The sequence below is a fragment of the Nocardia sp. bgisy118 genome (assembly GCF_057708605.1).
In genome coordinates, this window is the sequence record NZ_JBYISM010000002.1 from 280073 (window position 1) to 395415 (window position 115343).

Sequence of the window (115343 nt, forward strand, 5' to 3'; positions counted from 1 at the left end):
GCGGGCGCTGGTCGAGTGCGTCATGAGACCAGCGTCCGGCACGAAGTGGCATTCTGAAATAGCCAATTCATTCCGATTCTCGCAGTCCAATCCGAGGTGCCCGGTGCTCGACGACCTACCTCTCGCGCTCGATCGAGGCGCGCCCGAACCGCTGTCGGTGCAGGTGGCCGACGGCCTGCGCGCCGCGGCCACCTCGGGCCTGCTGCGCACCGCGGACCGGCTGCCGTCCTCGCGGGCGCTGGCGCGGCGACTCGGCGTCAGCCGGACCGTGATCGCCGCGGCCTACGACCAGCTGCACGCCGAAGGCTGGCTCGAGGGCAAACGGGGATCGGGCACCTACCTCACCACCGCGCCCGCCGCCGCCCCCGTGCTACACCACGTCGCCGTCGACCCGGATCTCGCAGGCCTCGGCTACGACCTCGTCCCCGGCGCGCCCTGCATCGAGGCCATGGACCGACCGGCGTGGCGTCGCGCCTGGCGGGCCGCCTCCGACCAACCACCGGTCATCCGCAAGGACCGCGCGGGCGAACCGGAATATCGCGTGGCCGTCGCCGAACACCTGCTACGCCACCGGGGTCTGAGCGCGGGCAGCGACACCGTCGTGCTCGTCACGGCCGGAACCAGTTCCGCGGTGGGCGAACTCGCCGCCGCCCTGCTGCGGCCCGGCGATACCGTCGCCATAGAGGATCCCGGCTACCAGAGGGCGGCGGGAGCCTTTCTGGCTGCGGGCATCCGAGTACTTCCGGTGCCCGTCGATGCCGAGGGGCTGCGCGTCGACGACCTGCCTCCAGACGTCGAGGCGGTGTATTGCACACCGGCGCATCAGTTTCCGCTCGGCGCGCGAATGCCCGCAGCTCGTCGCGTGCAGCTCGTCGAATTCGCCCGGCGCAGAGGCATATTCGTGATCGAAGACGACTACGACGGCGAATTGCGCTACGACACCGCCCCGCTGCCGCTGCTCGCCGCGATGGCGCCCGATGTGATCGTGCACCTCGGCACGACAAGCAAGATCCTCTCGCCGGTGCTCGGCGTCGGGTGGCTGGTCGCGGCGCCGTGGATCGCCGCGGCGGTGCTCGCGCATCGCGATCGCACCGGCACCTCGCCGAGCCCGGCGGGCCAGCGCGTCCTCGCCGAACTCGCCGCGCACGGCGACCTGGCCAGGCACCTGCGCAGGCTGCGGCGCGCGCTCCCGCCCCGCCGGGAACTGGTCGTCACGGAGTTGCGCCGCCGCGGGTTGACTGTGGTCGGCGACGACGCGGGCTCGCACGTCGTGGTGCCGCTGCCGACGGCGGAGGCCGAACAGCGCGCGGTCGACGCGGCCGCCGCGCGCGGCGTCGTCCTGGACGGGCTGGCCCGGCATCACCTCTTCTCCCAGCACGACACGGGATCGCCGCCGCCGAGCAGCTTCGGCATCGCGCTCGGTTACGCGGCACCGAGCTCGCGCGACCTGCACGCGGCCGTCCCGATCGCCGCCGAGTGCCTCGCGGAAGTGGCCGCCGGGCAACCGTCACGACCCTCGACTTCGCCGACCCGGTCGTAGCATGGTCGGTGACCGCACCCGGTCGCTGCACGCCCTGCCGTATACCTCCGAGTATCGAAGTGGTGACTCATGACCGAACAGGACATCCTGGAACGCATCAAGCAACTGGTCGACGACGAGCACAGGCTGCGCTCGAAGGCGACCTCCGGCGAGGTGGACCCGGTGACCGAACGGCAGCGGCTGGCCGAGCTGGAAGTGATGCTCGACCAGTGCTGGGATCTGCTTCGGCAGCGCAGGGCCAGGATCTACGCGGGCGCCTCCCCCGACGACGCGCAGGTCAGCCCGCCGCGCCAGGTCGAGGGCTACCTGCAGTGAGCTCCGATCCGGCCGCCGAGTACGACGTCATCGTGATCGGCGGCGGACCCGCAGGGGAGAACGCCGCCGCCTACGCCATCGCGGGCAGCGACCGCACCGCCGCGATCATCGAGCGCGAATTGCTCGGCGGCGAATGCTCGTACTGGGCCTGTATGCCGAGCAAAGCGCTGCTGCGCCCCGGACATCTGCTCGCCGCCGCCCGCGCCCTCCCCGGCATCGACGCGAAGGGCTTGGACGTCGAGGCCGTGCTGGCCCGCCGCGACCGGATCGTGCACGACCACGACGACAGCGGCCAGGCCGAGTGGGCCGAGCAGAGCGGCATCGAAGTGATCCGCGGTTCAGGGCGACTCGCCGGAGAACGTCTGGTCGAGGTCGACGGCCGTACGCTGCGGGCCAGGCACGCGGTGGTGCTCGCGACCGGAACTCGGGCTCGTGTCCCCGACGTACCCGGCCTGCGCGACGCTCTCCCGTGGACCTCCCGCGACGCGACCAACCTGCACGAGGTCCCGCAGCGCGCGGTCGTCGTCGGCGGCGGCGTGGTGGCCTGCGAATCGGCGACCTGGCTCGCCACGCTCGGCGCCGAGGTGACCATGCTGGTGCGCGGCAAGGCGCTGCTCGGCAACGCCGAGCCGTTCGCGCGAGAGCGGGTCGCGAGGGCGCTCGCCGATTCGGGCGTGCGGGTGCTGTTCGAGACCGAACCGGAGAGCGTCACGCGCGCGGAGCCGAAGGACACCGGCGAGGGCCGGATCCACGGCGGCGCCGTCACCGTGCGAACGCGCGGCGGGCACACCGAATCGATCGAGGCCGACGAGATCGTCGTCGCGGCCGGGCGCGGACCCGCGACCGCCGAACTCGGGCTCGCCGCCGTCGGATTGGCGGACGACTACGTGGAGGTCGACGATCACCTGTCCGCGCGCGAAGTCCCCGGCGACTGGCTGTACGCGGTGGGCGACGTGAATCACGGTCCCGCACTGACGCATATGGGCAAATACCAGGCCAGGATCTGCGGCGACGTGATCGCCGCGCGCGCCGAGGGCCGCCCGCTCACCGGAGCGCGCTATGCCGCGACCGCCGACCACGAGCAGGTCCCGCAGGTGGTCTTCACCAGCCCCGAGGTGGCCTCGGTCGGCCTCACCGAGGCGGCGGCCCGCCGCGCGGGCTACGACGTCGACACCGTGGAGATCGATATCGCGGTCGCCGGTTCGTCGCTCGCCCGCGAGAACTATTCCGGCCGAGCCAAGATCGTCATCGACACCGCCGCCGACACCTTGCTCGGCGCGACCTTCGTTGCACCGGAGATCGGCGAGCTGCTGCACGCCGCCACCATCGCGGTGGTCGGAAAGGTCCCGCTCGACACCCTGTGGCACGCCGTGCCCGCCTATCCGACGGTCAGCGAGATCTGGTTACGCCTGTTGGAGGCCCGCCGCGCATAGCTACCATCGATCAATGGTGGCAACGATCGACATCGAGACCGCGGACGGCGTTGTCCGCGGTCACCGCGGTCGCCGTGTTGTGCGCTGGCGCTCACTGCCGTACGCCGCGCCGCCGGTGGGAGACCTGCGATTTCGCGCTCCACAGCCGGTGCGGCCGTGGACCGGGGTGCGCACCGCCACCGAGTTCGGCTTCGCGTCCATGCAACACAGGGCGGGCGCCCGCATCGGCCCGAGGGCCTATCAGCCGACCAGCGAAGACTCGCTGACACTGAATGTCACCGCGCCCGCCACGCCGTCCGCCGGCCCGCGACCGGTGCTGGTGTTCATCCACGGCGGCGGCTACCTGATCGGCACCTCGGCGCTGGCGCTGTATTCGGGTGCGCGGCTCGCGCTGCGCGGCGACGCGATGGTGGTGTCGCTGAACTATCGGCTCGGCGCCTTCGGTTACGTCGACTTCAGCGCCTTCGGCACGCCGCAGCGACCCTTCGACGCCAACCTCGGCCTGCGCGATCAGGTCGCCGCGCTGGAATGGGTGCGGCGCAATATCGCCGAGTTCGGCGGTGACCCGGACAACGTCACGATCTTCGGCGAATCCGCGGGCGCACACGCCGTGCTCGCCCTGCTCGCCACCCCCGCCGCCAGCGGACTGTTCCACCGCGGCATCGCTCAGAGTCCGCCCGCCGATTGGGCATTGAGCGCCGAGGACGCCGCGGCCTTCGCCCGACGCTGCCTCGATACCCTCGGCGCCGATCCCGCCGACGCGGCCCGCGCGCTGATCGAGGCGCCCGCCAACGACATTCGCCGGGCCGTCGACCGCACGAGCAACGTGGTGCTGAGCGAGCGTCCTGGCCTGTTCCCCATCTGCCCGGTGGTGGACGGCGACTACCTGCCGCGATCCCCGGTCGACGCGATCTCCGCGGGCGCGGCGCACCGAGTGCCGCTCGTCATCGGCACCAATCGCGACGAGGGCGCGCTGTTCGCGCGGTTCGCCGACAAACTGCCCACCAATCCGAGGCGCTTGCACGCCATGTTCGCCCGCGCCGGTGGGGAGTTCGAGGCCAGGGTCACGGCGGCCTATCCGGGTTACCCGCAGCCTCGGGCCGCGGTGCGCATGGGGGGTGACTACGTCTTCTGGCGTCCGTCCGTCACGGTGATGGAAGGGCACAGCCGTCACGCGCCGACCTATGCCTACCGCTACGACTTCGCCCCGCGCGCATTGCGACTCGCTGGTGTCGGCGCGACCCACGCCAGCGAGCTGATCCCGGTCTTCGGCGCCGCCGACAGCCCGATCGGGCGTGCCTTCACCGCGGCGGGCGGCCGCCGCGGCCTGCTCGCGGTGACCGAGCAGTTCCAGGACAACTGGCTGTCCTTCGCCCGCACCGGCGCGCCGCTGCCGTCCTGGCCCGCCTACACCGAGGACGCCAGAACCACGCTCGTCATCGACGACCCGACCCGGCTCGAGCACGACCCGGACCGCGCGAAACGACTGGCCTGGCACGGTATTCGCGTGCCGACCCTGACCTGACGGCCGGGCTCACTTCAACAGTCGCGACATCCGGCGGTCGGCGAGCACCTTGCCGCCGGTCTGGCAGGTCGGGCAGTACTGGAAGGACCGTTCGGCGTAGGAGACCTCGCGGACGGTGTCGCCGCAGACCGGGCAGGGCAGCCCGGTGCGCGCGTGAACACGCATGCCCGAACGCTTCTCGCCCTTGAGCCGCGCCGCGTCCTGGCCGACCGAGCGCTGGACCGCGTCGGTGAGCACGGTGCGCATCGCCTCGTACAGCTGCGCGATCTTCTCCGCGGGGAGCGTCTTCGTGTTCGCGAACGGCGAGACCTTGGCCGTGTGCAGGATCTCGTCGGAGTAGGCGTTGCCGACGCCCGCCAGCAGCGACTGGTCGACGATCGCCGTCTTGATCCGCTGCGAGGCGCCGTGCAGGATCTCGGCGAACTGCGGCTCGGTGACGTCGAGCGCGTCCGGTCCGAGCCGTGCGATGCCGGGCACCATCTTCGGGTCCTCGACGATGTACACCGCGAGCCGCTTCTTGGTGCCCGCCTCGGTCAAGTCGAACGCGGGTGTGGCGCCCTCGGGCGTGAAGAAATGCACCCGCAGCGCGAGCGGGCTCTTGCCGCCCGGTTTCGGCGGTGTGGGGCTCGGCTCGTCGATCCAGCGCAGCCAGCCGCCGCGGGACAGATGGGTGATCAGCCAGAGTCCCGAGCAGTCCATGCCGAGGAACTTGCCCCAGCGGTCGGCGCCGGTGACGTCCCGCCCGGACAGCGCCGTCACCGGCGGATCGAACGTCTTGACCGCGCTGAGCGCGGCGACGTCGACACGCCCCACCACCGCGCCGACCGCGTGTTCCCGGAGGAACTGCGCCAACGCCTCCACTTCCGGTAGCTCGGGCACGCGTCCCAGGCTACCCGGGGCCACCGACAGTCGCGGCGGACGAAAAGATCAGTCGCGGCGCAACAGATAGATGTCCATGATCCAGCCCTTCGCGGCCCGCAGTTGGTCCCGCCGCCGCAGGATCTCGTCCTGCACCTCGCGCAGCGGACCCTCGACGAGCGTCTCGTCGGGCATGCCGAGATAGGCGCCCCACCAGATGTGCACGTCGTCACCCGGCACCTCGGTGAAGGAGCACTCGCCGTCCAGCATGACCAGCGTCGAGCCGGGGCCGAGCCCGTCCTCGCGCAGCCGCCGGCCGGTGGTGACGTGCACCGGCTCGCCGATCCGGTGCAGCACCACGCGATGCCGCGCGGCCAGCGCCTGCGCGCTGGTCACCCCGGGGATCACCTCGTAATCGAAGGTGGTCCGCCCGCTGTCGAGCACCAGCTCCACCATGCGCAGGGTGCTGTCGTAGAGCGAAGGATCGCCCCACACCAGGATCCCGCCGACGCCTTCCTCGGCCGCGAAAGCCTCCGCGAGCAGCGTGGCCCTGCGCTCGTGCCAGTCCGCGACGACACCGCGATAGTCGGCGGGATCGCGGTCGCGCGGCGGGTCGGCGATCTCGACGACCCGGTAGGGCCGCTCGACGTGCTCCGCCAGGATCGTGGTCCGCACGTCGAACAGCTCCTGCTTCTCGACGCCTTTGGCGATCACGAAGAATGTGTCGACCTGCCGCATGGCTTTGATCGCCTGCACCGTCACCTGGTCGGGGTCGCCCGCACCGATGCCGATCACGAAGAGCTTGCGCATGTGCCTGAGCTTGCCAGCATCCCGCCGCCGCGCGGCAATCACACCGCCCGCGCGCCGGCAATCCGGGCGCAGGTCCGCGCACGCACGGACAGTAAGCTTGCGACTCGTGGCGACGGATACGCAGTACGAGGATTTGCTCCGGCTGGTGCTCGAGGCCGGGACGGCGAAGGCGGATCGCACCGGCACGGGTACCCGCAGCGTGTTCGGCCACCAGCTGCGCTACGACCTCGCGGCGGGCTTCCCGCTGATCACCACCAAGAAGGTGCACCTCAAGTCGATCGTGTACGAACTGCTGTGGTTCCTGCGCGGCGAGTCCAACGTCGGCTGGCTGCGCGAGCACGGCGTCACGATCTGGGACGAGTGGGCGGACCAGCAGGGCGAACTAGGCCCCGTCTACGGCGTGCAGTGGCGTTCCTGGCCGACCCCCGACGGCGCGCACATCGACCAGATCACCCAGGTGCTCGACACCTTGCGCACCGATCCCGATTCGCGGCGCATCATCGTCTCCGCGTGGAACGTCGCCGAGCTGAACAAGATGGCGCTGGCCCCGTGCCACGCGTTCTTCCAGTTCTACGTGGCCGACGGCAAACTGTCCTGCCAGCTGTACCAGCGCAGCGCGGACCTGTTCCTCGGCGTGCCGTTCAACATCGCCAGCTACGCGCTGCTCACCCACATGGTGGCGCAGCAGGCCGGGCTGGGGCTCGGCGACTTCATCTGGACCGGCGGCGACTGCCACATCTACGACAACCACGTCGAGCAGGTCACCGAGCAACTCGGCCGCGCGCCCTACCCGTTCCCCGAGCTGCGCCTTCGCCGGGCGCCGAGCCTGTTCGACTACACCTACGAGGACGTTGAAGTGGTTGGCTACCAGCACCATCCGGCGATCAAGGCGCCGGTGGCGGTATGATCGCGGCCGTGCGCACTCGCACCATCGGCCTGATCTGGGCCCAGACCCCCGACGGCGTGATCGGCTTCGAGAACACCATCCCCTGGCGCGTTCCCGAGGACATGGCCAACTTCCGCACCGTGACCTGGGGCCATCCGGTGATCATGGGCAGGCGCACCTGGGATTCGCTGCCGCCCAAGTTCCGCCCGCTGGCCGGGCGCCGCAACATCGTGGTCACCAGGCAGGCGAACTGGTCGGCGGCGGGCGCCGAACGCGCCGGTTCGCTGTCCGAGGCGCTGCAACTGAGCGCACCGGATCCGGTGTGGATCGCGGGCGGCGGCGAAATCTACCGCGCCGCCATGGATTTCGCGACCGAGCTGGTGGTGACCGAGGTGGAGATCAGCGTCCAGGGCGACGCGCACGCCCCCACCATCGGTCCGGAGTGGCACGCCGACGAACCCGAGGAATGGCGCACGTCCGCCACCGGGCTGCGCTTCCGCATCCGCCGGTATCTGCGCCGCGCCGACGTCTGAGGGCGCTCGCGGGCAACACGCCGCTGACGGGGCAGGCCCGGCAAACCCGGCACGCGGGCGGCCCCGTTCGGGCATACTCCTGGATATGCGGCGGTGCGGACCATCGTCCGTCCGAGCGCACCGAGCCGGTGACACCAGCCCTGCACCGGCGGATGTGACGCGAAAGGCAGTCCATGGACAAGAAATCCCTGACCGCGGTCGCTCGCCAGCAATTGAAATTGGCCGCAACTGCCACCAGCGGGCGAAGCTCACAGACCATCTACGGCGGCCACGCCCACACGCTGCGCCAGACCGTCGTCGGCCTCACGGCGGGCCAGAGCCTGGCCGAACACGACAACACGGGCGATGCCACCCTGCTGGTGCTCACCGGCACCCTGACCTTGATCAGCGGCGCGAACGAATGGAAGGGCTCGGCGGGTGACCTGCTCGTCATCCCCAAGGCGCGGCACAGCGTGAAAGCGGTCGACGACGTGGCGTTTCTGCTGACCGTCGCGAAGTAGACCGGAGCCGTTCAGCCCGGGTTTCGCCGGGCGTGGCCGGGTGCGCCGACCGACCGGCTGTGGCCGCACCATTACTCTGTTGATCATGGGTGAGCCGCAGCCGATCCTCGAACCGCTCACACCGGCCGCGATCTTCCTCGTCGCCACCATCGACGAGGGCGGAGAAGCGGCGGTGCGCGATCTGCTCGCCGACCTGCCCGGTTTGCGCCGTTCGGTCGGCTTCCGCCTGCCGGGGGCCGGGTTGAGCTGTGTCGCGTCGATCGGCTCGGACGCGTGGGACCGCTTGTTCGCGGGGCCGCGGCCCGCCGAGCTGCATCCGCTGCGCGAGTTCGTCGGCGCGCACCATCGGGCGCCGTCCACGCCGGGCGATCTGCTGTTCCACATCAGGTCCGAGGTGCACGACGCCTGTTTCGAGCTGGCGATGGTGATCGGCGACCGGCTCGCGGGCGCCGCGACCATCGTCGACGAGACCGTCGGCTTCCGTTATTTCGAGCAGCGCGACCTGCTCGGTTTCGTGGACGGCACCGAGAATCCCGAGGGCTCGTCCGCGGTGAGCGCCGCCCTGATCGGCGACGAGGACCCCGAATTCGCCGGTGGCAGTTACGTCATCGTGCAGAAGTACCTGCATCCGCTCGACGAGTGGCGCGCGCTCACGGTCGAGGAGCAGGAGAAGATCATCGGCCGCACCAAGCTGGACGATTTCGAGCTCTCCGACGAGGACAAGCCCGCCGATTCGCACGTCGCGGTGAACACCCTGGTCGACGCGGACGGCAACGAACGCCAGATCGTGCGCGCCAACATGCCGTTCGGCAGCGTGCGCGAGGGCCAGTTCGGCACCTACTACATCGCTTACGCGGCCACCCCGAGCGTCACCGAGACCATGCTCTCGCGGATGTTCGAGGGCACCGAAGAGGCTGCCTACGACCGCATCCTGGACTTCTCGGTCGCGGTCACCGGCACGCTGTTCTGCACGCCGCCACTGGATTTCTTCGACGACCTGCCGCCCGCGCCGGACGCGGCGGCCGCCGAAGAGACGGGCGGGGAATCTCTGCCGCGCAATGACGTTGATATGCCCGACGTCGATATGTCCGCCGTGGCGGGCGACGGCTCACTCGGTATCGGCACGTTGAAAAGGAGCACGCTGTGAACAACCTCCATCGCGAACTCGCGCCGATCACCTCCGAGGCATGGACGGCGATCGAAGAAGAAGCCACCCGCACCTTCAAGCGGCACATCGCGGGCCGCAGGGTGGTCGACGTGTCCGGCCCGCACGGCGCCTCCTACTCCGCCGTCGGGCTCGGCCGCACCACCCCGATCGACGCGCCGGACGAGGGCGTGCAGGCGCGCCAGCGCGTGGTCGCGCCGCTGGTCGAGTTGCGCGTGCCGTTCACGCTCTCGCGCGAAGAACTCGACAACGTCGAGCGCGGCGCCAAGGACACCGATCTGGATCCGGTGAAGGAGGCCGCGCGGCGCATCGCGTTCGCCGAGGACCGCGCCATCTTCGAGGGCTATCGGGGCGCGAACATCACCGGTATCCGGGCGAGCTCGTCGAACGAGCCGATCCAGGTGCCCACCGATCCGCGCCTGGTCCCGGAGGCCGTCGCGCAATCGCTGAGCGCGCTGCGCCTGGCCGGCGTCGACGGACCGTACTCGGTGCTGCTCAGCGCCGACCTCTACACCGCGGTGAGCGAGACCTCCGACCACGGTCATCCGATCCGCACCCACATCGAGCGCCTCATCCCGGAGGGCGAGATCATCTGGGCGCCCGCCATCGACGGCGCGTTCGTGCTGACCACCCGCGGCGGCGATTTCGATCTGAGCCTCGGCCAGGACCTCTCGATCGGTTACCTCTCGCACGACGCCGACTCGGTGCGGCTCTACTTCCAGCAGAGCTTGCAGTTCCTGGTCTACACCGCGGAGGCGGCGGTCGCACTACACGCCTGATGGCTGCGCGCCTCCCGCTCCGGCCGCCGAACGAGCAGGTACGGTGAGCCCGTAAGTCCCCGGGAGGCGAGACAGAATGACGATGGTGCGCGCGGGCGTGGTCCCGACTCGACGAGCCATGCTGTACGGCGTGCTCGGCATCGCGGTGACCGTTCTGGTGTGCGCCGCGATCGTCACCGGTTTCGGGCTGAATCGGGTGTTCACCGGCCTGCTCGCGGGCGGCGTCGGCGGCATCGCGTTGCTGGTGGCGCTCTTCGGGCGGGACGCGATCGTGCTCACCGAGGGCGCCATCTATCGCCGCACGCCGTGGGCGGAGTCCAGCATCGCATGGGACAGGGTGATCGCGGGCCGATTCGCGCTCGACGACCGGGCGCGCTGGTCGCTGGCGCTCGATCTGGCGGGCGGCGACGAGCAGCACGGCGAACTGGTGCTGCTGTCCATCCCGCCGGTGATCCGTCCCGTGTCGGGCGCGTACGACCTGCGCAAACGCGATCAGGTGAATCAGATACGGGAGATGCTGCGCCACAAGCAGGTTCCGGTGACGGTCTTGCCGGAGATCGCCGGTGCGCTGAGTACGCACTGGAACGTCGCACCGCCGACGCGCTGAACCCACCGGCGAACGAACCGGTCGCGCCGTTCTTCCGCCATGGCGGCGAACACGGATGACGAGCACCACCCGCGTCGTATACGTTGACTGCTGTGTCGATGATGAAGGGCGCCAACGTTGCGGTGCCGATGTCCGCGGTCCGCATCGAGCTGGGGTGGCAATCGGGCCCGGGAATTCCGGACGCGGACGCTTCGGCTTTGCTGCTGGTCGGCGGAAAGGTCCGCTCCGACAACGACTTCGTTTTCTACAACCAGCCGCAGCACCCGTCGGGCGCCGTCCGGTACGAGGGTAAGCAGCAGGGGCCGACGGTGCTCGACGTGCTGTCGGTGCAGCTGGCGCAGGTCGAACCGCAGATCGACACCATCGTCGTCGCGGCCTCCGCCGACGGTGGCACCTTCGGCCAGTTCCGCGGCCTGTACGTGCGGGTGCTCGACGCCACGAACGGCGCCGAGGTGGCCCGCTTCGACAGCACCGACGCCACCACCGAGACCGCGTTCGTGCTCGGCGAGCTGTACCGCCGCCAAGGCGCGTGGAAGTTCCGCGCGGTCGGCCAGGGTTACGCCTCCGGATTGGCCGGGCTGGCGACCGATTTCGGCATCAGCGTCGATGACGCTCCGGCGCCCGCGGCGCAGCAGCCGACGCCGCCGCCCGCGCCGACCCAGCAGTTCACGCCGCCGCCGACCCAGCAGTACGCGCCGCCTCCCCCGCCGCAGCAGCAGCCGTACGCGCCGCCTCAACAGCAATACGCACCGCCGCCTCAGCAGCAGCAATACGCACCGCCGCCATCGCAATTCGCACAGCAGCAGTACGCTCCCCCGCCTCCGCAGCAGCAGTACGCGCCGACCCCTCCGCAGCAGCAGCAATACGCTCCTCCGCCGCCTCCGCAAGGCGGCGGCGCGCCGGTGAACATGAGCAAGATCTCGCTCACCAAGGAAGCACCCTCGGTCTCGCTCACCAAGCAGGGCGCCACTCGCGGCACCATGCGGATCAACCTGAACTGGACCAGCCAATCCCACCGCGGCGGCGGCCTCTTCGGCAGGCGTCGCGGCGGAGGCGGCTTGGATCTGGATCTCAGCTGCTTCTTCGAGCTGGCCGACGGCCGGATCGGTTCGGTGCGCGCGCTGGACCGCTCGTTCGGCGCCCTCGATCGCCCGCCGTTCATTCAGCTGGACCAGGACGACCGCACCGGCAGCAGCGCCACCGGTGAGAACTTGGACATCAACCTGGATTTCACCGCCCAGTTCCGCCGCATCCTGGTCTTCACCTCGATCTACGAGGGCGCCAACGATTTCCGCGGCGTCCACGCCACCGCGACGCTCTACCCGCTGAACTGCCCGCCGATCGAGATGATGCTCGACGGCTGCGCGGACGACTCGCGCGACGCGGTGCTCGCGCACATCGAGAACATCAACGGCGAGCTGGTCGTCCGCCGCGAGGGCACCTTCGTCCGCCCGCCCGCGGGCAGGCCCGGCGCGGGCGTCATGGAGATCGCGCGGATGTACAACTGGGACTTCGGTTTCAAGGCCGGTCGCGGCAAGGGCTGACCCGCCGCGGCCTCAGTCCGCGGCGAGCCGCTCCAGCAGCAGAGCCGCGTCGGAGCGCGCCTCCTCCAGATCACCGGCCCAGCCGAGCATGCGCAGCGCGGCGTCGGGGATGGTCTGTTCGGCGTAGGCGGGCGCGCGGCCCTCGTCGGACCGGATGCTGATCACCGTCTCGACGAGCCGGAACGGCAGCACCTCCGCGCCGGGAATCCCCGCCGCGCCCGCGCCTTCGATGACGGCTTCGGCCAATGTCTCGTAGTGCCCGCGCAATTCGTCGCGGCGCAGGCGGAACGCCGCGAAGCGCTCGGTGCGCAGCTCGGGAAGCAGGTACAACGCACCGAGATTCCAGCGCGCCGTGCAGAGCTGCCGCACGTCGAACCAGGCCAGCGCGTACAGGCGGGTGGGCGCGGGGTCCGCGTCGGCGCGCAGGCGTTCGGCGAGTTCGAGTGGGGCGGCGATGGTTTCGGTGAGCAGCGCGTCGAGGATGTCGTCCTTGGCGGCGAAATGGTGGTACAGGGAGGCCTGGCGGATGCCGACGGCGTCGGCCACCGCCCTGGTCGAGGTGTTGGCGTAGCCGTTGGTGGTGAACAGTTCGCCCGCCGCGTCCAGGATTTCCGCGCGCGGCGTGTGACCGCGGCGAGGTCGCTGTTCCACACGGGGACGGCCGGGACCGAGGTTTGCCACCTGCCCATTCTGGCACCGCGACCGACGGCGACGGTCGGCGCCATCGGCAGCCGTCATCCGACGGAGAGGTTTCTGTCACTTGATAGAAACTCAGGCAACGCAGAAGTTACCGGCGTTGCCGCAAGCGATACACGGCGGACACCGAAACCGCGATCGCGAGCGCAAAACTGTCATGCGATAGGTATTGGCCGCACGCCGAAGGACACCGCCCATGGCCACAACAGTCGCTCCGACTCCGCCCTCCGACGCCAACGTCGACAGCGCCGACCTCGCCAGTTTCGGCTATCGGCCCGTTCTCCACCGCAAGCTGGGCCGCTACGCCTCGTTCGCGGCAGGCTTCTCGTTCGTCTCGATCCTCACCACGATCTTCCAGTTCTTCGGCTTCGGCTACTCGTTCGGCGGCGCCGCCTTCTTCTGGACCTGGCCGATCGTCTTCGCCGGGCAGTTCCTCGTCGCGCTGAATTTCGCCGAACTGGCCGCCCGCTACCCGCTTTCCGGCTGTATCTACCAGTGGTCTCGGCGGCTCGGCGGCGAGCTCGTGGGCTGGTTCGCCGGCTGGATGATGGTCGTCGCGCAGATCGTCACCGCGGCCGCGGCCGCCATCGCGCTCCAGGTGGTGCTGCCGACGATCTGGAGCGGATTCCAGATCGTCGGCGACGACACCGCGCTCACCTCCGCATCCGGCGCGACCAACGCGGTGCTGCTCGGCAGCATCCTGCTCGTCGTCACCACCACGATCAACGTCATCGGCATCGACCTGATGGCGAAGATCAACTCCATCGGCGTCACCATCGAGATCGTCGGCGTCGCGGCGATCATCGGCCTGTTCTTCGTGAACAGCGAACGCGGCCCGGGCGTCGTGCTGCACACCGACCAGGCCGCGCCAGGACCGTACTGGGCCGCGTTCCTCGTCTCCGGGCTGATGGCCGCCTACGTGATGGTCGGATTCGATTCCGCCGGTGAGCTTTCCGAGGAGACCAAGAACCCGCGCCGGGTCGCGCCGCGCACCATTCTCACCGCGCTGTCGGTCTCCGCGCTGGGCGGCGGGCTCCTGCTGCTCGGCGCGCTGATGGCGGCGCCGAGCCTGGACGACGGCGCGCTGGCCACCGAGGGCCTCGCCTACGTCCTGACCTCGAAGCTGGACAGCCCGGCGGGCAAGGTGCTGCTCGGCTGTGTCGCCGTCGCGATCATGGTGTGCACACTGGCGATTCAGACCGCGGGCTCACGGCTCATGTTCTCGATGGCCCGCGACGGCAAGCTGCCCTTCGCCAGGCAGCTCGCCGCGGTGCACCCCCGCTACGGCACACCGGTGCTGCCCGCGGTGGTGATAGGCATGCTCGGAATCATGCTGCTGGTGGTCAATCTCGGCAACGCCGCGATCTTCGCCACCCTCGCCAGCGTCTGCATCGTCTCGCTGTACCTGGCCTACTTGCTGGTCACCGTGCCGCTGCTGATCCGGCGGCTGCGGGGCTGGGGTCACACGGACGAGGTCGCCGACGAATCGCTGTTCACGCTGGGCCGCTTCGGGATTCCGGTCAACGCGCTGGCGGTCGTGTGGGGCGTCGTCATGGTGATCAACCTGGCCTGGCCGCGCGCCGAGGTGTACACGCCCAACGGCGGCGGCTGGTGGATGCTTTGGGCCGCACCGCTTTTCGTGCTCGCCGTGGCCACCGTCGGCGCGATCGTGCACCGGGTCGTCGTCGCCGCACCGCGCACCGCGTCGACCGGAGAGCCCGCCGGGCAACCGGCCTGACCACGTTCGTTCCGTGCGCGGCGGTCCGGCGACCGACCGCCGCGCACGGGTTCCCTTCGAAAGGACTCCGATGACCGAGCCGAGCAACCCCGAGCACGCGGGCACCGCCTCCACCGGGGGCGCCCGCTCACACGCTCGCGCCCAGGCCGCGGCCGCGACCCTCGCCCGGCCTGACCTGCCCTCCGAGGTGCCTGCCGGGAAGATCACCTGGTCGCAGCGCATTCCGGCGGGCGGCTACGCCAATGTCGTCCTCGGCCGCGGCACCCGCGTCCGGCTGACCGACCCCGCCGGGTCCGCGTGCGCCCACGTGCTGCTGCTGCGCGCCGACGCACCGTGGGAGCGGCTGAACGTCGCCGACACCGTGAAAGTGCCTTGGCAGGCGTACCTTTCGACAGGTCATCCGCTTCTCACCGATCAGGGCCGGGTGCTGGGCACCGTGCTGGCCGACGGCTCGGGTCACCACGACACCCTGTGCGGGCCCACGCCCGAGGCCCGCGACCTGCTGCGCCTCGCGGGCGCCAAACAGGGTCTCGCGCCGCGCGATATCGCCCCGAGCGTCTCGTTCTTCCGCGGCGTGCGTGTAGCGCCCGACGGCGCGCTGAGCGCGACGGGCAGCGCGCCCGCGGGCTCCTCGGTGGACCTGCTCGTCCACCTCCCCGCGGTGCTGCTGGTTGCCAACGCGGCGCACCCGCTCGACGAGCGCGCGACCACCGACCTCGACATCGTCGCCTGGTCCGCACCCAAAGACCTGACCGCGAACCACAACGGCGACCCGGAATACCTACGGGCCGTGCAGAACACCGAAGCGGCCTGGACGGCCATGACCCTGGAGATGACGGCATGACCCCGACCCTGTCCCGGACCGTCGTGCTCGACGAGACCGTGCGCGCCCGCGCGCCGTGGTCGGCGATCGTCCGCGCGGGCGAGCGACTGGAGATCATCGACCTGCACGGCAACCAGGCGGTGGACTGCCTGCTCTACTCCGCCGCCGACACCGCCGACCGCTACAGCGCCCAGGCCACCGTCGCCGCCCAGCGCAACATCTTCCTGACCACGGGCAGTGTGCTGCTGACCGAGGCGGGCACCGCGCTGATGACGGTGGTCGCCGACGAGGTGGGCAACCACGACACCATCGCGGGCGCCTGCTCGCAGGAGTCCAACACCCTTCGCTACGGACACCACACCCGTCACCAGCACGCCTGCGTGGAGAACTTCCTCGTCGAGGCGATGAAATGGGGCCTCGGCAAACGGGATCTGGTGTCGAACATCAACTGGTTCATGAACGTCCCGGTGGAACCCGACGGCACCCTCGGCATCGTGGACGGGTTGTCCGCGCCGGGCAAGAAGGTCACGCTGCGCGCCGAGATCGACACCTTGGTGCTGGTGTCCAACTGCCCGCAGATCAACAACCCGTGCAACGGTTTCGACCCCACGCCCGTGCGCATGGTGATCACGCGATGACGGTCGTCGAGATTCCCGCCCCCGCGCCGGAACCCGAGATCGCCGAGGCGCCGGCCGCGTCCGTCGAAGTGGTGCGGCCCGGAATGCTCGTCACCGTGCAGGATTGGCCGGGCCGCGTCGGCTACTGGCACGTCGGTGTTCCGCCGTCCGGACCGATGGACGACCTGTCCTTCCGGCTCGGCAACCGGGTGCTCGGCAACGCCGAGGGCGCGGCGGGACTGGAATGCACGCTCGGCGGGCCCGCGCTCCGGTTCGCCACCGCGACATGGGTGTGCGTGACCGGCGCACCGGCGGATGTGACAGTGGACGGCGTGCCCGTCGAGCAGTGGCGGACGGTCCTGGTGCCCGCGGGCGCCGTACTGGAGATCGGCGCGATTCGCGGACCTGGCATGCGCACCTACGTGCTGTTGGCCGGCGGTATCGAGCTACCCGAATATCTCGGCAGCACCGCCACTTTCACTCTCGGCCGGTTCGGCGGCAGCGCGGGCGGGGCGCTGCGCGCCGGGGAGATCCTGCCGTTGGGCGCACCGCGCGCACCACTCGCGACCGCCGTGCCCGCCGACGACCGCCCGGTGCTGTCGCAGCGCTGGGAACTGGCCGTCACCGAGGGACCGCACGGCGCACCGGAGTTCTTCACCCGCGCCGACTTCGACACCGTCATCGGCACCGGTTACGAGGTGCATTTCAACTCCGACCGCACCGGTGTGCGGTTGATCGGTCCCAAGCCGGAGTGGGCGCGCACCGACGGCGGGGAAGCGGGCCTGCACCCGTCCAACATCCACGACACTCCGTATTCCGTTGGTGCGCTGGACTTCACCGGCGACACCCCGATCCTGCTCGGTCCCGACGGTCCGAGCCTCGGCGGCTTCGTCTGCCCGGTCACGGTGGTCGCGGCCGAGCGGTGGAAGCTGGGCCAGCTCAGCCCCGGCGACAAGGTGCGCTTCGTGCCGGTGCGCCGTGAGCACGCCGCCTCGCTGCGCGATCTCGGTCCTGGCCGTCGCGCCTCGTGGCCTTCGGTGCTTTCGCCGGGCGGCGACGGCGACGACGGTGTGCTGCGCCGCGCCGAGGTGGACGCGGAGACCGCGGTGACGTATCGCCGGGCCGGTGACGACGGCGTGCTCGTCGAATACGGTGCGATGACCTTGGATCTCGGCTTGCGTGCCCGCGTGCACGCGTTGCACCAGCACCTGCTGGCGGCGAACCCGCGCGGAGTGCTGGAGCTGACGCCGGGTGTGCGGTCCCTGCAGATCCGCGTCGATCCGCACGTCCTGTCCGTGCCCACGCTGCTGGGGCTGCTCGCCGAGGCCGAGCGGGAGCTGCCCGCGGGCACTGATCTCGTGGTGCCGAGCCGCACCGTGCACCTGCCGCTCTCCTGGGACGACCCCGCCACCAGGGAGGCGATCACCCGCTACATGCACGGCGTGCGCGCCGACGCGCCCTGGTGCCCGTGGAACATCGAGTTCATCCGCCGCATGAACGGTCTTGCCACGGTGCAGGACGTCTACGACACCGTCTTCGATGCGCAGTACCTGGTGCTCGGACTCGGCGACGTCTATCTCGGCGCCCCGGTGGCCACCCCGATCGATCCGCGCCACCGCCTGGTGACCACCAAATACAACCCCGCCCGCACCTGGACGCCGGAGAACGCGGTCGGCATCGGCGGCGCGTATCTGTGCATCTACGGCATGGAAGGGCCGGGCGGTTACCAGTTCGTCGGACGCACCACCCAGGTGTGGAACCACGCCGCCACCGAAATGCCTTGGCTGCTGCGCTATTTCGACCGCATCAGCTGGTATCCAGTGAGCGCGGAGGAATTGCTCGACATGCGAGCCGATTTCGCCGCGGGCAAGGTGGAGGTGCGCGCCGAGGAGGGCGAGTTCCGGCTCGCCGACTACCGTGCGTTCCTCGCCGACAATGCCGCCGACATCGACCGCTTCCGCGCGACGCAGGCGAAAGCCTTTGCCGCCGAGCGTGACTCGTGGCGGCGTGCGGGCGAGCTCGGCGTGGACTGAGCGGCGCGCCTCACCAGCCGAGCAGTTCGGCCAGGTCGATCCACTCGTCGCCCCAGCACTGTTCGATCGCGCGGCGCTGCGATTCGGGCTGCTCGGGTGACCAGCCGCAGCGCCGCCAGAAGGCCTCTCGATGTTCCTGCGTCATCCGCAACGGCTCAGTCATGGCGATCGCTCCTGCTCACCGCGGTCCTGCCCATCGATTGTGCGCCACAGTGGACACCGCCGGACGCGGTTCGCCGATAGCCGCGCACGGCCGCGGTGAAGGCGGGTATACGCCTGTTCCGGCGGCGACATGCCGGAACCGGGGTAGCGGAAACATTTTTCGGCGAGTTCAGCGCAGGTCGCGGAAGAACGCCCGCACGTCGTCGGTGAGCAGCTCCGGCTCCTCCAGCGCGGCGAAATGTCCACCGCGATCCACGTCGGTCCAGCGGGTGATGGTGTTCTCCCGCTCGTCGTAGCGATGGATGGCGACGTCGTGGGCGAACACCAGAACACCCGTCGGCACACCGGAGTTCACCTTGGTCGCGCCCCACGGCGCGTCCTGCGCGTAACCGACGTAGGCCGCGGAGCCCGCCGTTCCGGTGAGCCAGTACAGCATCGCGTTGGTCAGCAGGCGGTCCCGGTCGATGATCTTGTCCGGTTCCACCGCGCGCGGATGCGTCCACTCGCGGAATTTGTCCATGATCCAAGCCAATTGGCCGACCGGCGAATCCGTGAGCCCGTACGCGAGGGTCTGGGGGCGGGTGGACTGGATCGCGATGTAGCCGAACTCCTCGTTCATGAACGCCTCGATCCGGCGGATACGGTCCCGCTCCACGTCGGAAAGCTCGGCGAGCTCCTGCTCCGAGAGCGGGAGCGCGGGGAACGCGCCCGTGCCGCCGTTGGTGTGCACGCCGACCACCCGGTCCGGCGCCACCCGCGCGACCTCGGGACTGACCGCCGCGCCGATATCGCCGCCCTGCACGCCGTAGCGGTCGTAGCCGAGCCTGCGCATCAACTCCGCCCAAGCCCGCCCGACGCGCTCGACGGTCCAGCCGGATTCGCGCACCGGGCCGGAGAATCCGAACCCGGGCAGCGCGGGGATGACCACGTGGAACGCGTCGGCGGGATCGCCGCCGTACGCCTTCGGATCGGTCAACGGGCCGATCAGATCGAGGAATTCGACCACCGATCCGGGCCAGCCGTGCGTGAGCAGCAGCGGGAGCGCGTCCTGCTCGGGCGAGCGGACGTGCAGGAAGTGGATCGTCTGTCCGTCGATCTCGGTGCGGAATTGCGGATGCGCGTTGAGTTCGCGCTCGGCGGCGCGCCAGTCGTAGCCGGTGCGCCAGTGCTCGACCAGCGAGCGCAGCCACGCGGTGGGCACGCCGGTGTCCCAGTCGTCGCCCGGCAGCGGCTCGGGCCAGCGCACCGCGTCGAGCCGTCGGTGCAGGTCGTCGAGCTGCTGCTGCGGGATGTCGATGCGGAATTCGGTGATCTCGAAGGTCATGAGAACGACGATAGGAGCCACCTAGGACAGCTTCGGCCCTAGGTTTCGGGCAGACTTGCTCGCATGTTGGAAACCTCCGCCCGGCTGCTGCGCCTGCTGTCGCTGCTGCAAACCCCGCGCGACTGGACCGGGGCAGACCTGGCCGCCCGCCTCGAGGTCGACGTGCGCACCGTCCGCCGCGACATCGACAAGCTGCGGGCTCTCGGCTATCCGGTGCAGGCGACCGCGGGCGTGGCGGGATACCGGCTCGGCGCGGGCGCGAAGCTGCCGCCACTGCTGCTCGACGACGACGAGGCGGTGGCCGTCGCGGTCGGCCTGCGCACCGCCGCGGGCGGCACCATCGCCGGTATCGAGGACAGTTCGCTGCGCGCGCTCACCAAGCTCGAGCAGGTGCTCCCCTCCCGGTTGCGACATCGCGTGCAGCTACTGCACTCGGTGACGGTCACCGTCCCCGCCGCGGGCGCGACGGTCGATCCCGACGTGCTCACCGCCGTCGCCGCCGCCATCCGCGACCAGCACCGGCTGCGCTTCGACTACCGAAACCATGAGGGCGCGAGCTCTTTACGCACCGCCGAACCGCACCGGCTGGCGCACACCGGCCGCCGCTGGTACCTCATCGGCTGGGACGTCGATCGCGACGACTGGCGCACCTACCGGGTCGACCGGATGCACCCGCGCATCCCCACCGGGCCGCGGTTCACGCCGCGCGAGGCGCCCGAAATCGATCTGTCGGGCTACATCTCGCGAGGCGTGACGACCGCGCCCTACCGCTACGCCGCCCGCATCACCCTGGGCGTGCCTGCGGCGGTGGCTGCGGACCGCATCGCGCCGACGGTCGGCGTCATCGAGCCGATCGATGCCGAAAGCTGCCTGCTGCGAACGGGTTCCAACTCGCTCGATGAACTCGCCGTGTACGTGGCGCTGTTCGACTTCCCCTTTCGGGTGCACGAGCCGCCCGAGCTCGTCGAGCGCGTCCGCACGCTGGCCGAGCGCTTCGCGGACGCGGTCTCCTGATCCGCCGCACCGGGTTCAGGGGTGAACCGGGACGCCGACCTGCGCCGCGCCTACCGCACGCGCGACGCTGTCGATGCTCGCGCGCGACGTCATCGAGCTGTTCAACGGGCCGCTCGCATCCGAGCGTGCACGGCCGACGATTGCGGCCTGCTCTTCATCGACACCTCCCGCCCCGGCCACCGCCGCTGGTACTCGATGGAGCGCTGCGAACCTCACGAAGCTTCGCCGGCACCGGGCCTGCTGACGACGAGCACCGTCTTGCCCTGAGCATGCCCCTCGGCGACATGGGAGATCGCGGCCACGGCGTCGCGCAACGGATATTCGCGCTCGATCACCGGGCGTAGCTTGCCGCTCTCGACGAGTTCGGTGAGGAATTCCAGATCGGCTCGCCGCGGCTTCATCAGCAGCGGGCGCATGGTCTGCCGGATGAAAAGGTCGGCTACGACCACCCGGCCGATCCAGAGCACCGGACCGATCCAGTCGCCGCCCGGCGAGCCCGCCGAGGACACGAAGACGCCTTCGGGCGCGAGCACCTTGCGGCAGTCGGCGAGGCCGCGGTTGCCGACCAGGTCGAGCAGCACGTCGTAGCGTTCGCCCGACTGCACGAAATCCGTAGTCGTGTAGTCGATCACACGATCAGCGCCGAGGCCGCGCACGAACTCGACGTGACGCGTGCTGCACACCGCTGTCACCCGCGCGCCGAGCGCCTTGGCGATTTGCACGGCGAAGCCACCGACCCCGCCGGAGGCGCCGTTGATCAACACCGACTGTCCGGCGCGCACACCGCCGACATCGCGCAGACCCTGGAGCGCTGTCATGCCCGAATCCGGCACGGCGGCAGCCTGTTCGAAGGAGAGACCGGCGGGTATCGGCGCGAGGGTGGCGGCGTCGACACAAACGTATTCGGCGAACGCTCCGAAATCCGTTGCACCGTATACCCGATCCCCGATCCGGAACGAGGTGACCGCCGATCCGACGGTCACCACCTCACCCGCGAGATCGTGGCCGATCACCGGATGCTTGGGCTTGCGCACCCCGAAGCCCATCAGCCGGATGAGATACGGCTTGCCGGTGAGCAGGTGCACGTCGCCCGAGGCTACGGCGGCCGCCCTGACCCGGACCGAAACCTCGTGCGGGGCGGGCTCCGGGCGCGGTACCTCCTCGACGCGCAAGACGTCACTCGACCCGTAGCGCGGCGCGACAATCGCGGTCATCACGTCCCGACCGGTCACTGTGCGCGGGCTCGACGATTCCGACATGGCGGTTACCACCTCTACTTACACCGTAAGTGCTACAGCTCGAACGCTACGCTTACGGTGTAAGTCCGTCAAGGGAGAGCGATCGATGACCAAGCCCGCCGAGCGCGCCCGGCTCACCCGCGAGCGTGTCCTGCGCGCCGCCGTCCGCCTCGCCGACGAGCAGGGACTCCACGCGCTGTCCATGCGCAAGCTGGCCCAGACCCTCGGCGTGGAGGCGATGTCGCTGTACAACCACGTCGCGAACAAGGACGACCTGCTCGACGGGATCGCGGATCTGGTGGTCGCCGAGATGGCGGCGCCCGAGATCGGCGGGGACTGGAAGGCGGCGCTGCGCACCCGCGCCGTGTCCGCGCACGAGGCGCTGCGCCGCCACCCCTGGGCGACCGGACTGATCGGCTCGCGGGTGAACGTCGGCCCGGCGATGCTGCGCTACATCGACGCCACGCTCGGCTGCCTGCGCGCCGCCGGTTTCACCTACCAACAGGCGGACCGGGCCTGGAACGCGATGGACGCGCACATCTACGGGTTCACCCTGCGGGAGTCGACCTTTCCGCTGGAGCCTTCCGAATACGTCGCGGCGGCAACCTATTTCCTGCCGCGCATTCCGGAATCGACGCACCCGCACATGAACGCGCTCACCAGGCTGGTCATCGACGGCGTGCACGACGGCATCGCGGAGTTCGAATTCGGCCTCGAGCTCGTCCTCGACGGACTCGAGCGGCTGCTCGAGGCGAGCGAGTAACCCGTCAGTCGGTGCGCGCGGTGGCGTCCGGGTTCGTGGCATCGCGGACGATCCGCAGCGCGGCGGTCAGCGCTTCGAGTTGTTCCGGCGCGAGCAGACCGGTGAACCAGCGCTGAATCGCGTCGAGATAGTCCGGCAGCACCTGTTCGAGGCGGCGCACACCGGCGTCGGTCAGCACCGCGCGAGCGCTGCGACGGTCGGCCGGGTCCAGCACGCGCTCGACCAGTCCCGCCGCGGACAGCCGGTCGACCAGCCGGGTGACGCCGCTGGTCGACAGCGAGGTCTGCGTCGCGAGGTCGGTCATGCGTAGTCGCCGTTCGGGGGAACGGCTCAGGCGAAGCAAAGCGTTGAGGTCCAAGCCGGAGAGGCCACTCGACTTCCAGGTCGGCTCCAGCTTGGCGAGCAGGCCGTCGTGCGCCTCGTAGAGCAGGCCCATCGCGGTCAGGCGCGGATCGTCGAAGAGGTCGGGCTCGTCCATGACCCGGACTCTACCGGATGTATTTGACGCGCGGATAGTTGACGGGAGGAATACATTGGAGTAGATATATGACAACGCAATATTCCTCGCGTCAACAACTTGGGAGTTCTCATGTCATCGCAAGCCACCGGATGGGTCGCAGGCTTCCGCTCGGCCGTGATCAGCCCGTACGAGCGGATCAAGCTCACCGATTCGCACGAATTCACCGATCAGACCCTGCGCCAGGTGCTACGCATGGCTGGCGGCGGCGAACAGATCCGCATTCGCCTGACCAACCGCTACGGACGGACCCCGCTCGTCATCGGGGCCGCCCGGATCGCGCTGCGCAAGACCGCCGACGAGATCGTCCAAGAGACCGACCGCGAAGTGCGGTTCGCCGGAGCGGCGCGGGTGACCGTGCCCGCGGGCGGCGAAGTGCTCAGCGATCCGATCGACCTCGCGGTGGACGCGGGCGACGATCTGCTGTTCAGCCTCTACCTGCCGGAGCCGACCGGGCCCGCGACGTTCTCGCACATGCCCACCGAAATCGCCTACGCCGCGAGTGGCGATCACACCGGCGCGACCGGCATGCCCGACGCGCAAGAGATTCCCTGCCGCTTCTTCGTGAGCGGCGTCGACGTCCTCGCGCCCGCCGGGACCGACATCGCGGTCGCCTTCGGGGATTCTTGGTTCGAGGGCGTCGGCAGCACGCTCGGCGCCAACCGCCGCTCGGTCGACGTGCTCAACGAGCGCACGCGACGCGGCTGGGTGGTGAACCAGGGCATCGGCGGAAACCGGCTGCTCACCGAGGAGATCGGCGAACGCGGCCTGGACCGGTTCACCCGCGACGCCCGCGACGTCCCCGGCGTGCGCCACGTGCTGATCCATTTCGGCATCAACGACCTGATCCTCGGCGGCATGGGCGGCCAAGCGCCCGCCACCGCAACGGAACTCATCGAGGGATTCACCGAACTGGCTCGCCGCGCGCACGCCGCCGGGCTGACCATCCACGCAGCCACCATTGGTCCTTACGCGGGCTGCATCTTCCCTGGCCTCCCTGTCGCCGAGACCCTGGCCACTCGGCACGCCGTGAACGAATGGATCCGGGGCACGGACGTTTTCGACTCGGTCTTCGACGTGGACCGCGCCGTCGCCGATCCGCAGCGGCCGGACTACATCCGGCCCGAGTTCGACAGCGGTGACGGCATGCACCTCAACGACGCGGGCGCGCGAGCGATGGGCGAGTCCGTCGACCTGGCGAAGATCTTCGGGTAGCCGGATCGCGCACGGCCGCAGCCGGTTTCAGCTCGGCGATAGTCCGCGTAGCACGATCTCGACGCCGCCGCGGAATTCGTCGTCGACCGACATCGTCCGCGCCCGGCTCGCCGTCTGCACCAGCAGCGGGAAGTCGTCGGTGGCCAGCGCCGCGATGGTCGCGGTGCCCGGCCCCGCGATCGAGGCGTAGTGCTCGTTCTGCAGGAAGCCGAGCAGGAAGCCGACCACCGTGCGCTGCGCGATCACCCGCTCCCGGCCTGCGAAGCCCGCGTCGGTGAGCACGGTCAGCATGGCCTCCATCCAGTGCAGCGACGCGGCGGAGGACTGGCGGTGCCGCAAGATCAGCGGCACCACGGCGGGATGGGCCGCGACGGCGGCCCGCATCCGCGTCAGCAGGACCACGGCCCTGGCTCGCCAGTCCTCCCCCTCCGGGGGCACGGTCTCCATGGCTCCGAGCACCCGATCGACCACCAGCACCTCGAGCTGATCCCGGTCTGCGACATAGCGATACAGGCCCATGGTGGCGACGCGCAGTTCCTTCGCGACGGCCCGCATGGTCAGTCCTTCGAGCCCGTCGCGGTCGATGACGGCGAGGGCGGCGTTCCCGAGATCGTCGGTGGTCAGCGAACGAGGACGTGGCATGGGTTGACAGCGTACAAGGTACGCGCATACTGGTCGTAGGCGTACGTCGTACACTTACGAAGGAGAGACCATGTCACTGCCGACTTCCGTCGCCGCGCGCACCTTGCGGACCATCACCGGCGTCGAGGTACCGATCCCGGACCCCGATTGCCTCGTTCACCTGCAATTCCGTCGTTTCGCGGGCTGCCCGGTGTGCAACCTGCACCTGCGTTCGATCGTCACTCGCCGCGCCGAGATCGCCGCGGCGAACATCCGCGAGGTGATCGTCTTCCACTCGCACGCGGAGGAACTGCGCAAGTACACCGACGATCTGCCGCTCGACGTCATCGCCGACCCGGACCGCATCCTCTACCGCGAGTTCGGCGTCGAGACCTCACCGCGCGCCCTGCTCGACCCGCGCGGCTGGCCCGCCATCGCCCGCGCTGTCGCGCACGACCTGCGCGCCATGCTGCGCCGCGACCGTCCCGCTCCCCCGAGCCGGCCCGACGGCGGCCCGCTCGGCCTGCCCGCGGATTTCCTCATCGCCCCCGACGGCCGAGTGCTGGCCGCCAAGCACGGGACGCACGTCTACGACCAGTGGTCGGTCGACGAACTGCTGGCGCTCGTGCCCGCCGAGCAGCTCCGGTGACGGCGATCGCCGAGCCGCAGGCTGCCTCGCGCACGGCCGGAGCCGCGCAGCCACGTGTCGTCAGGGCGGGCGCGCTGCTGAGCGCCGGACGGCTCGCAAGCGCGTTCGGTTACGGCGCCATCGACTACGCATTCGAGAAGGGGACACACTCGTGATGACCATCGAGCTGTTCGTGACCGTGGGCGTCCTCGACGCCGAGCGCAAACACGCACTCGCCGAACGCATCCTGTACGCACTGACCACCGAGGACGACGCGCCGGACACGGTGCTCGACAAGGCGCGCGAACTGACCCACGTGCTCGTCCGGGAGCCGGACGTGTGGGCGACGGGCGGACCCGCCGCACCGCGCTACCTCGTACGTCTCACCGTCCCCGGTTCGTGGAGCAACAACCCGCGATTCGCCGACCACGTCGTGCCGATGATCACCGAGGCGATCGCGGCGACCGAGCCCGATCCGGAACGCCTCACCCGCGAACCGCACTGCGTGATCCAGATCGTCGGCCTCCGCGAACGCGGTCTCGCCGCTCTCGGCCGCCCCCTCACCGGCACCGAGATCACCGAGCTGATGACCGAGGACTACCGCAACTCCGGCGAAACCCGGGAAGCCCCCGAGGGTTTCGCCATCGACCCGATCTGCGGCATGACCGTCGAATTGGCCACCGCGGAGCTGACTCTCACCCACAACGGCACCTACTACGCCTTCTGCGCCCCCACCTGCCGCAAACTCTTCACGGAGGAACACGCGATCCCCGCCTGACCAGCCCGGTGGCCCCGAAATTCTTTGGCGCGCGCCACTTTTCGTAACGCCGGAGCTAGTCCGACCGATTGGTCAAATATGGATGACGGCGAGCCGTCATCCATAACCATAGAATTGGACAAAGGATTCATCATGTCGTTCACCAAGCTGCTCGGCGCAGGCGTCGCGGCACTGGCCTTCGGAGCAGTCCTCACAGCGGGTCCTGCTGCGGCCGAACCGATTACCGCCACACCGGTGATCGCGCCCGGCGAGCCCGCACCGTCGTCGGGTAGTGCACTGATCAGCGGCTTCGATGGGCTGCTTCGCCTCCTGCGGTGCGGCTCCGCCTACAGCTGCAACTAGGAGTCCTGTCGACGGCACGGGCGGGGTTGGCTTCCGCCCGTGCCACGGGGAACTCATAACTCGGCGCCCCAGCCGGTCCCGCTCGATCCAGGAGGTGCGCTGAGCGCACCAGCCCATCCCTGCTGCCCCCAACACCCCGAAAAGGCCGCCGCCGATCCACGGCAGCGGCCTTCGTGAGGTGTCAAGGCAGTAACGAGACCGGATCGAGGGTGAACTCGAAAGGAGCTCGCAAAGTAACCTTCTCCCCGGCTGCGACCCGATACGTCGGCTCGTAACTGCGGTCGCCGCCGAGGGAATGGACGAACGCCACCGGCAACGACTCGCCCGGCAGCTGTCCCTTGAAGGCATTGAGCTCGAAGCGCCAGTAGTTCGGAATCCCCGCCTCGGCGTAGAGAACCGGCTTCACCATGCGGTCCTGCAATGTGGTCGAGTTGGAGACCACTTCGACGGCAAGCTGAACCTGCTCGACAGGAATCCCGCGACCGTCCCAGTCGATCGGGCCGGTGACCACGATCAGATCTGGAATGGGCTCGTCGTCTCCGGTCAGGACACCGACGCCCCGCATCACCTCGTACTCATGGGGCCGGACGGCCTCCAGCGCGCTCTCCAGCCGCTCGAGCACCCGCTGATGCCGCGGTGTCGGAACGGCGTTCACGACGAGCTGACCGTTGAGCACCTCGTAGCGCAATCCGTCATCGGGCATGCGATCGAGGTCGGCAGCCGTCCAATGGTCCGAGCTGGGAACCGGCATCGTCATCGAATCGCCTCCAACCCCACCGGCATTCGCCAACCGCGCCGGTTGGACTCAGCACGAGCGTAGCTCAGTCGGCACGGTCGACCTGGGGTCTTCCGTGCCGACTGAGCGAGCACATCACTCCGCGACGATGATTCGGATCTCTTCGTCGGCGGCGTCGGTCGGTTCGCCGGGGGCGACGAACCAGTGGGTGACTTCGCCGTCGGCCAGGTCGTCGGCGATGTCGTCGGCCGCGGGGAGCACGGAGAGTGCGCCCGCGGTGGACGTCGCCACGAACTCCCAGAGGGCGGCGCGGCCCGCGGCGGCGGTGGTGAACGTGGTCGACTCGTAGTCGATCGCATTCTCGTCGCGGATCCGCTCGGCCAGATCGAGCGCCTCGGTCTGGTTCAGCGCGACCGGCGCGCCGTCGACCAGCTCCACGAAGGCCGGGTGCTCTTCGCCGAGCGAGCGCACCCGGTCCGCGTAGGACACCGGGTGTCCGGCGGCGGCGGCCAGTTCGGTCTGCACCTGCGGATCGCTCGGCACCAGCCAGCGCACCGCGCCCTCCGCCGCAGGCTCCGCGCCGATCCCGAAACCCGCTCCGGCCGCGGCGATCTCGTCCGCGCTCAGGCCCGAGGCGAACAAGCAGGCGGCGCCCGCCTTCTGCACGGCCCAGGCCGCGACCACGGCGTCGACACCGCGCGGCAGCGCCATCGCGACGACGTCGCCGGGACCGGCGCCCCGCGCGATCAGCACCCGAGCCAGCTGCGAGGAACGCCGATCCATCACGTGGTAGGCGATCTCGTCGCCGTCCACGAGCAGTGCGGGCGCCTGCGGATCCGCCTCGACCACATCGGCGAGCACGGTGGCCACGGTCCGCATGCCGACCCGGTTCGCCGACTCCGGCACCGCGGCCGCCGTCGCCACACCGGATTCGGCGAGCAGCTGGGCGCGTTCGGCGCTGTCCAGGATGTCGATGTCGCCGACGAGCCCGGACGGGTCGCCGAGCAGCGAGTCGAGCACCCGCACCAACCGGGTGGACAGCGTCTGCACCTCCTCGGCCGTGAACCGGCTGAGCAGGTACTCGAGGCTGATCTCCAGGATCGACTCGGCCGCCACCTTCAGCGTCAGCGGGTAGTGCGTCGTGTTGCTGACGTCCACCCCGGTCACCGACATGCCGTCGATCGAGCTCGCCGCCTCGATCGCCTCGCGATCGATCGGGTAGGACTCGAACACGAACAGCGTGTCGAACTGCGACCCGGCCCCTGCGGCCCGCTGGATGTCGGCCAGGCCGACGTAGTGGTGATCCAGCAGATCGGCCTGCTCGCGCTGCAACTGCCGCAGCTGATCCTCGATGGTGGCGCGATCATCGATGCGCACCCGGACGGGCAGCGTATTGATGAACAGGCCGACCATCGATTCGACGCCGGGCAGCTCAGCGGGCCTGCCCGACACCGTCGCGCCGAAGGATACGTCCGAGCGTCCGGTGAGCCTGCCGAGCAGGATGCCCCAGGCGGCCGACACCAGGGTGTTCACCGTGATGCCGAGTTCCGCGCAGTGCTTGGTGAGCCTGCGGGTGTGGTCGGCGTCGAGGTGGGTGACCAGCTTGCCGGTCTGGTACTCCTCGGCCGAACGCGGTTGCGGGGCAAGCTCGGTCGGCTCGTCGAGTCCCTCGAACGCGCCGGCCCAGGTGCGCAGCGAGGCGTTCAGGTCGCGGCCCGCGAGCCACTCCAGGAACGTCCGGTAGGACGCGACCTCCGGCAGCGCGGAGGCGTCGCCGCGCACCGCGTAGAGCACCAGCAGGTCCTGCATCAGCAGCGGCATCGACCAGCCGTCCAGCAGCACGTGGTGGGTGCTGATGACCAGGTGCCAGTGGTCGGCGGCGGTGCGGTACAGGCCGTAGCGCACCAGCGGCGGCACGGCCATGTCGAACCGCTGCGCCAGATCCTCGGCCAGCCGCCTGCGCAGCTCGGCCTCCCGCTCGGCCTCGGGCAGATCGGTGAGATCCACCTCGCGCCACGGCACCTCGACCCCGTCCATCGCGATCTGCACGGACTGCCCCTGGGCGTCGGTGACGAACGCGGTGCGCAGGTTCGGGTAACGATCGAGCAGCGCCTGCGCCGAGGCGTGCAGCCGCTCGGCGTCCACCTCGCCGGTCAGCTCCACCACGGCCTGCATGTTGTAGACGTCCACGGTGGCCGTGGTCATCAGCGCGTGGAAGAGCAGACCGGACTGCAGCGGCGTGAGCGGCCAGACCTCGGTGAGGCCCGGGTAGGTCCGCTCCCACAGCTCGATGTCGGTCTGGCCGACTCGTACCAGCGGCATATCGGACGGCGTGTGGCCGCCCGCCTCGGGCCTGCGGACGCGGGTGGCCAGCGCGGTCAGCGCGGACACCCAGATCTCGGCCAGTTCGCCGACGCGCTCGGCCGTGAGCAGGCCGCTCGGGAAGGCGAACGACGCCACCAGCTCCGGTCCGCTCGCACCGTCGAGCACCACCGCGTCGATGTCGAGCGCCGCGGCCGCGGGCCGGGCGGGATCGGCGACGGTGACGATCTCGGCGGGCAACGCGCCCAGGTAGCGGAAGCCGACCTGCGCGGTGTCGGCGAGCCCGAGCAGACCGTGACCACGCCCGTGGTCGGGCACGGCGAGCAGCTGCTCCTTGACCGTCTTCACGATGCGGTCCACCGCGACTCCGCCCGCGAAGGCGTCGCCGAGGTCGGCGCCGTCCAGGTCGATCCGCACTGGGTGGGTGAGGTCGAACCAGCCGAGCGTGCGGTCCAGGTGCGCGGTGCCCGCGGCGTACGCGGCGCGCCCGTCACCCGCGAGACGGACCAGCGCGGCGGTGCCTTGCTGATCGCCACGCCAGCGCACCAGCGCCATGGCCAATGCCGCGAGCAGGCCGTCGGCGGCCGCGCCGTGGAAGCGGGCGGGCGCGGTATTCAGCACCGCGTCGGTCACCTCGGCGGGCACGGCGATCCGCACCCGGTCCACGGTGGCCGCGGTGTCGATGGCGGGATCGAACGCCCGCGCGCCGAGCAGCGGCTCGTCCGTCGCCGAGATCTCCTGCCAGAACGGCAGTTCCGCCTCGTGCGCGGCGGCCTCGCCTGCGGCCATGCTGTGCGCCCAGCGCCGCAGGGTGGTGCCGGTGGCGGGCAGCTCGAGCGGCGCGTCGACGCCGAGCTGCTCGGCCGCCGTGATCAGCTCCGTGAGGAGGACCCGCCAGGACGGCGCGTCCACCGCGAAACGGTGTGTCACGACCAGCAATTCGTCGGGACGGTTGTCCGCGAAGGTGAACAGCACGAATTGCGCCATCACGCCTTCGGCGGGGTCGAGCCGGTCGACCGCCGCGGCACGCTCGGCCGCGAGCAGATCGGCGAACTCGGCACTCTTCTCGACCCGTACCTCGCTCAGCAGCGGCTCCACCTCGACCCGCTGCACGGCCTCGAACACCCAGCCTTCGCCCTCCGCGCGCAGTGTCGTGCGCAGCGCGTCGTGCCGGTCGAACAGGGCCTCGAGCGCGTCGATCAGTGTGTACCAGTCGAGCGCGGAGGGCAGCGGAAGCAGCGCGGACTGCGCGAACCGCCGGAACGGCGCACCGCCTGCGAGGGCGGCGGCCACCGCGGGCGGCAGCGGCATCTCGCCGACACCGCCGCCGGGCAGTTCGGCGGGCTGTTCCCGCTCGGCCTGCGTGGCGGTCGCGATGGCCGCCAGCGCGGCCACGCTGCGCTGGTCGAACACGTCGCGGACGCTGAACTCGACGCCGAGCGCCTTGGCACGCGACACCAGCTGGATCGACAGGATGCTGTTGCCGCCGAGCGCGAAGAAGTCGTCGTCGGCGCCGATGTGCTCGACGTCGAGGACGTCGCTGAACACGCCCGCCACGAGCTGCTCGGCCGGGGTCACCGGCGCGCGGAACGCCGCCTTCTCGAACGTCGGCTGCGGCAGCGCGTTGCGGTCCAGCTTGCCGTTCGCGTTGAGCGGCAAGGCTTCCAGCGCCATGAAGGCGCTGGGCACCATGTAGGACGGCAGCTCCGCGGCCAGCGCGGATTGCAGCTTGCGCTTGTCCAGTTCGCCGGTCTCGGGGTCGATTCCGGCCGCCGACGGCACGACGTAGGCGACGAGCCGATCGCCGAGGCCGGGATCGTTGTGCGCGAGCACCGCCGCCGCCGCGATCGCGTCCTGCCGCAGGAGTGCGGCCTCGATCTCGCCGAGCTCGATGCGGAAGCCGCGGATCTTCACCTGGAAGTCGGTGCGGCCCCGGTACTCGAGCTCACCGCCCGCGCGCCCACCCGTCGCCCGGCCACCGCCCCCCATCGAATCGCTTCGCGATGCAGGAGCCCATGCGACCAGGTCACCGGTGCGGTACATCCGCGCGCCGTGCTCGCCGAAGGGGTTGGCGACGAACCGTTCCGCGGACAGGTCGGGGCGGGCGAAGTAGCCGCGCGCCAACTGCGCACCGGCCAGGTACAACTCGCCGGAGACACCGACCGGCACCGGGCGCAGGCGCGAATCCAGCACGTAGACCTGGCTGTTCCACTCCGGCGCGCCGATCGAGACCGAGAACTCGTCGGCCGCGGTGACGGCGTGGTTGGTGATCGACACCGCCGCCTCGGTCGGGCCGTACAGGTTGAACAGACCGGCCGCGTTGGCGCGCCGGAACTTCTGCGCGGTCGCCGCGGGCAGCGCCTCGCCGATGGCGAGGATGCGTCGCAGCGAATTCGGCATGCGCCCTTCGGATTCGGTGAGCAGCGCGTCCAGCATCGACGGAACCACGTGCAACGTCGTCACACCCGTCGAACGCATGAGCTCGTTCAGGTACGCCGGATCGCGGTGCCCGTCGGCGGTGGCGATCACCAGGCGACCGCCACTGACCGCGGCCGACCAGAACTCCCACACCGACAGGTCGAACGTCGCCGCCGTCTTCAACAGCACCACGTTCTCACTGTCGAGACCGAACTCGTCCGACTTCCACAACAACTGGTTCACGATCGCACCGTGCGGCACCGCCACACCCTTGGGCTGACCCGTCGAACCCGACGTGAAGATCACATACGCCGTATTCGCCGCAGCCAGCACACCATTGCGCTCGTCGTCCGCGACGGGGGCATCCGAGTGAGCGGACAGATCCAGCTCGTCGATCGCGACAGTTTCCGCCGCGGCGGTCTCGAACGCGTCCCTGGCCGTGGTCAGCACGCACACCGGCGCGGCCGTGCCGAGGATGTAGTCGACGCGATCCACCGGCTGATCCGGATCGATCGGCACGTACGCCGCACCGGCCTTGGCCACCGCGTACATCGCGATCACCAGATCCGCCGAACGACGAATCGCCAACGCCACCCGATCCTCCGGACGCACACCGCGACCGATCAGATACCGCGCCAACCGGTTCACCCGAGCATCCAGCTCGGCGTAGGTCAGCTGCGTCCGCTCGCCGGAAGCCGCGTCGGCGACCAGCGCGACGGTGCCGGGCGCGGCCTCGGCCACGGCGGCGTCGAGCAGCGACACCAGCGTGGCGTCGGTGTCCACCGCGTGCGCGGTGTCGTTCCAGGTGCGGAGGATCCGTTCGCTCTCCGCGTCGGCCAGCAGGTCGATCTCGCCCACCGGCACCGTCACGTCGGCGATCACCGCGTCCAGCACCCGTACGAACCGGTCCGCGAAGCCCTGCACCGTGGCCTCGTCGAACAGGTCGGTGGCGTAACCGAATTCGGTGATGATCTCGGCCGGGGTGCCGTCGTCGGCGTACCGGTCGTAGAGCGTCACGTGCAGGTCGGTCTTGGCCAGCTGCGAGTTGAAGTTGACCGCGCTCACCTGGAGCCCGGGCAGCGTCAACGTGGTCTCGGCCAGGTTCTGGAAGGACAGGCCGATCTGGAACAGCGGGTTGCGCGCGGTGGAGCGCTCCGGGTTGAGCACCTCGACGAGGCGCTCGAACGGAACGTCCGCGTTGGCGAACGCCTCCAGGTCGCGTTCGCGCACGTCGGCGAGCAGGTCGGCGAAACGGTCGCCCGGCTGCACCGTGGTACGGAACACCAGCGTGTTGACGAACATGCCGATCAGATCGTCGAGTTCGCGCTCACCGCGACCCGCGATCGGCGTGCCGACCGCGATGTCGTCGGTGCCGGACAGCCGCGCGAGCAGCACCGCGAGCGCCGCGTGCACGACCATGAACAGCGAGGCGTTGTTGGCGCGCGCCAGCTCCGCCAGCTCGGTGTGCCGCTGCGGCGAGAGCTCGAAGCGCAGCGCCTTGCCGTGGAACGACTGCGCGGGCGGGCGCGGCCGGTCCGCGGGCAGCTCCAGCTGATCGGGCAGCCCGGCGAGCGCGGACTTCCAGTAGGCGACCTGGCGTGCGGCCACCGACTCCGGATCGTCCTCGGAGCCGAGCACCGCGCGCTGCCACAGCGCGTAGTCGGCGTACTGCACCGGCAGCGGCGTCCACTGCGGTGCGTCGCCGCCGACCCTGGCCACGTAGGCGGCCATCAGGTCGCGGGCCAGCGGACCCATCGACGCGCCGTCCGCCGACACGTGGTGCACGACGAACGCGATCACGTGCTCCTGCTCGGAGATGCGGAACAGCGCGACGGCCAGCGGCACCTCGGTGGTGACGTCGAAGGTGGTCATGGCGAACGCGATGACCCGCTCGATCAGCTCCGACTCGTCGATCTGGACCGGATCCAGCTGCGGCAGGTTCACCGGCAGGATCACCTGGTGCGGACCGTCCGCCGAGCTCGGGTAGACGGTGCGCAGCACCTCGTGGCGGGCGAACACGTCGCCGATCGCCTGTTCCAGCGTGCGCACGTCGAGCGCGCCGGAGAGCCGGACGGCCAGCGGGATGTTGTCCACCGCAGAGGTGGCCGTGTCGAACTGGTTGAGGAACCAGTACCGCGCCTGCGCGGGCGAGAGCGGAATACGCTCCGGCCGCTCCGCCGCGGTGAGTTCCGGACGCGACCGGCCGGACCCGGCGATGCGCTCGACCCTGGCCGCCAGCGCGGCCACGGTGGACGCCTCGAACAGGTCACGCACCGTGAGCTGGGTGTCCAGCGCCGCGCCGAGGCGCGCGGTCACCTGGGTGGCGACCAGCGAGTTGCCGCCCAGCTCGAAGAAGTCGTCGTCCAGGCCGACCCGGGCCACGCCGAGCACGTCGCCGAAGGTGCCCGCCACGATCTCCTCGATCGGCGTCGAGGGCGCGCGGAACGCCTTGACCTCGAACACCGGCGCGGGCAGCGCCTTGCGATCCAGCTTGCCGGAGGCGTTGAGCGGGAACTCGTCGAGCAGCACGAATGCCGAGGGCACCATGTACCCGGGCAGCTCGCCGCCCAGTTCGGTCCGCACGGACTCGACGTCGATGACCTGACCGGCGGTCGCGATCACGTAGCCGACCAGCTGGTCGCCGAGGCGCTCGTCCGAGCGCACGACGACGACGGCCTGGGCGATCGAATCCAGCGCGGTGAGCGCGGCCTCGATCTCGCCGAGCTCGATGCGCAGACCGCGCAGCTTCACCTGGAAGTCGGTGCGGCCCAGGTACTCCAGCTCGCCCTTCTTGGTCCAGGTGACCAGGTCGCCGGTGCGGTACATGCGCTCGCCCGCGGCGAACGGGTTGGCCACGAACCGATCCGAGGTCAGATCCGGCCGAGCGACGTAGCCGCGCGCCAGCTGGATACCCGCCAGATACAGCTCACCCGCGACGCCGACCGGCACCGGGTGCAGGCGCGAATCCAGCACGTACACGCGGGTGTTGAACACCGGGGCGCCGATCGGCACCGACACCGTGTCGTCCTCGGTGACCTCGTGATAGGTCACGTCGACCGCGGCCTCGGTCGGGCCGTACAGGTTGTGCAGACGGGCGCCGGTCAGCTCCTGCAAGCGCTGGGCCGTCACCGCGGGCAGTGCCTCACCGGAGGCGAAGACGTTGCGCAGGCTGGTGCATTCGTCCGCGCGTTCCTCGGCGACGAACACCGACATCATCGACGGCACGAAGTGCGCCGTGGTGACCCACTCGCGCTTGATCACCTCGACCAGGTAGCCGGGGTCGCGGTGGCCGTCCGGCTTGGCGACCACCAGGCGCGCGCCGATCTGCAAGGGCCAGAAGAACTCCCACACCGACACGTCGAACGTCGCCGGGGTCTTCTGCAACACCACGTCGGTGCCGTCCAACCGGTACTCGGACTGCATCCACACCAGGCGGTTGACGATCGCCTCGTGCGAGACCGCCACACCCTTCGGGCGACCGGTCGAACCCGACGTGAAGATCACGTACGCGGTGTTCGACGGACGCAGCGGGGCACTACGCTCCGCATCCGACACGGGGGCGTCGTCATAGGCCGACAGGTCGAGCGTGTCGATCTCGAGCGCGGTGACCGCGCCCGCGTCGAAGCCGTCCCGCGAGGTGGTGAGCACGCACACCGGGTCGGCAAGGTCCAGCACGTAGCGGGTGCGGTCGGCCGGGTGATCCGGATCCAGCGGCACATACGCGCCGCCCGCGATGCTCACCGCGTACATGCCGATCACCAGCTCCAGCGAGCGGCGCATGCCGAGCGCGACGAGCGAGTCGGGCCCGACGCCCGAGGCGATCAGGAGCCGCGCCAAACGGTGTGCGCGCGAGGCGAACTCGGCGTAGGACAGACTCGTCCCCTCGAAGGTCAGCGCCGTCGCGTCCGGCGTCAGCGCCGCCTGCGCCTCGAACATCGACACCAGGGTCGCGTTCAGGTCGACCCGGCGCGCCGTGGCGTTCCAGGTCTGCACCACGGTGGTGCGCTCGCCCGCGTCGAGCAGGTCGACGTCGCCGATCTGCACCGCGGGATCGGTGACCACCGCGTCCAGCATGCGGACCAGGCGCTGGGCGAAGGAGGCCACGGTGGCGCCGTCGAACATGTCGGTGGCGTAAGCGATCTCGGCCTTCATGCCCTCGGCGGCGGTGCCGGTGAAGTTCAGGTGCAGATCGAACTTCGCAGTCACCACGTCCAGCGGCACGCCGGAGACCTCGAGGCCGGGCAGCTCGAAGGTGGTCTCGCCGGTGTTCTGGAACGAGAGCATCACCTGGAACAGCGGGTGCCGCGCCTGCGAACGCGCCGGGTTCAGCAGCTCGACGAGCCGCTCGAAGGGCAGGTCGGCGTGCCCGAACGCGGCGAGGTCGGCTTCCCTCGTCCTGGTGAGCAGTTCGGCGAACGGCTGGGCCGGGTCGACGGCGCTGCGCAGCACCAGGGTGTTGACGAACATGCCGATGGCGTCGTCCAGCACGGCCTCACCGCGGCCTGCGACCACGGTGCCGATGGCGATGTCGTCGCTGCCGGACAGGCGCGAGAGCAGCGCGGCGAACGCCGCGTGCACGACCATGAACAGGCTCGCGCCGTGTTCGCGCGCCAGTGCCTCGCCCGCCTGCGCGAGCTCGGCAGAGATCTCGAACTCGTAGACCCCGCCGTGGTTCGACGCGACGGCGGGACGCTTGCGATCCGACGGCAGGTCGAGCTGGTCGGGCAGGCCCGCGAGGTTCTGCGACCAGTACGCGACCTGCGCCGCGATCAGCGAGTCCGCGTCGTCCTCGGAGCCGAGCGTCTCGCGCTGCCACAGCGCGTAGTCGGCGTACTGCACCGGCAGCGGCGCCCAGCCTGGCGCCTCGCCGCGCGAGCGCGCCGCGTAGGCGATCATCACGTCCCGGGCCAGCGGGCCGATCGACCAGCCGTCACCGGAGACGTGGTGCACCACGAACACCAGCACGTGGGCGTCCGGCTGGGAGCCGTCCATCGAACCGGCGATGCGGAACAGCGCGGCGCGCACCGGCACCGCGGCGGTGACGTCGAATGCGGTGAGCGCCAGCTCGCCGATGCGCTCCTGAATCTCGGTCTCCGACACCACGATCGGGGTCAGGTCCAGGTTCTCCTGGCCCGCGGGCAGCACGACCTGCACGCCCTGGCCGTCGGCGGTCTCCGGGTACACGGTGCGCAGCACCTCGTGCCGGTCGACCACGTCGGCGACTGCCCTGCGCAGCGCGTCGGTGTCGAGCGCGCCGGTGAGCCGTACCGCGAGCGGGATGTTGTTGACCGCGGTCTGGTTGTCGAAGCGGTTGAGGAACCACATCCGCTGCTGCGCCAGCGACAGCGGAATCCGTTCCGGCCGCGGCCCGGCGACCAGTTCGCGGCGCCGTCCGCTGCCCGCCTTGGCCGCGGTGCGCGCGGCGAGCGCGGCCACCGTCGGCGCCTCGAACAGCTCGCGCACCGCGAGGTCGGCGTCGACCGCCTCGTTGATGCGCGCGACCACCCGGGTAGCCAGCAGCGAGTTGCCGCCGAGCGCGAAGAAGTCGTCGTCGAGACCGACCTCGTCGACGCCGAGCAGATCGGCGAAGACCGTGGCGACGGCCTGCTCGATCGGGGTGCTCGGCGCGCGGAAGGCCGCGGTGCTGACGAACTCCGGCTCCGGCAGCGCGCGCCGGTCCAGCTTGCCGTTCGGGGTGAGCGGCAGCGTGTCCAGCACCACGAGGGCGTCCGGAACCATGTACGCGGTCAGGAATTCGGCGACCGCGTCGCGCAGCACGGCCGGATCGATCGCGACGCCGGTCTCCGGCACCACGTAGCCGACCAGGCGATCGCCCGCGTGCCCGTCGGCGCGGACCAGCACCACGGCCTGGCGCACGCCGTCGCAGCGCACCAGCGCCGACTCGATCTCGCCGAGCTCGATGCGGAAGCCGCGCAGCTGCACCTGCTGGTCGCTGCGGCCCGCGTACTCCAGGTTGGCCGCGTCGCCGTCGCCGAACCAGCGGCCGACATCGCCGGAGCGGTACATCCGGGAACCGGGCTCCCCGAAGGGGTTCGCGACGAAGCGGCTCGCGGCGAGGCCTGGCCTGCCGAGGTAGCCGCGCGCCAGCTGCGCACCGGTCACGTAGATCTCGCCCGCGACGCCGACCGGCGCGGGCGCCAGCCGGTTGTCGAGCACGAAGGCGCTCAGCCCCGGCAACGCGCGGCCGATGACGCTGGCCGGGTTGTCGATGTCCTGCGCGTCCAGGGCCAGGAACGACACGTGCACCGTGGTCTCGGTGATGCCGTACATGTTGACCAGGCGCGGCGCGTCCGCGGGATGGCGCTCGTACCAGCGGCGCAGCTGGCGCAGATCGAGCGCTTCACCGCCGAAGATCACGTGGCGCAGCGCGAATTCGCCGTCGTCGTCGGCGGCGCTCGCCGCCCGATCGGCCTCCACCAGCTGGTAGAACGCCGACGGCGTCTGGTTCAGCACGGTGACCCTGTCGCGAACGAGCAACTCGCGGAACAGTTCCGGCGAACGCGAGGTGAGGTAGTCGACCACGACCACCGAACCGCCGTAGGCCAGCGCGCACCACAGTTCCCAGACCGAGAAGTCGAAGGCGAACGAGTGGAACAGCGTCCACACGTCGGACTCGTCGAAGCCGAACAGCGGCTGGGTGTTCGCGAACAGCTCCACCGCGTTGCGGTGCGAGACGCCGACGCCCTTGGGCACACCGGTGGAACCGGAGGTGTAGATGACGTAGGCGAGGTTGTCCTGGCGCAGCGGCCGGACGCGGTCGGCATCGGTCACCGGCGCGTCGGACTGCTCCGCGGTCTGCTCCAGCAGCAGCAGCGGAATCTCGCCCGCCGGAACGGCGTCCGCGTCCGCCGCGGTGGTCAGCACGCACACCGGAGCGGCGTCGGCGAGGGTGAACTCGAGCCGCTGGACCGGATAGGTGGTGTCGATCGGCACGTAGGCCGCGCCGGTCAGCAGCACCGCGTACAGCGCGATCGGCAGTTCCTCGGTACGCGAAACCGCGACCGCCACCTTCGATTCCGCTCCGACGCCGAGCTCGATGAGCGCACGCGCGATCCGGTTGGCCGCGCGCTGGAACTCGCCGAAGGAGACCGTGGTCTCACCGAAACGCACCGCGGGGGCGTCCGGTCGACGCTGCGCCTGCGCGCCGATGAGGTCGACCAGCGTGACCGCGGGCGCGTCGACGCCCTCGGTGTTCCATTCGCGCAGTACCAGTTCGCGCTCGCCGGGGGCGAGCAGGTCGATGTCGCCGACCACCACGCTCGCGTCGGCCGAGACCGCGCCGAGGACGCGCAGCAGGCGATCCGCGAACGCGCGCACCGTGCCTGCCTCGAAAAGGTCCGTGGCGAAGCTGAATTCGGCGGACATGCCCTGCGGGCCGCTGTCCGCGCCGAGCTTCTCCTCCAGCGTCAGCTGCAGGTCGAACTTGGCCAGCGGCACCGTCATGTCCACGCCGGACACCGTCAGACCGGGCAGCTCCAGCACGGTCGGCGCGGTGTTCTGGAAGGTCAGGCCGACCTGGAACAGCGGGTGCCTGCCCGGCGAACGCACCGGGTCGAGCACCTCCACGAGGCGCTCGAACGGCACGTCGGCGTGGCCGAAGGCGTCTACGTCCACCCGCCGCACGGTGCGCAGCAGTTCCTCGAACGCGACACCGGGCTCGATCTCGGTGCGCAGCACGAGCGTGTTGACGAACATGCCGATCAGGTCATCGAGCGCGCGCTCGCCACGGCCCGCGATCGGCGTGCCGATGGCGATGTCCGAGGTGCCGGACAGGCGCGAGAGCAGCACCGCGAGCGCGGCGTGCACGACCATGAACAGCGTCGAATTGTGCTGCTGCGCCAGCGCGCGCAGCGCCGCGTGCACCTCGGGGTCCACGGTGAAGGCCACCGTGTCGCCGCGGTTGGACGCGGTCGCGGGCCGCGGGCGATCGGCGGGCAGGTCCAGTTGCTCGACCAGCCCGGCCAATTCGTTCTGCCAGAACTCGACCTGACCGGCGACCAGCGAGTCCGGATCGTCCTCGGCGCCGAGCACCGCGCGCTGCCACAGCGCGTAGTCGGCGTACTGCACCTCGAGCGGACGCCACGCGGGCTCCTCGCCGTCCACGCGGGCGCTGTAGGCGATCATCACGTCCCTGGTCAGCGGCCCCATGGAGAAGCCGTCGGCCGAGATGTGGTGCACCACCAGCGCGAGCACGTGCTCGGTGGGGCTGATCTCGAACAGGCTCGCCCGGAACGGCACCTCGGCGGTGACGTCGAACGCCGTCAGCACGACCTCGGAAAGCCGCTGCGGCAGTTCGTCTTCGGTGATATCGATGGGCGAGAGATCCGGGATCACCTGCCCGGTCGGGACGATCTGCTGGTAGCCGACGCCGCCGATCTCCGGGTAGTAGGTGCGCAGCGACTCGTGCCGTGCCAGCACGTCGGCCACCGCGACCTGCAGCGCCTGCCGGTCGAGCAGACCCGAGAGCCGCACCGCGGCCGGGATGTTGTCGGCCGCGGCCGCCGCGCTGTGCTCGGCCGCGTTGCCGCCCATGTTGAAGCGGTTGAGGAACCACATGCGCTGCTGCGCCAGCGAGAGCGGCACCCGCTCGGGCCGCCGCTGCGGGACAAGCGCCGACCTGGCGCCCGCGCCCGCCTTCGACTCGGTGCGCGCCGCGAGGGCCGCCACGGTGGAGGCCTCGAACAGCTCGCGGACGCCGAGATCGGTCTCCAGCGCCGCGGACAGCCGCGCCGCCACCTGGGTGGCGGTGAGCGAGTTGCCGCCGAGCGCGAAGAAGTCGTCGTCCAGGCCGACCCGGTCCAGGCCGAGCACGTCGGCGAAGGTACGGGCGACGATCTCCTCGACCGGCGTGGTGGGCGCGCGGAACACCGCGGCCTCGAACACCGGCGCGGGCAGCGCCTTGCGATCCAGCTTGCCGGAGGCGTTGAGCGGGAACTCGTCGAGCACCACGACCAGCGCGGGCACCATGTAGGCGGGCAGCTGCCTGCCGAGGTCCTCGCGCACCACGTCGCCGTCGACGCGCGCGTTCGGCGCGGCGACGACGTAGGCCACCAGCTGATCACCGGTGCGCTGATCGCCGCGCACCACGACCACCGACTGCGCGATCTCGTCCAGCGCGGTGAGCGCCGACTCGATCTCGCCCAGTTCGATGCGCAGGCCGCGCAGCTTCACCTGGAAGTCGGTGCGGCCCAGGTACTCCAGCTCGCCGTCGGCGGTCCACGCCACCAAGTCGCCGGTGCGGTACATGCGCTGTCCATCGGCGAACGGGTTGGCCACGAAGCGATCGGCGGTCAGATCCGGCCGCGCCACGTAGCCGCGCGCCAGCTGAGTGCCCGCCAGGTACAGCTCACCCGCGACGCCCACCGGAGCGGGCCGCAGCCGCGAATCGAGCACGTACACCTGGGTGTTGAACACCGGGGCGCCGATCGGCACGGTGTCGGTGTCGGCCTCGGTCACCCGGTGATAGGTGACGTCGACCGCGGCCTCGGTCGGGCCGTACAGGTTGTGCAGTTCCGCGCCGGTCAGCTCGCGCAGGCGGTGCGCGGGCTTGGGCGGCAGCGCCTCACCGGAGGCGAACACCATGCGCAGCGCGTCGCAGCGGGCCGCGGCCGCGTCGGCCGCGGCGGGAGCGACGGGCCCGGAGGAGGCAGCCTGCGTAACCACGGAGGGACCCGCGTACGACGCCATCGAACTCACGAACACCGCGAGCATGGACGGCACGAAGTGGGTGACCGTGATCCGTTCGGTCGCGATGACCTCGGCCAGGTACGCGGGATCGCGGTGGCCGTCCGGCTTGGCGACGACCAGACGCGCGCCGATCTGCAAGGGCCAGAAGAACTCCCACACCGACACGTCGAACGTGGCGGGCGTCTTCTGCAACACCGCGTCGGACTCGGTGAGGCCGTACTCGGACTGCATCCACACCAGGCGGTTCACGATCGCCGCGTGCGAGACCGCCACGCCCTTCGGGCGACCGGTCGAACCCGACGTGAAGATCACGTACGCGGTGTTCGACGGACGCAGCGGGGCGCGCCGCTCGGCGTCGGTCACCGGCGCCTCGGACACACCGGACAGGTCGAGCAGATCGATGCGCACCTGCGCGGTGTCGATCTCCAGGTCGCTGCCCGAGGTCAGCACACACACCGGATCGGCCGTGGCGAGAATGTATTCCGTGCGCTCGGCCGGGTGATCCGGATCCAGCGGCACGTACGCACCGCCCGCGACGGTGACGGCGTACATGCCGACCACCAGGTCGATCGAGCGCCGCATGCCGAGGGCCACCGAGGACTCCGGGCCGACGCCGCGTTCGATGAGCCAGCGCGCCAGGCGATACACCCGTCCCGCGAACTCGTCGTAGGACAGAGTTGTCCCCTCGAAGGTCAGCGCGGTCGCCGCGGGCGTCTTCGCCAGCTGCGCCTCGAACTTCGACACCAGCGTCGCCGCCGCGTCGACCTCGTGCGCGGTCTCGTTCCAGCCGGACACCACGAGCTCACGCTCCGCGGTGTCGAGCAGCTCGATGTCGCCCACGGCCACACCGGGATCGGCGGTGACGGCGGCGAGCACCCGGACCAGGCGGTGGGCGATGCGGCGCACGGTCGGCTCGTCGAACAGGTCGCGTAGGTAGCCGGCGCGGATGCGCAGACGCGAATCCAGCTGGGCGATCAGCGTCAGCGGGTAGTGCGTGGCGTCGGCGGCCTCCAGGTCGGCCACCGCCATGCCGTCGATGTCGGCGGCCTGGGCACGGATGCCCTCGGCGTCCACCGGGTACGACTCGAACACCACGAGGGTGTCGAACAGCGCGCCGACGCCCGCGGCGGACTGGATGTCGGCCAGCCCGATGTAGTGGTGGTCGAGCAGGTCGGCCTGCTCGCCCTGGGTGCGGACCAGCAGGTCGCGAGCGGACTCCGCGGGATCGAAGCGCACCCGCACCGGCACGGTGTTGATGAACAGACCCACCATGGATTCCACGCCGGACAGCTGCGCCGGACGGCCGGAGACGGTGGTGCCGAACAGCACGTCCTCGGCGCCGGTCACGCGGCCGACCAGGATGCCCCAGGCCACCTGGAGCACCGTGTTCGGGGTGACGCCGAGCGAGCTCGCCAGCGCGGTGAGCCGCGCGGTCGCCGCCTCGTCGAGGTCGAACAGGTACTCGCCGGAGAGCGCGGTGATCTCGCGACCCGCGTCGGGGCGCGCGAGCAGCGTCGGCTCGCTCACCCCGCGCAGCGCCGTCGACCACGCGGCCAGCGAGGCCGAATGATCCTGGCGCGCGGTCCAATCCAGGAAGTGGCGGTAGGAGCGCACGGCAGGCAGCGCGGTGGTGTCGGCGTGCACCGCGTAGAGCACGATCAGGTCGCGCATGAGCAGCGGCATCGACCAGCCGTCGAGCAGGATGTGGTGGTTGGACACCACGAACTGCCAGCGGTGGTCCTCCACCTGGATCAGCGTGAAGCGGATCAGCGGCGGCGCGTCCAGGTCGAACCGGCGCATGCGGTCGGCCTCGATCAGGTCGGCGGCCGAACCGGTCGCCGTCCGATCGTGCTCGGCCCACGCGACCCGCACGCTGTCGAGCACCACCTGGACGGGGTTGCCGTCGTTGTCGCTGACGAACGCGGTGCGCAGGTTCTCGTAGCGGTCCACCAGCGCCTGCGCGGCGGCCCGCAGCCGGGCCGCGTCGACCCGGCCGGTGAGGGTGAGCACCGCCTGCGCGGTGTAGACGTCCACCGAGCTCGCGGCGAGGCGAGCGTGGAAGAGCAGACCCGCCTGCAGCGCGGACAGCGGCCACACGTCGGCCAGCGCGGGGAAGCGCCGCTCCCAGACCTCGATGTCGCGCTGGCTCGCGCGCACCAGGGCGAAGTCGGACGGCGTGTGCCCGCCCGCTCCGGTCGAATTCGCGTGCCTGGCGACCGCTTCCAGCGCGGAGGTCCACAGCTCGGCGAACTCGCGCACCTCGGCGGCGGCGAGCAGGGTGGCGGGGAAGCCGATGTTCGCGGTCAGCTTGTCGCCCACCACGATCGCGTTGACGTCGAGCGGGGCCATGGCCGGCATGTCGGCGTCATAGGCGCCGCCGAGCGCGCCGAGTTCCGGCGCCGGGGTCCAGCCGAAGCCGCGCAGCGCCTCGGGCACATCGGTGTCGGAGACGCGGCCCAGGTAGTTGAAGCTCACCTGGCCCGGCAGCTGCGCGGGCAGCTCGGCGGCGGTGCGCGGGTTGAGGTAGCGCAGCAGGCCGTAGCCGATGCCCTTGTCCGGCACCGCGAGCAGCTGCTCCTTGACCGCCTTCACGGCCTTGGACAGCTCGGGGCCGCCTGCGAGGGCGCCGTCCACGTCTACGCCGGTGAGGTCGAGCCGCACCGGGAAGATGGCGGTGAACCAGCCGATCGTCCGGGAGAGATCGGCGCCGGGGACGACGTCTTCCTCGCGGCCGTGGCCTTCCAGGCGGATCAGCAGCGCGTCGTCGGTGCGCGCGCCTGCCCGGATCGACCGCCACTTCGCGGTCGCCAGCGCGAGCGCGGTGAGCAGGCCGTCGTTCACGCCGCCGTGGAACAGCGCGGGCACCGTGGTGAGCAGCGCCCTGGTGACCTCGGCGGAGATTTCGACCTGAACCTTCTCGATCGCGCCGGAGACGTCCACCGCGGGGTCCATCGGACGCTCGGTCAGCAGCGGATCGGGCGTGTCGGTCACCGCGCGCCAGTAGTCGAGTTCGGCCACCCGGGCCGGGCTCTCGGCCTCGCGCTCCAGCGCGTTCGCCCAGGCCCGCATCGAGGTCGCCGGAGCCACCAGCGCGGGCTGCTGCCCGGCGGTCAGCTGGCCCCATGCCGCGACGAAGTCGGGCACCAGGATGCGCCAGGAGACGCCGTCCACCACCAAGTGGTGGGCGACCACGATCAGACGGCCCATCCGGCCGCCGCCGGCGGGGTCCAGCCACACGAACCGCACCACCACACCGGCCGCGGGGTCAAGCCGGTCCAGCGCGGAATCCAGTGCGGCGGAGGCGATGTCGAGCAGCTCGTCGTCGGTGGCCGCAGCCGGGAACTCGACCCGCTCGATCAACGCGTCCACATCGACGGCGCCGGGCTCGGCGGTACGCACCACCCAGTCGTCGCCGTCGCGGTAGAGCCGCGAACGCAACATGTCGTGCCGGTCGATCACCGCGCCGACGGTCGTCGCGATGCCGGCGCGGTCGATGCCGAGCGGCAGCTCCAGCGCCAGGGTCTGGTTGAACCGGCCGAAGGAGCCGTCACGCTCGGCCATGAATCGCACCACCGGGGTGAGCGGCATGGAACCGACACCGCCGCCGGGCAATTCGGCCAGCGCGGCGACGGCGGGGGCCGCCGCGTCGGCGGTCTCGGCCACCGCGGCCAGGCCCGCGACGGTCTTCTGCTCGAACACGTGCCGCGGCGTGAACACCACGCCGCGCGCCCTGGCGCGCGAGACGAGCTGAATCGAGACGATGCTGTCGCCGCCGAGCGCGAAGAAGGAGTCGTCGACGCCGATCCGCTGCACGCCGAGCACCTCGGCGAACACCTCGGCGATGATCTGCTCGACCGGCGTGCGGGCGGCGCGGAACACGACCTCGGTCGCGAACACCGGCTCCGGCAGCGCCTTACGGTCCAGCTTGCCGTTCGGGTTGAGCGGCATGGCGTCGAGCTCCACGATGGCCGACGGCACCATGTACGACGGAAGGTGCGCGGCCAAACGGGTGCGCAGATCGCCGAGATCGACGGCGGTGCCGTTGGCGGGCACCACATAGCCGACGAGCTGATCGCCGGTGCGCGCGTCCGAGCGGACCAGCACGACCGCCTGGAAAACCGAATCGAATGCGGTCAGGGCGGTTTCGATCTCACCGAGCTCGATACGCAGGCCGCGCAACTTCACCTGGAAGTCGGTGCGGCCGATGTAGACGATCGCACCATCGGCATCCCGGGCCACCAGGTCACCCGTGCGGTACATGCGCTCCCCTGTACCGAATGGGTTGGCCACAAAGCGGTCCGCGGTCAAATCCGTACGACCGAAGTAACCACGCGCCAGCTGAGCGCCCGCAAGATAGAGCTCACCCGCAACACCCGGTGCGACCGGATGCAGGCGCGAATCAAGTACGTACGCCTGGGCATTCCACACCGGCAGACCGATCGGCACCGCGCCCACGACCGCGGACGCGACCGGGCCGTGGGTGGCGTGCACAGTGAATTCAGTGGGGCCGTACAGGTTATACAGCTCCGCCTCGGACACCTTGCGGATCGCTCGAACCGCATCCGAGGTGAACGCCTCACCGGCGATGAACAGCAGGCGCAACGAACCCAGTTCGGCGCTGAGACCCGCGGTATCGACGTAACCCGCGAACACGGTCAGCATGGACGGCACGAACGAGGTCATGGTGACCCGCTCCGCCGCGATCACATCCGCCAGATACTGCGGATCACGATGGCCATCCGGGCTGGCGACCACCATGCGGCCACCGGTGGACAGCGGACCGAACAACTCCCACACCGACACATCGAATGTCGCGGGGGTCTTGAACAGCACCACATCTTCGGCATCGATGCCATATTCACCGGTGATCCAGCGAATCTGATTCACCACCGCCGAATGCGGCACCGCCACCCCCTTAGGGCGACCGGTGGAACCAGAGGTGAAGATGACATACGCCGGGTTCGACGGACGCAACGGCGCGATCCGCTCAGCAGCCGAGACCGGCTCGGCGGAGTAGCCGGACAAATCCAGCTCGTCGATCGACAGCGTTGGCAGCTCCACACCATCGAAGCCATCGCGCGCGGTCGTCAGCACACAGACCGGTGCCGCCGACTCGAGGACATAGTTTACCCGCTCGGCAGGCTGATCCAGATCCAGCGGCACATAACCACCACCGGCCTCATGCACCGCGTACGCGGCGATAACGAAGTCGACCGAACGCCGCAAACCAAGCGCGACAAGGCTTTCTGGACCGACACCGGCCTCGATCAGCCTGCGCGCCAACCGATGCACGCGAGCACCGAACTCCGCATAGGTCAGCGAACTACCGTCGGCCGAATCGACAATCGCCACCGAATCAGGCGTAGCCTGCGATTGCGCCGCGAACAGCTCGACCAGCGTTGCCGCCGAACCGATCCCCCGCGCGGTGTCATTCCAGCCGCGCAGTGCCCGCTCGACCTCGACCTCGTCCAGCAGCGCGATATCACCGACAGCGCGATCGGGCGTCGCGACAACGGCCGCGAGCAGCCGCTCGAAACGCTGCGCGAGCAGCGCCACCGACTCGGCGTCGAACAACTCGGTGGCGTAGGTGAGCGCCAGCGTCATGCCGGTGGAACCGGTTTCCGACAGCGTGAACTGCAGGTCGAAACGAGCGACGTTCTCCTCGAGGTCCAGTGCGGACACCGAGAGGCCCGGCAGTTCCAGCGCAGTGCGATCCAGGTTCTGGAATGCGAGCATCACCTGGAACAGCGGGTTGCGCGCCTGCGACCGCTCCGGCGCGAGCAGTTCCACCAGGCGCTCGAACGGCACATCGGCATTGCCGAAGGCGTCCAGATCGGTCGCCCGCACCCGGTCCAGCAGGTCGGTGAAGGACTCGCCGTTGTCGATGCCGGTGCGCAGCACCAGGGTGTTGACGAACATGCCGACTAGGTCGTCGAGCGCCTGCTCGCCACGGCCAGCTATCGGCGTGCCGACCGCGATGTCGTCGCCGCCGGACAGTCGCGCCAGCAGCACGGCCAGCGCGCTGTGCATGACCATGAACAGCGAAGCGCCGCTGCCGCGGGCGATCTCGTCGAGCGCGGCGATCAGCTCGCCGGGCAGCTGGTGGTGCAGCGTCGCGCCGCGGTGCGAGGCGATCGCGGGGCGCGGGTGGTCGGTCGGCAGCGCCAGTTCGTCCGGCACGCCGTCCAGTGCGCGCCGCCAGTAGGCCACCTGACGCGCGAGCAGCGAGTCGGCGTCGTCTTCGGCACCGAGGACCTCGCGCTGCCAGACCGCGAAGTCGGCGTACTGCACCGCGAGCGGCGACCAGCCGGGCGCGCTGTCCTGGGTGCGCGCCGTGTAGGCCAGCATGACGTCGCGGGTCAGCGGACCCATGGAGAAGCCGTCGGCGGCGATGTGGTGCACGACCACGACGAGCACGTGCTCGTCCGGTCCCGCGGCGTACAGCCTGGTGCGCAGCGGAACCTGTTCGGCCACATCGAATCCCGCGGTGACGAACTCGGTCACCGCGGCGATCAGCTCGGCGGGCGGCACCGCGACCGGATGCAGATCGAGCGCGATCTCCTCGGCGGGAACGATGACCTGCACCGGCGTGCCGCCGTGCTCGGGGTAGCGGGTGCGCAGCGATTCGTGCCTGCGCACCACGTCGGCCACCGCGAGCCGCAGCGCCTCGATGTCGAGCGCGCCGGACATCCGGATCGCGATCGGCAGGTTGTAGGCGGCCGAGGAGGTGTCGTACTTGTTCAGGAACCACATGCGCTGCTGCGCGTAGGACAGCGGCACCAGTTCGCTCGCGGCACGCTTGCGCGCCACCAGCGGGGAGCGGCCGTCGCCGCCGGTGTGCGATTCCACCCGCGCGGCAAGGGCTTCCACGGTGGACGCCTCGAACAGCGTGCGCACCGGCACCGAGGTACCGAGCGCCGCGCCGATCCTGGACACCACCCTGGTGGCGATCAGCGAGTTTCCGCCGAGGTCGAAGAAGTCGTCGTCGACGCCGACGCGGGGCAGGTCGAGCACCTCGGCGAACACCGCGGCCACCGTCTCCTGCACCGGCGTCACCGGGGCGCGGAACGCCCTGGCCTGGGCGGCAGGCGCGGGCAGCGCGCGACGGTCCAGCTTGCCGTTGACGGTCAGCGGGATCCATTCCAGGCGCACCAACGCCGAGGGCACCATGTAGGAGGGCAGCCGCTCGGCCGCACCGGAACGCACCACGTCCAGGTCGGGAACCACCTCGGGTTCGGCGACGACGTAGGCCACGATCCGCTGATCGCCCGGCTGGTCCTCGCGCACGATGACCGCGGCCTGGGCGATGCCCGGCTGAGCGAGCACCGCGGCTTCGATCTCGCCGAGCTCGATACGGAAACCACGCACCTTGACCTGATCGTCGGCGCGGCCCAGGTACTCCAGCTCACCGAAGCGGTTCCAGCGCGCCAGGTCGCCGGAGCGGTACAGGCGCGAGCCCGAACCATCCGGGGTCGCCAGCGGGTTGGCCACGAAACGCGCGGCCGTCAGGTCGGGACGGCCGAGGTAGCCACGCGCCAACTGCGGTCCCGCGACATACATTTCGCCCGCGACACCGACCGGCACGGGGCGCAGCCGGTTGTCGAGCACGTATACGTTCAGGCCCGCGATCGCGCGACCCACGATGCTGCCGGAGGCCGCCTCGATCGTCGCCGCGTCCAGGGCACGGAAGGACACGTGCACCGTGGTCTCGGTGATGCCGTACATGTTCACCAGCACCGGAGCGCCAGCCGCGGAGCTTGCGGAGCGGCCATCCAACGGAGCGCCGTGGCGGGCAACCCAATCCGAGAGGCGACGCAGCTCGAGTGCCTCACCACCGAATACGACGTACCGCAGCGACAGCGGCGCGGCGTCCGCGGCAGCATTGCGGTCGGCTTCGGCCAGTTGGTAGAACGCCGACGGGGTCTGGTTCAGCACCGTCACGCGCTCGTCGCGCAGCAGTTCCAGGAACTGCTCCGGGGAACGCGAGGTGAAGTAGTCCACCACCACGACCGTCCCGCCGAACAGCAGCGGACCCCACAACTCCCACACCGAGAAGTCGAACGCATACGAGTGGAACAACGTCCACACATCATCGGGACCGAAACCGAAATCACGATCGGTATTCGCGAACAACCGCACCACATTCCGATGCGCGACCGCCACACCCTTCGGACGACCCGTCGAACCCGACGTGTAGATCACGTAGGCGACATGGTCCGGGGTCAGCGCGGCGCGGCGATCGGCGTCGGTGATGGGCGCGTCGTCGGCGTCGACCACATTGCCGGTCTCCACCGCGAACCCGTCGAGCACCACCGAGGGCAGGCCCGCCGGGATCTCGACCTCGACCGTGGAGTCCAGGACCACGCTGGTCGGACGCGAATCCGACAGCACATACGCGATCCGGTCCGCCGGATAGGTCGGATCCACCGGCACATAACCCGCGCCGGTCTTCACCACCGCCAGCAGCGCCACCACCAGATCCAACGAGCGTGGCAGGATCACCGCGACCAGCGACTCCGGCCCAGCGCCATCGGCGATCAACCTGCGCGCCAGCACATTCGCGCGCCGATCCAGCTCCGCGTAACTCAGCGAGTCCGCACCGAAACGCGCCGCGATCCGATGCGGATGCGCGGTGACCATCTCATCGAACAGCTCGACCAGCGTCACCCCGACCTCGGCGAACCGGCCCACACCGGCGTCCGCGCCCGCCGACACCCAGCGCTGCGAGACATCCAGCCGCTCGGCCTCACCCAGCAGATCGATATCGCCGACGACCGCCGCCGGATCCTCGGCCACCGCGCGCAGAATCCGCACCAACCGATCGGCGAACGAGGACACCGTCTCCGGGTCGAACAGCTCGCTCGCGTAGTTCCACGACAACGCAAGCCCACCGTCACGGGCCTCGCCCACGGTCAGCTGCACATCGAACTTCGACGTCCCCGCGTCGAACTCGACGACATCCAGATCCAACCCGGGCAACGCGACAGTGCCCATGTCGGCGGCCGAGGCCGCCTCGAAGGTCAATCCCACCTGGAACAGCGGATGATGCGCCTGCGAACGCGCCGGACTCAGTACATCCACCAAACGCTCGAACGGCACATCCGCGTTCGCGAACGCCGCCAGGTCCGTGCGCCGGACCTGCTCGAGCAGATCGCTGAACTTACCGCCCAGATCGACCTCGTTGCGCAACACCAGCGTGTTGACGAACATGCCCACCAGATCGTCGAGCGCACGCTCGCCACGACCCGCGATCGGCGTGCCGATCGCGATATCGGTGCTGTTGGACAACCGCGCCGCCCACGTCGCCAACGCCGCGTGCACGACCATGAACACCGTCACGCCGTGCGCGCGCGCCACCTCCTCGAGCGCGCGATGCAGCTGCGAGTCCACCGAGAACGCGTGCAGCCCACCAACGTTCGACGCGACCTCCGGACGCGGCCGATCCGCGGGCAACTCGATCTGATCCGGCAGATCCCGCAACTGCTCGGACCAGTAGCCGATCTGCTTGGCCGCCACCGACTCCGCATCGTCCTCGGAGCCGAGCACCGCACGCTGCCACAGCGCGTAGTCGGCGTACTGCACGTCGAGCGGCGCCCAGCCGGGGGCTTCCCCGCCGGCGCGCTCGGTGTAGGCCACCACCACGTCGCGCAGCAGCGGACGCAGCGAGAAGCCGTCGGCACTGATGTGGTGCATGACGAGCACCACGACGTGACTGCGTTCGTCGACCGTCAGCAGGTCGGCCCGGAACGGGATCTCGCTGGTCACGTCGAAGTGCACGCTCGCCAGTTCGACGATGCGCGAAGGCAGTTCGGTGCTCGGCACCCACTCCGTCGTCAGATCGAAGCGCACCTCGTCGGCGGACAGGACGCGCTGGTAGCCCTCGCCCTCCACCTCCGGGTAGACGGTGCGCAGCGCCTCGTGGCGCGCGATCACGTCGCGGATCGCGGCCTGCAACGCGACCGCGTCGAGCGTGCCGGTCAACCGGATGGCGACCGGGATGTTGTTCACCGCGGTGCGGTTGTCGAAGCGGTTGAGGAACCACATCCGCTGCTGCGCAAGCGAGAGCGGCACCAGCTCGGGTCGCGGCTGCGCGACCAGCGGCGCCTTGCCGCCCGAGCCCGTGGCCGACTCCACCTTGGCGGCCAGCGCGGCGACCGTGGAGGCCTCGAACAGGGTGCGCAGCGGGATCTGGGTGTCCAGCGCCTCGCCGAGCCTGGCCGCCACCTGGGTGGCGACCAGCGAGTTGCCGCCGAGAGCGAAGAAGTCGTCGTCCAGGCCGACCCGCTCGATGCCGAGCACGTCGGCGAACGCGCTGGCCACGATCTGCTGCACCGGGGTGACCGGCGCCTGGAAGACCTTCGCCTCGAACGTCGGCTCCGGCAGCGCCTTGCGGTCCAGCTTGCCCGAGGTGTTCAGCGGGAACGCGTCGAGCACCACGAAGGCCGCGGGCACCATGTAGGCGGGCAGCTGCGTGGCGAGCGCGGACTTGACCCGCTCGATATCGATGGCCGTGCCCGGCCGCGCGATGAGGTAGGCCACCAGCTGATCGCCGGTGCGCTCGTCGGTGCGCACCACGACCACCGACTGCGAGACCTCGTCCAGCCCGGTCAGCGCACCCTCGATCTCGCCGAGCTCGATGCGCAGACCACGCAGCTTCACCTGGAAGTCGGTGCGGCCCAGGTACTCCAGCTCACCGGCGGGCGTCCAGGCCACCAGGTCGCCGGTGCGGTACATGCGCACGCCGTGGCCGAACGGGTCGGCGATGAAGCGTTCGGTGGTCAGATCCGGACGGGTGACGTAGCCGTAGGCCAGCTGCGCGCCCGCCAGGTACAACTCGCCCGGAACGCCGACGGGCACCGGCCGCAGACGCGAATCCAGCACGTACACCTGGGTGTTGAACACCGGCGCGCCGATCGGCACGGTGACAGTGTCGGCGTCGGTGACCTCGTGGAAGGTCACCTCGACGCCCGCTTCGGTGGGGCCGTACAGGTTGTGCAGGCGCGCGCCGGTCAGCTCGCGCAGGCGCTGCGCGGTGACCGCGGGCAGGCCTTCACCGGAGGCGAAAACGTTGCGCAGGCCGGTGCATTCGGCCGCGCGCGGCTCCACGACGAACAGCGACATCATCGACGGCACGAAGTGCGCCGTGGTGATCTGCTCGTCGATGATGAGCTGAGCCAGGTAGGCCGGGTCGCGGTGGCCGTCCGGCTTGGCGATCACCAGGCGGGCGCCGACCTGCAAGGGCCAGAAGAACTCCCACACCGACACGTCGAACGTCGCGGGGGTCTTCTGCAAGACCACGTCGTCGGCGGCGAGGCCGTACTGCGCGTGGCCCCACACCAGGCGGTTGATGATCGCGGCGTGCGAGACCGCCACGCCCTTCGGGCGGCCGGTGGAACCCGACGTGAAGATCACGTACGCGGTGTTACCGGTGCGCAGCGGCCGGTGCCGGTCCGCGTCGGTGAGCGGCTCGTCGGAGTACCCGGACAGGTCGAGCTCGTCGATGCGCACCTGGCGTGCCAGCGCTACGTCGAGATCCGCGCCGGAGGTCAGCACGCAGACTGGGCCCGCGGTGTCGAGGATGTGCTCGATGCGTTCGGCCGGGTTGTCCGGGTCGAGCGGCACGTACGCGCCACCAGCGGCGGAGACCGCGTACATGCCGACCAGCAGGTCCAGCGAGCGGCGCATGCCGAGGGCCACATACGATTCCGGGCCGACGCCGTTCTGCTTGAGCCAGCGCGCCAGGCGGTGCACCCGGCTCGCGAACTCGGCGTAGGACAGACTCGTCCCCTCGAAGGTGAGCGCGATCGCGTCCGGGGTGCGCGCGACCTGCGCCTCGAACAGCGCGACCAGCGTCGCGGCGTCGTCGTCGCCGACGGGCGAGGCGAGGGCCGCGTCCACCGCGAATTCGGTGTCGTTCCACTGCTTCAGCACCAGCGCGCGCTCGGCGGCGTCGAGCAGCTCGATGTCACCGATCACGGTCGACGGCGCCGCGGCGATCCCGCGCAGCACGCGCAGGAACCTGGCGCCGAAAGCGCCCGCGAAGGCGGCGTCGAAAAGGTCGGTGGCGTAGACGAGTTCGGCGTCCATCTCGGACGCGCCGTCCGGCACCTCGCTCAGCGTGAGCTGCATGTCGAACTTGGCCGTCGGCTGATCGATGCCGAGTTCGGACACCGTCAGACCGGGCAGCTCCAGCGACGTGCGGCCCATGTTCTGGAACGAGAGCATCACCTGGAACAGCGGGTGCCGCGCCTGCGAGCGGGCCGGGTTGAGCACCTCGACCAGCCGCTCGAACGGCACGTCCGCGTGCGCGAAGGCTTGCAGGTCGCGTTCCCGGACCTGGGCGAGCAGATCGGTGAACGACGCGGCGGTGTCGATCTGGGTGCGCAGCACCAGGGTGTTGACGAACATGCCGACGAGGTCGTCGAGCGCCTGCTCGCCACGGCCCGCCACCGGGATGCCGATGGCGATGTCGTCGGCGCCGGACAGGCGCGACAGCAGCGTCGCGAAGGCGCTGTGCACCACCATGAACAGCGTGGTGCCGTTCGCGTGCGCGACGCGGTTCAGCTCGTCGATCAGCTCGCCCGGCACCCGGAAGCGGTGTGTGCCCGCCTGGTAGGAGGCCACGGTCGGGCGCGGCTTGCCGGGCAGGCGCAGCTCGTCGGGCAGATCGGCCAGCGCCTCGCGCCAGTAGTCGAGCTGCTCGGAGATGAGCGAGGTGGGATCGTCCTCGTCGCCGAGGGTTTCGCGCTGCCAGAGCGCGAAATCGATGTACTGGACGGCCAGCGGCGGCCAGCCGGGCTCGGAGTTCGAAGTACGCGCCACGTAGGCGGTCATCAGGTCGCGCACCAGCGGCCGCATGGAGAAGCCGTCGGCGGCGATGTGGTGCACCACCACCGCGAGCACGTAGTCGCGCTCGCCCACTTCGTAGATGCGCAGTCGCACCGGCGGTTCGGCGGTGACATCGAAGCCGCGGTTCACGAATTCGTAGAGCGCGCCGTACGTTTCGGTCTCGTCGACCTCGACGACGTCCAGTTCCGGAATGGCGTGAATGGACGGCAGCACCCGCTGGTACGGGACGCCTTCCTGCGACGGGTACACGGTGCGCAGCGACTCGTGCCGCGCGATCACGTCGCTGAGCGCACCGCGCAGCGCGCTCAGATCCAGCAGACCCCGCAGCCGGACGGCGGCCGGGATGTTGTAGGTGCCCGCCGCCGCGCCCGGCTCGGTGCCGAGGTCGAAGCGGTTGAGGAACCACATGCGCTGCTGAGCGAGCGACAGCGGCGGATACTCCGGCCGGGTGCGGGCGCTCAGCGCCTGGCGCACACCGGTACCCGCGTGCGATTCGACGCGGGCGGCCAGCGCGCCGACGGTGGGCGCCTCGAAGAGCGTGCGCACGCCGACCTCGGCGTCCAGCGCCTTGCTCAGCCGCGCCGCGACCTGAGTGGCGACCAGCGAGTTGCCGCCGAGCTCGAAGAAGTCGTCGTCGACGCCGACACGGGTGACGCCGAGCAGATCGGCGAAGATGTCCGCGACGATCTCCTCGATCGGCGTGGACGGCGCGCGGAAGCTCTTGGCCTCGAAGACCGGCGAGGGCAGCGCCTTGCGGTCCAGCTTGCCGGAGGCGTTGACCGGGAAGGCGTCCAGCACGACCAGCGCCGCGGGCACCATGTACCCGGGCAGGGACGCGGCGAGGCCCGCCTTCACCATCGTCGGATCGACTAGGGAATCCGCTTCGGCGACAACGTAACCCACCAGCTGATCGCCCGCGTGCGCGTCCGAGCGCACCACGACCACCGACTGTGCGACACCGGGCTGCGCGAGCAGCGCCGCCTCGATCTCGCCCAGCTCGATGCGCAGACCACGCAACTTCACCTGGAAGTCGGTGCGGCCCAAGTACTCCAGCTCACCGTGCTTGGTCCAGGTGACCAAGTCACCGGTCCGGTACATCCGCGAACCGGCCACACCGTAGGGGTTGGCGACGAAACGATCCGAGGTCAGATCGCTGCGACCCAGGTAGCCCAGCGCCAGCTGATCGCCCGCCAGGTACAGCTCGCCCGCGACACCCGGCGCGACCGGGTGCAGGCGCGCGTCCAGCACGAACACCCTGGTGTTCCACACCGGACGGCCGATCGGCACCGATACCTCGTCGGTGTCGACGACCTCGTGGTAGGTGACGTCGACCGCGGCCTCGGTCGGGCCGTAGAGGTTGTGCAGACGCGCACCGGTCAGCTCACGCAACCGCTGCGCGGTCGGCGCGGGCAATGCCTCGCCCGAGGCGAACACCTGGCGCAGGCGCGAGTCGGGCAGGGCGGCGGTGTCGCCGTTCTCCTCGCCCGGTGTCGCGTTGCCCAGCGTCGAGACGAACACCGACAGCATCGACGGCACGAAATGCGCCGTGGTGATGCCTTGTTCGGCGATGATCTGCGCGAGGTACACCGGATCGCGGTGGCCGTCCGGCTTCGCGACGACCAGCCGGGCGCCGGTCTGCAAGGGCCAGAAGAACTCCCACACCGACACGTCGAACGTGGCGGGCGTCTTCTGCAACACGGCGTCGTCGGCGCCGATCGGGTACTCGTGCTGCATCCACAGCAGGCGGTTCACGATCGCGGCATGGCTGACCGCCACACCCTTCGGCCGACCGGTCGAACCGGAGGTGAAGATGACGTAGGCGGTGTTCCCCGGCCGCAGCGGGCGCGACCGTTCGGCGTCGGCGATCGGCGCGCCGCTGGTCTGCGCGGAGCTCGGCAGGTCCTCGACGTACAGCGCGGTGACCGCGTCGTCGGTGACGAACCCGTCGCGGCGGGTGGTCAGCAGCAGACTGGGCCGCGCGGTGTCGAGGATGTGGCCGATGCGGTCGGCGGGCTGATCGGGATCGAGCGGCACGTAGGCGGCGCCCGTCTGGAGCACCGCATACATCGCGACGACCAGCTCCGTCGAACGCCGCATGGCAAGCGCCACCAGCGATTCCGGGCCGACGCCGGAGGCGATCAGCTCCCTGGCGATGCGGTTGGCGCGCTCGTGGAGCTCGCGGTAGGTGAGCTGTTCGTCCTCGTAGGCCAGCGCCATGGCGTCCGGGCTCGCCGCCGCCTGCGTGTCGAACAGCGAGATCAGCGTCTCCGCGGGCACCGCGTGGGCGGTGTCGTTCCAGTCGACCAGGACCTGCGCGTGCTCTTCGGGCGCGAGCAGATCGATGTCGCCGATCGGCACGTTCGGATCGGCGATGACGGCCGCGAGGACGCGATCGAGGCGGCGCGCGAAACCGGCCACCGTCGACTCGTCGAAAAGGTCGAGAGCATAGGAGAACTCGGCCGCCATGCCCGCGGCCTCGCCCTGCTCGTCCTGGGTCTCCTGGAGGGTCAGCTGCAGGTCGAACTTGGCCAGGCGGGCGTCGTAATCCACGCCGTGCACCGAAAGGCCGGGCAGCTGCAGGGTAGCCTGCTTGGTGTTCTGGAAGGCAAGCATCACCTGGAACAGCGGGTGGCGCGCCTGCGAGCGGGCCGGGTTGAGCACCTCGACGAGCCGCTCGAACGGCACGTCGGAGTGGGCGAACGCCTGCAGGTCGGTGTCCCTGGCGTGGTCGAGCAGCTCGGCGAAGGTGCCCGCGCCGTCCACCTCGGTGCGCAGCACCAGGGTGTTGACGAACATGCCGATCAGGTCGTCCAGCGCGGCCTCACCGCGGCCTGCGACCGGCGTGCCGATGGCGATGTCGGAGGTGCCGCTGGCCCGCGCCAGCAGCACGGCGAGGGCGCTGTGCATGACCATGAACAGCGAGGCGTTGTAGCGGCGGCCCAATTCGACCAGGGCGCGCTGGGTTTCGCCGGAGATCACGAACGCGTAGGTGCCGCCCTGGTAGGAGGCGACCGCGGGACGCGGGTAATCGGACGGCAGCACCAGCTCGTCGGGCAGGTCGGCGAGCTCGCGAGTCCAGTAGCTGATCTGGCTGGAGATCAGCGAGCGCGGGTCGTCCTCCGAGCCGAGGATCTCACGCTGCCAGAGCGCGTAATCGGCGTACTGGACCGGCAATTCGGCCCAGGTCGGCGCCTCCCAGGTGGTGCGCGCCGCGTACGCGACGATGACGTCGCGCGAGAGCGGACCCATCGACCAGCCGTCGGCGGAGATGTGGTGCACCACCATGCCGAGTACGTACTCGGTCTCGCTGATCTCGAAAAGCCGTGCGTGCAGCGGCACTTCGTTGGTCACGTCGAAGGCCATGGTGGCCAGATCGATGAGGTGGTCGAGCAGGGTCTCCTCGGTCACCCGGTACGGCGTGAGGTCGGGCACGATCTGGGCCGCGTCGAGAACCACCTGCACCGGGCCGCCGTCGGTCTCCGGGAAGACGGTGCGCAGCGACTCGTGCCTGTCGATGACGTCGATGACCGCGACCTGGAGGGCGGCGACGTCGAGTTCGCCGGAGAGCCGGATCGCGACCGGGATGTTGTTGACCGCCGAGGAGGTGTCGAAGCGGTTGAGGAACCACATGCGCTGCTGCGCCAGCGACAGCGGCACCTCGTCGGGGCGCTCGCGCGCGACCAGCGCCTTGCGCGCGCCGTCACCCGCCTGCGATTCCACGCGGGCGGCGAGCGCGGCGACGGTCGGCGCCTCGAAGAGCATGCGCACCGGAACGCGGGTGTCGAGCGCGATGCCGACGCGCGAGGCGACCTGGGTGGCGATGAGGGAGTTGCCCCCGAGGTCGAAGAAGTCGTCGTCGACGCCGACCCTGGGCAGGTCGAGCACGTCGGCGAAGACCTGGGCGACGATCTCCTCGATCGGGGTGGTCGGAGCGCGGAATTCGCGCACCTCGAAGACCGGTGCGGGCAGGGCGCGGCGGTCCAGCTTGCCGTTGACGGTCAGCGGGATCGCGTCCAGCGCCATGAAAGCCGAGGGCACCATGTAGGCGGGGAGCCGGTCGGAGGCGGCGTGGCGGACCTCGTCGAGGTCGAGCTCGGCGCCGGGTTCGGCGACGACGTAGGCGACGATCCGCTGGCCGCCCGGCTGGTCCTCGCGCACGATGACCGCGGCCTGGGCGATGCCGGGCTGTTCGAGGACGGCGGCTTCGATCTCGCCGAGCTCGATGCGGAAACCGCGCACCTTGACCTGATCGTCGGCGCGGCCGAGATATTCGAGTTCGCCGAAGCGGTTCCAGCGCGCGAGGTCGCCGGAGCGGTACAGGCGCGAGCCCGCGGTGGCGGCGTCGGCGAGCGGGTTGGCCACGAAGCGGGTCGTGGTGAGGTCGGGGCGGCCGAGGTAGCCGCGCGCCAACTGCGGTCCGGCGACGTACATTTCGCCGACGACGCCGACCGGGACCGGCTGGAGCCGGTTGTCCAGGACGTAGACGCCGAGCCCGGAGATGGCGCGACCGACAATGCTGCCGGAGGCCGCCTCGATGGTTTCCGCGTCCAGCGCACGGAAGGACACGTGCACCGTGGTCTCGGTGATGCCGTACATGTTCACCAGCACCGGCGAAGAATCACCGTGGCGGGCAACCCAATCCGAGAGGCGACGCAGCTCGAGCGCCTCACCACCGAACACCACGTACCGCAGCGACAGCGGCGGGCCGACCGGTCCCGCGGCGCGGTCGGCCTCGGCGAGCTGATAGAACGCCGACGGAGTCTGGTTGAGGACGGTCACCCGCTCCTCGCGCAGCAGCTCGAGGAACTGCTCGGGCGAGCGGGAAGTGAAGTAGTCGACGACCACCACGGTCCCGCCGAACAGCAGCGGACCCCACAACTCCCACACCGAGAAGTCGAACGCATACGAGTGGAACAACGTCCACACATCATCGGGACCGAAACCGAAATCACGATCGGTATTCGCGAACAACCGCACCACATTCCGATGCGCGACCGCCACACCCTTCGGACGACCCGTCGAACCCGACGTGTAGATCACGTAGGCGACGTTGCCCGGGTTCAGCGGCGCGGAGCGGTCCGCGTCGGTGATCGGGGTGTCCGCGAAATCGGTGACGCCGGAGGCGAATTCGTCCAGCACCACGGTGGGCAATTCGTCCGGAACGGCCACGTCGACGGAGGAATCGATGACGACGCTGGTCGGACGCGAATCCGACAGCACGTACGCGATCCGGTCCGCCGGGTAGGTCGGGTCCACCGGCACGTAGCCCGCGCCGGTCTTCACCACCGCGAGCAGCGCGACGACCAGCTCGATCGAGCGCGGCAGGATCACCGCGACCAGCGACTCGGGCCCAGCGCCATCGGCGATCAGCCTGCGCGCCAGCACATTCGCGCGCCGATCGAGCTCGGCGTAGGTCAGCGACTCCGCGCCGAAGCGCGCGGCGACGTGATCCGGGTAGGCGGCGACAGCCTGATCGAACAGCGCGACCAGGGTGACGTCGGGATCGGCGAAGCGGCCCGTGCCGCCGTCGGCGCCGGAGAACACCCAGTCGCGCGAGACGGCGAGCCGCTCGTCCTCGGCGAGCACGTCGATCTCGCCGACCACGACCGCGGGATCGTCGACCACGCTGCGCAGGATGCGCACGAAGCGTTCGGCGAACGAGGTCACCGTCTCGGCGTCGAACATGTCGGTGGCGAACTGCACCGCCGCGGTCATGCCGCCGGGCTCGCCGTTGCCGCCGCGTTCCTCGGTGATGGTCCACTGCAGGTCGAACTTGGCGATGTCGACTTCGAGCTCGGTGGCGGTCACCGACAGACCGGGTAGCTCGAGCGCGCCGTGCGCCATCTCCTGGAAGGAGAGCATCACCTGGAACAGCGGGTGCCTGGCCTGCGAACGGGTCGGGTTGAGCACCTCGACGAGTCGCTCGAAAGGCACGTCGGCGTAGGCGAACGCCGCGAGGTCGGTTTCCCTTGTGCGCGTGAGGAAGTCGGTGAACTGGCTGCCGCTGTCCACGTCGGAGCGCAGCACAAGGGTGTTGACGAACATGCCGATCAGGTCGTCGAGCGCCTGCTCGCCACGGCCCGCGATCGGGGTGCCGATCGCGATGTCGCTGGTACCCGACAGGCGACCGAGCAGCACCGCGAGCGAGGCGTGCACGACCATGAAGAGGCTGACGCCCTGCGCGCGGGCCAAACTCGTGAGGGCGGTGTGCAATTCGGCGTCGATGTCGAAACGCACCGTGCTGCCGCGGAAGCTCTGCACCGGCGGACGCGGCCGATCGGTGGGCAGGTCCAGCTGGTCGGGCAGCCCGCCGAGCTGGCGTCGCCAGTAGGCGATCTGGCGGGCGGCCATCGAGCCGGGATCGGACTCGGAGCCGAGCAGTTCGCGCTGCCAGATGCTGTAGTCCTGGTACTGCACCGGCAGTGGCGCCCACGCGGGGGCCTCGCCGGCGGCACGCGCCAGATACGCGCTGGCCACATCGCGCGAGAGCGGACCGAAGGAGAAACCGTCGGCCGCGATGTGATGGACCACGAACGCGACAGCGTGATCGGGCGTTCCGTTGGTCGACCCGCCGGTCACCTGATAAATCCGCACCCGGATCGGCAACTCACGCGCCACATCGAAGCCCAGGCTGGCGAACTCGGTGAGCACACGCGCCAACTCGGACTCGTCGATCGCCTGCACCGAGATCGCCAAATTGATCTCGTCGTCCGGAACGACCTGCTGGTACCCGCCGTCACCGGATTCCGGGAACACCGTGCGCAGCGACTCCTGGCGCGCCATCACATCGTTGAGCGCGGCCTTCAGCGCCGACACGTCGACATGCCCACGCAACCGCACCACGAACGGCAGGTTGTAGGTCGGCGCGGCAGGATCGAACTGGTTGATGAACCACATCCGCTGCTGCGCCAACGACAACGGCACCCGCGCGGGCAGCTGCTGAGCCACCAACGGCGGACGCGAAACCTCACCCGGACCCGCGGCCTCCGCGCGCGCGGCGATACCCGCCACCGTCGGAGTCTCGAACAGCGCCCGCACACCGATCTGCGTACCGAACGCCGCACCGATCCGCGACACCACCTGCGTCGCGACCAGCGAGTTACCGCCCAGATCGAAGAAGTTGTCGTCGATACCGATCTGCTGCCTGCTCAGCACATCGGCGAAGATCCCCGCCACGATCTGCTCGGCCTGCGTCCGCGGCGCCCGATACCCGGCATCCGCGGCGAACACCGGCTCAGGCAACGCCTTACGATCCAACTTGCCGGAAGTGTTGAGCGGGAACGCGTCCAACACCATCACCGACGCGGGCACCATGTAGCTCGGCAGCTGCTCGGCCGCGAAACGCGTCAACTCCACCGGATCGATCGATAGACCCGGCCCCGGCACCACATACGCCACCAACTGCTGACCGGTCGCGGTGTCGACCACCAACACCGCCGACTGACTCACCGCCGGATGAGCCAGCGTCACCGTCTCGATCTCACCCAGCTCGATCCGCTGACCACGGAACTTCACCTGGAAGTCGGTACGACCGATGTACTCCAACGTCCCCGCGGGACTCCACCGCACCAGGTCACCGGTGCGGTACATGCGCTCACCGTTCGTGCCGAACGGGTTGGCGACGAACCGATCCGAGGTCAGGTCGGCGCGGCCGCGGTAACCGCGGGCCAGCTGGCGTCCGCCCAGGTACAGCTCGCCTGGCGCGCCGATCGCGGCCGGACGCAGCCGCGAATCCAGCACGTAGACCTCGACGTTCCACTCCGGGATGCCGATCGGCACCGTCACCGTGTCGGCGGCGGTGGCCTCCCAGTAGGTCACCGAGACCGCGGCCTCGGTGGGGCCGTACAGGTTGTGCAGACCGGCGGAGGTGATCGCGCGGAAGCCCGCGGCCGTCTCCGGCGGCAGCGCCTCACCGATCACGAACACCGCGCGCAGCGTCGCGCACTGCTCCGCGGTGGCGTGCGCGACGAACACCGTCAGCATCGAGGGCACGAAGTCGGTGACCGTCACGCCGTGCCGCTCGATCATCTGCGCCACGTACAGCGGATCGCGATGCCCGTCGGGCGCGGCGACGACCAGCTTCGCGCCGACCATCAACGGCAGGAAGTAACCCCACAGCGACACGTCGAACGTGGTCGCGGTCTTCTGCAGATACACGTCGTCCGCGGTCAGCCGGTACTCGTCGAGCATCCACAGCTGCTGGTTGACGATCGCGTGATGGGTGACCGCCACACCCTTGGGCCGACCCGTCGAACCCGAGGTGTAGATGACGTAAGCGGTGTTGGCCGGACGCAGCGGCGCCAGCCGATCCACATCGGTCACCGGCGCGTCGGAGAACTCCGACACATCGAGGGTGTCGATCTCCACCCGCCGCACCGACTCCGGCAACTCCAGCTCGTCGTGCGACACCGTCAGAATGCACACCGGATCGGCCGACTCCAGAATGTAGGCCGTGCGATCGGCCGGATGATCCGGATCGATCGGCACATACGCGCCACCGGCCTTGAGCACCGCATGCATGCCGACGACCAGCTCCAGCGAACGCCGCATACCCAGCGCCACCAGCGACTCCGGGCCGACACCGTCGGCGATCAGGAACCGCGCCAAACGGTTCACCCGCGCACCGAACTCGGCGTAGGTCAGCGTCTGGCCCTCGAAATCGAGGGCGACGGCGTCCGGCGTCAGCGGAATCTGCGCATCCAGCAACGCCGCCAACGTCGTGTCGGGAACGTCCTGCTCGGCGTCGTTCCACTCCACCAGCGTGGTCTCGCGCTCCGCGGCGGTGGTCACCGGCAGATCCCAGACCCGCGTCTCGGCGCCTGCGGCCAGGAACCGATCGAAGAACTCCAGGAACCGGCCGTGATGGGCGCGCGCCTCGTCGGCGGTGTAGAGGTTCGGGTTGGTCTCGAAGTCGATGTGCGACCGGGTGCCCGCGGCGAACTGGTAGAAGTTGACGCCCAGGTCCTCGATGCTGCCGGTGGACAGCACGTTCAGCTGGCCCGCCATCGGGCCGAGGTTCATCTCGCTGGCGAACAGCATGATGTTCACCCACGGGCCGAAGAACTCCGTGGTCACCATGCCGTCGCCCGCCGCGTCGCGGCGGATGTCCTCGTGCCGGTAGCGCTGGTGGCGCAGCGCGCCGGACACCTCGACCTGCACCGACTTCAGCAGCTCGGTGACGGTCGTGTCGTGCCCGACCCGCAACCGCAACGGCACGATGTTGGAGACCACGCCACCGGAGCGGCGCATGGTCGCGGTGGTGCGCGCGGTCACCGGGAGGCTGAGGATCACGTCCTCGGTGCCGGTGAGCTGCGCGAGGTAGGTCGCGAAACCGGCGATGAGCAGGCCGGCGGGCGAGTTGTCGTGCCGGGCGACGGCCTCGGCGAGCAGCGCGTCCTGCTCGGCCGACAGCGCGGCGCTGGAGATCCCGTTGACCGGGGCGGGCGGCGCGGAGCGACCGGCCAGGCTGGAGCCTTCCTCCAGACCCGCGACCCGCTCGGCCCAGTGCTCCTTGTCCGACTGGAAGCGGGCGCTGTCGCGGTAGGCGAACTCCGACTCGAGCAGCGACTTCAGATCGGCGGCCTTCGCCGGGCCCGGCTCGACGCCGTTCACCGCGGCCGTGTAGCGCTCCGCGATCCTGGTGAGGAAGGTCATCGCGCCGAAGCCGTCCAGCGCGATGTGGTGCGCCCGCGAGTACCAGAACCAGCGGGAATCCTCGAGCCGCAGGGCCGCGGCACGGATCAGGCGATCACCGACGATGTTCAGCGGACGGCTGTACTCGGCGCGCATCCACTCGACGGCGGCGGCCTCCGGGTCCACGGCGTCGCGCAGGTCGATGTACTCCAGGGTGGAGTCCTGCGCGGAGTCGACGGTCTGGAACGGCTGACCATCGCGCTCGACGATCTTCAGGAAGCCCGAGCCGAGCTCCAGCGCGGCCTCGCGGCTGGCACGTTCCAGCGCGGCGACGTCGAGGTCACCGCGCAGGTCGACGTACTGCGCGATATTGATCGGCACCTGCGGATCGACGTGCTGGGCATACCAGATGCCCAGCTGAGCGGGCGACAGCGGGAAGAATTCGCCACCAGCTTCGCCGTTCCCGCCGAAATCCAGCCGGTCCAACCGTAACCTCGCTTCCGGAACACCACGCAAGCGCTCCCCGACGACACCCGGACAGGACGCTCACCTTTTACAGCGTGGCGCCTGCGTTCCCGGGTTCAGTTCTCATATCAATCAGGCAAAAATGTTCACTGGCACTATCTGTCCAGATGGCCGATCTTGTTACATGGGCCCGACCGCGCCCACTACCCACCGACCGGCAGAGCCGGGATGTTTCTCGCTGATCACCGGAACAATCTACCCGCGCCTACCCCGAGCGACCAACCAAGATCCATAGCACCGGAACATCACCCCTGGCAGGGCCTTCGGGCCGGGTTTGCTGGATCCGCTGTAGCGGTTCTCACAGCGACGCTGCTCACGGTGCGAACCTCGGACGGATTCGTCCAGGGCCCTTCCCAGCACGAGACCCGATCGGCGGGAGGCTCGTTCCGCGCCGCGGCCTGGACACGCCGTGGCGCACAGTCCGCTTCGCCTTCTCTACCAGCATCGTCGAGGCCCGCGCCGGGTTTTCGCCATTTCAGAGGGAACCGTTGACGATCGGGGAGCGTCTGGTGGGTTGTCGGTATGTTCTTGGGCCAAGACGGTTCGGGTGGAGTAGCGGAGGGGTCGATCGTGGGTATCGAGATTCCGGAGCCGTTGCAGTGGGCTGCGAAATATTTTGTGGGGGCTGGGGATTGGCCTGAGGGTAATGAGACGGCGATGCGTCGGGTGGAGGCGGCGTGGACGGGTTCGGCAGAGACGTTGCGCGGGTTGGACTCCGAGGCGACGTATGTGGTAAAGGCCGCGATCTCGGCGTTGGATGGTGAGACGGGCAGGCGTTGACCCAGCATTGGGAGAAGCTGGGTGGGGGTGCGGGGGCTTTCGATGGGCTGGTCAAGCATGGGGAGACGTTGGCTGATCAGATCGGGGATGGTGCGGCTGATATCGAGCACACCAAGTTGGTGATCATCGCGTCGTTGGTGATCTTCGCGGTGGAGATGGCGGCGGCGTTGGCGTCGATGGCGACGGGGGTGGGTGCGCCTGCGGGGGCGGCGACGCGGGCGGCGACGCAGGTGGCGATCAGAATCAGCGGAACCAGGATCAAGGGCATCCGGGGCGGACACAGCCGTCGGGGCGCACAACGAGAATGGGCAGCAGACCCAGCCTGCGGGGAGTCAGCAGTCGCAACCGTCGGGTCAGGCTGGTCAGCCGTCGGGGCAACAGTCGCAGTCGTCGGAGCAGCCCACTCAGCCGTCCGGTCAGCAGCACCAGCCGCCAGGGCAGCAGACGCAACCTTCTGACCAGCCCACCGGCCAGCAGTCGCAGCCCTCCAATCCCCCGGGTGAGAACTCGCAATCCCCGACGGGCGGCCAGTCGACGCAGCCCGGCCAGGGCGCGCAGCAAGACCCGCCTTTGAACACCGAGCCAACGCCTGCCCAGCGCAACGACTCGCAGCCGACCACCCCGAACCCGACTAGTTCGACGGCCGATAACTCGAGCACCCCGACCGGCAACCGGCCAGGGCAACACACCGGACCCGACGAGCAGCGAACTACCAACCGCCGACCGAGGTGCCGGACAGCGACGAGTTCGACGCCGAAGTGCTGTCCTACTTCTGACCGCTGTCCTTCCGCGCAGAGGTTTCACACGCTTCACAAGGGCGACAGCGCTGTGACGCGCACGGCAGATGTGTGTCCACCCCGCGCCACCCTGGATGCCTCTTCCGACTTCGCTGATCAGCGACGCCCCGGTTCGTCCGCCTGCACCGAGTGACGGTCGCGGCCCGGGTCGTAGAGGTGGGAGCCGGCGCACGACAGGGCGGGGGTCAGGGCGCGGCCGACGAGGATGACGGCAGCTTGCCGCAAATCGGCGGCTTCGACCTGGTCGGCGATGTCGGTGAGGGTGCCGCGCAGGATCAGCTGGTCGGGTTGGCTGGCCCGGTAGACGACCGCGACGGGGCAGTCGGCTCCGTAATCGGCGACGAGTTCGGCGGCCAGGGTCCGGATGCGGGTGATGGCCAGGTGCAGGACGAGGGTCGCGCCGGTGTGGGCGAAGTTGGCCAGCGCCTCGGATTCCGGCATGGCGGTAGAGCGGGCCTGGGTGCGGGTGAGCACGACCGACTGCACGAGTTCGGGGACGGTGAGTTCCGTGCCGAGGAGCGCGGCCGCGGCGGCGTAGGCGGGGACGCCGGGGGTGACGTCCCAGGGGATGCCGTGGGCGTCGAGGCGGCGGGTCTGTTCGGTGAGGGCCGAGTAGAGGGATGGGTCGCCGGAGCAGAGGCGGGCCACGTCGCGGCCGGATTCGTGGGCGCGGACGAGGTGGGCGGTGATCTGGTCGATGTCGAGCCGCTGCGTGTCGATCAGTTCGGTGTCGGGCGCGCAGTGGGACAGCACCTCGAGGTCGAGATAGGTGCCCGCGTAGAGGCACACCAGGGAGGTGCGCAGGAGGGTGACCGCTCGCACGGTCAGCAGGTCCGCGGCGCCCGGCCCGGCCCCGATGAAGTGCACGGTCATGCGGGTGAGTCTAGGGCGCGCCGCCACGTCCACTGCAGCCGTGCGCGGGCTGCGGTCGATCAGGCCGTGGCGTCGAACTGGGCGATCACTTTCGTGGGACGCAGCCGCACCACGAGTTCGCCGGGAACGCCGTTGCGCTTGCCGAACTCCTCGGCTCGGTCTTCACCCATGTAGCGGCCGCCGAGGGCCGTGGCGGTGCGCAACAGTTCGTCCGGATCCTCCGACATCGTCACGACACCTTGGATCTGGACCGAGGCATACGGCGGCCCCTCCAGATCGACGCACAGGGCGACCCGGCCGTCACGAACGAACGCCTTGCCCTTGGCGGTCTCCCTACCGGTGTTGAACACGATCTCGTCGCCTTCGACGAGGAACCACACCGGCGTGACGACCGGACGCCCATCGGACGCCACGAAGGCGACCTTGCCCGTCCGCGTGCCATGGCTGAGAAATTCGCGCACCGTGGGATCCGACAATGAGGCCATGCCCACACCCTAGGCGCTGACCCCGACAGGTTCGCCGAAGGAAACGCGTGTTCACCGGACGCGCCCAGCGGCCACCCAACGAGGTGAGACATCTGTGTGAATTGTCGATGCTTCACCCCACCCTCGCGCTCTTCGCGAAATGTTCTCCGGCGCAACGAGAGTCCCACGGATAGTGCGGACCGAAACCTGTCGGTGGGCGGCTATAGCCTCTGCGCATGCCCACCGTCCTGCACGAAGCTTGGACAGCCTCATGACGACCGGCACATACGAGTACAAGAGCGAGTTCGCCCGGCGGTACTACGCGCGCGGTGAGGAACGCGGAGAGGCCAGAGGAGAGGCTCGGGCGCTGCTGACAATGCTGCGTGCGCGGCACATACGGGTGCCGGACGAGGCCGAAGCCCGGATCCGCGAGTGCACCGACGCCGACTTGCTGAACAGCTGGGTCGAGCGCGCCGCGACGGCGAAAAGCTTGGGCGAGGTTCTGGACCGATAACGCGGCGCCGGGTAGATCGTCACCCGAAGCCGCGGTGCTGTCATGGCGGCTCGACAATTCATGGAGAACCCCTCCCTACCCGTCCTCCCCCAACAACATCCCCTTCTGCTCGCGAACCCGCTCCTGAATCGCGTCCACCACCGCCGCCACCTCCGGCCTGCGCAGCGTCTCCGTTCGTGTCACGAGCCAGTACGCCAGCTGCACCGAAACCTCCTCCCGCAGAATTCGCACCAGGTCGTCGTGCCGGTCGGCCATGAAGCACGGCAGCAGGCCGAGGCCCGCGGCGGCTCGCGTCGCTTCGACGTGCACGAAAACGTTGGTGGAGGAGACGGATTCGCGCATCGCGGGGGCGAAGCTGGAGGCCAGGTCGAGGTCGTCGACCTGGAGCATGGAGTCGATGAAGTAGACGAGCGGGTATCGGGCGAGGTCCTCGATGCCGCCGGGTATCCCGTTCTCGCGCAAGTACTGTCGTGATGCATACAGACCCAGCCGATAGTCGGCGAGTCGAATCGCCTTGGCCCGGTGCACTTGTGGCTCGCCGACGACGACTTCGATGTCCAATCCCGAGCGCTGCTGCGACGCGCGGCGGGTGGCGGTCACGATCTCGACGGCGATCTTCGGATGCCTGCGCTGCACCTGCGCCACGGCGGGCGCGGCGAGATAGGCGCTGAAACCGTCGGTGGCCGAGATCCGCACGACGCCCTCGAGCGTGCGATTGCCCGCCGGGTCCGCGGTGAGCGACTTGACCGCCGATTCGACGGCTTCGGCCGCCGCCAGCGCGTCGCGTCCGAGATCGGTGAGTTCCCACCCGCCGGTCACCCGGGTCAGCACGCGCCCGCCGAGCGTTTCCTCCAGCGCGGCGATGCGGCGCGAGATGGTGGTGTGGTTGATGCCGAGCTCGTCGGCGGCGGACACGAAACGACCGGACCGGCCCACCGCGAGCAGCACCAGGAGGTCATCGGCGCTGGGACGGCGGCCGAATCCGGGAGAAACCGGACTCATATCTGCATCTTCGCAGATTGGTCCTGCACATCTGGCCATTGCGGCCGATACAGATCTGCACGAATACTCGTTCTCGGCACAATATGTGGGCCGCATCACAGATGAGGGGTGATGCGGTCCCGGTCATGAAGGAGAGTGCGATGAGCGTGCGCGATACCCTGCGGGCGACCGACAGCGATCCCGGCCCGACACCGGCCGGACTACGGCGGGTGGTCGCCGCGTCGATGGCGGGCACGGTCGTCGAGTGGTACGAGTTCTTCCTCTACGGCACCGCCGCCACGCTGGTCTTCAGCAAGGTGTTCTTCGCCAAGGGCACCAGCGATCTGGACGCGATTCTCGCCGCCTTCATCACCTACGCGGTCGGTTTCGCCGCGCGACCGCTCGGCGGCATCGTCTTCGGCCACTTCGGCGATCGCTACGGCCGCAAGACGCTGTTGCAGTTCAGCCTGCTGCTGGTCGGCAGCGCGACGTTCCTGATGGGCTGCCTGCCGACCTACGGGCAGATCGGCTACTGGGCGCCCGCGCTGCTGGTCACGTTGCGCTTCGTCCAGGGCTTCGCGGTGGGCGGCGAATGGGGCGGCGCGGTGCTGCTCGTCGCCGAACACAGCCCCGACCGCAGCCGCGGCTTCTGGGCGAGCTGGCCGCAGGCGGGTGTGCCCGCGGGCAATCTGCTCGCCACCGTCGTGCTGCTCGCGCTGACCTCGACGCTGTCGGACGCGGCGTTCCTGTCCTGGGGCTGGCGGGTCGCGTTCTGGTTGTCGGCGGTGGTGGTGCTGGTCGGCTATTACATTCGCACCAAGGTCACCGACGCGCCGATCTTCTTGGCGGCCCAGCGTGAAGCCGAGCAGATCAAAGCGACCTCGTTCAGCGTGGTGGAAGTGCTGAAGCGTTATCCCCGAGGCGTTTTCACCGCGATGGGTCTGCGCTTCGGCGAGAACATCATGTACTACCTGGTGGTCACGTTCTCCATCACCTACCTGAAGGTGCACGTCGGCGCGGACACGAAAACCATCCTGTGGTGGTTGCTCGCGGCGCACGCGGTGCACTTCGTGGCCATCCCGCTGGCCGGTAACCTGTCCGACCGATTCGGCAGGCGGCCGGTGTATTTCGCGGGCGCACTCACCGCGGGCAGCTGGGGTTTCTTCGCTTTCCCGATGATGGACAGCGGAAACCACGCGGTCATCATGTCGGCCATCATCATCGGACTGGTCTTCCACGCGCTGATGTACGCGGCACAGCCCGCGATCATGGCGGAGATGTTCCCCACCCGGATGCGGTATTCCGGTGTATCGCTGGGTTATCAGGTCACCTCCATCGTGGCCGGTTCGCTCGCGCCGATCATCGCCGTCCGGCTGCTGGACAGCTTCGGCTCCTCGGTCCCGATCGCCTGGTACCTGGCGGGGGCCGCGGCGGTCACCGCGGTGGCCGTGTTCTTCGCGAGGGAGACAAAAGGTCTCGACTTGCAGGCCGTCGACCGGGCCGACGCCGAGGTGAGCGCTCGATGACCGACCTGTTCGGACGGCGCGCCCTGGTTACCGGCGGCGCGAGCGGCATCGGCGCGGCCTGCGCGCGGGAGCTCGCGGCGCGCGGCGCCGAGGTCACCGTGGCCGACATCGACGGCGACGGCGCGCTGAAACTGGCGAACGAGATCGGCGGGGAGGCCTGGGCCGTAGACCTTCTCGACGTCACGGCCTTGGAAGGCCTGCGGCTGGAGGTGGATGTGCTGGTGAACAACGCGGGCGTGCAGCGCATTCACCCGATCGAGGACTTCCCGCCCGCGCAGTTCCGCGACATCCTCGCCCTGATGGTCGAAGCGCCGTTCCTGCTCATCCGCGCGGTGCTGCCGCACATGTACCGCAACGGGTTCGGGCGCATCGTCAACATCTCGTCGGTGCACGGGCTGCGCGCCTCGCCGTACAAGGCCGCGTACGTGACGGCCAAGCACGCGCTGGAAGGGCTGTCCAAGGTGACCGCGCTGGAGGGCGGCGCGCACGGCGTGACCAGCAACTGCGTCGACCCCGGCTATGTCCGGACCCCGCTGGTGGACAGGCAGATCGCCGATCAGGCCAGGACGCACGGCATCCCGGAACAGCAGGTGATCGAGAAGATCATGCTCACCGAGAGCGCCGTCAAGCGTCTCGTCGAACCCGACGAGGTCGCCGCCCTGGTCGGCTGGCTGACCGGCCCGCACGCGGGCATGGTCACCGGCGCCTCCTACACGATGGACGGGGGCTGGAGCGCTCGATGAGCGTGCGGCGGCCGATCAGCGCGCGATCAGGTGGTCCGGGCCAGCGCGGCCAGCGCCATCTCGCGCAGGATCGGCCTCGCCTTGTTCGCGGTCGCGGGGGGCGCGCTGTGCGGGGTCGAGTTGAGCAGGCCGAACGCGGCGTGCGCCTGCACCCGCGCCCCCTCCTCGGGCAGCCGGGGATGCAGTTTGCGCAGCACCTCCACCCAGACCTCGACGTACTGGCGCTGGGTGCGCCGCAGCTCGCGCCGCGGTCCGGCGGGCACGTTGTCCAGGTCCCGGTCCTGGATGCGGATGAGCTCGGGCTCGCCGAACGCGAAGTCCAGGTGGAAGTCGACCAGCCCTTCCAGCGCCGCCTCGGCGGAGTTCGCGCCGACCACGACGGCCCGGCCGCCCGCGAGCAGCCGCTGACTGACCCCGACCAACAGCTCGACGAGCAGCGCCTCCTTGTTGGGAAAGTGCCGGTAGACCGCGGGCCCGCTGATGCCGACGGCCGCGCCGAGGTCGTCGAGCCGCACGCCGAGGAAGCCCCGATCCGCGATGAGCCGGGCTCCTGCCTCCAGCAATTGCTTGCGCCGCTCCGCCTTCAGCTGCTCGCGGCGGGTGAGTGTCACAGCTTCCGCGCCGGTCACACCCGCTCCTTTCACCCGATCTGGACAACTCGGTTAATCGATATTAACCTGAATCTCAGTTATCGGCGACTAACTGGACGGCGGACGTGATGACGGTTACCCAAGAGGTCGGCAACCGCGCGGCGCACGAGGCGCTCACCAGCGACCTGCGCGCACGATTGGCGGCGGCCGCGCTCGGCGGGCCCGCCAAGGCGCGGGAGCGGCATATCGCGCGCGGCAAACTGCTACCCCGGGAGCGGGTGGACCAGCTGCTCGATCCCGGCAGCCCGTTCCTCGAGCTCTCCCCGCTCGCGGCGAACGGGATGTACGGCGACGAGTGCCCGGGCGCGGGCGTGATCGGCGGGATCGGGCGGGTGTCGGGACGCGAGTGTGTGATCGTGGCCAACGACGCCACGGTCAAGGGCGGCACCTACTACCCCCTCTCGGTGAAGAAGCATCTGCGCGCGCAGGAGGTGGCGCTGCAGAACCGGCTGCCCTGCCTGTACCTGGTCGATTCGGGCGGCGCGTTCCTGCCGCGCCAGGACGAGGTGTTCCCCGACCGAGAGCACTTCGGCCGCATCTTCTACAACCAGGCCACCATGAGCGCCAAGGGCATCCCGCAGATCGCGGCCGTGCTCGGCTCGTGCACCGCGGGCGGCGCGTACGTGCCCGCGATGAGCGACGAGGCGGTGATCGTGCGAAACCAGGGCACGATCTTCCTCGGCGGCCCGCCGCTGGTGAAGGCCGCCACCGGCGAGGTGGTCACGGCCGAGGAACTCGGCGGCGGTGAGCTGCACTCGCGCACGTCGGGCGTCACCGACCACCTGGCCGAGGACGACCAGGACGCGCTGCGCATCGTGCGCCGCATCGTGTCCACCTTCGGCCCGCGGCAGGAAAGCCCATGGGAGGTAACGGCTTCCAGGCCGCCCGCGCTAGCGGAGTCCGAGCTGTACGACGTGGTGCCCGTCGACCTGCGCACGCCCTACGACGTGCGCGAGGTCATCCACCGCATCGTGGACGGCGGCGAGCACGGCGAGAGCGGATTCCACGAGTTCAAGGCCGAGTACGGCAAGACGCTGGTCACCGGCTTCGCGCGGATCCACGGCCATCCGGTGGGCATCGTCGCCAACAACGGCGTGCTGTTCGCCGAATCCGCCATGAAGGGCGCGCATTTCATCGAGCTGTGCGACAAGCGCAAGATCCCGCTGCTGTTCCTGCAGAACATCACCGGCTTCATGGTCGGGCGCGACTACGAGGCGGGCGGCATCGCCAAGCACGGCGCGAAGATGGTGACCGCGGTGGCGTGTGCGCGGGTACCGAAGCTCACCGTCGTCATCGGCGGCTCCTACGGCGCGGGCAATTACTCGATGTGCGGGCGCGCGTATTCTCCTCGCTTCCTGTGGATGTGGCCGAACGCACGTATCTCGGTGATGGGCGGCGAACAGGCCGCCTCGGTGCTGGCCACCGTCCGCGGCGATCAGCTGGACAGCAGCGGGCAGCCCTGGTCGGAGGACGACCAGGAGGCGTTCAAGGCGCCGATCCGCGAGCAGTACGAGCACCAGGGCAACCCGTACTACTCGACGGCCCGCCTCTGGGACGACGGCGTCATCGATCCCCTCGACACCAGAACTGTCCTCGGCCTTGCCCTTTCGGTATGCGCCCAGGCGCCGCTCGAACCCGTCTCCTACGGCGTCTTCCGGATGTGATCGCGATGCTGAACAAGTCCCACCCCGTCGATTTCGACACCGTACTCGTCGCCAACCGCGGCGAGATCGCGGTGCGTGTCATCCGTACCTTGCGCGCCATGGGCATTCGCTCCGTCGCTGTCTACAGCGACGCCGACGCCGGGGCCAGGCACGTCATCGAGGCGGACACCGCCGTGCGCCTCGGCCCCGCGCCCGCCCGCGAAAGTTACCTGGACATAGGCAAAGTCGTGGCGGCCGCCGTGCGCACCGGCGCGCAGGCCGTGCACCCCGGTTACGGATTCCTCTCCGAGAACGCCGCTTTCGCCGCGGCACTGGCCGACGCGGGCATCGTCTTCCTCGGCCCGCCCGCCCGCGCCATCGAGATCATGGGCGACAAGATCGCCGCCAAGAACACCGTCGCGGCCTTCGACGTGCCGGTGGTGCCCGGCATCGCCAAGCCGGGCCTGACCGACGACGAGCTGATCGCCGCGGCCGCCGAGATCGGCTACCCGGTGCTGGTCAAGCCGTCGGCGGGCGGCGGAGGCAAGGGCATGCGCATGGTCGAGGACCCGGCGCTGCTGCCCGATGCGCTGGTCAGCGCGCGGCGCGAAGCGGGCGCCGCGTTCGGCGACGACACCCTGTTCCTGGAGCGGTTCGTCACCCGGCCCCGCCATATCGAGGTGCAGATCCTCGCCGACCAGTACGGCAACGTGCTGCACCTGGGCGAGCGCGAATGCAGCTTGCAGCGCAGGCACCAGAAGGTCATCGAGGAGGCACCCTCGCCGCTGCTGGACGCGGCCACCAGGGAGCGCATCGGGGCCGCGGCGTGCAATACCGCGCGCAGCGTGAACTACGTCGGCGCGGGCACGGTCGAATTCATCGTCTCCGCCGACCGGCCGGACGAGTTCTTCTTCATGGAGATGAACACCCGCCTCCAGGTGGAGCATCCGGTCACCGAACTGGTGACCGGTGTGGATCTGGTGGAATGCCAGGTCCGGGTCGCGGCGGGCCAGAAGATCGGCGCCCGCCAGGAGGAGATCCGGCTCACCGGGCACGCCGTCGAGGCGCGCGTCTACGCCGAGGACCCCGGCCGCGGGTTCCTGCCCACCGGCGGCGCGGTGCTGGACCTGGTGGAACCGGAAAGGCCTGGTGTGCGGGTGGATTCGGGACTGCGCGTGGGCACCGTGGTCGGCAGCGACTACGACCCGATGCTGTCCAAGGTCATCGCGCACGGCCCCGACCGCGCCGCGGCGCTCGCCGCGCTCGACCGGGCGCTGGCCGACACCGTGCTGCTCGGGGTGACCAGCAATATCGAATTCCTGCGCTTCCTGCTTGCCGACCCGGACGTGGCCGCGGGACGACTCGACACCGGTCTGCTCGACCGCAGGGTCGGCGACTTCCATCCCCAACCGGTACGCGACGAGGAATTCGTGGTCGCGGCGGCCTACCACTGGCTGCGCCGCTGGCCCGCCGAGCCGTCCGACCCGTGGGACATCCCGTCGGGCTGGCGAATCGGCGTTCCCGCGCCGACCCCGATCCGGCTGGCCGGCGGCGACCGCACCGAGCACGTCTACCTCGGCGGCCGCCCCGACGCGGCGCAGGTCCGCGTCGGCGAGGGCGAATCCCTCACGCTGAAAGCGACTTTCGCCGCGCGTACCGCGGAAAGCGGTGTGCTCACGCTGACCGTCGACGACGTGCGTCGCGACTACCGGGTGGCCGAACACGACGGACAGCTCTGGGTGGCAGGGCCCGTGGGCGTCGCGGTGCTCCGCGAGGTCGCCGAGGTGAACGTGCGCGGCGGCGGCGAACACGTCGGCGACGCCGAGATACGCAGCCCCATGCCGGGTTCGGTGATCGCCGTCCCGGTGGCATCCGGCGCGACGGTGGCGGCGGGCGCGCCCGTCGTCGTGGTGGAGGCCATGAAGATGGAGCACACGCTCACCGCGCCGGTGGCGGGCACCGTCGAAGTGCTGGTCGCACCGGGCGCCCAGGTACGCCTCGACCAGCCCCTCGCCCGCATCGTGGCCGCGGACGAAACGAATACCTCCGAACGAGAAGGAACCCTCGTATGACCGACTTTCTGTCCACCGGCACGCTGCCAGAGGACTACCGCGACCTGGCGCTGACGGTCCGCGATTTCGCCAAGCAGGTGGTGGCCCCGGTGGCCGCCGAGCACGACGCGAACCACACTTTCCCGTACGAGGTCGTCGCGGGCATGGCCGATATGGGCCTGTTCGGCCTGCCCTTCCCCGAGGAGTACGGCGGCATGGGCGGCGACTACTTCGCGCTGTGCCTCGCGCTCGAGGAACTCGGCAAGGTCGACCAGAGCGTGGCCATCACCCTGGAGGCGGGCGTCTCGCTCGGCGCCATGCCGGTCTACCGCTTCGGCGACGACAAGCAGAAGCAGGAGTGGCTGCCGCAGCTGACCAGCGGCCGCGCGCTGGCCGCCTTCGGCCTCACCGAACCGGACGCGGGCAGCGACGCGGGCGGCACCACCACCAAGGCCGTGCTGGACGACGGCACGTGGATCATCAACGGCCGCAAGCAGTTCATCACCAACTCCGGCACCGACATCACCAAGCTGGTCACGGTGACCGCGGTGACCGGAACGACCGGCGGCACGAAGGAGATCTCCACCATCCTGGTGCCGACCGACACCCCCGGCTTCGTCGCGGAGCCCGCCTACAACAAGGTCGGCTGGAACGCCTCGGACACCCACCCGCTGAGCCTCACCGACGTGCGCGTCCCGGCGGAGAACCTGCTCGGCGAGCGCGGCCGCGGCTACGCCAACTTCCTGCGCATCCTGGACGAGGGACGCATCGCGATCGCCGCGCTGTCGGTGGGCGCGGCCCAGGGCTGCGTCGACGAGAGCGTGCGCTACGCCAAGGAGCGGCTCGCCTTCGGCCAGCCCATCGGCCGCAACCAGGCCATCACCTTCAAGATCGCCCGCATGGAAGCGCGTGCGCACGCCGCGCGCACCGCCTACTACGACGCCGCCGCGCTGATGCTCGCTGGCAAGTCCTTCAAGAAGCAGGCGTCCATCGCCAAGCTGGTGGCCAGCGAGGCCGCGATGGACAACGCCCGCGACGCCACCCAGATCTTCGGCGGCAACGGCTTCATGAACGAATACGCTGTGGCCAGGCATTACCGCGACAGCAAGATCCTGGAAATCGGCGAGGGCACGACGGAGGTGCAGCTGATGCTGATCGGACGGGAGCTGGGCCTGTGAACGAGCGCAGCGAGCGAACCATCGACAAACGTCGAATCGTCCAGCGCGGCTTGTGGTTCGAGGAGTTCGAGACCGACGTCGTCTACGAGCACCGGCCCGGTCGCACCATCACCGAGGCCGACAACGTCCTGTTCACCACGCTGACCATGAACACCCAGGCGCTGCACCTGGACGCGGCCTTCAGCGACGCGCTGCCGCCGTTCAACAAGCGGCTGGTGAACTCGATGTTCACGCTGTCCACGCTGGTCGGGCTCTCGGTGGCGCAGCTGACGCAGGGCACCATCGTCGCGAACCTCGGCTTCTCCGAGATCGCCTTCCCGAAGCCGCTGTTCCACGGCGACACTATGTATGCCGAGACCGTGATCGTCGACAAGCGCGAGTCCAAGTCGCGGTCGGGCGAGGGCATCGTGACCTTCGCCCACACCGCCCGCAACCAGCACGGCGAGGTGGTGGCGACGGCCACTCGCAAGACGCTGGTCCGCAAGGCGCCGGAGCAGGCATGACGTGGCAGATGGCGGGGCCGGGCTGGTTGTTCTGCCCCGCCGACCGACCAGAGCGCTACGAGAAGGCGGCCGCGGCCGCCGATGTGGTGATCCTCGACCTGGAGGACGCTGTGGCGGCGGCGGACAAGGCCGCGGCCCGGACAGCCCTGCTGGCCACCCCGCTCGATCCCGAGACCACCGTGGTGCGGGTCAACGCGGCGGACACCGAGGAGCACGCGCTCGATCTCGCCGCACTGGCCGAGACCGGATACCGCCGCGTCATGCTGCCGAAAACCGAATCCGCCGAACAGATCACGGCGCTGGCGGACTACGAGGTGATCGCGCTGGTGGAATCGCCGCTCGGCGCGCTGGCGATCGAGCGAGCGGTCTCGGCGCGCAACGCGATCGGCGTCATGTGGGGCGCGGAGGACCTGATCGCGGGTCTGGGCGGCACCGCGAGCAGGCACGCCGACGGCAGCTATCGCGATGTGGCGCGGCACGTCCGCTCCAGCGCGTTGCTGGCCGCCAAGGCGTACGGCAAATTCGCCCTCGACTCGGTGTATCTGAACTTCCGCGATCTCGACGGCCTGCGCGGCGAGACCGACGACGCGGTGGCTGTCGGCTTCGACGCGAAGGTCGCGATCCACCCGAGTCAGGTGCCGGTGATCCGCGCGGCCTACGCACCCGCAGACGACGAAATCGCTTGGGCAAGGCGGGTACTCGACGAGGTGCCGAAGCACCGCGGTGTCTTCGCCTTCGAAGGCCGGATGGTCGACGCCCCCGTGCTCCGGCACGCCGAACAGATCGTGCGACGCGCGCACGCCTGACAACTGATCCACGAGCCAGGAGGTATTGCGGTGCAACCACAGTGGGTGCCCACCGAGCGGGACATCGCCGACGCCAAGGTGACCGATTTCGCACGGTTCGTCGCCGCGCGCACCGGCGTCGCGACGTCGGACTATCACTCGCTGTGGCAGTGGTCGGTGGACGACCTGGCCGGTTTCTGGCGGGCGGTGTGGGAGTACTTCGAGCTCGGCGACATCGACGGCGAGGTGCTGGCGAGCACGGAGATGCCCGGAGCCCGATGGTTTCCGGGCACTCGGCTCAACTATGTCGATCAGATCGTGCGCCAGGCCCGCACCGACCGGCCCGCCATCCTGGCCGTCGGCGAGGACACGCCTACCCGCGAAGTGTCCTGGGTCGAGTTGATCGACGCCACCGCCGCGTTCGCGCGTACCCTGCGCGAACTGGGCGTGCGGCCCGGTGATCGGGTGGTCGGCTACCTGCCGAACATCCCCGAGGCGGTGATCGCGTTCCTGGCGACCGCGAGCCTGGGTGCGGTCTGGAGCGCGTGCGGGCAGGACTACTCGCCGAAGGCCGCCCTCGACCGCCTCGGCCAGCTCGAACCGACCGTGCTCGTGACCGCCGACGGCTACCGATTCGGCGGCAAGGCGCACGACAAGCGCGCCGACATCGCCGCGCTACAAGAGGGTTTCGGCACCCTGCGCGCGACGGTCGCCGTCTCCCGGCTCGGCCTCGAGGTCCCCGGCGCCGTGCCGTGGGCCGAGGCGGTCGACACCGACAATGTCGCGGCGATCATCGAGACCGAGACGGTCGACTTCGATCACCCGCTGTGGATCGTCTTCTCCTCCGGCACCACCGGCCTGCCGAAAGGCATCGTGCACGGCCACGGCGGCGTGCTGCTGGAGCACCTGAAAGCGATTGCGCTGCAATCCGATATCGGGGAAGACGACACATTCTTCTGGTACACCAGCCCGAGCTGGATGATGTGGAACTTCCAGATCGCGGGCCTGCTGATCGGCGCCACGATCGTCTGCTACGACGGCAGCCCGACCTATCCCGCGCCGGACGCGCTGTGGCGGATCGCCGCCGAGACGCGGGCGACCGTGCTCGGCACCAGTCCCGGTTACGTGCTGGCGTGCATCAAGGCGGGCGTCGTCCCGCGCGACGAGCACGATCTCGCGGCGCTGCGCACGGTCGGCATCACCGGATCGGCGCTGCCGCCCTCCTCCGCACTGTGGTTGCGCGACAACGTCGGCGAGCACGTACCGGTCAATTCGATCAGCGGCGGCACCGACGTGGTCTCGGCCTTCATCGGCGGCGTTCGCACGGTGCCGGTCTGGCCCGGCGAGCTGTCGGCGCCCTACCTCGGCGTAGCGCTCGACTCGTTCGACACGGAGGGCAAGCCGGTGCGCGGCGAGGTCGGCGAACTCGTGATCACCGCGCCCATGCCGTCCATGCCGGTGAGTTTCTGGCGCGACCCGGACGGAACGCGTTACCACGACGCCTATTTCGACATGTTCCCCGGCGTCTGGCGGCACGGCGACTGGATCACCGTCACCGACCACGGCAGCATCGTCGTGCACGGCCGTTCGGATTCCACCTTGAACCGGCACGGCATCCGGATGGGCAGCGCCGACATCTACCAGTCCGTCGAGCGGCTGACGGAGATCACCGAGGCGCTGGTGATCGGCGCGGAACAGCCCGACGGCGGCTACTGGATGCCGCTGTTCGTGGTCCTCGCGCCGGGCGCGGAGCTGACCGACGAACTGCGCGAACGCATCAATTCGACCATTCGCACCGAGGTCTCGCCGCGGCACGTGCCTGACGAAATCCTGGTCGCGCCGGGCATCCCGCACACCCGCACCGGCAAGAAGCTCGAGGTGCCGATCAAGAAGCTGTTCCAGGGCGCCGAGGCCGCACGCGTGGTGGAGCGCAGCGCCGTCGACGACCCCGACCTGCTGGACTGGTACGCGAAGATCCGGCCTGCCGAGCGCTGAGGGATACCGCCGGTTCGCTCCGGCCAGGCGCGGGCTCCGATGTGCGGGCGACCGCGGCCGTCAGGCTCGGATCCGTCGAATGGCGCTGCGCCACAACGCCTCCTGCGCACCGGTGAGGGTGCGCAGCAGAGTTCCGCTGTGGCGCAACTGCCCGAGCAGCCGCACCTGGCCGGCCAGCGCCGTACGACGCACCTTGGCATCGACCTTGTCGGGGTGGCCCGCGTCGAAGGGCGGCCGCGGATCGTATTCGATGCCGAGCTGAATGACCTCGGCGCGTTCCCTGCCGAAGATCTCACCGACCAGCCACAGCGCGAGGTCGATGCCCGCCGAGACGCCCGCGGCCGTGGCGATGCGGTCGCCGATCACGAACCGCTCGCCGGGCTTCGGCACCGCTCCGAGCAGACCGAGGGGGCGCTGTGCCGCCCAATGCGTCGTGGCGGGTCTGCCGTCCAGCAGACCCGCCGCGGCGAGCACTAACGCACCCGTGCACACCGAGGTGGTCCATTCGCTGGTCCGGTGCACGGCGCGTACCCAGTCCAGTACCTTCTTGTCCGCGGCGACGGCGGTCGCGGCCGGGCCGCCGGGCACGACGACCAGCCGAGGAGCGGGCGTCTCGTCGAAGGTGTGGGTCACGCCGAGCGCGAGCGCACCGCTGTCCGTGACGACCGGACCGACCTCGTGACCGACGAAGCGGATCTCCGCGCCCGGCGCGAAGCGCAGCACCTCGTACGGGCCGATGGCGTCGAGCGCCGTCATGCCCGGGTACAACACCACCGCGATTTGAAATGCCGACACGGCAACCCCCACTTCTCTCGATGATCCGTCTGCGCGACGGCCCCGGCGCAACGGTAACACCACCGCCTCGAGTCGCGCACATTTAGTGACTATCGATTCTTGACTCAATTTTGATGTCTACCTGGCCTACTGCTCCTGTATGTTTATATCTGTTCGGTGAGCGATTCACGCCGACTGCTGGTGCCCTCGGTGCGGATGATTCGGTCGCCGAGCTCCGAACGGCACGGCGCGGCGCATCCCGCCTCGTCGTCACGCCGAGCCGAACGGCGGACCGTGTGGTCCCGGAGCGGACCAAGCCTCGGGACCACACGGAAACGACCGCCACGACGAGCCCTCGGCGCGGACCCGGCCCGTTCGACGTACCGCGACCTGGGCAAATCACAGTGCGAGCGGAGTCGTTACGATGTCCGGCATGAGTGTCGACAATCGCCGTACGGCGCGAAAGGCAGTCAGCGGCGACTCGGCACCACGGGAGATCAAGCGCAGGCCCAAGAATCGGCGAGCCCAGATCGCCGCGGCGTCCGCCGCCGCCTTCGGCGCGCTCGGCTACCACGGCGTGAGCATGGAGGACATCGCCTCCGGACTCGGGATCAGCTCGGCCGCGCTGTACCGGCACTATCCGAGCAAGTACGCGCTGTTCCGGGAGGAGCTGCTGCGGGTGGGCCGCGCGATGACGGAGTCGGTCGAGCTGCCCGACGACACCGCCGAGCTCACCCCAGAGCAGCGGCTGCACCGGGTGCTCGACGCACTGATCGGCGCGACCATCGAGAACCGTCCGAGCGTCACGCTGGTGCGCTGGGAGGGCCGCTACCTGGAGCCGGAGGATCAGCGGATCCTGGCCGAGCAGCAGGCCACCGTGCTCGACGCACTCGGCACCGAATTGCGCGGACTGCGCCCCGAACTGGACGACAACGACGTCCGGGTGCTGCGCGCCGCGCTGCTCAGCGCCATCACCAGCATCGCCGACCACCACGCCGCGCTGCCCGCGAAATCCCTTGCCCGGCTGCTCGACTCGGCTTGCTCGGCGTTGGCGCGCGCGGAGCTGCCGCCCGCGGCCGCGACCGCGGAACCCGCGACGCCGATCGAGATCCCGGAGTCGTTCAAGCACGAGCTGTTGCTGCACAAGGCGGTCGAGCTCTTCCACGAGCGTGGCTATCCCAACGTGAGCGTCGAGGAGATCGCCAGCGCCGCAGGGCTTTCCGCCGCGTCGGCGGTCTACCGCTTCTATCGCGGCAAGAGCGATCTGCTGGCCGCAGCGTTCCGCAGGGCCGCCGACCGCGTCTCGGCGGCGATCGGTCCGGCCGTCGCCACCTCCGACGGACCGGAAGCCGCGCTCACCGCGCTGATCGAAAACTACGTCGCCGGCTCGTTCGCCGAGCGCGCCCTCACGTTCGTGTATTTCACCGAGTTCCAGCATGTTCCGGCCGAGGAGCGCTCGGTACTGCGCAATATCCAAAGACTGAGCGTCGAGGAATGGGCCAAGCTGCTGCGCGAGGTGCGACCCGAGCTCTCGCCCGCCGAGGCGCGCTTCCTCATCCACGCGGCCTTCGCGCTCGTCATCGATCTCGGCCGCTCGTTCGGCAGCGAACCGCTCGCGGCGCAGGATCGGGTCCGGCTGCTGATGCGGATCGTGTTGTTCGGCCGCCCCGCTCAGGTCTAGGAGCACTCCCCCGGGATGCCGCGTGGGTCTCGCTCGCACCGTTGATGTTACCGAATATTCTGATCCCCATCGTTATGATCGTCCGGCATAACACATGTGTTACCACTAGTTTGTGATCTTTCATTCAGTTTGATTCCGGCATCAGAAAGGCGGCTTTACCGAGCATCCGTTTGGGTTAGCATCGCCGCATGGATGCGCACAAAGGCCGCGCCCCGCGTGAGAGCGCGAGCGGTGAGAACGCCGCGCCAAAGGTGATCCGACGACGGCCGCGAAACCGGCGAGCGCAGATCGCGGCGACCTCCGCCGAAGCCTTCGGCGCACTGGGGTACCACGGCGTCAGCATGGAGGAGATCGCATCCCGGCTCGACATCAGCTCCACCGCGCTGTACCGCCACTACCCGAGCAAATACGCGTTGTTCCGCGAGGAGGCATTGCGACTGAGCGCGCTCTGCGCCGAAGCCGTGCAGCTGCCCGACGACCTGGCCGACGCCCCGGCGAGCCTGCGGCTCGAGCACATTCTCGACACGCTCATCGAGAAGTCCATCGCCAACCGCCGCGGCGCGGCTCTGCTGCGGTGGCAGAGCCGCTACCTCGGGCAGGAGGACTACCGGGTCCTGATCGAGCAGCTGATCGAGGCGTACCGGGTGGTCGGCGGGTTGCTCGCGGAGGCGCGGCCCGAGCAGGCGGGCGCGGACAGCATCGTCCTGGCCACTGCCGCGCTCAGCGTCATCGGCAGCATCTCCGATCACCACGTGTCGATTCCGGTGCGTTCGCTGACCAGGCTGCTGCGCACGGCGTGCCTGGATGTCGTGCGTTCCGACCTGCCGCCGGTCGGCGAGGCGCCGGTCGCCGACGGCGCCACCGAGGTGCCGCTGCGCTTCAAGCACGAGCTGTTGCTGCGGCGCGCCATCGAACTGTTCCACGAACGCGGCTATCCCAACGTGAGCGTCGAGGACATCGCCAATGCCGCGGAACTGCCCGCGTCCTCGGCCGTCTACCGCTTCTACCGGAGCAAGGGCGACATCCTGGCCGCCGCGTTCCGCCGTGCGGCGGACCGGGTTTCGGCCGCCATCGGCCCCGCGATCGCCGCCTCCGCGGGTGACCCCGAGCGCGCCCTGACCCGGCTGATCGAGCTGTACGTCGCCGGTTCCTTCGCCGAGCGGGAACTGACCTTCGTCTACTACGCCGAGATCAGCAACGTGCCGCAGGAGGACCGCACCGTGCTGCGGAACATCCAGCGGCTCAACGTCGAAGAGTGGGCCAAGCTCGTCGTCGGGGTGCGCCCGGAACTGTCCGCCGCCGAGTCGCGGGTGCTGGTGCACGCCGCCTTCGCACTCGTCGTCGACCTCGGCCAGTGGCTGGGCCCCGACAACCCGATCTGCTCGCAGGCGCGGGTGATCCACCTGATGCAGGTCATCCTGTTCGGGCGGCCCGCCGCGACGACTCGGTGATCAGAGACGAAAGACGAAGCGCTACTGCTGCGGCGAGGGGACCAGCGGTGAATTCACCTTGTTCACCAGCCACTTGCCGTCCACCTTCGCCATCCGCATCACCATGGACAGCTGACCCGGCGCGGGCTTGCCCTGGGTGCCGACACTGGTGATGGTCTGGCCGATCACCACGATCGCCTCCGCGGAGGTCTCGTCACCGCTCTTCACCGCGCACTGCACGTCGTTGGTCTTGGAAACCACCTCACCCTGGGTCAGCACCTCTTTCAGCTCGCGGCTGGTGTCGTCGAACTGCTTCTTCCAGTCGCCCGTCGCGCCGTCGAGCACCGCGGCGAAATAGGCGTCGAGGTTCTTGGCGTCGTAGTTCGCGAGCACCGGCGCGTACGCGCAGGCGGCCGCCTTGGCCTCCTCATGGGCTTCCAGCAGCGCCTCGTTGTTCCGGTTCTGTACGAAGAACCAGCCGGTCGAAGCGACCGCGGCGCCCAGCAGCACGGCCACCGCGGCACGTGCCGCAACGACGCCATTGGCGCCGCCTGGAATGCGCAGACGATCGCGCCAACTTGTCTCCGCCGCAGCTGGTTTCGCGTCCACCGTGGCGCCTGCGGCGGTGGAATCCGCCGCTTTCACCTCGCCGTCCGCCACAGCTGGTTTCGCATCGGTGGACACCACTGCCTTCACCTCGCCCTCCGACGCAGCCGGTTTCGCGGCGGCGACGGCGGACATATCCAAGGACGCAGCCGGTTTCGCATCGCTCTGCGCCGCAGCAGCTTTCACATCCGCAGCCGTCTCATCGGCTGCCTTCGCCGTGTTGTCCCCCGCGACGGACGCGGCGCCGCTATCGACATCGTTGTCACTCATGGCATTTCCTTCCTATCGCCCGGGAACGGGACGGGACAATTCGTTGCCGGTCACGCCAGGCGGCGGGCCGGACCCGTTGTCGGGCACATTGGGCCGCGGCGCGTTCGCCGAACCGCGCACCTGGAGTGCCGGGTTGTTCGTGACGCAGTAGTTGTAGAGCCGCACCCTGGTGTCGGTGGTGGCCAGCGTCGGGACGACGGGGATGGTCTCGTAGTCGCAGGTCGGCCGCGGCCACGGGTCTACGAGGGTGTGGAAGGCGCCGTCGTGCGCGGGGATGCCGATCGCCTCGGTGCCTTCGCGCAGCGCGGGGAACAGCGCCGCGATGGCGGGCTGGCGCAGCTTCGCTGATTTGGTGATGGCCACGAAGTTCGTCACCAGATTGGTCACGGGGTCCTCGGTCTCGGTGACGAAGCCGCCCAGCGTCGCCAGCTGACCCGGTGCGAGGTCGAGGAAGCGCCTGACCTCCTGATCGGCGGCGGTCAGCTGCTCGAACAGCGCGCCCGCGCCGGTGGTCAGTGTCGTCAGATCGGGCTGGGCGTGCGAGGTGGTCTCCGCGATGATCTCGAGGTTCTCGATCAACTGCCTGGTCTGCGGCAGCAGATCGGTGAGGCCCGCCATGGCCCTGCTGATGCCGGAGATCATGTTGCGCAACCGATCCGGGCCGCCCGCGAGCGCCTTGTCCAGCTCGTCGATGATGACGGTGAGCCGCTGCGGGTTCATGCCGCCGATCATGCCGCTCACGTTCGCGAGCACGGACTGCACCGAGACCGGGGCCTTGGTCTGGGACATCGCCACCACATCGCCATCGGCGAGGTACGGGCCGGTGTCGGAGTCGGGCCGGAAATCCAAGTATTGCTCCCCCGCCGCGGACAGGCGACCGACGGCGACGGTACCGCCCACGGGAATGCGTGCTGCGGAATGGATTTCGGCGACGGCCGCGATCCCGATGTCGGCGACCCTCACCTCGCGCACCCGCCCGACCCTGGTGCCGCGGAAGGTGACGTCGTTGTTGGCCAGCAATCCGCCCGAGGTCTGCAATTCCACGGTGACGAGGTAGGTGTTCGGCAGCGGGTTGAAGCGCAGCACCTGCGCGCCCAGATACGCCGAGCCGAGGATCAGCACGAGCACGAGGCCGATGTTGGCGACCGCGATCCGCTTGCGGACCAGGTAATTCCAGAGTGGGATGTTCATCGGCCGCCCTCCGTGCGCGGCGGGCTGGTCAGCCTGCCGATCACCTTCTCGATGACCTGCGCGAGGCTGCCGATGAAGGCGGGCACGTCACCGACCTCCGGCCAACGGCTGCCCCGCGGATCGGTCAGCGCGCCCACGCTCAGGTAGGAAACCGTCGCCGCGACCGACAGATTCGGACCGTCGAAGGAGGCCATGATCGACGGGTACAGCTGATCGAAGCGCTCCAACGCTTGGCCGAGTTCGTCGCCCATCTGGGTGAATCCGGACATCAGGCGCTGGATGCTGTCGAACAGGCTCACGAACTCGGGGCCGGTGGTCTCGGTGAAATCGCCGAGCGCGGACATGGTCACCGACACCTTGCCGATCAATGCCGAGATGTCCCTGTTGTTCTCGGCGAACAGGCCGAGCAGCGCGGGGAAGGTGTCGGCGGCCTCGCCGAGTTCGGCTTTGCGCGCGGCCAATTCGCCGGTGAGCACGTTGACGCCGGACAGCACGCTGTCGATGTCCGCGGTCCTGCGGTTGAGCGCCTCGATGGCGCTGCTCAATTCGGTCAGCAGATGCGCGAGCTGCGGTGCTCGCCCGACGAACATCGAATTCATCTCGGAGGTGATCTTGGCGGCCTGATTGAGGCCGCCGCCGTTGAGCAGCATGGAGATCGAGACCATCAACTGCTCCACCGAGGCGCCCGCCGAGGTGTGCTCGGCGCCGATGGTGTCACCTGGCCGCAGCATCTGCGCGCCGTCCTGCGCGGCGGGCAGCGTCATGGCGACGAAGATGTCGCCGAGCGGGGTGGCCTGCCGCAGCTCCGCGGTGGTACCGCGGGGCAGCCGGATGTCCTCGCGGATCTCCATTTCCACGTCGGCGATGAAGTTCGTTGTGCTGATGCCGGTGACAACGCCGATGTCGGTGCCGCCGATCTTCACGTGCGCGCGATCGGGCAGATTGAGCGCGTCGCGGAACGCGGCGTGGATCTTGTAGCCGGGTGCGCCGATGCCCGGCTGGGGCAGCGGGACGTTGTCCACGGTCACCGCGCATCCGGTCGCCGTGCCGATGCTCGCGGCCACCAGCCCGGCCGCGAGGGTGCGTCGCAGCACCGCCTTCGTCCTCATTTCGCGATCCCCAGCAGTGCGGCGGTGAGACCGAAATCCGGTCCCATGTCCTGAATCTTCCCGGTCCGGCAACCGTCGAGCCGCAGCTGAATCCGCTCGCAGAACAGCGCGAGCGCCTCGCCGTCCAGCACGATCTTGTCCAGCAGGCCGTGCAGTCGTACGGCGCCGTGCTCGCGGCTCATCGAGTTGGTGATGTTCTGGAAGAACAGCGGTGTGACGTCGACGATTTCGGTGAGCTGACGCGCGTTGACGCGCATCTGCTCGGTGATCGCCACGAAGCGGGTCAGCGCGCCCGCCAGCTGATCCCGATTCTGGCCGACCACCGTCGCGGTGTTGTTCACGAAATCGTTGAGCTGGGTGAGCACCGCGTGCAGGCCGGGCGACTGCTCGCCCATCAGCTGCACCAATTCGGTGAGCCTGCCGCTGAAGTCGCGCACCGTCTGGTCGTTGGACGCGATCACCTGGGTGATCTCGTTCAGCTTGATGATGGTGTTGGCGATCTGGTCCCCGTTGGCGAAGGTCACCTCGAAGGCCGAGGAGAGCGCGTCCAGCGTCTCCCGCAGCCGGTCGCCGTTGCCGTCGAGCAGCGGGAACAGTACCCGGCTTGCCATCGGCCCGTTCTCGCTGTCGCCCTTCAACGCCGCGCCCAGCTGGTCGAAATTCTCCAGGATCCGGTCCAATTCGACCGGCGTCCTGGTGCGGGCGAGCGGGATGTGCGCACCGTCGGCGAGCGTCGGTCCGTCACCGGTGTAGGCGGGGGCCAGCTCCACGTGCCGATTCGTGATCAGCTGCGGCGAGACCAGCGCCGCGATGGCGTCGGCGGGCACCTTCACGCTCTTGTCGATGGACATGGTGACCTCGACGTAGCTGCCGCGCGCGGTGACCGTGTCGACCCGGCCGACCGGAACGCCGAGGACGGCCACCTCGTTGCCCGCGTAGAGCCCGGCGACGTTCTCGAAATCGGCGCTGATCCGCAGATGTTCGCCGAGATACTGGTCGGGCAGCGAACTCACGCTCTCGGGCAGCAGCGAACAGCCGCTGCCCACGGCCGCGGCGACGCACACCGAGACCAGTTTCAAGACCGCACGAATCCTCATCAGTTGCACCCCGGTACCGCTTGTGCGAAACAAAGCCAGTTGTCCGGGAAGATCCACGGCGCCCAGACCTCGCCGTACGGCCCGTTGCCGAGCGCGTTGTTGAACTGCCGCATGGCGACCGGCATGATCTCGTACAGCCGGTCCAGGTTCTCCCGGTTCTTCTCCAGACCCTCGGTCATGGTGTTCAGGTTCTGGATGAGCGGGCCGAGCTGGTCGTTGTTCTCGACGCCCATCTCCTGCAACAGGGCCGACAGCGCCGCGACGTTGTCGAGCAGTTGCCGCAGCAGGTCCTGCCGCAACGCCACCGCGTTGCCGATCGCCTCGCCGCGGGTGAGCAGCAGCAGCACGCTGTTCTGGTTGTCCGCGACCAGCTGCGACACCTGATCCATGCTCTTCAGCAGCGTGTCGACCTCGTCGCGACGATCGTTGATCACCTTGGCCAGCGCGCCGATGCTGTCCAGCGCGGCGACGGTCAGCTGCGGCGAGTCGCCCATCTGCTGGTCGAGCACGTCCAGCGCCTGGCGCAGCTTGCCTGGGTCGATGCGCTCGATCCGTTCGAAGGACGACTTGTACTGCGGGTCCTGGATCACCTTGCCGAGGTTGTACGGCACCGAAGTGTTCGACAGCCGGATGACATTGTCCGGCAGGCCCTTTCCATCCCCGGGTGTGAGCTCGACGTGCAGCCTGCCCAGGATCGTCGACATCTTGATGGCTGCCCGCGCGTTCGGCCCGAGCCGCAGGTCGCGGCGCACCCGCAGATCCACCACCACCTTGTCGCCCGCCAGCCGGACCGCGCGGACCTGGCCGACCTCGATGCCGGAGACGTCGACAGTCGCCCCCGGCCGCAGCCCCGCCGCCTGGGCGAACTCGGCCTTGATCGTCTTGTCCGCCAGCCGCGCCTCGGACACCACGCTCGAACCGACCAGCAGCAACGCCACGAAGCCCGCCGCGATCACGCCGAGCCAGAGGTAGCGGTTCTTCGAATACCTCGGCAACCGAATCCGCGTCATCACCGGCACACCTCCGACTGAGAATTACCGCCGACCTGCGAGAACAGCCCCGGCGGGAGCAGCACGCCCCACAGCGAGACGTCCAACCGGCAGATGTAGGCGTTGCCGTACGTGCCGTAGCTGGTGAAGCGAGCCAGCGCGTTGAGCAAGTTGGGGAACTGCACTGCGGCCTTGTCCAGCGCGGCGCCGTTGAGCAGCAGCATGGCGATGCCGGTGGTCGCGTCGTACTGCGCCCTGGCCAGGTCGGGCTGCACCTGAACGATCAGCGAGACCAGCGAATCGGTGGACTCGGCCACCAGATCGACGGACTGCTTCAGCGACTCGCCTTCCGCGTAGAGCGCCTCGACCAGGGCCCTCGACTGGACGATGAGGGTCTCCAATTCGCTCGAGCGGTGCGCCAATCCGCTGATCACGCTGCTCAGGTTGGTGATCACGTCGCCGAGGATGCGGTCGCGCTGGCCGAAGGTGCCTGCCAGATCGGCGGCCTGGGTGATCAGCGTGCTCAGCGAGACGCCGTCGCCCTGCAACGCCTGAATCAGCGTCTCCGACAGCGAGTTCACCTGATCGGGCTGCAACACGCTGAACAGCGGCTCGAAACCGGAGAGCAGCGCCGAGACGTCGAAGGACGGCTCGGTGTTCGCCAACGAGATGTGACCGCCCGGACGCAGCGGGTCGCCCTCCTCCTTGCCCGGTACGAGCGCGATATAGCGCTGGCCGATGAGATTCTGATATCGCACAAGGGCTTTGGTCGTTGTGGTCAGCCGCTGCCTGTCCTGGATGCGGAAATCGATGACGGCCTTGTAGTCGTCGTCGAAATCGATCCGATCGACCCGGCCGACCCGCACGCCCGCCATGCGGACGTCGTCGCCGACCCGCACGCCCATCACGTCGGAGAAAGTCGCGGAGTAGGTGTGCGTGTCGCCGGGCACCGAGCGCTGCAAGGTCGACCAGATCGTGTAGGTCAGCGCGATGGCAAGCACCGCGAAAAGACTGAAGCCCGCGAGGGCCTTTCCGGATTTCATCTCAGTTGCCCCCTTCCGCCGGTGCGGTGTCGTACACGGTCACCGTCCCGCCTGCCAGCAGCGGCGTCAGCAGCAGGAGCTGCGCGGCGGTCGGTTGCCCACCGACGATCGCGGCGACACCGGCGTGCCCGCGTCCGCCTGCGATCGGACGCGCCGCCGGGGTGGCCACACCGGGGGCGGTGATTCCTGGAATGGCGGGCAGGCCCGGGATCGCGGGCAAACCCGGAATGCCCGGGATGGCGGGCGCCGCTTGGAGTCCCGGCAGCGTGAGCGTCGGCTGGGGACCGGCGGCATCCAACCAGCGCGGTTGCAGCCGATCCGGAAACTCCTGGTCCGGTGCGACTTCCGGCACCGTCGGGCCACCGCAGCGAGGACCGGTGAGCGAACCGTAGGCCGGGCAGTCCTCGGCCGTGTACTGCTGGAAGGGCGTGAAGGTGACGTCCATCTTCCACACCATCTGGCGGCTCGGCCCGAAGTGGAACACCGTGGCCAGCCTCTCCAGCGACGCGTTGAGGTTGCGCGCGGTGTCCGGGATGGCCTGTGTGTCCTGCGCCAGGCTGCCGAACAGCTGGTCTAGTCCGGGGACGAGGTCCTTTGCCGCATCGGGGTTTCGAGCGAACAGCGAGTTGACGGAGTCGATGGTGTTGCTCGCGTTGGCGAGCAGCGCGACGAGGTTGTCGCGGCGCTCGGTGAAGGTGCGGGCCGCCGTCACCGACTCGGCCAGCACGCCGACCAGATCCGGTGCCGACTTGCTCAGTTCCGTGGTCGCCCGGCCGAGATCACCGAGCAGTTCACCGACACCGGGGACGGTGCGCATCTGGGTGACCCAGAGGTCGAGCCGCTCGATCGTCGAACCCGGCACGCGCGCACTGGGATCGAGCGCCGCCGCAAGCGTCGCCAGCACCCGGCCGAGCTTTTCGGGCTGGATGTTGTCGAGCACGTCGCGCAGCACGGTCAGAGTGGTCTGCAACTGCATGGTCGAGGTGCTGGTGTCCTCCGGAATCACCGCTCCGGCGACGAGTTTCGCGCCCGCCGAGCCGTTGTCCACCAGCTCGATCGCGGTGACGCCGAACAGATTGTTCGGCACCACCCTCGCCGTGACGGCCGCCGGAATCGTCGGCGCGACGGCGGGCTTCAGGTGAATCTCGGCGCGCTGCCGTTCTCCCTTGGCGACCACCTCGACACCCGCGACGGTGCCGACCACCATGCCGCGGAACTTCACGTCGGCACGTTCGGGCAGACCGTCGCCGGTGCTGGTCAGCTCGGCGGTCACCCGGACCTTGTCTTCGAAATAGCCGTTGTAGCGCAGCATCAGCAGGCCGAGCAGCAGCGCGGTGGCCGTCACCATTGCCAGGCCGGCCAGGGAGAGCTGACGCGCGGTCGGCCCGCGGCCACTGGGATCGAGAAGCATGCCCGCCCCTATCCCGAGATCCGGAAACCGGGGTCGATGCCCCAGATAGCCAGCGTCAGAACCAGATTCGCGAAGACCATCACGACGATCACCATCTTGATGGCCTGTCCGGCAGCGACGCCGACACCCTCCGGCCCGCCCGAGGCGACATAGCCGTAGTAGCACTGGATGAACGTCGCGAGCAGCACGAAGACCACGACCTTGAGCAGCGAGAAGAAGACATCGGTCCCGATGAGGAATTGGAAGAAGTAGTGGTCGTAGGTGCCCGCGGAGGTGCCGCCGAGGAAGAGCACCGAGAGCTTGGTGGCCAGGTACGCCGTGGCCAGACCCACTGTGTACAGCGGGATGATGGTCAGCGTCGCGGCGATCATCCTGGTGCTCACCAGGTACGGAAGAGGGCGGATGGCAATGGATTCCAGCGCGTCGATCTCCTCGGAGATCCGCATGGAACCCAATTGCGCGGTGAACCGGCACCCGGCCTGGATGGCGAACGCCAGCGTCGCCAGGATCGGCGCCAGCTCGCGCGTGGTGGCGAAGCCGGAGATCGCACCGGTCAGCGGGCCCATGGTGAGCAGGTTCAGCGCGGTGAACGACTCCATGCCGACGGTGATGCCGCCGAACGCGCAGAGGATGATCACCACGCCGACGGTGCCGCCGCCGACGACCAGCGAGCCGTTGCCCCATCCGACGTCGGCCGTCAGTCGCAGCACTTCCTTGCGATAGTGCTTGAGCACGAAGGGAATCGCGGCCAGCGCCTCGAAGAACGTGATGGCCTGGTGGCCGAGCCGCTGATTCGCCCGATAGGGCACGGCGGCGACGGTACCGACCGCCCGGAATGGTCTCAGGGCGGGCGGGGTGTACTTCGTGCCCACCTCAGATCACCTTCGTCGGGAACAGCGTGTTGTACAGCTGGGTGAGAATGATGTTGGTGGCGAAGAGCATCAGCGCCGAGGTGACGACCGCCGAGTTCACCGCGTTCGCCACGCCGCCGGGGCCGCCCTTGGCGTGCAGCCCGATGTCACAGGCGATGATCGCGGTGAGCGCGCCGAAGATGGCCGCCTTCACCAGCGCGACGATGAGGTCGTTGGCCACCGCGAAGGACGCGAACGAGCCGATGAACGAACCCGGAGTCCCGGACTGGGCGTAGACGTTGAACATGTAGGCCGTCGCGAAGCCGACGAACACGATGAACCCGCACAGCAGCATGCTCACCAGGACCGCGGCCACCAGGCGTGGCGCGACAAGGCGGCGCACCGGATTCACGCCCATCACCATCATGGCGTCGATCTCCTCGCGGATCGTGCGCGAGCCGAGGTCTGCGCAGATCGCCGAGCCGACCGCGCCCGCGATCATCAGCGAGGTGACCAGCGGCGCACCCTGGCGGATGATGCCGAGTCCGGCGACCGCGCCGATGAACGTCGTCGCGCCGACCTGGTTGACCAGCGCGCCCACCTGAAGGGAGACCACGACGGCGATCGGAATCGCGACCAGCACGGTCGGCGCCGCGGAGACGCTCGACATGAACGCGCACTGCCTGATGAATTCGTGATACGGGAAACGCCGGGCGGCGATCGCCCGGAACAGTTCGATCACCGCGTCGCGGCCCAGCATCACTTGCCTGCCAAGGGTTTCCAGCGATCGCTGCGGATGACGCCGCCACAGACCCTTCAGATCGTCGACGGCTCGCTCCAGGTCGGTGCGCTCCGGAGGCTGCTCCGGTTCGATCCGACCCGGAGGTCGTTCGATGGTTGTCACGCTGCCCGAGTCCTTTCTCGGCCTTCTTCTCGCTCACTTCGCCGACCGGTAACGGTGACCCCCTCGAGGGCGCGGAGCGTGTGAAGTGTCGCACAGCCCGGGCGCGCGACACAAGTCACATGTGAATAGGAATTCTCGACACAACTAGATCGATGTGTCTCATAGTGGAGGGTGGCCCGAACCATTGAACGAGCAGTCGACCTGCAAATATACCGAGCTCATCGGCGCCTATCGCACCTATATCAGACACTTCCAACTCGAACAAGTTTCCACGAAGTCACATATTTCCCGGGCACCTGTCCGCGCACCGACCGGTCAGGCCGGTTCGCTGAGGAAGTGCTGCAACGCCACCAATCCGTAGCCGAGCGCTGCGACGCCGGCCACGACGGCGCTCAGCACGGCGAGCCACAGCCCGTAACGCAGGATCGGATTGACTTTCATTCGCCCACCGAGGATCTTGACGCCGATCACCACGATGTCGATGAGCCACACCAGGATCATCATCAGGTCATGCACACATTCGAGAAGGTGAGCACCGGCCAGCACACGATCGACCCGAGGAACGAGATGACCACGTCGATGCCGTGCATATCGCGTAGATGACTCGTATGGGTCAGCGTCCAGACGACTCCCACGAGCCCGTAGGGGATTCCGAGAATGATCAGAGTTCCGAGGAACTCGGAGACCTTCATCTCGTAGCTGAATAGTCGATCCAGCTTCTTGAGCATGTACGTCGCATCCTTTCCTGCACCGGCCGAACCCGCTGACGGCACCCGCGCAGAGCGAAGGAGATCGCGACGTCGCGGGGGCGCCCAACCGTGTACATCCGGTCCGGCATGACCCGTATGTTACGCACGATTCACAGGATTGCGGAAGCATTTTGGACAGATTCCCAGGAACTTGCTCTGGGAGTAGTCCCATGAAGCACCGATTGACGGACCGGTGATGCGCGAATAAGTTATCGAGCGTTCTCATGAGCGACGGCGATGGCCTCGCCCGGCAGACAGGGGAGGCGCAGGTGCTCGACACAAGCAACGTACTGCGGCGCCACCTCGGCGATCGACGCTTCGCCCTGACGCTGCCGCGCGCCGTCGCACTCCAGGTGCTGCACCCGGCGATCGCCGCCGCGCTCCGCGACCACGCGCCGAACCGGCTCTGGGAGCACAAGCGGCGCACCGTGGGCGGGATGATCAACATCGCCTACAGCGACCGAGATCTGCGCTCGGTCATCCGCTTCGGACACGAGCACGTCAAGGGCGCCGATGCCCTCGGCCGTCGCTATCACGCCCTCCATCCCGAGCTCTTCTTCTTCCAGCACGCCACCTACGTCGACACGCTCATGACGAGCATCGACACCTTCTCCGGCGGGCTGACGCCCGCGCGGCGCGAGCAGCTCTACGCGGAGTGCCACGCATGGTATGGCCGCTACGGCATCTCGGACCGGCACGCGCCGGCCACCTGGACCGAGTTCACCCGGTATTTCGCCGACGCGTGCGCGGCCCTGCCGCCGCCGGGAGCCGACACGCTGGCGCTGCGCGATCAGGTGCTGCGCCCCGACGCGTGGACGCCGCGCAGGCTGCCCGGCTTCGCCGTTCGCGCGCTGCTGCACGAGCGCGCCAGAGAACTACTCGACGCGCCGCTTCGCCCCGGCGACGCGGCCGCCTTCGCGGTCTACGCCCGCGCGGTCCGGATCGGCTCCGCACTGCGCCCGCCGCGGCTGCGGTATGCCCGTCAGGCTCGCAATCCCCTCTAGAACCCCGCCACACTTTTCTAGATGGATACCGAAGGAAACAGGGGAAAACCAGGACATCAGCTGCACTTGCCATGCAGAATTATCGGTAACATAATCGACGGAGGGGTGATCTCGCCCCGGAGCAGGAGACGTTCGATGACGAGCAACCCGGTCGCGGTGACGACTCTCGGTTCCTCGTTTCCCCCTGCCCGGCCGCCCGCGCACAGCGCGCCACGGTGGCAGCGGATCTCGCCGCAGGCGAGCGCGGGCGCACCGGCTCCGCATCGACCTCCGGGAGGTCGAACGATGAAAGCACTCAACAGGATTCTCAGCGTGGAGATGACAGTTTTCGAGTTCCTCGGCTGGCTGTTCCTCGCCGGATTCCTGTTCGGCGCCGGGCAATTCACGGTGGCGCTGCTCGCGCGCCTGGCCCGGCCCCTCAGGAAGACAACGGAAGGACTCCCATGACCGCGGTCGCTCAGCCCTCCTACGAGAACGAACCGGCGCCACTGACCAAGGAGCAGACGCGCATCCCCATCAGCTCCGCGCACCGCCCGATCACCAAGCGGCCGATCAAACTGTCCGACGCCCTGGACTTCTGGTCCTTCGCGGGCGCCGCGGCCAACGTCGCGATGCAAATGGCCAGGCCCGGTGTCGGTTACGGCGTCGCGGAGAGCAAGGTGGAAAGCGGCGCGCTCATGAAGCACCCGTGGAAGCGGGCCCGCACCACCACCCAGTATCTGGCGGTGGCCATCCTCGGCACCGACGAGGAGCGCATGGCCTACCGCGAGGCGGTGAACGCGGTGCACCGCCACGTGCGGTCCGAGCCAGGCGCCGCGGTGAAGTACAACGCCTTCGACCGCAATCTCCAATTGTGGGTCGCCGCATGCCTGTACATCGGTTTCGAGGACACCTACCAGCTGCTGCAAGGCAGGATGAACGACGAGCAGGCCGAGGCCTTCTACGCCTCGTCCTCGACGCTCGGCACCACGTTGCAGGTCACCGAGGACATGTGGCCCAAGACGCGCGCCGAGTTCGACGTCTACTGGAACGAGGCGTGCCACCAAGCCGTCCTCGACGACTACGTGCGCTCCTACATCGACGATCTACTGAACCTGCGCATGATCCACTGGTATCTGCGGCTGCCGTTCCGGAACTTGTTGAAGTTCTTGACGATCGGCTTCCTCGCGCCGTATTTCCGCGACCAGATGCGGCTGGAGTGGACCGCGGCCGATCAGCGCCGCTTCGAGCACCTGTTCGTATTCGTCGGGTTCGTCAACCGGTTCATTCCCCGGTTCCTGCGGCACGGCGGCAGCCTCGCGCTGATGGCCGACCTGCGCCGCAGGATCCGCACAGAGAAGAACCTCGTCTGAGGTGCCTGCGTGCGCACCGTCGACATCGAGCGGACCATTCCGGCGCCGGTCGCCGACGTCTTCGAATGGCTCACCGACGCAACGAATTACCGCCGGATCTCGCTGGTCCGGCGGGTCACCCTGGTGCGCCCCGGCGATGTGCACTGCCACGGCCGCGGCGCTGTCCGGGTGGTCGTCACGCCGCTGCTGCGATTGACCGAGGAGATCGTCGAGTACCGCCCGCCGACGCTGATGCGGTACCGGATCACCAGGTCCACGCCGCCGCTGCGGCACGACGAGGGGTTCATGGCATTCCGTTCGGTGCCCGAAGGCACCCGGGTGCGGTGGTTTTCGCGGTTCGAGGTGGCTTCGCCGATCCTGGCCGGGCTGTGCACGCTCGCCATGGTTCCCGTGGTGGCCGGTGGGTTCCAGAAGACGCTGAACTGCGCGGAGCGCGAGCTGCTCGGACTCCGTTGAGCCAGTGTCACGGGCACAGCGCGTGTTCCAGCATGCCGATCAGGTCGGGTTCGGTCTCGGGCGCCTTCGTCATCGCGACGGTGACCGCGCGGCCGTCGACGGTCGCGCCGGACAGCGTGTAATAGCCGTGAATTGCGCCGTTGTGCCCGACGTACTCCGCGCCGCACGACAGTCGCATCGAGCCGAGCCCTAGGCCGTAGACCATTCCGGACTCCGGATCGATGGGCACCCCGGCGCGAATCTGCTCGAGCTCGGCGGCGGCCAGCACCCGACCCGCCAGCAGCGCGCCGTAGAAGTGATTCAGATCCGCGCCCGAGGACACCAGTGCGCCCGCCGCCCACGGGATGGACGGTTCGATGCGCGAGACGTCCGTGACGACACCGTCCGAAGTGGCGTAGCCCGCCGGGTGCGGCCCGCGGATATCGCGTTCGCCGGGGGCGGGCAGGTAGGTGTCGGCGATCGGCTCGTCGAGACGGACCTTCCCCTCCGCGACCAGTTGCAGCACCAGCGCGCTGGTGAACGACTTGGTGACACTGCCGACACGGGTGCGCTGCGGAGGTTGCGCGGGAATCGGCGCGGAGGTTCGGAGGTCGGCCACTCCAGCGGTGCGGACCTCGGTCGCACCGTTCTCGGTGACCGTGGCGATCGCCCCCGTGACGCCCGCCCCGACCGCCCTATCGATGTCCTCCTGCACGGCGTGCAGCCGAGCATCCGAGACACCCCTGCGACCCGGTCTCGGTGTCGTTCGCGCAGCCCGCGGCGAGCAGGGCCACCGCGGAAACGGCCGCGAGGATCGGTGTCAGGCGCATACCTCGACGGTAGGCAGGGAGGGGTTCCCGCACATCCGGGACGACCCCGATATTCCCCCGAGCCGGGGGCGGTTTTCGTGCCTGACTGCCGACTCCGCGGGTGTATGAAGTGACCCATCGCCCGGTGGGCCTTCCGCATGTGCGACGGCGGAGGCTCCCCGACCAACCCCGGCTATCGCACTCGCTGGAGAGCGAACGGACCCAACGACACTGTTACGTGCCTTCATCCCAGCGGAGGGCCGAGGGGTTCCAGGTCCCGATCGCCATGGTGCCGTCCAGGATTGGGTTCATGCACTGCCCGAGGAAGTCCAGCGCGGCATCCAGGTGGTGCAGTTCCGCCGGGAGTCGGCTGATCTTCACCGCGATGTCGCGGTAGGAAGCCTTCCAACGCGGGCCGGGCGAATGGATCGCGGTGGGCAGTTCCAGCGCGGGCCGGTGCTGTCGTTGGTGTTGCAGGGCGAGCTGGATCGAAGTGGCGTCGAAGCTGGAGGTGCCGATGATCAGCAGCAGGTCGGCCAGATCGCGCCATCTCGTCGAGGGCTGACGCTCTTCGCCGTGGTACTCGTACATGGCGGCGAGTTTGTCGGCGATCTGGTCGACCAGCGGGTAGCAGGCGAATTCCGGCGGCGGCAGGACGTCGGGGATCTCGATGGTCGGCGTCGGAGCGATCCGGTCGATCCGACCGATGAGCTGCTTGCCCGCGGTCAGATCGATGGGGAAGTGCTGGAGCTCTGTCGTGCCGAGGCGAGGCGTTGCCTGGAGTTGCCACACCGAGGTGCCGCCCTCGTTCACGTTCTGCTTCTTGACCTTCAGGTCGAAGGTCAGCCGGTCCAGCGGACTGGGTGCGACTACGAGGTCGCGGAGTTCGCCGAATGCCTGGTCCAGATCGGCTTTCAGGTGCAATAAGTCGACGTCCTGACTGTGACGGGCGCCTGGAATACGAACCAGCAGCGATGTTCCGCCTTTGAGGATCCAGGGCGCGGCGGGATCGGCGAACACTCTGGCCAGCATCCGCTGCATGTAGAACTCGCGCCGCAACTCCTCGGTGGGACGCTTGATACTGCGTGCCCGCTCACTGATCCGCTGATTGATCGCGGCTTGAAACCCCCGGTCGCTCGGGTACTTCCGTGTCACCGTCATCCCCGCCCCCGCCCTCGTCGTTGTTGCGCTCGGCTCGAACCGACCGAGCAATCGTCTCCAGTAGCGCACGGACGACGGACTCGTTGTCCGCTGTCCACCTGTTGTGCGCGACGACATTACCGAGGGCGGCCGACATACGGCTCGCGTCGACCGCAGAGCCGCGTAGGGCGGTGAGCAACGCCTCGGCGAGGGCGGGATCATCGAGCCGACGCTCGAGCTCATTCAGAGCGAACTTGAACGGTCGACGCTCGAAGAACTTGGATTGCATGGCAATTGGCCGATTTGTCTCGGGGTTGACAAGCACCCAGTCCACGCCGCGGTCGCTTCGCGTCAGGGCCTTGGCTGATTCGGGGACGCCCGCTTGACCGATGAAGTTGCGGACGAGCTCGTCCCCAGCGCCGATCGGCATGCCGTAGTAGTGGGCGTACGGGCGCAGCGCGGCGGCGAGTTCGTCACGGGTGGTGTCTTCGGTGAGGATGGCGTCGCGGACGATCGAGGCCAGATGCCCGCCGTCGGTTCGTGCTGCGGCGAGATCCACGGTGGTGCGCAATGGTCGGGTCACCGGTAGGCCGGCCACCAAGTGCCAGTCTTCGTGCCCCAGTTCCCGGACATGGAACTTCACATCCGGGCTGCGGGTACTCCGCCGCTTCGGCACGGTGAATTCGTGAAAGTCGGCGTCGATGTCGCCGAGGTCCTGCAAGCGTGCCGCCGAACGGTGGGACACCACCCCTACAGGCACCGCATCGGCCAAGCGGTCGGCGGCCAGCCGCTTGGGTTCCAGTGCCAGCCACTCAGCCCGAATGGGGTCCTGCGGAGCCTCTGGCGCGCCGGTCAGCCGATACACCCCTTGCCGGAGCCGGGTGATCAGTTCCGCATCAGCGAGACGCTTGAGCTGCTGAGCACTGAAGCCCAGGTCACCAGCCTGCATGGAGGTGAACAGACCCCACTGCGACCCAGCTAGGTCAGCCAGATCTAGGAGTCGTTCCTCCCTGCTCATACATCGAAAATAGCATACGACTCGGCGCTTCTATACGTCTCTGCCTATAAATGACAACTGCTATGATATTTTTGACGATAGTGGCAATAGTATCGACAGATCCGCTATGCCCCGCTCGCCAGGTCGATCGCGGTGTCGATGTGACACCGCGCCGCGCAGCAGCCCGGCAAATAGGTGTCGATCGGCTAGTCGCGACGGACCAACGACCGCGGTTGGAGTTGAACCATCACCCACTGGTCGATCAGCACTCGCAGCTCGGCGCGGCGCGCATCGATGTGAACGCACACGGATAGGTCGATGATTCGCGTGCGATGAGGTTCTGCCAGCGCATGCGCCCAGTGCAAGACAAGATGATCACCCGGTCGATGTCCGGTCGCACCGCGAAACGCCGTGGACAGTTCCCGCCACAGTGGAAGCGTTGGCCGGTCGCCCTACCCGGCAGCTCGAACGCAGTTCCCCGACACGGTCATTCGCCGAGGACCGTCGAGACGCGTGCCAGCGCAGCCAGATACTGCTTGCAGCGCGGCCCGTGGTCCGCGTGTCTGGCCAGCAGTGCCGTCCAGTCATTGTCGCGAATAGCGTCGGCTGGCGATGTCGACGCCGGGCGCAGCAGCGGGAACGGGCGTCTGAACGTGGCGCTCTTGTGACTGCCGTGCTCCCTCGGTCCTGTGGGCATCGCACCGCGAGTGTACGGGCGAGGCTCGAAGCTCGGAGTGCGGTAGCGTTTCGGGCGGTCGGATGGCTGTGAGGGGAGTGGAGCAGATTGGTCTCGTGGCGGGATACCGCGTCGGAGGCGGCTCAGGGCGATCTCGACGGGCTGCTGGATACGGCGTTGACCATGGCGGAGCAGCGGCTGTCGGAGCGGGGCGAGTTCTATCCGTTTGCCCTGGTGGTGAACCGTTCGGGTGGGACCGAGATCGTCGCGGCAGGGACGGGGTCTGCACGCCATGCGCAGGAGCTCAACGTGCGGGCGGTGGTTGGGATGCGTGCGGAGATCCGTGCGGCGGCTTTGGTCGTGGACGTCCGGTTGCCCGGAACTGGAGGTGACGGGATCGAGGTGCATCTCGAACACGCCGAAGGAACCGCATTGAGCGTGTTGGAGCAGTATCGGGTCGAGCACGGTGAGGTAATTGCCGTTGGGCTGGAGGCGTTCTCGGCTCAGCGGCGCATCTGGCAGTAGCCGTTGCGGTGGCCGCGCCGGGGCAGGTCAGCTCTCGTCGTAACGCAGGATGCGTTCGGCAGAGCGCTTGTGCCACTTGTTCTTCGAGGTCAAGAATGGCTCCACTCGGTCGCGAACGCCTTGCGCGCGTAGCTTCGACAGTACTTCCAGAGCATGGCCCTGGACGGCTTCGTCATCGAGTTGGGACAGCGCAACCGCCACCGCGTCGGGGTGGCGCGACTTGGCCAGCCAGGAGACGACCATCTGGCGGGCGTCGCCGAATTCGCGATTCGTTGCGATAGCCGCCAGCTGGTCGAAGTACTCGACCCCGGCAGGGATGTCGTAGAGCGCATTGCCAGCTGCCCAACGCGCACGCGAACTGGTGGTCTTGGCGGTGTCGAACTGCGAGATCAGCGCGGGGACCGCAGCTGACTTGCGCGCCTCCTTACGTCCCAGCGCATTCGCCAATGTCAGCCGAGTCAGCTCGCGGCCTTTGGTTTCCAGGCCGGGCCAGCGTGTTTCCAGCTCGGTCAGCCACTGGGACAGCACAGCGATCACCTGGGGGGAGACGTCGACCGACTTCGATATCTCGGGGACGATTTGTGCGTAGCCTCCAGCCAGCCGGTACTCCTCGAGCAGCTTGGACGCAGCGGCGTCGTCGTTGGCAGTCATTCGAAATCCATCTTCACGTGTTTGATCTTCCCCTGTCTGATCAAGTCTTCGATCTCCGGCGCCAGCTGGGTATTGGTGTCGGTAACCAGCACGAACTCATAGCCGCTGGATTGACTGTAGGCGACAAAGTCCTTGATCTGATCGGTGTATTCCTGGCGTTGGACGTTCTTGACCTCGGTCAAACGCATGTTGGCGTGGTCGAGTTCATCCGGTATCCGACGCCGCGCGGTTCCAGACGCGGACGGGATCGACTCCTTCGGCTCAGTGGGGTCGATACCGACACGGGCCTCGGCTTTGGCCCCTTTGAGCCGGTTCTCCCGAGCCCTGTCAGCCTGAGTCGGTTCGGGCGGCCGTTTCAGTTGGCGGTCGAGAACAGGCTTGAACTTGGTGTTCACGCTGCTGACCACTGTGGCCGACACCGAGGCGAACACGGTTTGGGACAGCTTGCGCGATTCGGTCAGCCCATCGAGGATCTGCTGGATTCTGGTGCGGCTGTAGTCGAGCTCGATCTCGGCGGCCTTCCGGATCGCTGGTTCGATCGGCTTGCCGATGGTGGCGGCGTTGATGGTGTTGATCGCTTGCGTGACCGTCTGCAACGCCATCTCGCGCTCGATACCTCCCTGCGCCGCAGCAAGCAGATCGGCGTAGCCACTGGTGGCGCCACTCTGCTGCCGCAACGCATCAGCGAGTAGATCGATCGCGTCCAGAACGGTCTTGTTCGTCTGATCGATATCGGGAATCTCCGGCGCCGTCGAGCCGAGCAGCTTCTTCATCTTCGCGCGGATCTCGGCATCCAGCGCACTGTAGACGCTGGCGGTGTTCAGCCAGCTCGCGGCCACCTGCTGCAGTTTGACGGTGTCGCCGTTGATCCACACGACCGAACCCATGACCAACGGCCAGCCGAACGGCTCTTCGCGGTTACCGCCTGCGGGGTTCTTCAAAGGCTTGGCTGTGAACGATTGCCCGCCCGGGTCGGCGTCCGGCAGCGCGCCGCCGGGTTTGTTGTACTCCTCAGCGTTCTCGGACTGATCGTGGTTCACCCCGCTCTGCCGAATCAGCGCGGCCATCCGCACCAGCACATCGGTGGCCATGCTCGCGGTGACCACCGCTTCGATGCCGGACCTGAAATAGTCTGCGCCCCATTCTTTGCCGCCGGGATCTCCCCCACTCATGTTCTCGACACGTATCTCGGCGTCCATCTTGCGCAGCGCCGCGGAGGCTGCGGTGCTGGCCCGGCTGTACTCGCCGGCCAGCTCGTAGAACAGTTCAGGATCGACATCCAGTTCCGACACGCCGGCTCAGCCCCGCCACATCTCCAGGTTCGCGGCGATCGCAGCACTGTAACGGCCGTGTGCGGCCTGTGCCGCCCGGCGCATGTCCTGAATGCCATCGTGGATGTCCTTGGCGGCGTCCATCATCCGCTGGTGGGCTTCTTGCTGCGCGGTGGCCGCCTCACCCTCCCACACGCCCTGCAGCTTGGCGACGGCGCTGTCGAAGGCGGTGATCTGCTCGTCGAAAAACCCTTCGAAGCCCTTCATCCGGGCGATCACCGAGTCGAGCAGCTCCAGATTCACGCTATGACGCATCGGGCAGATCCAGCGATGAGGCCACCGATTCGATGGCGGTCACATTTGCCTGCTGCTGGGCCAGATACGCCTCGGCGCTGGCGTTCAACGCCACGGTTGTGTCGCCTATGGCATCGAGCAGGTCGGCCAACCCTTGACGGACTTCGTCGTAGCCTTCCGCAAACAGGTCACCTTGGCGACCTTTCCACGTAGCGGTCAGCGATTCCACGTCGGCATCGAGGGATCTGAATCCGGACGTCAGACTGTCCAACAGATTCTTCACGGCCTTCGCGGCTTGCACTAGTTCCGGCGGCGTTACGGTGAATAGCTCACCGCCCGAGGGCGATTCGCTCACGGTTCCTCCCCTGCCACTCACGATCGCAACACGTGTCGAGCACGATGTTGTCATGCTCCCACGGGTCGATCGTGGTGTCGATGTGCCAGAGCATCAAAGGCTTCGACGCCGACGGCCCAAGCGCAGGCTCGGTGATGTCGGCCCTGTATTCGGCGGCGAGCCTTCGGAGCACGCGGGCGCGGACCGGAATTCTGTGGATACTTCGCAGAAATCGCCGGAAACTATGTCGAATAACCGTCGGCGCGCGTGTCGGGAACGATACGCCCCTCCGCGACCAGGGTGCGGAAGGCGGCTCCTTTGCGGGCGCAAGCATCTGCGCGGCAACCGCGGTGTTGCTGCATTGCGCGGTGGGCTTCGGCGACCGTGAAAGGGGCTGGGGGAGCGCGGTGTCCGTCGGTGGCTCGGGTGTCTCCGACGTAGGTTCCGATGATGCCGATGAGGGAGAGAACCAGACCGCATCCGGTCAGCATGGACAGTGTGGAGTACATCGGATCATGTGTCCGCGGTGCGCCGGAAGCAGTAGGCGGAGGCGGCTAGGTATTGGCGGCATCCGCTGCCGTGCCCGGCGTGCACCGACAGGATGAATCGGGCGCGATCGTAGTCCAGGACCTGCGGTTCCTGTGTGCAGTCACGGCTTTGGACCAGCCACAGCTCACGCTGGTCGAAGTGCGGGACGTTCATCGTTCACCTCCGCGAAGTTCAGTGCACCCGGCGCCGGGAGCGCCGGCGGAACCGCGCTCGAGGCGGCTGGATCGAGGCCGCGTCGGGACCGTGCGCCGGGTTCCGGAGAGCGGACGCTCCCAAAGGTCTGGGCACAACCTTGGCGCCGGGTGCGAAATACAGAGTGCGCGTTGCGATTGGGTACATAACAGCCCGGAATGCAGTAAATGCGAGTAATTTCCGAGTGAATCGGCCTGATGCGAGGAAGCGGGTCATATGGTTGAGGTCGACTGGACGGGCGAAGACGTACTTGCCCTTCGCTCGGCGATGAAGCGGAGTCGTTACGAGTTCGCACGTTTGGTGGGCGTCACCCCGCGCACCGTGGTCTTGTGGGAGAACGGCCGGACAACCCGGATGCACGCCGCAAGCCGTCGGCTACTCGATCGAGTGCTGTCCGAGGCCGATTCAGTCGTCGTCACGCGATTCGAGCGGGCGATCACGGCGGGCCGCGACGCGGGCCGCGCAACCGACGATGCGAGCGCGGCGCTCGATCGGACAATCAAGCTCGGTAGGGAAACAGCGCGGGGCGGAACCGAGGTTCGGTCCGCGCCGATCGGGCTCGACAAGGAAGTCGAGGATGACGACGTGAGAAGGCGGGAACTGCTGGCCTGCATCGGCGCAGGTCTGGCGGGCCATGCGGTCGACCTTTTGGCAAGTGAACCGGAGAAGATGCTCGCGGCCCTGGACGCCGGGTCGATCAGCGAGCGCAGGCTGGGCGTCCTGGAGCAATCCACCTCCGTACTCGGCAAGCAGGTCGTCCGGGTGCCGCCGCACGAGCTGCTGCAGAGCACTCTCGACCAGTTCCGCACGGTCCGTGCGTGTCTCGGCGAGCGCCAGGCCACCCACCATCAGATCAGGCTGGTGCGCACCGCAGGCCGGCTGGCCAATGTGGTCGGCGAGATCTTGTTCAACGAAGGTCATTTCGGCCAGGCCCGCCTCTGGTACACCACCGCGATCCACGCGGCACAGGACATCGGCGATCGCTACTCGGAGGACATCGCCCTCGCCGGTCTGGCCTACCTGCCCACCTACAGCGACAAGCCGAGGGAAGTGCTGCGCCTGCTCGACCCGCGTCTCGCGGAAGATCCGGCGACCGGCGCGGCCGCCGCCTGGCTCTGGGGCATGGCGGCACGGGCGCACGCCGATCTCGGCGACGAAAGCCAATTCGCCCACTGCATAGACAAATCCGCGCGTGCGCTGGGCAGCGTCGGTACCGAAGAGCTGCCGATCGGCATCTTCTCGTTCCGGCCGGAGAAGCTCGCCTTCTACCGCGCCATCGGATACGCCAGGCTCGGCAAGCCCGACGAGACGGCCGCCGCGGCGGCGCAGGCCATCGCACTGTACGACCCGAACGAGACTATGGAACCCGCGCTGGTGCGTTTCGAACACGCGACGGCGCTGCTGGCTTCCGGCGAGGTGGACGAGGCCTGCGCGGTCGCCACCGCCGCCATCACCGACGCGCACACCTATGTCGGCCTGACGGTCACCAAGCGCGCCAGACGATTCGACTCGACGCTGCGACACGGGAGCAGCCGCGCGGTGTCCGAGTGGCGGCAGCAGGCCAGGACGGTGATCGACTCGCAACGCGTGGACGTCTAGTCACGGGGCGGTTGTTGTCGGTCCCCTCTGTTCGCCACAGCCCATCCACCTGATCAACGCCCACGACGAATACGTCTGGCGCTTCGCGATCGCCCTCGCACCGGTGGTCGACGACGCCGACACACTGTATCCACGGCTCCTCGACCATTGCGTTCACGAGCTGGCGGCCGCGCGGGACGCGCTGGCAAAGGGCGGCATGCACGCCGCCGAACGCGCGCTGGCCGATTCCGGTTGGTCCGTCATCGTCCAGCTTGTCGTGATCCGCGAGCTGTTGGGCTGTTCACTGCGAGATGCGGCGGCACATCTTGCCGCCGGCAACGGCACAACGAATCTCGCTGATCTCCAGCGAATCGCCACCGCCCTGGCGCCGTACGCACCCTGATTCGGCCAAGGGGGCGCGCCGGTCGGCAGGGATGTGGACCGGCGCGCCCCGGCATTCAGTTGGTCTTCGGCATCATGGCGGCGATCAGCGACTTGGGGCGCATATCGGTCCAGTGGGTCTCGACGTATTCCAGGCACGTGCTGCGCGCAGCCGCGCCGTAGGCGATGGTCCAGCCGGTCGGCACGGCGGCGAAGACGGGCCACAGCGAGTGCTCGCCCTCGGCGTTGACGAGGACATAGAACTGGGCGTCATCGTCGTCGAACGGGTTTGTCATGGTTCACCTTTCGTCAGGCGGGTCGGTTCATGCGCGGTCGGTGTCCGCCCAGCCCGCGGCCAGCACGTGGCCGATGCGGGCGAGGGCCGATTCGGAGGTCATCCGCCAGTGGGTGGCCACGACGGCGTGGTTGTGCACGGTGCCGTCCACGGCCTCGGACCAGCTCGCGGCCCCGGTGGCGCCGGTCGGATCGTCCAGGGCGGCGGTGAAATACACCAGGTTGCCCTTGTAGCGGCGGGGCCGGTAGCGACGGAGCAGGTCGAGGGAGCGAGTTCCCGCGTCCAACAGCCGTGCGAGCCGTTCGGCGCCGAAGGAGGAGAACGGTTCCGGCAGTTCGGCGATGCGAGCGGCGAGTTCGGCGAGGCCGAGTCCGGTGTCCGCGTCGGCGGCTTGTTCACCGAGCAGCCCGCCGAGCAGGTCGGCCAGCGGCACGGTGGTGTCGGTCGCCGCGACCGTGCGCGGGCTGTCCATCATGGCCAGCGTCGCGACGTGCTGTCCCTGGTCCTGCAACTGGATCGCGACGGCGTGCGCGAGCACGCCGCCGAGCGACCAGCCGAGCAGGTGGTAGGGACCCTCCGGCTGCACGACGCGGATCTCCGCGACGTAGCGCCGCGCCCAGTCTTCGATCGAATCCGGCAGCGGCTCCGTCGAATTCAGCACCGGAGATTGCAGGCCGTAGAGCGCGCGCTCCGGGTCGACGTGCGCGGCGAGACCGGCGAACGACCAGGCCACGCCGCCGACCGGGTGCAGGCAGAACAGCGGCTCCTTGCCGCCGCCCGGCCGGAGCGGGAGCAGCACGTCGAAGGCCGCCGCCGCGTCCACCCGCCCGCGTCCCGACCTGGTCAGCTCGAGCTGGGCGACCAGCCCGGCCGGCGTCGGCGCGGAGAACAACCACACGACCGGGACCGGTTCGCCGAGTTCCGCGCTCAGCCGGGTGGCCAAGCGGGTGGCGAGCAGCGAGTTGCCGCCGCGTTCGAAGAAGTTGTCGTCCAAGCCGACCCGCTGCGCGTCCAGCACCTCGGCGAAGACGGCGCACACCACGCGGTCCAGTTCGGTCGCCGGAGCGCGAAACTCGCGCACGGACAGTGCGGGTCGCGGCAGCGAGACGCGATCCACCTTGCCGTTGGCGTTGAGCGGCAGCGCGTCCAGCCGAACCAGCGCGGCGGGCACCATGTAGCTCGGCAGCGCCTCGCCCAGCGCGGCGCGCAGCGCATCGATGTCGAGCGGCGTCGATCCCGTGAAATAGCCGACCAGCATGGCGTTCTCGTCATCCGCGCGGTACGCGACGACGATGGCGTCCGCCACACCGGGCCTGGCGCGCAGCGCGTGTTCGATCTCGGCCAGTTCGATGCGATAGCCGCGCACCTTCACTTGGAAGTCGCGCCGTTCCACGTAGTGGAGGTTGCCGTCGGAGCCCCAACGGACCATGTCACCGGTGCGGTAGAGCCTGCCGCCCGGCGCGCCGAACGGATTGGCCACGAAGCGTTCCGCGCTCGACTCCGGCCTGCCGTGGTATCCGCGGGCCAGCTGCGCGCCGCCCAGGTACAGCTCGCCGGTGACGCCCGCGGGCACCGGGTGCATCCGGTCGTCGAGGACGTACACCTGGGTGCCCGCCTCCGGAGTGCCGATCGGCACCGTGCCGGTCGGCATCGCCCTCACGGTGCCGGTTGCCACCGTCGCCGCAGCGTTGAGTGGCACCGGGACCGCCGTGCCGGTCGGCAAAGTCGTCCCGGCGTCTGTCGACTCGAGCACCGCAGCGCCGGTCGGCTCGAACGTCGCTGTGCCGATCGGCACCGTCCCCGCACCGGCCGCCCCTGCGCCGATCGGCACCCCTGACGGCGCACTGACGGTCGCCCGGTACCGGGTCACCGAGACGGCCGCCTCAGTCGGCCCGTACAGATTGTCGACGCGCGCGTCGGTGAGCGCGCCGACCCGCGCGACGGTCGCGGCGGGCAGCGCCTCACCGATCACCAGCAGCCTGCGCAGTGAACGAGGCAGCCTGCGCCTGCCCGACACCTCGGCCAGCATGGCTAGCAGCGAGGGCACGAGTGTGACCGTGGTGACCGACGCCCGCCGGACCAGGTCGAGCACGCCTTCCGGGTCGCGCTGCGCGCCGATGGGTGCGAGCACGACCCGCGCACCGGTGCGCAGCGCCCACCAGAATTCCCACACCGACAGGTCGAACGCGGCCGAGGTCATCAGCAGCGTTGCGTCGTCGGCGCCGAGCCCGTATTCCGACTGCATCCAGTCCAGCTGGTGCGCGACCGCGCGATGCGGGACGGCAACGCCCTTGGGGACGCCGGTCGAGCCCGAGGTGAAGATGACGTACGCGGTGTTGTCCGGCGACAGCGCCCGCACCCGTTCGGCGTCCCGTACCGGCGCGGCATCGACGTTCGCCGGGACCGTCGTGATGTCGAACAGCACCTCGTGATCGGAGACCTCGGCGGGCAGCATCGGCCTGTTTCCCGAGGTGAGCACGAGTTCCGGGTTCGCCGCCGCCAGCACGCCGGTGGTCCGGTCGAGCGGGTGCGCCGGGTCGAGCGGCACGTACGCGCCGCCCGCCGTCACCACCGCGTACATCGCGACCAGCAGGTCGACGCTGCGCGGAATGGCCAGCGCCACCAGCGATTCCGGTGCGATGCCGCGTCCGATCAGCACCCGGGCCAGCCGGTTCACTCGCGCGGCGAATTCGGCGTAGGTCACGGTGCGTGCGTCATCCACGACGGCGACCGCGTCGGGCGTGCGCACCACCTGCGACTCGAACGCGGTGACCAGCGTGTCCGGCGCGAATTCCCGATCGGCGGCGTTCCAGGCGACGAGCATGCGTTCGGCCTCGGCGCCGTCCAGCAGCGGCAGGTCACCGACGGGCAGCCGCGGCGTGGTGCACACGGCCGCGAGCAGCCGTTGCAGCCGCCGCGCGAAACCCGCGACGGTCGCCTCGTCGAACAGCACCGTGGCGTAGGTGATCGTCGCCGCGAGACCCGCGGGCGCGCCGTGCGCGTCGTAGCGGTCGGTGACCACCAGGTGCAGGTCGAACTGGGAGACCTCGGAGTCGAAGTCGACGGCGGTGGCGGTCAGGCCGTCGAGTGTGAAATCGGCCTCGATCTGGTTGTGGAAGGAGAAGCCGACCTGGAACAGCGGGTGCCGCGCGGTGGATCGTTCGGGGTTGAGCACCTCGACCAACCGCTCGAAGGGGACGTCGGCGTGCGCGAACGCCGCGAGGTCGGCGGCCCGCACCCGGTCCAGCAGTGCGGTGAACTCCTCGCCCGCGTCCACCCGGGTGCGCAGCACGAGGGTGTTGACGAACATGCCGACCACGTCGTCCAGTTCGGCCGCGCCCCGGCCTGCCACGGGCGTGCCGACGGCGATGTCGCCGGTGCCGGACAGCCGCGCGAGCAGCGCCGCGAAGGCGGCGTGGACCACCATGAACAGCGTCGCCCCGCCGGCGCGCCCCACTTCGACCAGCGCCGCATGGGATTCGGCGTCGACCGTGAAATCGACATGCCTGCCCCTGGTGGACACGACCGCGGGCCGCGGCCGGTCCGTGGGCAACGGCAGTTGCGCGGGCAGCTCGTCGAGCGTTTCGGTCCAGAACCGGAGTTGGCGCGCCACCACGGATTCTGGATCGTCCTCGGAGCCGAGCAGTGCGCGCTGCCAGAGGCTGTAGTCGGCGTACTGCACCGGCAGCGGCGCCCAACCGGGCGCGCGACCGTGTTTGCGTGCGGCGTAGGCCAGCATCACGTCCCTGGCCAAGGGCGCCAGGGAGGAGCCGTCGGCGGCGATATGGTGTACCACCACCACGAGCACGTGTTCCGTTGCCGCGGAATCGGTCTCGCCGCCGTCCTCGGCGACGGGGCGGAAGAGCCTGGCGCGCAGCGGAACCGCGTCCGTCACGTCGAACCCCGCTCCGACGAAATCCGCGACGGAGACGGGTAGGTCGTCGATCGGGACATCGATCGGGGTGAGCACCGGCGTGCCCGCCGCGTCGACCGGCAACACCACCTGCACCGGCCCGGTCGTCCGCTGCGGGTAGACGGTACGCAGCACCTCGTGCCTGGCCACCACGTCGGCGACGGCGGCATCGAGCGCGGCGACATCGAGCGTTCCACTCAGCCGCACCGCGAGCGGAATGTTGTAGGCGGTGGACTGATGGTCGAGGCGGTTCAGGAACCACATGCGCTGCTGCGCCAGCGACAGCGGCACCGGCTCGTCGCCTGTGCGCGCGATCAGCGCGGGCCGCGCCTCCGACGCGTCGGCGCCGCCCAGCTCGTCCGCCAGCGCGGCCACGGTCGAGCGCTCGAACACGGTGCGCACGCCCACGGTGACGCCGAACGCGGCGCCGAGTCGGGCGGCGAGCTGGGTTGCGGTGAGCGAGTTTCCGCCGAGGACGAAGAAGTCGTCGTCCAAGCCGACGCGGCCGTTGTCATCGAGACCGAGGACCCCGGCGACGGTCTCGGCCACCGCCCGTTCCGCCGCCGTACGCGGTGCGCGGAACGTGGCGGCCCGGAATTCGGGCTCCGGCAGCGCCTTTCGATCCAGCTTCCCGACCGGCGTCAACGGAAGCTCGTCGAGCGCCATGATGGCGGCGGGCACCATGTAAGCGGCCAGCGACCGTCCCGCGAAGGCGGTGAGTTCCGTCGCGTCGACGGTGCGGCCCGGCGCGGCCACCACATAGGAGACCAGCGCGACCACGCCGTTGGCATCGGCATGCCCCACGGTCACCACGTACGCCACGGATTCGTGCGCGGCGAGCACGGCGTCGATCTCGCCGAGTTCGATGCGCAGGCCGCGCACCTTCACCTGGTGGTCGGTGCGGCCGAGGTGCTGGAGCGCACCGGACGCTGTCCAGCGCGCCAGGTCACCGGTGCGGTAGATCCGTCCGCCCGCGGGACCGTAGGGGTCCGCGACGAACCGATCCGCCGAAAGTCCCGGCCGCGCATGGTATCCGCGGGCCAGGCCGGGACCGCGCAGGTACAGTTCGCCCGCGACGCCGACCGGGACCGGGCGCAGGCGGTCGTCGAGCACCAGCGCGGACATGCCGTGGATCGGCGTGCCCATGTCGAGCGATTCGCCGGGGTGCATCCGCGCGCTGATGGTGGTGATGATCGTGGTCTCGGTCGGCCCGTAGGTGTTGTACATCTCGCGTCCGACGCTCCAGCGCCGCACCACATCCGGCCCATACGACTCACCGCCGACGGTCAGCCGCTCCAGCTCCGGCAGCTGCGCCGGATCGAGGGTTTGCAGGACCGCGGGCGTGAGGAACGCGTGGGTCACCCGATGATCGCGGATGAACGCGGTCAGCTCGGCCCCGCCGTAGACGCCCGCCGGCGCCACGACCAAGGTCGCGCCGGCCGCGAGCGCGAACAACAGCTCCAGCATCGAGGCGTCGAAGCTCGGCGAGGACACGTGCAGCACCCGCGAACCGGCCGTCACCGAATACCGATCCCGTTGCGCGCGCGCCACTCCCGCGATGCCCGCGTGCGTGGCGAGCACGCCCTTCGGCACGCCGGTCGAGCCCGAGGTGTAGATCATCCATGCCGCGTGGTCGGTGCGCACCGGACGCACCAGCTCGTCCGGGCCGAGCGGGGCCGCGCTGGTGTGCCGCATCCGCGCCACAGTGGCCGGCGCGTCGAGCACCAGCCACTCGACGGCGCCGGGCAGCGCGGTGTGCGCGTCGCCGATCGTGAGGCCGATGACCGCGCCCGAGTCGGTGAGCATGTGGGCGATCCGGTCGGCCGGATAGGTCGGGTCCACCGGGACGAAGGCCGCGCCGGTCTTGGCCACCGACCACACCGCGAGCAGCGATTCGGCCGAGCGCGGAACGGCGATCGCGACGATGTCCTCCGCGCCGATGCCGTGCCCGGCGAGCATCCTGGCCAGGCGAGAGGACTGCTCGTCCAGCGCGCGGTAGGTCAGCTCCCGATCACCGCAGCGCACGGCGATGCCGTCCGGGTTCATGGCGACCGCCGCCGCCATCGTCTCGGCCAAGGTCCGCGGCGGTACGGCCGCGCCGCCGCGCCGGGCGAGCAGTTCGGCGCGCTCGGCGGGCGCGAGCAGATCCACCGCGCCGATCGGGCGTCCCGGCTCGGCGGTCAGCGCGCCGAGGACGCGGCCGAAGCGGCGCAGCAGCCCGGCGGCGGTGCCGTGGTCGAACAGATCGGTCGCGTAGTTGAGCTCGACGGCGAGATATCCGTCGGCGTCCGGGTCCGCGGCGACGGTGAACTGGAGGTCGAAACGCGCTACGGGCTCGTCGAATTCGACGCCGGAGAGCTCTAGTCCCGGCACCGCGAAGGCGTCGTCGCCGGTGTTCAGGTAGCTCATGGCGACGGTGAACAGCGGATGCCGCGCCTGCGTGGTGGCCGCGCCGAGCTCGTCGACGACCCGCTCGAACGGCACGGTGGCGTGCGCGAACGCCGCCAAGTCGGCGGACCGCGTCGCGGCGAGCAGATCGGTGAACGACTGCTCGGCGCGCGGGCGGGTGCGCAGCACCAGCGTGTTCACGAACATGCCGACCAGGTCGTCCAGCGCCGCCGCGCCGCGACCGGCAACGGGCGTGCCGATCGCGATGTCGTCGGAACCGGAGAGCCTGGCGAGCAGCACGGAGAGCGCCGTGTGCACCACCATGAACGGCGTCGCGTGGTGCTCGCGGGCGAGGTCGCGCACCCGCGCGCCCACGCCCCCGCCGATCCGGGCGCGCACATTCCCGCCGCGCTTGCTGGCTACCGGCGGACGCGGGCGGTCGGTGGGCAGCGCCAGGTCTTCCGGCAGGTCGCGCAGCGTCTCGCGCCAGAACGAAAGCTCCTCGGCGGCCGCGTTTTCCACTGCGGCGGCCTGCCACAGTGCGTAGTCCGCGTACTGCGCGGCCAGCTCCGGCCACGTCGGCGCTGTGCCGAGCACCCGAGACAGATAGGCGGAGAGCAGATCTCGCAACATCGGTCGCATCGAGTACCCGTCGGCGGCGATGTGGTGCAACACCGCGACGAGCACCCGGCTGGCCGGGCTCTCGCGCAGCAGCACCGCCCGCACGGGGACCTCGGTGGTGACATCGAAACCCGCGGTGAGGAATTCGGCGATCCGGTCCTCGATAGGAGCGGCATCGAGGGGTTCGACGGCCAGCCGCACAGGCGCGGCGGCCGCGGGCAGGATCACCTGGTGCGCCGTGCCGTCGGCGGCCGCCGGGTAGACCGTGCGCAGCGCCTCGTGCCGCGCCACCACATCGGCGAACGCCGCCGCGAGCGCCACTTCGTCCAGTTCGCCGCGGATCCGCAGCGCGACCGGGATGTTGTGCGCGGCGGACGACGGGTCGAGGCGGTTGAGGAACCACATGCCGCGCTGCACGGGCGCCAGCGGAACCGACTCCGGCCGCGGACCGGCGACCAGCGGAACGACGGAATCACCAGCGGCCGAGACGATCCCGTCCGCCAGCGCGCGAACAGTCGGCGCCGCGAACAGCAGGCGTACCGGCACCCGTCTGCCGAGCCGTTCACCGAGCCGGGCCAGCACCCTGGTAGCGCTGAGCGAGTTGCCGCCGAGATCGAAGAAGCTGTCGTCGGCACCCACCGGCCCGCGGTCGAGCACGGCCTCGAAAGCGGCGGCCACCAGGCGCTCGGCCGGGCTGACCGGGGCCGTGTAGGCCACCCGGTCGAACACCGGCTCCGGCAGCGCGGTGCGCTCGAGCTTGCCCGAGGCGTTGAGCGGGAACGCGTCGAGCACCACGAAGGCCGAAGGCAGCATGTAGGACGGCAGCGCCGCCCGTGCCGCCGCGCGCAGCGCGCCTTGGAGTTCGCGCGCGGCCGATGCGCTCTCCGGCGTTGGCACCACATAGCCGACCAAGTGATCGCCGACCACCAGCGCCGCGGCCTGGGACACGCCCGCGACCGCGGCGAGCACCGCCTCGATCTCCCCGAGCTCGATGCGCTGGCCGCGGAACTTCACTTGGAAATCGGTGCGCCCCAGGTACACCAGCTCGGCGGTGTCGCCGGTCTCCCAGCGCACCAGATCGCCGGTGCGGTACATGCGGTCGCCGGGAGCGCCGAACGGGTTGGCCACGAACCGATCCGAGGTCAGGTCCGGTCG

At 69.2% G+C, this 115343-nt stretch carries 79 protein-coding genes and 1 pseudogene (2 of these 80 running past the window's edge); 42 read left to right on the top strand and 38 right to left on the bottom strand.

All coding sequences use genetic code 11. The annotated features are described in order from the left end of the window. Nucleotides 1-24, bottom strand: partial view of a pyridoxamine 5'-phosphate oxidase family protein gene (locus tag AC3EO7_RS03600; protein WP_435590433.1) — the beginning only. The gene continues 666 nt to the left of window position 1, outside the view; the window shows 24 of its 690 coding nt (coding positions 1-24); it begins with the start codon at nt 22-24; its stop codon lies off the left edge, out of view. 79 nt (nt 25-103) lie between these two features. On the opposite strand from AC3EO7_RS03600, the gene pdxR reads away from it, so the two are divergent. The 4 genes from pdxR to AC3EO7_RS03620 all read left to right on the top strand — a co-directional run bounded on the left by pdxR (nt 104) and on the right by AC3EO7_RS03620 (nt 4813). Beyond that, a complete protein-coding gene (pdxR, locus tag AC3EO7_RS03605; protein ID WP_435590434.1) occupies nt 104-1540 on the top strand; it encodes a MocR-like pyridoxine biosynthesis transcription factor PdxR in 1437 nt (478 codons plus the stop codon). Between the two features lie 69 nt (nt 1541-1609). Beyond that, entirely contained in the window at nt 1610-1855 is a 246-nt protein-coding gene (locus AC3EO7_RS03610; protein WP_431965086.1) for a DUF2630 family protein, read from the top strand. After that, nucleotides 1852-3288 carry a dihydrolipoyl dehydrogenase family protein gene (locus AC3EO7_RS03615; RefSeq protein ID WP_435590435.1) on the top strand — a complete coding sequence of 479 codons (1437 nt, stop codon included), beginning with the start codon at nt 1852-1854 and terminating at the stop codon, nt 3286-3288. Before AC3EO7_RS03610 ends, AC3EO7_RS03615 begins: the two co-directional genes overlap by 4 nt. Nucleotides 3289-3301: 13 nt before the next feature. Further along, entirely contained in the window at nt 3302-4813 is a 1512-nt protein-coding gene (locus tag AC3EO7_RS03620; protein ID WP_435590436.1) for a carboxylesterase/lipase family protein, read from the top strand. Nucleotides 4814-4822: 9 nt separating this feature from the next. Here the strand turns inward: AC3EO7_RS03620 and AC3EO7_RS03625 are convergent, their stop codons facing one another. Beyond that, nucleotides 4823-5692: an Fpg/Nei family DNA glycosylase gene (locus AC3EO7_RS03625; RefSeq protein WP_435590437.1), complete on the bottom strand. Its 870-nt coding sequence runs from the start codon at nt 5690-5692 to the stop codon at nt 4823-4825. A 48-nt stretch (nt 5693-5740) separates the two neighbouring features. Then, a complete protein-coding gene (gene cobF, locus AC3EO7_RS03630) occupies nt 5741-6481 on the bottom strand; it encodes a precorrin-6A synthase (deacetylating) (RefSeq protein ID WP_431965095.1) in 741 nt (246 codons plus the stop codon). A gap of 106 nt (nt 6482-6587) precedes the next feature. Between cobF and AC3EO7_RS03635 the strand changes: the two genes are divergently transcribed. The 7 genes from AC3EO7_RS03635 to AC3EO7_RS03665 all read left to right on the top strand — a co-directional run bounded on the left by AC3EO7_RS03635 (nt 6588) and on the right by AC3EO7_RS03665 (nt 12495). Then, complete coding sequence (locus AC3EO7_RS03635) at nt 6588-7388, top strand: thymidylate synthase (RefSeq protein ID WP_431965097.1); 801 nt, start codon at nt 6588-6590, stop codon at nt 7386-7388. Continuing rightward, the gene (locus tag AC3EO7_RS03640) at nt 7385-7900 is read left to right on the top strand and encodes a dihydrofolate reductase (protein ID WP_431965099.1); all 516 of its coding nucleotides are present in this window, start codon (nt 7385-7387) and stop codon (nt 7898-7900) included. The genes AC3EO7_RS03635 and AC3EO7_RS03640 overlap by 4 nt, the downstream gene beginning before the upstream one ends. Before the next feature lie 173 nt (nt 7901-8073). Then, complete coding sequence (locus AC3EO7_RS03645; protein ID WP_431965101.1) at nt 8074-8400, top strand: cupin domain-containing protein; 327 nt, start codon at nt 8074-8076, stop codon at nt 8398-8400. An 85-nt stretch (nt 8401-8485) separates the two neighbouring features. Continuing rightward, nucleotides 8486-9547, top strand: coding sequence for a Dyp-type peroxidase (locus AC3EO7_RS03650; RefSeq protein ID WP_431965103.1), 1062 nt, complete (start codon nt 8486-8488; stop codon nt 9545-9547). Beyond that, entirely contained in the window at nt 9544-10344 is an 801-nt protein-coding gene (locus tag AC3EO7_RS03655) for a family 1 encapsulin nanocompartment shell protein (protein WP_431965105.1), read from the top strand. Before AC3EO7_RS03650 ends, AC3EO7_RS03655 begins: the two co-directional genes overlap by 4 nt. Nucleotides 10345-10420: 76 nt before the next feature. After that, nucleotides 10421-10951: a hypothetical protein gene (locus AC3EO7_RS03660; RefSeq protein ID WP_431965107.1), complete on the top strand. Its 531-nt coding sequence runs from the start codon at nt 10421-10423 to the stop codon at nt 10949-10951. Between the two features lie 98 nt (nt 10952-11049). Then, nucleotides 11050-12495 (top strand): TerD family protein, encoded by a 1446-nt coding sequence (locus AC3EO7_RS03665; RefSeq protein ID WP_431965401.1) that lies wholly within the window; start codon nt 11050-11052, stop codon nt 12493-12495. A gap of 12 nt (nt 12496-12507) precedes the next feature. Here AC3EO7_RS03665 and AC3EO7_RS03670 read toward each other — a convergent pair whose 3' ends face one another. Beyond that, entirely contained in the window at nt 12508-13176 is a 669-nt protein-coding gene (locus AC3EO7_RS03670; protein WP_435590438.1) for a TetR/AcrR family transcriptional regulator, read from the bottom strand. Between the two features lie 211 nt (nt 13177-13387). Between AC3EO7_RS03670 and AC3EO7_RS03675 the strand changes: the two genes are divergently transcribed. The 4 genes from AC3EO7_RS03675 to AC3EO7_RS03690 all read left to right on the top strand — a co-directional run bounded on the left by AC3EO7_RS03675 (nt 13388) and on the right by AC3EO7_RS03690 (nt 18402). Continuing rightward, nucleotides 13388-14929, top strand: coding sequence for an amino acid permease (locus AC3EO7_RS03675; protein WP_435590439.1), 1542 nt, complete (start codon nt 13388-13390; stop codon nt 14927-14929). 70 nt (nt 14930-14999) lie between these two features. Next, complete coding sequence (locus AC3EO7_RS03680) at nt 15000-15773, top strand: DUF1989 domain-containing protein (RefSeq protein WP_435590440.1); 774 nt, start codon at nt 15000-15002, stop codon at nt 15771-15773. Then, a complete protein-coding gene (locus AC3EO7_RS03685) occupies nt 15770-16390 on the top strand; it encodes an urea amidolyase associated protein UAAP2 (RefSeq protein WP_431965115.1) in 621 nt (206 codons plus the stop codon). Before AC3EO7_RS03680 ends, AC3EO7_RS03685 begins: the two co-directional genes overlap by 4 nt. Next, nucleotides 16387-18402 (top strand): 5-oxoprolinase/urea amidolyase family protein, encoded by a 2016-nt coding sequence (locus AC3EO7_RS03690; protein WP_435590441.1) that lies wholly within the window; start codon nt 16387-16389, stop codon nt 18400-18402. The genes AC3EO7_RS03685 and AC3EO7_RS03690 overlap by 4 nt, the downstream gene beginning before the upstream one ends. A gap of 10 nt (nt 18403-18412) precedes the next feature. On the opposite strand, the gene AC3EO7_RS03695 is transcribed toward AC3EO7_RS03690, so the two are convergent. Beyond that, on the bottom strand, nt 18413-18565 hold the full coding sequence (locus AC3EO7_RS03695) for a hypothetical protein (RefSeq protein WP_431965119.1): 153 nt from the start codon (nt 18563-18565) through the stop codon (nt 18413-18415). Between the two features lie 168 nt (nt 18566-18733). Continuing rightward, a complete protein-coding gene (locus AC3EO7_RS03700; RefSeq protein ID WP_431965121.1) occupies nt 18734-19888 on the bottom strand; it encodes an epoxide hydrolase family protein in 1155 nt (384 codons plus the stop codon). A gap of 63 nt (nt 19889-19951) precedes the next feature. Between AC3EO7_RS03700 and AC3EO7_RS03705 the strand changes: the two genes are divergently transcribed. Together AC3EO7_RS03705 and AC3EO7_RS03710 are read left to right on the top strand one after the other, a co-directional pair. After that, nucleotides 19952-20902 (top strand): helix-turn-helix transcriptional regulator, encoded by a 951-nt coding sequence (locus AC3EO7_RS03705; protein WP_431965123.1) that lies wholly within the window; start codon nt 19952-19954, stop codon nt 20900-20902. Between the two features lie 21 nt (nt 20903-20923). Further along, the gene (locus AC3EO7_RS03710) at nt 20924-21169 is read left to right on the top strand and encodes a CGNR zinc finger domain-containing protein (RefSeq protein WP_431965125.1); all 246 of its coding nucleotides are present in this window, start codon (nt 20924-20926) and stop codon (nt 21167-21169) included. Here AC3EO7_RS03710 and AC3EO7_RS03715 read toward each other — a convergent pair. Beyond that, nucleotides 21115-22161 (bottom strand): NAD(P)-dependent alcohol dehydrogenase, encoded by a 1047-nt coding sequence (locus tag AC3EO7_RS03715; RefSeq protein WP_431965127.1) that lies wholly within the window; start codon nt 22159-22161, stop codon nt 21115-21117. The two genes, AC3EO7_RS03710 and AC3EO7_RS03715, sit on opposite strands and share 55 nt — an antisense overlap. A gap of 85 nt (nt 22162-22246) precedes the next feature. Here AC3EO7_RS03715 and AC3EO7_RS03720 point away from each other — a divergent pair, with 85 nt between their 5' ends. Then, complete coding sequence (locus AC3EO7_RS03720; protein WP_435590442.1) at nt 22247-22903, top strand: TetR/AcrR family transcriptional regulator C-terminal domain-containing protein; 657 nt, start codon at nt 22247-22249, stop codon at nt 22901-22903. A 4-nt stretch (nt 22904-22907) separates the two neighbouring features. Here the strand turns inward: AC3EO7_RS03720 and AC3EO7_RS03725 are convergent, their stop codons facing one another. Next, complete coding sequence (locus AC3EO7_RS03725) at nt 22908-23381, bottom strand: MarR family winged helix-turn-helix transcriptional regulator (protein WP_435590443.1); 474 nt, start codon at nt 23379-23381, stop codon at nt 22908-22910. 111 nt (nt 23382-23492) lie between these two features. Here AC3EO7_RS03725 and AC3EO7_RS03730 point away from each other — a divergent pair, with 111 nt between their 5' ends. Then, nucleotides 23493-24635, top strand: coding sequence for a GDSL-type esterase/lipase family protein (locus AC3EO7_RS03730; protein WP_435590444.1), 1143 nt, complete (start codon nt 23493-23495; stop codon nt 24633-24635). A 27-nt stretch (nt 24636-24662) separates the two neighbouring features. On the opposite strand, the gene AC3EO7_RS03735 is transcribed toward AC3EO7_RS03730, so the two are convergent. Then, the gene (locus AC3EO7_RS03735) at nt 24663-25277 is read right to left on the bottom strand and encodes a TetR/AcrR family transcriptional regulator (RefSeq protein WP_431965135.1); all 615 of its coding nucleotides are present in this window, start codon (nt 25275-25277) and stop codon (nt 24663-24665) included. 70 nt (nt 25278-25347) lie between these two features. On the opposite strand from AC3EO7_RS03735, the gene AC3EO7_RS03740 reads away from it, so the two are divergent. The 4 genes from AC3EO7_RS03740 (at nt 25348) to AC3EO7_RS03755 (ending at nt 27004) form a co-directional block, all read left to right on the top strand. Beyond that, nucleotides 25348-25905: a peroxiredoxin-like family protein gene (locus tag AC3EO7_RS03740; protein WP_431965137.1), complete on the top strand. Its 558-nt coding sequence runs from the start codon at nt 25348-25350 to the stop codon at nt 25903-25905. Then, nucleotides 25902-26060 (top strand): hypothetical protein, encoded by a 159-nt coding sequence (locus tag AC3EO7_RS03745; RefSeq protein ID WP_431965139.1) that lies wholly within the window; start codon nt 25902-25904, stop codon nt 26058-26060. The genes AC3EO7_RS03740 and AC3EO7_RS03745 overlap by 4 nt, the downstream gene beginning before the upstream one ends. Beyond that, entirely contained in the window at nt 26060-26662 is a 603-nt protein-coding gene (locus AC3EO7_RS03750; RefSeq protein WP_435590445.1) for an ATPase, read from the top strand. The genes AC3EO7_RS03745 and AC3EO7_RS03750 overlap by 1 nt, the downstream gene beginning before the upstream one ends. Before the next feature lie 132 nt (nt 26663-26794). After that, a complete protein-coding gene (locus tag AC3EO7_RS03755; protein ID WP_431965143.1) occupies nt 26795-27004 on the top strand; it encodes a hypothetical protein in 210 nt (69 codons plus the stop codon). A 181-nt stretch (nt 27005-27185) separates the two neighbouring features. On the opposite strand, the gene AC3EO7_RS03760 is transcribed toward AC3EO7_RS03755, so the two are convergent. Together AC3EO7_RS03760 and AC3EO7_RS03765 are read right to left on the bottom strand one after the other, a co-directional pair. Beyond that, nucleotides 27186-27761, bottom strand: coding sequence for a Uma2 family endonuclease (locus AC3EO7_RS03760; RefSeq protein ID WP_435590446.1), 576 nt, complete (start codon nt 27759-27761; stop codon nt 27186-27188). A 114-nt stretch (nt 27762-27875) separates the two neighbouring features. Then, entirely contained in the window at nt 27876-65156 is a 37281-nt protein-coding gene (locus tag AC3EO7_RS03765) for a non-ribosomal peptide synthase/polyketide synthase (protein WP_435590447.1), read from the bottom strand. Nucleotides 65157-65971: 815 nt separating this feature from the next. Between AC3EO7_RS03765 and AC3EO7_RS03770 the strand changes: the two are divergent. Beyond that, a pseudogene (locus AC3EO7_RS03770) lies at nt 65972-66160 on the top strand (WXG100-like domain-containing protein); the annotation flags it as partial. 73 nt (nt 66161-66233) lie between these two features. Here the strand turns inward: AC3EO7_RS03770 and AC3EO7_RS03775 are convergent. The 3 genes from AC3EO7_RS03775 to AC3EO7_RS03785 all read right to left on the bottom strand — a co-directional run bounded on the left by AC3EO7_RS03775 (nt 66234) and on the right by AC3EO7_RS03785 (nt 68130). Continuing rightward, the gene (locus AC3EO7_RS03775; RefSeq protein WP_435590449.1) at nt 66234-66536 is read right to left on the bottom strand and encodes a hypothetical protein; all 303 of its coding nucleotides are present in this window, start codon (nt 66534-66536) and stop codon (nt 66234-66236) included. 332 nt (nt 66537-66868) lie between these two features. Next, nucleotides 66869-67645, bottom strand: a complete 777-nt coding sequence (gene cobM, locus AC3EO7_RS03780; RefSeq protein ID WP_431965153.1) for a precorrin-4 C(11)-methyltransferase — start codon at nt 67643-67645, stop codon at nt 66869-66871. 59 nt (nt 67646-67704) lie between these two features. Next, entirely contained in the window at nt 67705-68130 is a 426-nt protein-coding gene (locus AC3EO7_RS03785) for a PPOX class F420-dependent oxidoreductase (RefSeq protein WP_431965155.1), read from the bottom strand. 250 nt (nt 68131-68380) lie between these two features. Here AC3EO7_RS03785 and AC3EO7_RS03790 point away from each other — a divergent pair, with 250 nt between their 5' ends. Then, nucleotides 68381-68623 (top strand): hypothetical protein, encoded by a 243-nt coding sequence (locus AC3EO7_RS03790; protein ID WP_431965157.1) that lies wholly within the window; start codon nt 68381-68383, stop codon nt 68621-68623. Nucleotides 68624-68698: 75 nt separating this feature from the next. Here the strand turns inward: AC3EO7_RS03790 and AC3EO7_RS03795 are convergent, their stop codons facing one another. Then, nucleotides 68699-69625 (bottom strand): LysR family transcriptional regulator, encoded by a 927-nt coding sequence (locus AC3EO7_RS03795; RefSeq protein WP_435590450.1) that lies wholly within the window; start codon nt 69623-69625, stop codon nt 68699-68701. A gap of 140 nt (nt 69626-69765) precedes the next feature. On the opposite strand from AC3EO7_RS03795, the gene AC3EO7_RS03800 reads away from it, so the two are divergent. Together AC3EO7_RS03800 and AC3EO7_RS03805 are read left to right on the top strand one after the other, a co-directional pair. Then, a complete protein-coding gene (locus AC3EO7_RS03800) occupies nt 69766-71130 on the top strand; it encodes an MFS transporter (protein ID WP_435590451.1) in 1365 nt (454 codons plus the stop codon). Next, nucleotides 71127-71873: a 3-hydroxybutyrate dehydrogenase gene (locus AC3EO7_RS03805; protein ID WP_435590452.1), complete on the top strand. Its 747-nt coding sequence runs from the start codon at nt 71127-71129 to the stop codon at nt 71871-71873. Before AC3EO7_RS03800 ends, AC3EO7_RS03805 begins: the two co-directional genes overlap by 4 nt. A gap of 26 nt (nt 71874-71899) precedes the next feature. On the opposite strand, the gene AC3EO7_RS03810 is transcribed toward AC3EO7_RS03805, so the two are convergent. Continuing rightward, entirely contained in the window at nt 71900-72502 is a 603-nt protein-coding gene (locus AC3EO7_RS03810) for an SACE_7040 family transcriptional regulator (protein WP_431965165.1), read from the bottom strand. 89 nt (nt 72503-72591) lie between these two features. Here AC3EO7_RS03810 and AC3EO7_RS03815 point away from each other — a divergent pair, with 89 nt between their 5' ends. Genes AC3EO7_RS03815 through AC3EO7_RS03840 form a run of 6 tightly spaced genes read left to right on the top strand, consistent with a single transcriptional unit; the run spans nt 72592 to nt 80678 of the window. Next, nucleotides 72592-74187, top strand: a complete 1596-nt coding sequence (locus AC3EO7_RS03815; protein WP_431965167.1) for a carboxyl transferase domain-containing protein — start codon at nt 72592-72594, stop codon at nt 74185-74187. Nucleotides 74188-74192: 5 nt separating this feature from the next. Then, nucleotides 74193-76238, top strand: a complete 2046-nt coding sequence (locus AC3EO7_RS03820; RefSeq protein ID WP_431965169.1) for an acetyl/propionyl/methylcrotonyl-CoA carboxylase subunit alpha — start codon at nt 74193-74195, stop codon at nt 76236-76238. Beyond that, on the top strand, nt 76235-77395 hold the full coding sequence (locus tag AC3EO7_RS03825; protein WP_431965171.1) for an acyl-CoA dehydrogenase family protein: 1161 nt from the start codon (nt 76235-76237) through the stop codon (nt 77393-77395). The genes AC3EO7_RS03820 and AC3EO7_RS03825 overlap by 4 nt, the downstream gene beginning before the upstream one ends. After that, on the top strand, nt 77392-77898 hold the full coding sequence (locus AC3EO7_RS03830) for a MaoC family dehydratase (RefSeq protein ID WP_435590453.1): 507 nt from the start codon (nt 77392-77394) through the stop codon (nt 77896-77898). The genes AC3EO7_RS03825 and AC3EO7_RS03830 overlap by 4 nt, the downstream gene beginning before the upstream one ends. Next, complete coding sequence (locus tag AC3EO7_RS03835) at nt 77895-78704, top strand: HpcH/HpaI aldolase/citrate lyase family protein (protein WP_431965175.1); 810 nt, start codon at nt 77895-77897, stop codon at nt 78702-78704. The genes AC3EO7_RS03830 and AC3EO7_RS03835 overlap by 4 nt, the downstream gene beginning before the upstream one ends. A 30-nt stretch (nt 78705-78734) precedes the next feature. Further along, entirely contained in the window at nt 78735-80678 is a 1944-nt protein-coding gene (locus AC3EO7_RS03840; RefSeq protein WP_435590454.1) for an acetoacetate--CoA ligase, read from the top strand. A gap of 60 nt (nt 80679-80738) precedes the next feature. Here AC3EO7_RS03840 and AC3EO7_RS03845 read toward each other — a convergent pair whose 3' ends face one another. Next, nucleotides 80739-81473, bottom strand: coding sequence for a DJ-1/PfpI family protein (locus AC3EO7_RS03845; RefSeq protein WP_431965179.1), 735 nt, complete (start codon nt 81471-81473; stop codon nt 80739-80741). Nucleotides 81474-81885: 412 nt separating this feature from the next. On the opposite strand from AC3EO7_RS03845, the gene AC3EO7_RS03850 reads away from it, so the two are divergent. Both AC3EO7_RS03850 and AC3EO7_RS03855 read left to right on the top strand, forming a co-directional pair. Further along, nucleotides 81886-83133, top strand: a complete 1248-nt coding sequence (locus tag AC3EO7_RS03850; RefSeq protein WP_431965181.1) for a TetR/AcrR family transcriptional regulator — start codon at nt 81886-81888, stop codon at nt 83131-83133. A 188-nt stretch (nt 83134-83321) separates the two neighbouring features. Beyond that, a complete protein-coding gene (locus tag AC3EO7_RS03855) occupies nt 83322-84584 on the top strand; it encodes a TetR/AcrR family transcriptional regulator (RefSeq protein WP_435590455.1) in 1263 nt (420 codons plus the stop codon). A 21-nt stretch (nt 84585-84605) separates the two neighbouring features. Here AC3EO7_RS03855 and AC3EO7_RS03860 read toward each other — a convergent pair whose 3' ends face one another. The 11 genes from AC3EO7_RS03860 to AC3EO7_RS03910 form a co-directional block, all read right to left on the bottom strand. Continuing rightward, nucleotides 84606-85439, bottom strand: a complete 834-nt coding sequence (locus AC3EO7_RS03860; RefSeq protein WP_435590456.1) for a hypothetical protein — start codon at nt 85437-85439, stop codon at nt 84606-84608. 12 nt (nt 85440-85451) lie between these two features. Continuing rightward, nucleotides 85452-86630, bottom strand: coding sequence for an MCE family protein (locus AC3EO7_RS03865; RefSeq protein WP_431965187.1), 1179 nt, complete (start codon nt 86628-86630; stop codon nt 85452-85454). Then, the gene (locus tag AC3EO7_RS03870) at nt 86627-87739 is read right to left on the bottom strand and encodes an MCE family protein (protein WP_435590457.1); all 1113 of its coding nucleotides are present in this window, start codon (nt 87737-87739) and stop codon (nt 86627-86629) included. The genes AC3EO7_RS03865 and AC3EO7_RS03870 overlap by 4 nt, the downstream gene beginning before the upstream one ends. Beyond that, nucleotides 87736-88836 (bottom strand): MCE family protein, encoded by a 1101-nt coding sequence (locus AC3EO7_RS03875; RefSeq protein WP_435590458.1) that lies wholly within the window; start codon nt 88834-88836, stop codon nt 87736-87738. Before AC3EO7_RS03875 ends, AC3EO7_RS03870 begins: the two co-directional genes overlap by 4 nt. After that, nucleotides 88836-89846, bottom strand: coding sequence for an MCE family protein (locus AC3EO7_RS03880; protein ID WP_431965193.1), 1011 nt, complete (start codon nt 89844-89846; stop codon nt 88836-88838). Before AC3EO7_RS03880 ends, AC3EO7_RS03875 begins: the two co-directional genes overlap by 1 nt. Beyond that, entirely contained in the window at nt 89846-90868 is a 1023-nt protein-coding gene (locus AC3EO7_RS03885; protein WP_435590459.1) for an MlaD family protein, read from the bottom strand. Before AC3EO7_RS03885 ends, AC3EO7_RS03880 begins: the two co-directional genes overlap by 1 nt. A 1-nt stretch (nt 90869) precedes the next feature. Beyond that, the gene (locus AC3EO7_RS03890) at nt 90870-92279 is read right to left on the bottom strand and encodes an MlaD family protein (protein WP_431965197.1); all 1410 of its coding nucleotides are present in this window, start codon (nt 92277-92279) and stop codon (nt 90870-90872) included. Between the two features lie 8 nt (nt 92280-92287). Further along, nucleotides 92288-93151 (bottom strand): ABC transporter permease, encoded by an 864-nt coding sequence (locus AC3EO7_RS03895; RefSeq protein ID WP_431965199.1) that lies wholly within the window; start codon nt 93149-93151, stop codon nt 92288-92290. Nucleotide 93152: 1 nt separating this feature from the next. Next, complete coding sequence (locus AC3EO7_RS03900) at nt 93153-94025, bottom strand: MlaE family ABC transporter permease (protein WP_431965403.1); 873 nt, start codon at nt 94023-94025, stop codon at nt 93153-93155. A gap of 324 nt (nt 94026-94349) precedes the next feature. Continuing rightward, nucleotides 94350-94538: a hypothetical protein gene (locus AC3EO7_RS03905; protein WP_431965405.1), complete on the bottom strand. Its 189-nt coding sequence runs from the start codon at nt 94536-94538 to the stop codon at nt 94350-94352. Further along, nucleotides 94538-94762, bottom strand: a complete 225-nt coding sequence (locus AC3EO7_RS03910) for a hypothetical protein (protein WP_431965201.1) — start codon at nt 94760-94762, stop codon at nt 94538-94540. Before AC3EO7_RS03910 ends, AC3EO7_RS03905 begins: the two co-directional genes overlap by 1 nt. A 245-nt stretch (nt 94763-95007) precedes the next feature. On the opposite strand from AC3EO7_RS03910, the gene AC3EO7_RS03915 reads away from it, so the two are divergent. From AC3EO7_RS03915 to AC3EO7_RS03930, 4 genes are all read left to right on the top strand, one after another. Beyond that, the gene (locus AC3EO7_RS03915) at nt 95008-95787 is read left to right on the top strand and encodes an oxygenase MpaB family protein (protein ID WP_435590460.1); all 780 of its coding nucleotides are present in this window, start codon (nt 95008-95010) and stop codon (nt 95785-95787) included. A gap of 285 nt (nt 95788-96072) precedes the next feature. Then, nucleotides 96073-96234, top strand: a complete 162-nt coding sequence (locus AC3EO7_RS03920) for a hypothetical protein (protein WP_431965205.1) — start codon at nt 96073-96075, stop codon at nt 96232-96234. Beyond that, nucleotides 96231-97139 (top strand): oxygenase MpaB family protein, encoded by a 909-nt coding sequence (locus tag AC3EO7_RS03925; protein WP_431965207.1) that lies wholly within the window; start codon nt 96231-96233, stop codon nt 97137-97139. The genes AC3EO7_RS03920 and AC3EO7_RS03925 overlap by 4 nt, the downstream gene beginning before the upstream one ends. A gap of 9 nt (nt 97140-97148) precedes the next feature. Continuing rightward, on the top strand, nt 97149-97595 hold the full coding sequence (locus tag AC3EO7_RS03930) for an SRPBCC family protein (RefSeq protein ID WP_431965209.1): 447 nt from the start codon (nt 97149-97151) through the stop codon (nt 97593-97595). 7 nt (nt 97596-97602) lie between these two features. On the opposite strand, the gene AC3EO7_RS03935 is transcribed toward AC3EO7_RS03930, so the two are convergent. The 3 genes from AC3EO7_RS03935 to AC3EO7_RS03945 form a co-directional block, all read right to left on the bottom strand. Further along, nucleotides 97603-98289: a serine hydrolase domain-containing protein gene (locus AC3EO7_RS03935; RefSeq protein ID WP_435590461.1), complete on the bottom strand. Its 687-nt coding sequence runs from the start codon at nt 98287-98289 to the stop codon at nt 97603-97605. A gap of 328 nt (nt 98290-98617) precedes the next feature. Beyond that, nucleotides 98618-99544, bottom strand: coding sequence for a nucleotidyl transferase AbiEii/AbiGii toxin family protein (locus AC3EO7_RS03940; protein WP_431965213.1), 927 nt, complete (start codon nt 99542-99544; stop codon nt 98618-98620). Continuing rightward, a complete protein-coding gene (locus tag AC3EO7_RS03945) occupies nt 99477-100541 on the bottom strand; it encodes a type IV toxin-antitoxin system AbiEi family antitoxin domain-containing protein (RefSeq protein ID WP_435590462.1) in 1065 nt (354 codons plus the stop codon). Before AC3EO7_RS03945 ends, AC3EO7_RS03940 begins: the two co-directional genes overlap by 68 nt. A 763-nt stretch (nt 100542-101304) precedes the next feature. Between AC3EO7_RS03945 and AC3EO7_RS03950 the strand changes: the two genes are divergently transcribed. Next, the gene (locus AC3EO7_RS03950; protein WP_435590463.1) at nt 101305-101721 is read left to right on the top strand and encodes a hypothetical protein; all 417 of its coding nucleotides are present in this window, start codon (nt 101305-101307) and stop codon (nt 101719-101721) included. A 27-nt stretch (nt 101722-101748) separates the two neighbouring features. On the opposite strand, the gene AC3EO7_RS03955 is transcribed toward AC3EO7_RS03950, so the two are convergent. The 5 genes from AC3EO7_RS03955 to AC3EO7_RS03975 form a co-directional block, all read right to left on the bottom strand. Further along, the gene (locus AC3EO7_RS03955) at nt 101749-102372 is read right to left on the bottom strand and encodes a HEAT repeat domain-containing protein (protein ID WP_435590464.1); all 624 of its coding nucleotides are present in this window, start codon (nt 102370-102372) and stop codon (nt 101749-101751) included. Continuing rightward, nucleotides 102369-103664 (bottom strand): putative toxin, encoded by a 1296-nt coding sequence (locus AC3EO7_RS03960; RefSeq protein WP_435590465.1) that lies wholly within the window; start codon nt 103662-103664, stop codon nt 102369-102371. The genes AC3EO7_RS03955 and AC3EO7_RS03960 overlap by 4 nt, the downstream gene beginning before the upstream one ends. A gap of 6 nt (nt 103665-103670) precedes the next feature. Beyond that, entirely contained in the window at nt 103671-103946 is a 276-nt protein-coding gene (locus tag AC3EO7_RS03965) for a WXG100 family type VII secretion target (RefSeq protein WP_435590466.1), read from the bottom strand. Nucleotide 103947: 1 nt separating this feature from the next. Beyond that, a complete protein-coding gene (locus AC3EO7_RS03970; protein ID WP_435590467.1) occupies nt 103948-104292 on the bottom strand; it encodes a WXG100 family type VII secretion target in 345 nt (114 codons plus the stop codon). A 492-nt stretch (nt 104293-104784) separates the two neighbouring features. Continuing rightward, the gene (locus AC3EO7_RS03975; protein WP_431965227.1) at nt 104785-104973 is read right to left on the bottom strand and encodes a hypothetical protein; all 189 of its coding nucleotides are present in this window, start codon (nt 104971-104973) and stop codon (nt 104785-104787) included. Between the two features lie 255 nt (nt 104974-105228). Between AC3EO7_RS03975 and AC3EO7_RS03980 the strand changes: the two genes are divergently transcribed. Beyond that, complete coding sequence (locus tag AC3EO7_RS03980; protein WP_435590468.1) at nt 105229-106611, top strand: helix-turn-helix domain-containing protein; 1383 nt, start codon at nt 105229-105231, stop codon at nt 106609-106611. A 103-nt stretch (nt 106612-106714) separates the two neighbouring features. Continuing rightward, nucleotides 106715-106993 carry a hypothetical protein gene (locus AC3EO7_RS03985; RefSeq protein ID WP_431965231.1) on the top strand — a complete coding sequence of 93 codons (279 nt, stop codon included), beginning with the start codon at nt 106715-106717 and terminating at the stop codon, nt 106991-106993. Nucleotides 106994-107048: 55 nt separating this feature from the next. On the opposite strand, the gene AC3EO7_RS03990 is transcribed toward AC3EO7_RS03985, so the two are convergent. Both AC3EO7_RS03990 and AC3EO7_RS03995 read right to left on the bottom strand, forming a co-directional pair. After that, on the bottom strand, nt 107049-107267 hold the full coding sequence (locus AC3EO7_RS03990; protein WP_431965233.1) for an MbtH family protein: 219 nt from the start codon (nt 107265-107267) through the stop codon (nt 107049-107051). A gap of 27 nt (nt 107268-107294) precedes the next feature. After that, nucleotides 107295-115343: the 3' portion of a non-ribosomal peptide synthase/polyketide synthase gene (locus tag AC3EO7_RS03995; protein ID WP_435590469.1), read on the bottom strand. Its footprint extends 17457 nt past the window's final position; 8049 of the gene's 25506 nt are visible here — the last part of the coding sequence; the start codon falls outside the window, past its right edge; its stop codon occupies nt 107295-107297.

Coding starts and splice junctions, on each gene's coding strand:
- cobM (WP_431965153.1), bottom strand. CDS start 67,645: ATGACCGTGCACTTCATCGGGGCCGGGCCGGGCGCCGCGGACCTGCTG.
- AC3EO7_RS03725 (WP_435590443.1), bottom strand. CDS start 23,381: ATGGACGAGCCCGACCTCTTCGACGATCCGCGCCTGACCGCGATGGGC.
- AC3EO7_RS03860 (WP_435590456.1), bottom strand. CDS start 85,439: ATGAGTGACAACGATGTCGATAGCGGCGCCGCGTCCGTCGCGGGGGAC.
- AC3EO7_RS03880 (WP_431965193.1), bottom strand. CDS start 89,846: ATGACGCGGATTCGGTTGCCGAGGTATTCGAAGAACCGCTACCTCTGG.
- AC3EO7_RS03610 (WP_431965086.1), top strand. CDS start 1,610: ATGACCGAACAGGACATCCTGGAACGCATCAAGCAACTGGTCGACGAC.
- AC3EO7_RS03920 (WP_431965205.1), top strand. CDS start 96,073: ATGAAAGCACTCAACAGGATTCTCAGCGTGGAGATGACAGTTTTCGAG.
- AC3EO7_RS03870 (WP_435590457.1), bottom strand. CDS start 87,739: ATGAGGACGAAGGCGGTGCTGCGACGCACCCTCGCGGCCGGGCTGGTG.
- AC3EO7_RS03700 (WP_431965121.1), bottom strand. CDS start 19,888: ATGACCTTCGAGATCACCGAATTCCGCATCGACATCCCGCAGCAGCAG.
- AC3EO7_RS03865 (WP_431965187.1), bottom strand. CDS start 86,630: ATGAACATCCCACTCTGGAATTACCTGGTCCGCAAGCGGATCGCGGTC.
- AC3EO7_RS03835 (WP_431965175.1), top strand. CDS start 77,895: ATGACGTGGCAGATGGCGGGGCCGGGCTGGTTGTTCTGCCCCGCCGAC.
- AC3EO7_RS03795 (WP_435590450.1), bottom strand. CDS start 69,625: ATGAGTCCGGTTTCTCCCGGATTCGGCCGCCGTCCCAGCGCCGATGAC.
- AC3EO7_RS03850 (WP_431965181.1), top strand. CDS start 81,886: ATGAGTGTCGACAATCGCCGTACGGCGCGAAAGGCAGTCAGCGGCGAC.
- AC3EO7_RS03695 (WP_431965119.1), bottom strand. CDS start 18,565: ATGACTGAGCCGTTGCGGATGACGCAGGAACATCGAGAGGCCTTCTGG.
- AC3EO7_RS03820 (WP_431965169.1), top strand. CDS start 74,193: ATGCTGAACAAGTCCCACCCCGTCGATTTCGACACCGTACTCGTCGCC.
- AC3EO7_RS03790 (WP_431965157.1), top strand. CDS start 68,381: ATGACGACCGGCACATACGAGTACAAGAGCGAGTTCGCCCGGCGGTAC.
- AC3EO7_RS03750 (WP_435590445.1), top strand. CDS start 26,060: ATGACCATCGAGCTGTTCGTGACCGTGGGCGTCCTCGACGCCGAGCGC.
- AC3EO7_RS03940 (WP_431965213.1), bottom strand. CDS start 99,544: ATGACGGTGACACGGAAGTACCCGAGCGACCGGGGGTTTCAAGCCGCG.
- AC3EO7_RS03645 (WP_431965101.1), top strand. CDS start 8,074: ATGGACAAGAAATCCCTGACCGCGGTCGCTCGCCAGCAATTGAAATTG.
- AC3EO7_RS03620 (WP_435590436.1), top strand. CDS start 3,302: ATGGTGGCAACGATCGACATCGAGACCGCGGACGGCGTTGTCCGCGGT.
- AC3EO7_RS03875 (WP_435590458.1), bottom strand. CDS start 88,836: ATGAGGATTCGTGCGGTCTTGAAACTGGTCTCGGTGTGCGTCGCCGCG.
- AC3EO7_RS03980 (WP_435590468.1), top strand. CDS start 105,229: ATGGTTGAGGTCGACTGGACGGGCGAAGACGTACTTGCCCTTCGCTCG.
- AC3EO7_RS03680 (WP_435590440.1), top strand. CDS start 15,000: ATGACCGAGCCGAGCAACCCCGAGCACGCGGGCACCGCCTCCACCGGG.
- AC3EO7_RS03815 (WP_431965167.1), top strand. CDS start 72,592: ATGACGGTTACCCAAGAGGTCGGCAACCGCGCGGCGCACGAGGCGCTC.
- cobF (WP_431965095.1), bottom strand. CDS start 6,481: ATGCGCAAGCTCTTCGTGATCGGCATCGGTGCGGGCGACCCCGACCAG.
- AC3EO7_RS03705 (WP_431965123.1), top strand. CDS start 19,952: ATGTTGGAAACCTCCGCCCGGCTGCTGCGCCTGCTGTCGCTGCTGCAA.
- AC3EO7_RS03805 (WP_435590452.1), top strand. CDS start 71,127: ATGACCGACCTGTTCGGACGGCGCGCCCTGGTTACCGGCGGCGCGAGC.
- AC3EO7_RS03715 (WP_431965127.1), bottom strand. CDS start 22,161: ATGTCGGAATCGTCGAGCCCGCGCACAGTGACCGGTCGGGACGTGATG.
- AC3EO7_RS03855 (WP_435590455.1), top strand. CDS start 83,322: ATGGATGCGCACAAAGGCCGCGCCCCGCGTGAGAGCGCGAGCGGTGAG.
- AC3EO7_RS03945 (WP_435590462.1), bottom strand. CDS start 100,541: ATGAGCAGGGAGGAACGACTCCTAGATCTGGCTGACCTAGCTGGGTCG.
- AC3EO7_RS03755 (WP_431965143.1), top strand. CDS start 26,795: ATGTCGTTCACCAAGCTGCTCGGCGCAGGCGTCGCGGCACTGGCCTTC.
- AC3EO7_RS03885 (WP_435590459.1), bottom strand. CDS start 90,868: ATGAAATCCGGAAAGGCCCTCGCGGGCTTCAGTCTTTTCGCGGTGCTT.
- AC3EO7_RS03640 (WP_431965099.1), top strand. CDS start 7,385: ATGATCGCGGCCGTGCGCACTCGCACCATCGGCCTGATCTGGGCCCAG.
- AC3EO7_RS03975 (WP_431965227.1), bottom strand. CDS start 104,973: ATGAACGTCCCGCACTTCGACCAGCGTGAGCTGTGGCTGGTCCAAAGC.
- AC3EO7_RS03905 (WP_431965405.1), bottom strand. CDS start 94,538: ATGATGATCCTGGTGTGGCTCATCGACATCGTGGTGATCGGCGTCAAG.
- AC3EO7_RS03730 (WP_435590444.1), top strand. CDS start 23,493: ATGTCATCGCAAGCCACCGGATGGGTCGCAGGCTTCCGCTCGGCCGTG.
- AC3EO7_RS03735 (WP_431965135.1), bottom strand. CDS start 25,277: ATGCCACGTCCTCGTTCGCTGACCACCGACGATCTCGGGAACGCCGCC.
- AC3EO7_RS03785 (WP_431965155.1), bottom strand. CDS start 68,130: ATGGCCTCATTGTCGGATCCCACGGTGCGCGAATTTCTCAGCCATGGC.
- AC3EO7_RS03690 (WP_435590441.1), top strand. CDS start 16,387: ATGACGGTCGTCGAGATTCCCGCCCCCGCGCCGGAACCCGAGATCGCC.
- AC3EO7_RS03890 (WP_431965197.1), bottom strand. CDS start 92,279: ATGCTTCTCGATCCCAGTGGCCGCGGGCCGACCGCGCGTCAGCTCTCC.
- AC3EO7_RS03740 (WP_431965137.1), top strand. CDS start 25,348: ATGTCACTGCCGACTTCCGTCGCCGCGCGCACCTTGCGGACCATCACC.
- AC3EO7_RS03825 (WP_431965171.1), top strand. CDS start 76,235: ATGACCGACTTTCTGTCCACCGGCACGCTGCCAGAGGACTACCGCGAC.
- AC3EO7_RS03660 (WP_431965107.1), top strand. CDS start 10,421: ATGACGATGGTGCGCGCGGGCGTGGTCCCGACTCGACGAGCCATGCTG.
- AC3EO7_RS03665 (WP_431965401.1), top strand. CDS start 11,050: ATGATGAAGGGCGCCAACGTTGCGGTGCCGATGTCCGCGGTCCGCATC.
- AC3EO7_RS03800 (WP_435590451.1), top strand. CDS start 69,766: ATGAGCGTGCGCGATACCCTGCGGGCGACCGACAGCGATCCCGGCCCG.
- AC3EO7_RS03760 (WP_435590446.1), bottom strand. CDS start 27,761: ATGACGATGCCGGTTCCCAGCTCGGACCATTGGACGGCTGCCGACCTC.
- AC3EO7_RS03910 (WP_431965201.1), bottom strand. CDS start 94,762: ATGCTCAAGAAGCTGGATCGACTATTCAGCTACGAGATGAAGGTCTCC.
- AC3EO7_RS03915 (WP_435590460.1), top strand. CDS start 95,008: ATGAGCGACGGCGATGGCCTCGCCCGGCAGACAGGGGAGGCGCAGGTG.
- AC3EO7_RS03675 (WP_435590439.1), top strand. CDS start 13,388: ATGGCCACAACAGTCGCTCCGACTCCGCCCTCCGACGCCAACGTCGAC.
- AC3EO7_RS03955 (WP_435590464.1), bottom strand. CDS start 102,372: ATGACTGCCAACGACGACGCCGCTGCGTCCAAGCTGCTCGAGGAGTAC.
- AC3EO7_RS03685 (WP_431965115.1), top strand. CDS start 15,770: ATGACCCCGACCCTGTCCCGGACCGTCGTGCTCGACGAGACCGTGCGC.
- AC3EO7_RS03990 (WP_431965233.1), bottom strand. CDS start 107,267: ATGACAAACCCGTTCGACGACGATGACGCCCAGTTCTATGTCCTCGTC.
- AC3EO7_RS03650 (WP_431965103.1), top strand. CDS start 8,486: ATGGGTGAGCCGCAGCCGATCCTCGAACCGCTCACACCGGCCGCGATC.
- AC3EO7_RS03720 (WP_435590442.1), top strand. CDS start 22,247: ATGACCAAGCCCGCCGAGCGCGCCCGGCTCACCCGCGAGCGTGTCCTG.
- AC3EO7_RS03925 (WP_431965207.1), top strand. CDS start 96,231: ATGACCGCGGTCGCTCAGCCCTCCTACGAGAACGAACCGGCGCCACTG.